The sequence below is a fragment of the Pedobacter sp. JCM 36344 genome, assembly GCF_046546555.1.
Lineage (GTDB): Bacteria > Bacteroidota > Bacteroidia > Sphingobacteriales > Sphingobacteriaceae > Pedobacter.
This window is the reverse complement of sequence record NZ_JBKHKK010000005.1, coordinates 1-115,343: the sequence shown is the minus strand read 5'-3', so window position 1 is coordinate 115,343 and position 115,343 is coordinate 1. Positions and strand designations below refer to the sequence as shown.

Genomic DNA, 115,343 nt, shown 5'->3' with positions numbered 1-115,343 from the left:
GGGCTTCGTATACACTGGCAACTCAGATGCTAATCAAGTCTTGGCGGGAAAAGTTCGCACAGGGAGAACTGCCTTTTTATTATGTGCAGGTGGCACCATTCTTTTATGACAAGGAAGATCCTACCTTGGCCGACTATGCCTTTTTTAGGGAATCACAGGAAAAGGTTTTAGAAATTAATAATACAGGAATGGTGGTAAGTATGGATGTAGGTGAGGCGAAGGATCTGCATCCTAAAAATAAAAGGCCATTAGGAATCAGGTTAGCGAAAATTGCGTTAAACAGAACCTATGGGCTGGATACAACAGTTTATCAGGGTCCGCAATATGAGTACTTTGAAATTAGGGGTAAATTTACGGTTATACATTTCAAGCAAGGGACCGTACTTAATGGGCTTAGTACAAATGACAGCCTTGCTCCAGGATTCTTTACTATTGCTGGCGCCGATCAAAAGTTCTATAATGCTACAGCAAAAATTGTAGGAAATACGATCCTGCTAATTTCAGATAAAGTGAAGAAACCTATAGCGGTTCGTTATGCCTTTACCAATTATGCAGTTACAAATCTCCAGAATAGAAGTGGATTACCTGCTGTGCCATTCAGGACAGACAGATGGCCGGAACCAAAGCTTTAGCTACAATTATTGAAGATACCCGCCTCAGATTAAAGAGCCTTTACTTCAATATTATCCATGGTGGCTAGCGCACCATACGCCCTAAAGCCAATGTGTCCTTTTTTGTACTCCGCATCCTTAGCTATAAGAACTGGCTTATCGCTTCCGTTAATAAATACCTGAAACTGATCGCCAACCGCTTCAACCTTTAGCTGATATTTTTCATTCATTTTAACAGGGTATTTTGCTGAGGTAATAACTATCCATTTACCATCGCTGGCTTTACCCAGTTCAATGGTTCCATTAGTAGGATTGAGACCCAGATAATAACCTTTGTAGGCCTCTGATCCAATCGCAGGATCAGCCACCCGAAACATCAATCCTGCATCACCAGCTGTATTTACAGCTACATCGGCAGTATAGTTGAAATCAGCGAATTCAGTACCGGTTGCGATGATCTTAGAACCAGTTCTTCCAGAGCTGTTTTTGTCATTCGAAGCACAATGGATAGCATTATCTTTATAAAACCATCCGCCACCATAAACTACCCATCCTTCAGAAGTATTGTTGTCGAACGTTTGCTTGTAGGTTCTACTAGTTAATTCTGCGCTTCCAAGGGTTGGAAAAATGCTTAGCCTGATGTTTTCAGAACCAAAGGGAACCAAAGAAATTTCTTCTGTCGCGTTACTTGAATTAACCGGGCTATATGGAACATCTAGTGCTGATGTTTTTGCATAATCCAGCGTCCAGCCATTTAGCTGTTTAGCATTGACTTTTAAGGTTACAGGACTAACTTCAGTGTCATATGGATTAGTGGGCATAGCAGACTTAACTACCTTGAATTGACTACTCAGTGGTGATTTAGAAAGTGCTAATGCATAGTTCCAGGCAGATGCCGGAAATATTTCTGTATCCTGAAATCCTGCAACGGGGTGTTGTTTAATGTTTTTTACCTCTTTTTTAATCTTTAAAGCATAAACCAGTGGCCCACGCGCTATGCTTACCCCATTGTTAACTTGTTTCTCCACAGTGACTTCCATTGGAAAATTCAAAACAACTTTATCGTTGTTGCTCCATGCTCTTTTTATAGTAAACATCGAAGCCGACTTTACGCCAGACATACGTTTTCCATTAACCAATACTTCAGGTTTTGCACACCATTCAGGAATTCTTAATTCTAATGGAAAAGCAACTTGCTTAGACAGACCGATGTTTAGTCTGATCTGTTCTTCAAATGGGTAATTTGTCTTTTCATTAATTGTTACTGAAACACCATTTGCTACCTTAGCGCTAATTTCCATCGGTCCATAGGTATTCATCGCGATTCCACCATCTGGAGTAGCCAGGCAGCTGTTTTTCACGAAGTAAGGCCAGCCCATATGCATATTATATCTGCAACAAGGAAAGCCGGAATAAGGGCTTAACATCACCCCAGTATTATAATCCTGATTGAAACCGTGCTGGCCAATTGCTGTTTTTACCTGATTTGGCAAGGTGTAATAAGAATGGCTCTTCAAATCTCTACTAAATTGAGCAGGCAGTGCATTGAATGTTACCTTCTCTAATTGGTCACCAATATGTGAGTCATGAATAATCCGTGAAGCGGTCTCCAAACTTTGCATCCATTCCACAACTGTACAAGTTTCAACGCCTTGCACAGAGCTTCTGCCCGACATAAACTCCGTTCCTGCGCCAATTCCTTGAGGCTGACCATTGTCGTGCATAATATGGTCAATCCCATTTTGCATCGCATTGGTTGTGTTAGCCGCCATATCCACCTGCGAATAAACCGCAGGGAACTTCAAAGCCTGTCCCACGTTAACCATGTGCTTCGGCTGGTAATCATCCCCATAATAAAAAAACTGGTTCTTATTAAAGATGTCGATCCATGGATAGGCCTGCTGTTTTAGTTTACTCACCAATTCCAAAAGATACTTTTCGCCGGTTTTATTGTAAACCCATAAAACGAGTTCCATATTGTCGCCCGCCCTTGATTTTCCCCAGCTATCAAGCGGACTTTTATCTAGATTGGCCAGCTGATATTTAAAGTATTTTGAAAGAAAAGAAATTACTCGTTTATCATTAGTTGCTTCGTAATAGCTCTGTGCAGCGTACATAAATGGCATTCTTGGCCACCAGTCGTTCATTTTCGGCGGACCAAAAAGCCCATTTTCCTGCTGATGATCTAAGGTGTAGTCGATCCATTTCTTTGCCTTCGCCTTTAAAGAAACATCATCCAAAGTATAGGCAAGTGCAACCAGCCCTTTAACGTAATAAGGAACTTTTTCCCAGCTATTTCCATCACCACCAAGCCAGTCCGACGTAGCACCCAGGTTTTCCTTTTCAGGATACAGTTCTTCAGCGTGACCAGTAAAACCATCTCTTTGAAGTTCCAACTGTTTAAGCAGCCAGCCTTTAGCTTTTATACTACCTAACGGAAGTTGAACATATACGTCCTGTTTCAGTGGCGCTCTATTGAAGTCGTACGTTTTAGAAGGGGTTTGCTGTGCTGCAACAGAGCTCGCTACCAGGCAGCTGGCTAAAAGTATAAATGATTTAATTTTCATGTTTATTAGTTAGAAAGCACGTCAAGTAGTTTCGCCAGATCAGCTTCTGTGTTAAAGAAGTGAAACGCCAGTCTGATACCGCTCCCTCTCGGATAACAAATGATGTCAGCCGCTAGTAGTTTCTGGTATTTTTCGATGCTCAATGCAAGATTAAATATAGTAGAATGGTCTTTTCTTTGGGCAACAAATTTCGTTAAAAGACCTCGTTCTGTAAAAGCAGCTTTCGCTTTCTCACTTAAAGACTGGGTTTGCTGGCTAATAAGGCCCATTCCTAATTCCTCAAAATATAGGATAGATTGTTTGAGTGTGCCGAAATTAAGCGTATCCAGGTGACCAGGCTCGAAGTATACGGATAGTAAACTTTTGCTCTGCAGAAATTGTTCTGTAGGAGATGGCCGTTTTCTGGCCTCAGTAAAAAGCCTCGAGGCTATCTCGTCTTTTAAAAACATAAAGCCGTTTCCATAACCCGCTAGCATCCATTTGTAACCACTGGCCATGAAAACGTCAAAGCCTGAAGCTTCAAAGTCGAACGCTGTAGTCCCACAAAACTGCGTACCGTCTGCAATGATTAGGAGATCAGGGAAGAGCGCTTTTAGGTCTTTTACAAATTCCAGGCTTAGCTTAACGCCGGTGACATATTGCACCAGGCTAAAAGCAAAAACGGTAGGCTTTTGAGTTTTGATGTGATCAATAATTCTTTCCTCGAGCTGCTCAGCCATTGTTATATATTCACAGGTATGGCCCCTAGTCTCAATGGCATAATTTACGGAAGGATAATCTTCTGTAAGCAGCAGAAAACGTTGTCCCCCAGGAAGCCCCTCCAATAAAGTATTGAAGCCGAATGAGAAGTTAGGGATTAAAAAACTGTTTTCAGTTTTTGCATTAAAAAACTTAGCTATTGTTGCCTTTACATCATGTAAGAAAGCTGCCTGTGTAAGTCTGAAAAGACTTCCTTGCTCAAAAAAAGTCTGATCGTGAACGCGGCGCCAATTGACTTGTCTTTGAGAAAGCAGTCCAGAACTTGCGGTGTCGAGGTAAGTATATTTTTCAAGAAGAGGAAACTGATCGGTAAAATTCATAGTGCATCGGATTAAACACCTATAAAAGTAACTATTTTAGTGCTCACCTGTCTTGGTGGAGTAGTGTATTTGACTACAGCATTTTATAACGTCCGTTCTTTCATCTTATTTAGTTCCGATTTTAAGTTGGCAACGCCTGACTTCAGCGTGGGCTGTTTTTCACTTAACTCGATTGATTTCTTCTGATTTAGAAGAGCCTCATCATAGAGGCCCATCCTGTAAAAGATGTGCGCTAACGTATCATAATAAGCAGGAATGGGATCCATTTCAATGGACCTTTTGCTCCACAAAAGGGCTTTGCTCAAGTAGTTGTTATTTCTTGTGCCGAATTCATAGAAATCCCATGCAGCTGTATTTAGAAAGTTTGAAACATTATTTGAATTACTCGAAATAGTTATAGTTTTTGAAATGACCGTTGTCATTTTTCGTGGTTCAGTGCCTGTTGGAGGTGTAACATTGGTAACTTTTGGCTTCGCACTTTTAAAGCTTTTGATCATGTCAATATTCTTCTGATTCTCTGCTTTGGCTTTTTTCACTGAATCAACACTTACCGTCATAAAATAAGTGTCGTTGTAATTAGTTGCATTCCTGAAATAATTTGCGGTGTCTCTAATCGCTTTGTAGTAAACCAGCATCTTCCAAGAGGATTGCCGCTCGCCCTCCCGGTAATCGGTATTGATATTTCTTGAAAAGTTAGAAACTTGCTGTGCCATTGGAAGGTTTCGTCGTAAGATTGCTTCATTTAGCGTATTTTCAGACATCACATTATTGATGTCAATTCGTTCTTGAATTGGTAAAGCCATGAAGGTTTCATTTGCTAATTTGTTATTACTAAAAGCTAAGCTGTAGGCTTTTCCATAGACAAAAGGGCCTGCTCTTAAAATGAATAGAATCTCGTCAGGGTTATCAAATTCTCCAATTGTAAGCAACTTAACATACTGTTCAATGAGTGTTGCATTCTTCGTAGTTCCGGTTTTGCGTCTAAGGTTTATATAGTCTTTTAAAAAATTCTTGTTCTGCTGGCCATTTGCATATTGTTGTTCATACTGGAATATCGACGTTTTATTTTCCAGTCTTTGAAGCACTTCTTTACCCAGATCAAGATAGAACTTTGCTTCCCGATTATTATTAAATGCTCTAAAAATTAGGTTCTCATTGGTATCCAGAAATAAATAACAAGGGAATCTGCTAATTTGATATTTTGACATCACCACTTTTGTCTCTGGCGATGCGTATGGCAGCCTTAAACTTATGAAATTGTCATTATAAAACGTTACCACTTCAGGTAAATTTATCCCGGATGTATAACTAGCTGCAGGGATTTTTGAGTCTGGAGTAATATAAATGAATAAAGGAGTTTTCCTAAGCCGGACTTGTTCTAGCGCCGTAGAATAGTCTTTTTCATAAGAGATCTGGCCGAATGCAGTGAAACTTGAAAATAAGATCAGTAAAGAAAGAAAACGTCTTTTCATTTGGGTAGGGGGATATAATTGGTCGAACTCAAATATATCATTTACAAACCAGATTACTCATACTTCAATGCGTCAACAGTATTTGCAATTGCAATTTTGAGGTTGAGTTTAAACATAGACATGCATTTTCTTCATTTCAGCGAATGTAGTGCCATCTTCAAATTAAGAGCCTATACCATTCAAAAACAAGTTTAAAAGCTAAATTCGCACAACAGCTGTTCGGTTATGAACAACAATTGTGCGGTAACGAACATTATAGAATCAAAAACATTCCTAGATATTGGCTGATACTTCTTTCTTTTCGGTCTTCAGTGATGAAACCTAGATACATGTGAACCTCTGCTCCTGGGAGATACTCAGCCAGTTCCAATGTTGCCATTCCTGTTGATCTTTTTGCCAATGCGATGTCGTAAATGGCTGAGTGGTCGTTTATATCATAGGCTACCGCGATTGCGCGGTCATTATTGGCGAAGGGCCCCTCTTTATCCCAGCTGAAAAGCACATTTTTTTCTGCCGTGATCTCTGCCTTCAGCCCCGTCCCAGCGTAAAGCTTACCATGACTTATACACGCCAGCGCCGGGTCTACATAGTAGAATGGGTCCACACCATGAACCGCGTTACAACTGATAAAGGATTTGGCGCCATTAAAACCATGGCAATTTAATTTATAGCCCTCAAAACCAACTCTCAAAACCTCTGTTAATGGCTGTAGCCACGTTTGCGAAGTCTTAAATTTCCATCTGTTTGCTTCTTCTTTTTTTGTAGGTTTACTTGATCGAAATTCGGGCACGCCCCTCATGATATCTTGGTCCATCAGTCTATAGCCAACTACGGCTCCTGCTTTTCCTTTGAATCCTCCGAGGATTCCTTTTTTAATTATTGCCATTGAGGTTATATTTGGTTAAAGGTAAAATAGTAATAGGCTTTTAGGTAACCGGTAGATAAAGTGGATTTAAATAGGAGTTAACAAACATATGACAGGGGCAACCTCCCTGTTAAGTCCCTGTTACCTCCCTGCTATGTCCCTGTCATCTCCTTGTTACTTAAGACCAAATCCCGAAGCTGCCTGCTTGTAGATTAACTTCTGATTTATTTTTACTAAATCTAAAGTTAAATATAATTAATCATTTATTTTTATTTTTTTCCTTATTGCCTGGTCATTGGTGTCGTAACCGTTTCTATCTGGGGCCCTCAGGCGATAAATGATTTGATCCTGGCCTTTTTAATTTGCCTGGTCTATGGTCTCATTATAGCAATCTTTATGGTAAAAGCCTTGCCTTTTTCAAAGCCAATAGCGGTTAAGCAAGGGGGCGGTCGGATTTTCCTTTCTCTGGTAGTAATGGGTGGTATAGGAGCCGTTGGTTTTGCTCATTACGTTGCTATGAAATGGGAGCTACTGATCTGGGCGCTTATTTTGCCAATGCTGTTGGTCAATTGGTTGCTGTTCAGGTATTATAAGAACCAAACCTGGGCTGATATTGAATTGTCGGAAATTTAGACAACGCTTAAATTTTCTTGTATATTAGAAACCTAACCATAATGTAGACTCATGAATCGTAGAAAATTTGTAAATCTTAGTGCTTTAGTAGGCGCCGTTTCCGTACTTCCACTTTCCCCTTTAGTCGCTGCAAACTTAGAACTGGCCGATAAAAAAGACAAACGTTATCAAAAAGGCGCCAGTCCATGGCCGATATGTTTGGACACGGCCACCATCAGGCCTGCATCCTTAAAAGACAAAGTAAAGATTGCCGCAAAGGCGGGTTATGATGCCATTGAGCCTTGGGAAGGAGAACTTAAAGAGTTTGAAGCAACGGGCGGAAATCTTAAAGATCTTGGAAAAGAAATTAGAGATCTTGGACTATTTGTTCCGAGTGTTATCGGGTTATGGAATGCGCTGCCTCCCACCAGGGAACTGTTTGATGCTTCGTTGAAAGATACACGGAATAGAATGCGGATGGCTTCGGACCTTGGAGCCAAGCATATCCAAACCATACCTGATACTGCTGGCGCAAATTATAACCACCGTTGGGTAGTGGATCGTTACAGGGAGATCATTGATATTGGATTGAAAGAGTATAATATAAGTCCGGCCTTGGTTTTCGTTAAATATCAGCCGGTTAAAACGCTTGGGCAGGCGATGGGAATCGTCATGGATACCAATCATCCAAAAGCTTTGGTAATACCAGATACGTATCACATGTATATTTCTGAAGGTGGTTTTGAAGGGTTAAAGATGATCAATGGTGATGCGATTGCCATATTTCAGTTTTCTGATGCACCGGCTTCGCCGGCAGTCGGAGATTTGCAGGACAAGGATCGTGTATACCCTGGTGATGGGATATTGCCGCTTCCACAGATTTTGAAAGACTTGAAGGCTACGGGCTTTAAAGGTTGTGTTTCATTAGAGTTGTATAATCCCGAATATTATAAGCAAGATTTACAAATGGTTGCTGTAACTGGTTTGAGGAAAACGTTGGAGGTGATTAAGAAGGCAGGAGTTTAACATCTTTAGATTATAGTTTTCTTATTGATTTTTTTAAGCACTAGTGCCGTCACTAATGCTCCAAATACGTAATATCCGACTGTTAATGCTTTCACCTGATCAGATTTGGCAACCAGCTTTGGATTGAGCCCTAATGGCTCCGGGAGGTTAATTGCGCCTACTCCGGCACTCAGGCCTAAAAAGAGCGCTTTCGGCCAAAGATATTTTGCTTCTCCTGCACCAATCATACTGTAATAGATAGTATTGGATACGATATCCCCGGCAAGGGTAGCTTTATATAAGGTGTCTTTATCTCCAATACTTTCCCCAAAAAAGCCAAGCGTTTTCTGCAATGCGTTCTCTCCGAGAAGGTCGATTCTAGGGACATTCTTGCTTTGGTGTTTTAAAGTTTCATGAAGAATGTTTAGTGCAACTGCGCCTGCAAATCCGGCAATTAGGTTTTTGATCTTGCTCATGTTTTGATCCTTTATTCAATTAACATTTTGAAAGAAACAAGGTTTCGACTGTTTGACATTTTTTTACCTTTATAACATGAATGAACCGGTTAAATTAAATGCTACTCAACGCTGGGTCATCTTTATACTTGCTGCGACACAGTTTACCGTGATACTTGATTTTATGATCATGTCTCCGCTGGGAGATTTTATGATGAAATCATTATCCATGAAACCCGCCGCTTTTGGGATTGCCGTGTCGGCCTATGCTTTTAGCGCCGGTTTATCCGGACTACTCACCGCTGGTTTTGCGGATCGTTTTGACCGCAAGAAACTTTTGATCTTTTTTTATATAGGATTCATTATTGGAACTATATTTTGCGGCTTTTCAAATAATTACGTTCAGCTTGTTTCTGCACGGATATTCACGGGCTTATTCGGTGGAGTGATTGGATCAATATCTCTGGCCATCATTTCAGATCTTTTTACCCTGCAACAACGGGGGCGAGTAATGGGCTTTGTACAGATGGGCTTTGGGGCAAGTCAGGTTCTTGGTGTCCCAATCGGACTCTATGTTGCGAATTTATGGAATTGGGAAGCTGCCTTTCTTTTAGTTGCAGCAATCGCCATTGTTACAGCGATATTACTGGTGTTTAAGCTTCAGCCAGTGAGGGAACACTTGAAATTTCAACAAGACAAATCAGCTTTTAAACATCTTTGGCATACGCTAAGGAAACGAGATTACAGACTTGGTTTCACTGCAATGGCGATGCTTTCTATTGGGAGTTTTATGATGTTCCCGTTTGGAAGTGCTTTTGCAATAAATAATATTGGGGTTACCCCGGAGCAACTTCCTCAGTTGTTTTTTATATCTGGAATTAGTTCATTGCTGATCATGCCTTTGATTGGTAAATTGAGCGATACGATCAGCAAGTTTAAAATATTCGCTGTTGCTTGTGTTTGGATGATGGTCATGGTATTGGTCTACACGAATATGGGCGTTACGGTTTTCTGGTTAGTGGTGATATTGAATATTTTTATGATGATGGGAATTATGAGTAGGATGATACCGGCAACGGCATTGGTAAGTGCAGTGCCTGATATGCAAGATCGTGGGGCATTTATGAGTATAAACGCTTCCATGCAACAGATTGCTGGGGGTGTCGCTGCCGTTATCGCTGGATTGATCGTAGTCCAAAAGTATAAATCTGCCCCATTGGAGCATTATAATGTTGTAGGCTATCTGGTTGTTGGCATTACATTGTTAAGTATTTACGTGATGAATAGGGTTGCGAAGATTGTGAAAGCAAAGGGTTAAGGTTAATTTGCTGTCTTTACGCTTCTTAAGATTAATTCTAAATAATTTGGTTTGTTAGCTTAAAGTCGCTTTCTTTGCGGCAATTAAGAATTAATCCAAATTAATACAATGAAATTTTTTACGAAGATCTTATTTCCAGTTTTGTTTCTCTTATCAGCCGTAAATGCCCAGGCACAGAGAAATGGCAGTATTAAAGGAAAAATTGTAACTGCGGATGGATTTCCGGTAGTGTCTGTTACCGTGACTTTAAAAGGCGAAGCTATTTCTACCCAAAGTAACAATGATGGTCTTTACCAGTTTACCAAATTGAAGAAAGGTACCTACACAATTGCAGTTTCGGCAGTTGGGTTGAAGTCCGATCAGAAGAAAGTTGACTTAGTTGATAATGATAATCAAGTAATAGATTTCATGCTTGCAGAAAAGTCAGACCAGCTTACAGAAGTTATAATTGGCGGAACAATAAAAAGATATAAAGTTGATGTACCGTCTACATCGCTTCGTTTAAATGTGCCGTTACTAGAGATTCCTCAAAATATTCAGATTGTTACCTCACAAGCACTTGCGGATCAGCAAGTCATCAGTATGAGTGATGGTGTGATCAGAAATGTAAGTGGCGCCGTAAGGTTGGAGCACTGGGGTGACATGTACACCAACATATTAATGCGTGGATCACGATTACAGGCCTTTCGTAATGGTTTCAACGTTGTGAGTTCTTTTTGGGGGCCATTAACCGAGGATATGAGTTTCGTGGATCATATCGAATTTGTTAAAGGTCCGGCAGGCTTTATGCTTGCAAATGGAGATCCTGCAGGTCTATATAATGTGGTGACTAAAAAACCTACCGGAGAAACTAAAGGTGAAGCAACCTTCACACTTGGTAGTTTCGATCTGTACCGTACTGCACTTGATCTGGATGGTAAAGTGACCAAAGATGGGAAATTCCTTTACCGCCTGAATGTAGCGGGACAAGACAAAAGAACGCACCGTCCTTTTGAATATAACAACAGGTACAGTGTGGCACCAGTCCTTTCTTATCAGTTTAACGACAAAACAAAACTAACTGCAGAGTACACGTTGCAGTACGCTAAAATGAGTGATGTTGGTTCTTATTACCAGTTCTCTCCTGATAGTTATGCGAGCCTACCGAGAAACGCAACATCGTATCAACCGGGTTTAGAGCCCACGAAGATGAATGATAATAGTGCATTTCTAAACTTTGAACATAAGTTTAGCGACCGGTGGAAATTAACCGCTCAGGGATCATATTTTAATTACAAGCAACGTGGAAGCGATATGTGGCCACTTGACGTGTTAAAGAATGGGACAATGATAAGAAATGTTTTTAGCTGGGACGCTAAAAGTGAGATGACCTTGGGTCAGATCTTTATCAATGGTAGCTTTAAAACCGGGGGCCTCCAACACCGCATATTGACGGGGTTAGACGTTGGTAAAAAGGATTATCAGGCAGATTGGGGACAAGCTCATAGCCTTGATCTTGCTACTGCACCATTTGACCCGCGCAATCCTAATTACGGATTTCCGGCGAATGGTTATCCTGAGTTTGACAGGATGACTCCTCTTAAGGAAAGGGCAATTGCTGCGGGTGGCTTAATGGACCAACGATACACAGGTGTTTATGTGCAGGATGAGCTTGGTTTCGTCGATAATCGTGTTCGTTTAACACTTGCAGGAAGATACACCAGTGTTACCCAATCCAGCTGGGGAGGATTGCCGATCAGTGCAGACCGCTTTACGCCACGTGTAGGTTTAAGTGTATCTATTACCAACCAGTTCTCTGTTTATGGTCTATATGATCAGGCTTTTATTCCACAGGGAGGGAAACTTACCAATGGTGATGATGTTAAGCCTATAACAGGCTCAAACACAGAGCTTGGGGTTAAAAAGGATTGGTTCAACGGGCGGTTGAATACTACTTTATCAGCTTACAGAATACTGAAAGAGAATGAATTAACAGGTGATCCAACACAAGCGCCAAACTCAGGCTTGAGTATTCCTATTGGAGAGAAAACTTCTCAAGGTATTGAATTTGATGCACGCGGTGAGGTTTTTAAAGGTTTAAATGCTACAGTAAACTATGCTTACACGGATTCTAAAACTACTAAAGTTACTCCGGGTGTTGCTGGCAATGTTGGTGATTTGACACCAGGATTTGCGAAGCACACCGTAAATGGCTGGCTAGGATATAAGCTTCAATCTGGGTTTTTAAAAGGAACTGGGGTTTCAGGAGGTTTCACTTATCTGGTAGACAGAGCAACTCAGACCTATAGCACGACAGACTTAGCACAGAATCTGCCTGACTACTTCAAATTAGACGGAGGCCTTTTCTGGGAAGGCAGGAAAGTTAAGCTAACAGCTAATGCTTTTAATATTTTGGACAAATATTTATTTAGTGGCGCCTATTATAACGGTTATTTTGCTTCTACTCCAAACGGAGTATATTCCTGGCAGTCGGAAGCCCCAAGAAATTACAGATTGAGCATTGCTTATAAATTTTAAAGATCACTTGTGGTTAAGCGTAAAAGGAATTTAAAATATTGGATAGGACAAGCACACTTATGGCTCGGACTAGGTTCCGGACTATTTGTGTGTTTTCTGGGAATCACAGGGTGTATTCTTGCTTTCGAACGCGAGATTGAAAATGCTGTACAACATTATCGCTTTGTAAAAGCAGAACAGCGCAGTTATGTGGCTCCCTCGAAACTGAAAGAGATAGCTGATAAGCAGCTCCCCGGGAAGCATGCGCATAGTATTAGTTATCAAAAAGGCAAAGCCAGTATGGTTGTTTATTATGCTGAGAATCCTGAATACTATTGGATCGTGTTTATGAATCCATATACAGCTGAAGTGCTAAATGTTAAGAATATGGATGATGATTTCTTCAGGATTGTCATCATGGGCCACTATTATTTGTGGTTGCCACCCACCATTGGTCAGCCGATATTGGCTAGTGCCACCCTGATGTTTATGTTTTTGCTGGTTTCGGGTCTTGCACTTTGGTGGCCAAAAAACAAGGCGGCCAGTAAGAAACGTTTCAACGTAAAATGGGCTGCCAAATGGAAACGCCTAAACTACGATCTTCATAACGTATTGGGTTTTTATATGACCTGGATCCTGATCTTCACTGCTTTTTCAGGTTTGGTTATGGGATTTCAATGGTTCGCTAAGTCTGCTTACTGGGTAAGTTCTGGGGGAAAGACGATGGTTCCTTTTTCTGAAACATTATCAAACAGCAGACTAGTTAATTCGAGAGCCAGACAAGCACCTTCAATGGATATCCTTTGGGCACAAAATTTGGATCGGATGAAAGGCTTTACAGGAGGAATAGAAGTTCACGTTCCAGATAGCGATAAGGCATCGATTGAGCTGGCTATCAATCCCGATACCGATACTTTTTGGAAAGCTGATTATCTTTATTATGACCAATATACCTTGAAAGAAATTGAAGTTAATCATGTGTTTGGCAAATTTGCGAATACCAATGTAGCTGACAAACTCATGCGGATGAATTACGATATTCATGTAGGTGCAGTGCTAGGTTTACCTGGAAAGATTATGGTCTTTCTGGCAAGTTTAATTGCTGCCAGCTTACCTGTTACAGGCTTTATCGTCTGGTGGGGACGTAAAAACAAGAATACCAAAAGATCGCTATCTTTGCCCGATGAATAGTGATATCGCAGTAATTTTTGATATGGATGGTGTGATTTGCCATACTAATCCATATCATTCCATGGCCTTCAGAGAATTTTTCTCAACAAGAGAGCTTGCGCCGACGGACGAGGAATTCGCCCAGCACATGTTTGGTAAAAGCAATAAATATATACTTTCGCATTTCTTGAAAAGACCGATTGAAGGTGAAGAGTTTCTGGCGCTGGAAGACGAGAAAGAAGGCTTATTCAGGAAAATTTATGAGCCGTATGTTGAGCCTGTTGCCGGGTTTATGCCTTTTGTAAATGCCTTGAGCTCCAATGGCGTCAAGCTTGGCGTGGCGACGTCGGCTCCTATGGCTAATCTTGAACTCATCTTAAGTAAAGTTCAGATACGGGATTTGTTGGGTTCTATTTTAGCAAGTGAGGATGTTAAAAAGCATAAGCCAGACCCTGAGGTATATCAGAAGTCTGCTAAAAATTTGGGCTTGGTTGCTGGACAATGTTTGGTTTTTGAGGATTCCTTTTCCGGTGTATCTGCGGCTTTAAATGCAGGTATGATGGTGGTGGGCGTGCTGACTTCGCATACCAAAGAAGAATTGCCTCCATGTAACTTATACGTAAGCGATTATAAGGAACTTTCTTATGCTAAAATTGCCGCGCTTTTTTAGCTAAATAATATTAGCACAAGAAAGCAGGTTGTAAATATTATTTCAGCGTACAATATGCTGCATGTTCTTCTTGCAGAATATCTAACGAATGGCAGCGAGAGTTACGTTCGGGATGACGGTTCAACATCACCTTTCTTGCAAATCGAATTCTAATTGCTAACTTAACAACGCAATTAATTGGTAATGAAAAGAAGAATTAATATTTTAATGTTTTTTATGGCTATTTCGGCTTCCCTGTTCGCTCAGAAGCCAAATCATTTAAGTAAGTCTGACCAGAAAAAAGGATGGGTGCTGTTGTTCGACGGTGAATCCACGAAAGGATGGACTACTACATCTGGGGGGGGAGTGCCTTCTGGTTGGCAGGTAATCGGTGGTACCTTAATGACTGCTGCAGATAGTAAAGGTGGCGATATTATCTCGGTGGATGAGTATTCTGATTTTGAATTAAAGCTTGATTATAAAGTGGCACTTACCAGCAATAGCGGTGTTAAGTACTTTTACACGAAGTATACCAATGGTGGTGATCTTGGTTTGGAATACCAAATACTTGATGATATCCTTGCGGAAGACAATGGAAAAGCAAATCATCTTTCGGGATCATTGTATGATATTATCGAACCTTCAAAGGGGCTGAAAAAACTAAACAGAGCTGGTGAGTGGAACGCAATTAAGATCATTGCCAAAGGGAAAACAGTGGAGCATTGGCTAAATGATTACAAAGTCCTAAGTTTTACAAGGGATAGCAAGTCATTTAAAGATGCTGTGGCTGCAAGTAAATTTAGTAAGGTAGATCCCGCATTCGGCAGTTTGAATAAGGGGCACATCCTGTTGCAGGAGCATGGAGGCGAAGTATCTTTTAAAAATATAAAAATAAAGAAGTTATAAATATAGCTCATGGAAAAGAGACGTGATTTCATAAAGAAGGCCGGTATTGCAACTGCGGCGTTAACAGTAGGTACTAAACTTTTTGGCGGAAGCGCTATGGGATTTAGTGCCAAAAGCTACAATAGGATTGTTGGTGCCAATGAGACCATCAGGGTCGGTGTGATTGGTGTGAACGGTCGTGGCGACGGCATGGCAGGGGTAATTGCCGGTCAGAAAAACACGGACATCTCCTATATATGTGATGTGGATTCACGTACGATTCCTAAGGCCATCAAAACGGTGATGAATGCCAAACAGGAAACTGCCCCTAGAGCCGAAAAGGACTTTAGGAAGGTGTTGGCCGATAAAGATACGGATGCTATCTACATTGCAACCCCTGATCACTGGCATTCGCCGATGACCATTCTCAGCTGTGCAGCTGGTAAACATGTATATGTCGAAAAGCCTTTGAGTCATAATCCTCATGAGGGAGAGATGGCAATTGCTGCTGCAAGAAAATATAAGAGAGTGGTACAAATGGGTGCTCAGCGCCGATCTGCTCCAGTATTGGCTCAAGGTATTAAGGAGTTGCATGAAGGTGTGATTGGTCGGGTATATTTGGCAAAGACCTGGTATACTAATGCGCGACAACCGACTTTTGTGAAAGCGGGACCTGTGCCTTCCTGGTTGGATTATGAACTATGGCAGGGACCTGCGCCGAGAATGCCTTACAAGGAAGGGCTGATTCATTACAATTGGCACTGGTTCTGGCATTGGGGCACAGGTGAAGCATTAAATAATGCAACGCATGAAGTTGATGTTGCAAGATGGGGCTTAGGAGTGGATTTTCCAACACGGGTGAGTTCTATAGGAGGTAGATACAATTACAAGGATGATTGGGAAACACCCGATACCCAGATCACTACGTTGGAATATCCAGGTGGAGTTGCCTTAACCTGGGAGGGTAGAAGCGCAAATGGTCGCAAGGTGGAAGGACTAGACAGGGGCATTATATTTTATGGTGAGAAAGGAAGCCTGGATACAGGTGGCGATAGCTATAAGATCTACGACCTTCAAGGTAAGCTGATAAAAGATGTGAAATCACTGATGAAAGAAGATGCCATTGATGGGAGAAATACCTCCAGTCCAAGTGTAGGATTGGATACGTATCACGTAATGGACTTTCTTGATGCAATTAGAAATGACCGTAAGCCAAATTGTGATGTCGAGATAGGACACAAAAGTGTGGTTGCAATGCAACTTGGGAACATATCATTGCGCGTTGGTCGTGATCTCAAAATTGATCCTAAAAACGGTCATATCATTGATGACAAGGATGCTCAGAAATTGTGGAGCAGATCATATGAGAAGGGCTGGGAGCCTAAGGTTTAAACGTTATAAAGGTAAAGTTTGAGTTTTTTGAAGTTGATAATTGCCTGATATTTTAAAAAGATGTCACTACCCAGAATGGCAACTATAGGCGGGTGGCCAAGGCTTTCGTAGGTTTCATTGACTCCGTCCAGTTCCAATGCAATGGCATAATAATCTTTTATACGTAACCTACCGAGCTTTACTTCAGGAATAGTGGCCTGTAGGATGCTTGTGGTAGAAAACAGGGTAATTGCATGACTTTGTTCTGTTTCCGTAATATCGATATGTTGTTTAATGAAGGCTTTGTCGAACACAGATCTGGATGCTCCTGTGTCTACAACTGCCAGCAATTTTTCCCCAAAAACAACAATTTCCACCAATAGGTGGAAACCGTCGTCTTGTAAATCTATTAGTTTTAATGGAACTGTTATAGCCCGCATTTTTTAGATTAAGCTCATTTCTGTAAGCACAGCATTCATGCTTCGTACTGCATCTGCGCTTTTCGCGAAAGTAGCTTTCTCCTGATCATTTAATTGGAAGTCGAGGATTTGCTCTGCACCATTTTTCCCAAGTATAACAGGAACAACCAATGAGATATCGTCTTGTCCGTATTCACCCTCCAGGTAAACGCCAGAGGAGATTAGTTTTTTCTCATCACGAACAATGCTTTCTACCATTGCTGCTGTGCCTGCTCCAGGTGCATACCATGCGGAAGTACCTATTAAGCCAGTTAATGTCGCACCACCAACCATTGTATCCGCAACAATTTTATCTTGCTGCTCTTTGCTTAATAATTGGGTAACAGGAATACTGTTCCACGTGGCGTGGTTAATCAACGGGATCATTGTAGTGTCTCCATGACCGCCAATTACAACGGCATTAAGATCTGCCGGCGAGCAGCCAAGTTCCTGACTTAAGTAATATTTAAACCTTGCTGAATCCAATGCACCGCCCATCCCAATCACGCGGTTTTTAGGAAGGCCTGATGATTTAAAGGTCAGGTAATTCATAGTATCCATTGGATTGGATACGACGATGATAATAGTATTTGGAGAATATTTAAGGATGTTTTCAGTAACACCTTTTACGATTCCTGCATTGATGCCAATCAGCTCTTCTCTGGTCATTCCCGGTTTGCGGGGAAGGCCTGAAGTAATCACTACAACTTCAGAGTCTGCGGTACTTGCGTAATCATTGGTTACACCTTTTACTTTAATGTCAAAACCTAAAAGGGCAGCCGTTTGCATCATGTCAATCGCTTTACCTTCTGCAAAGCCTTGTTTGATGTCTAATAAAATGAGTTCTTCAGCTAATTCTTTTCTTGCTATATTATCTGCACAAGTAGCGCCAACCGCTCCTGCACCAACAACCGTTATTTTCATATTGATTTAATTTATAGTTCTTCAGACTGTCGCAATTAGCTGCAAACAGATCTCTTGTCTCCGAAGTTAGAAATTATGCCTAGGTATTAAAATGCTTTTAAAAACTTTATTTTACATTGTTGGTTTTATGATAAAGAATTTACATTTGCGGACAGTCATTTAGGGGGGAATCATGGAAAATAGACCAGTGCATAATGTAGATATTGTTTCATTCGCAGGGAAGTGGTTTTCATTGTGTTCTATCCCAACGATCATGAATCAAAACTGGAGCGAAACCACCGATACTTATGTGATACACCCGGATGGCTACTATGCTGTTTTTACAACTTACAAGCTGAATGGCGGCGAAGAACGCAAGTATATTCGTTCCAAACTTTTTGTAGTTAGGGGAACAGGCAATGCAGAGTTGAAGATACAGTTTTTATGGCCATTCAAAACAGATTATTGGGTTATTGAACTGAGTGAAGATTATTCGTATGCGGTTGTTGGCCATCCCAAACACAAGAACTTATTCATCATGTCACGTAAACCCTCGATGCCCGAAGGCTTGTTATCAGAGATCGTCGACCGCTGTAAAAGGAAGGGTTACGACACCTCAAAATTAGTTTCTCAAGGACATAATATAGGTCAGATTGGCGAAACGATTCTTGCCTAATTCTAAAGTAAAAAATCAAATTCTATCGGCTTCAGTTGTTAAAAATCTGTATTTTTGAACTATTCTTTTTTGATCGCTTTTACAGAGATTTTAATAACTTCCTATGTATTTGATTTTTGATACTGAAACTACAGGTTTGCCACGTAATTGGAATGCGCCAATTACCGATATGGAGAATTGGCCGCGCTGTATACAGATCGCCTGGCAGCTGCACGATGACTTCGGAAACCTGCTCGAGAATCAAGATTACCTGGTTACACCTGAAGGATTTAATATCCCGTACGATGCGGAGCGCATTCATGGGATTTCTACCGAACTGGCGACAGAACGGGGTATCTCGTTAAAAGAGGTTTTAGAAAAATTTAACATTGTACTTTCAAAATCAAAGTTCATCGTTGGGCAGAATGTTGCTTTCGACGTGAATATAATGGGCTGTGAATTTCATAGGCTGGGGTTGGAGAATCTGCTGCAGCATATGCCTGTTTTAGATACCTGTACTGAAGTAACTGCAGATTTACTCCGGATGCCTGGGGGAAGAAACGGAAGATATAAACTTCCAAATCTTACTGAGCTTCACCAGTATCTTTTTGGGGAACCTTTTACTGAGGCGCATAATGCAACCGCCGATGTGGAGGCTACTACAAGGTGTTTTCTTCAATTGTTAAAGATTGATGTATTCAAGACAGATCAGTTAAAATGTACGCCAGATTATTTAAAGCTATTTAAGGAACGCAACCCCGGAGTTATCGGGCGTGTCGGATTGAAGCATATTAACTTAAAATCTGCTTCTGAAGACATCAGGAAAAGGCTGCAAAGAAAAGATGGCTCTTCTACTAAGCAGGACATCGCAGGGGGGATTGCAAGCTTAAAAGACGTTGCCTTCGCACATCTTCACAACCACACCCAGTTTTCAGTTTTACAATCCACCATCAATATTCCCGACCTGATCCAGGCTGCCTCGGCACAACAGATGCCTGCGGTTGCAATGACCGATCATGCAAATATGATGGGCGCTTTTCATTTCGTGGCTCAAGTGCTTAATCACAATAAGGCGGCCGAGGATAAAAACAAACTATTAGTTCAAAGTGGGCAACAACCCACCGAGACCGTGATAAAGCCCATAGTTGGTTGCGAGTTTTTTGTGTGCGATGACCACCTGGATAAAAAGCGCAAAGACAATGGTTACCAAGTAGTTTTATTGGCTAAAAATAAACAGGGTTACCACAACCTGGCAAAAATGTCATCTATAGCCTATACAAAAGGGTTCTATTATGTGCCCAGGATTGACCGTAAGGTGATCGAAATGTATAAAGAAGATATCATTGTGTTGTCCGGTAACTTATATGGCGAGATTTCCAGTAAGCTGTTAAATATTGGAGAGCGGCAAGCGGAAGAGGCATTGCTGTGGTGGAAGGAGCAGTTCGAAGAAGACTTCTACATGGAGGTGATGCGTCACAACCAAGACGATGAGAATATTGTTAATGTTTCTTTAATTTCTTTGGCACGCAAGCACGATGTGAAGTTAGTAGCAACTAATAACACCTATTACATAAATAAAAAGGACGCCAATGCACATGATATTTTATTGTGTGTAAAGGATGGGGAAAAGCAGGCAACCCAGATTGGTAGTGGTCGTGGTTATCGCTATGGATTGCCAAATCAGGAATATTATTTCAAGTCGGCTGATGAGATGAAGGCTTTGTTTGCTGATCTTCCTGAGGCGATCATGAACGTACAGTCCATTGTAGATAAGATTGAAATCTATGCACTTGCCCGTGAAGTATTACTTCCTAAGTTCGACATCCCCGGAGAATTCCTTGTGGTTGAAGATGAAGAAGATGCTGGAAAGCGCGGTGAGAATAAATACTTAAGGTATTTAACTTATGAGGGTGCTAAAAAGCGTTATGGAGAATTAACCACTGAACTTACCGATAGGCTTGACTTTGAATTACAGACAATTGAGAAAACTGGATATCCAGGTTATTTCCTTATTGTTCAGGATTTCATAGCGATGGCCAGACAGTTAGATGTATCTGTAGGCCCTGGTCGTGGTTCTGCTGCAGGTTCGGTTGTCGCTTACTGCTTGTGGATCACCAACATTGACCCCATTAGGTACGACCTGCTATTTGAGCGATTCCTGAATCCAGACAGGGTGTCCATGCCCGATATCGATATCGACTTTGATGATGAAGGAAGGGGAAGGGTGATGGATTATGTAATTAACAAATATGGGTCCAACCAAGTAGCTCAGATCATCACCTATGGCACCATGGCGGCTAAATCTTCAATTAGAGATACGGCTAGGGTGCTTGATCTTCCGTTGTTTGAAGCCGACAAGATCGCTAAGCTGATCCCCAATATGAAGCTATCGAAGATCTTCAATCTTGATGAGAAGACATTAAAAGGGGCGTTAAGGGCTGATGATTACGAGCGTGTTGTTGAACTTAAAGCAATGGCTTCTGCACAAAATCTGAGTGCCGAAACTATTTTGCAGGCTCAAATATTAGAAGGCTCTTTAAGGAATACTGGGATTCATGCCTGCGGGGTGATCATCACACCATCAGACATAACCAATTTTGTTCCTGTTGCTACAGCAAAGGATTCCAATCTCTATGTGACCCAGTTTGACAACTCGGTGGTAGAGAGTGCTGGACTGCTTAAGATGGACTTTCTGGGTTTGAAGACGCTAACCTTGATAAAAAATACCGTTAAACTGGTTAAGAAAGTCCATTCTATCGATCTGGATCCAGACAACTTCCCAATTGATGATGTGAAAACCTATGAGCTGTTCCAGCGTGGAGAGACGGTCGGAATCTTCCAGTACGAAAGTAACGGGATGCAAAAGTACATGAAGGAGTTGAAACCTACGGTATTTGGAGATCTGATTGCGATGAACGCACTGTACCGTCCTGGTCCGTTGGAATACATTCCTAGTTTCGTTCGAAGAAAAAATGGGGAAGAAGATATCAAGTACGATCTTGATGCCTGCGAAGAATATTTAAAGGAAACCTACGGGATTACTGTCTATCAAGAGCAGGTGATGCTTTTATCGCAGAAACTTGCCGGTTTCACTAAGGGTGAGGCTGACGTTCTGCGTAAGGCTATGGGTAAGAAACAAAAGGAGGTTTTGGATAAGATGAAGCCTAAGTTCGTAGGTAAAGCTGCAGAAAAGGGCCATGATCCGGTAATTCTGGAGAAGATCTGGAAAGATTGGGAAGCCTTCGCATCCTATGCATTTAATAAATCTCACTCGACTTGCTATGCATGGATCGCTTACCAGACTGCCTATTTGAAAGCCCATTTCCCATCAGAATATATGGCGGCAGTGCTGTCGAATAATATGAGCGACATCAAGCAGGTGGCGTTCTTTATGGAGGAATGTAAACAAATGGGGGTACAGGTACTTGGTCCGGATGTGAATGAATCCGGTATAAAATTCTCAGTTAACCATCAGAACCAAGTACGCTTTGGTCTTTCGGGGATCAAAGGAGTGGGTGAGAAGGCGGTAGAGAGTATTATAGAAGAACGCCAGGAAAACGGAATGTACACTGGTGTCTATGATTTTGCAAAGCGTTCCAATACACGTACTGTAAACAAAAAAGCTTATGAGAGCTTTGTGTACAGCGGTGCTTTCGATGCATTTGGTAACCATAGGGCTCAGTATTTTTTTATCGGTCAGAATGACAAGCTAAACGGAATTGAGAAGCTTATTAAGTATGCCAATGATTTTCAAAATAATGAAACGTCTTCTCAATCGTCACTTTTTGGGGGTACTGTAGCTGATCTTATTTCTGAACCTACTTTACCTGTATCGCCGGAGTGGACTTTGCTTGACCGTTTAAAATATGAAAAGGATGCTATCGGTATCTTTTTGAGTGGTCATCCACTCGATAATTACCGGTTAGAACTGGATAGGTTCTGTATACATAAGGTAAAACATTTGGCTTTGGTAAATAAGATCAGAACAGGCGATACGAATGAAGAGGTACTGGTCGACTTTGAAAGTATCAAGAACAAGGAACTAGTGGTAGGCGGATTTGTGGTTTTGGCTGCTCAACGTATGACCAAAACGGGCAAGCCTTTTGGAACTATCGTTTTTGAAGATTATGAAGATACCTGTGAACTGGCCTTATTTGGCGACGACTTTATTAAGTTTAAGCAATTTTTAACCGATGGATATTTTTTGCGTATCAATGGGAGAGTTGCAGAACGTTTCAGAAAAGAGGGGGATTGGGAATTTAAGATCAACTCCATCGACCTATTATCTGAGGTACGAGATAAGCTTGCTAAATGTGTAACGATACAAATCCCTTTGGAAAAAGTTACCGATGATTTGATGAGGCAAATTCATGGACTGTTGGAGCAGAATAAACAAAACACAGAACATCAGCGTTGTCAGCTGTTATTTGAGATTTCAGATTGGGAGCAAAATGTGCGGATAAAAATGCCTTCGAAAAGCATCAAGATCAACCCTAACAACCATCTGCTAGAACAATTGCGCATGTTGGACGTTAACCCAACGTTGAACTAATGTCATTTTGGCACCCTCCAAATTGACTGGCATTACAATTGATTATATTTGTATAAATAAAAATAAGAATTATGGCTTTGGAAATTACAGATGCAAACTTCGAGGAAGTTGTATTAAAATCAGATAAACCCGTTTTAGTTGATTTTTGGGCAGAATGGTGTGGACCATGCCGCATGGTTGGACCCTTAGTAGATGAGATCTCAAAAGAATACGAAGGAAAAGCAATCGTTGGTAAAGTAAACGTTGATAACAACCCTCAAATATCCACTCAGTTCGGCATTCGCAACATCCCGGCATTATTGTACTTCAAAAATGGGGAAGTAGTAGATAAACAAGTTGGAGCCGTACCTAAATCTGTACTGGCAGGTAAATTGGATAAGCAGTTATAACAACTCAACATATATCAGTTTAAAAGCGTTCATATTCATGAACGCTTTTTTTATATTTACGCTATGCAGAATTCTACCGTTGATCAGCAAGATATCGAGTTTAGCAGTAATTTAGAATTGCTGGCTAAACAAGTGGTAGAAGGATTTATCACAGGTCTGCATAAAAGTCCGTTTCATGGGTTCTCTGTGGAATTTGCGGAACACCGATTATATAACGTTGGAGATAATGTAAAGAACATTGACTGGAAGCTTTTTGCCAGGACCGATAAGATGTTCAGCAAGCGGTATGAAGAAGAAACAAATTTGCGTTGTCAGTTTATTATTGATGCTTCGTCTTCCATGCATTTTCCTTTAAACGCCTATAATAAGATTAAGTTTTCTGTGCAGGCGACGGCTGCCCTAATGTTTCTATTGAAGCGCCAGCGTGATGCTTTTGGATTAAGTATTTTTGCAGATGAATTGCTCCTGAATACACCGGCGAAGTCGACTACTACTCATCAGAAATATCTCTTTGCACATCTGGAAGAATTGCTTTCAGTGGCGAAAATAAACGTTGGCACTAATCTGGAGCACGCTTTACATCAGATTGCCGAGCTTATCCATAAGCGGTCTTTGGTGATAATCTTTAGCGATATGCTCAACACAATCCAGGATGAAAAGAGCACTGAAGCCTTGTTTTCCGCCTTACAGCATTTGAAGTTCAATAAACACGAGGTCGTGATCTTCAACGTTACAGATAAGGCTAAAGAAGTGAATTTTGAGTTTGAGAACAGGCCCTATGAGTTTATAGATATGGAAACCGGCACAAGCATCAAGGCGCATTCCTCAAAAGTAAAGGATGCCTATCTGACTAGAATTAGGGAATATAGAGAAATGATTCAACTCAAATGCACGCAATACAAGATTGATAGGATTGATGCTGACATATTAGACGGGTTTTATCCCGTACTGCAGGCTTACCTGATCAAGCGTCAGAAAATGAATTAGGCAAACTTATCTACGTTTTTCAGGATCACTTTACAAGCTTCTTCAATCTCTCCTGCTGTGATGATCAGAGGAGGTGCTAAGCGCATCGAATTGCTGCAATGCAAGAACCAATCGCTAATAAAACCGTCTACTATACAACCATCTATGATTTTTTTGTTGGTTTCGAAACTGTCGAACTCCACTGCTAGCATTAGACCTTTTCCTCTTACTGCATGAATCTTTGGATGAACCAGCAGCTTCTTAAAGAGCTCACCTTTCTCAGTCACTCCTTTGACGATATTTTCTTTAACTATAGTTCTGAGCGTGGCCAAACCTGCAGCACAGCTTACCGGATGACCACCAAAAGTAGTAATGTGTCCAAGGATGGGATTTGTGGCCAACGAAAGCATGATCTCAGTGGAACTGATGAAAGCCCCAATAGGCATTCCACCACCAATACCTTTGGCCACCATTAGGATGTCTGGTGTGATATCGTAATGCTCAAATCCAAACATTTTCCCTGTCCTGCCAAAGCCACACTGGATTTCATCTAATACCAGTAAGGTGCCTGTTTCCGTGCATCGTGCTCTTAATGCTTTGAAATACTCAGGATCTCCTATGCGAATTCCTGCTTCACCTTGTACCGTTTCGATAAATACGGCGGCAGTTTTAGTGGTTATTTTTTCGAGATCAGACAGCTTGTTAAATTTGATAAAATGCACATGAGGCAGTAGCGGTCGGTAAGCCCGCTTAAACTCTTCATTACCCATAAGGCTCAATGCGCCCTGTGTGCTGCCATGATAGGAATGGTTACATGCGATAAATTCTGTTCGTTCTGTATACCGCTTAGCCAATTTCATGGCCCCTTCAACAGCTTCGCTACCTGAGTTAACAAAGTAGGTGCAGTTTAAGTTTGGGGGCAGGATATCTGCCAGTGCCTTTGCGAAATCAACTTGAGGGCTCTGAACAAATTCGCCATACACCATAATGTGCATGTAAAGTTCAGCTTGTTTTTTTACTGCTTCTACAACAGCCGGATGACAATGGCCTACATTGCTAACGCCTATTCCGGCGATAAGGTCCATATACTTTTTTCCTTCAGCATCATAAAGATAGATGCCACTAGCCTTAACGAATTCCAGAAGAAGTGGTTCTAATGTAGTTTGAGCGTTGTGTTGAAGAAATAATTGACGTTGTGTTAACATCCACCAAAAATACAAAATGTTAAGCTTATTGCCTTCCCTGAGGTCTGTATTTGGCTAAAATTTCTTTCTTGAAAGCTTCCTGAGCTCGGTAGAATTTGCCCACAATCTTAATTGGTAGACTTGATTTCAACTTGTAATAATACTTCTTATCCAGATTGAGCTCTCTCTGCTTAATGTTAAAGTCATTTAGTATCAGGCTTTGCACTTCACTATCAGATAACTCTTCTATCTCTGTGATCTTTCTAAAGCTGATCATTTTTTGCATACGTTCTTTACGAAGATCACGTTGTTCTGTCTGCCAGGCATTGTAAAGAGGCCAGAAAATTTTAGCCTCCTCTGAAGAAAGCTCAAGTTTTCCTGTTAGGTAGGTGACTTTATATGCCTCAATTTCGTGAAATCTTTCACTGCCATTTCTTTGCGCTGATGACAGGATTGGAAATGTAAAAAGAAGTGCTATAACAATTAGATATTTCATTTATAAAGTATTAGTATTCCGCAGTCAATTCCCTGGATGAAAAGTTAGTTAATATATAGTTCTCAAGATCAGACTGATCTGCCGAAAGAGGCATAGCGACTTGATCTGTCCCTTGTATATGCTCAATAATTACATCTTCATCTATATCAAAAAGCATTTGCTCGTTAGCAATTTCGACGTAATTAACAGATGATTGTGGTTGTTCCTGGTTGAAATAAACACCCAAACCTGCAATCAATACAAAGCAAGCTGCAGAGGCATATTTTAAGACATTTGAACGCCACAGTTTAAGAACCTTTGAAGGAGATTTCGCTTTGGAAAGCACCTCCTCTTTCATTCGGTCAAAATAACCGGATGGAACAGTAAACGCTTGTTCAGTAGAAAACACTTTCAATCTATCAACAGCAACCTTTGCTTCAATGCTTGCAGAAAGGTTTTCGAAATAATTCTGTGGTACGGAGAAAACATCTCTCACTGGCATTCCCGATAGTGTGGGTGCTTCCTCTCTCCATTCTTCGTTTTCTAAATTTTTTCCCATTACAAATATATTGATGCTTTAATTGGCAAAAGGTTTAAAAGTTAATGTCATCATTTAGCATAAATACCTCAATTTTTTTTACTGCGATGTGAAATGAAGCTTTCAAAGCACCAACGCTAGTGCCCGTAATCTCCGAGATCTCCTCGTATTTCAGGTCGTCATAGTACTTCATATTGAATACTAGGCGTTGCTTATCCGGCAGTGTAAGGATTGCCTGCTGGAGCTTCATCTGAATTGTATCTCCATTGAAATAAGAAGACTCCACAAGGGTTTCACTTAGTTCTGAGGATACTTCGTCGAGAGGTGTATTGTTTCTTTGTTTCTTTTTATTGAGAAAAGTAATTGACTCGTTGGAAGCAATTCTATAGATCCAGGTGTAAAGCTGCGAGTCGCTTCGAAACTTCTCCAAGTTCTTCCAAACCTTTATGAAGACATCCTGTACCAGATCATCTGCGTCATCATGGTCGATAACCAACCTGCGAACATGCCAGTATATCTTTTGCTGGTATTTAGTTAAAAGCAGGTTGAAGGCTTCATTCCGAGTTTTTTCGTTAGAAAATTTCTCTAGAATTTCTGAGTCTTCAGCCTGCTTCATATGTTTGATGAAAGGAATTACTTCTTAACTCTTTTTAATACTTTTTGAACGGCTTCAACAATATTAACACTGTCTAATCCATATTTTGTCATCAATTGATCAGGCGTTCCGCTTTCGCCAAAGCTGTCATTAACTGCAACAAATTCTTGAGGCGATGGCAATTCTGTAGATAATAATCTTGCAACGCTTTCTCCAAGACCGCCAAATTTATTGTGCTCTTCGCAAGTAACTACACACCCTGTTTTCTTAACAGATTTCAAGATTGCTTCTTCATCAAGAGGCTTGATGGTGTGGATGTTTATAATTTCCACATCTATTCCGAGATCAGCAAGTTTTTCGCCTGCCTCAATTGCTTTCCAAACCATGTGGCCCGTAGCTATGATCGTTACATCTTTACCTTCATTGACCATCCACGCTTTACCAATCTCAAATTTCTGATCAGGATCTGTAAAGACAGGAATAACTGGTCTGCCAAAACGAAGATAAACTGGTCCTTCATACTCTGCAATGGCAATTGTCGCTGCCTTGGTCTGGTTATAGTCGCAAGGGTTGATTACGGTCATTCCGGGAAGCATCTTCATCAAACCTATATCTTCAAGGATTTGGTGAGTTGCCCCATCTTCACCCAATGTCAAACCAGCGTGGGAAGCGCAGATCTTTACGTTTTTATCTGAGTAAGCTACCGACTGACGAATTTGATCATAAACTCGGCCTGTAGAAAAGTTGGCAAATGTTCCGGTAAAAGGAATTTTACCCCCAATAGTTAAACCTGCAGCTATCCCGATCATGTTTGCTTCAGCAATTCCTATCTGAAAAAACCTTTCAGGGAATTCCTTGATGAATGCATCCATTTTTAAAGAACCTACTAGATCTGCACAAAGTGCTACTACCTCAGGGTTTTTCCGACCTGCTTCTAACAATCCTGCTCCAAAACCTGAACGGGTATCTTTCTTTTCAGTGTATGTATATTTTTTCATTAGTTCTGTGCTTAGTAATCTTGAAGTGTGCTTGGTAATTGATTTAATGCTGATGCCAATTGCTCGTCGTTTGGAGCTGTGCCGTGCCATTTGTGTGAACCAACCATATAATCAACTCCCATTCCCATTTGCGTACTCATTAAGTTCAAGATTGGTCTGCCTTTACCGGTTAATGATTTGGCATAGTGCAAAGCTTTAGCAATCGCAGCCATATCGTTGCCGTCAGAAGTGATTACTTGCCATCCGAATGCTTCGAATTTTGTTTGAAGGCTTTCCAATGAAAGAATTTTTTCAGTCGGACCATCAATCTGTTGACCGTTATAATCTATTGAGGCGATCAAGTTGTCTACCTTATTGAAAGGAGCATACATGATTGCCTCCCAATTTTGGCCTTCTTGTAATTCTCCATCACCATGTAAAGAGAATATAATCGCCTTGTCTTTGTTCAATTTCTTAGCAAGAGCTGCGCCAATAGCTACCGACATTCCCTGTCCCAAAGAGCCTGAAGCAATTCTGATACCAGGCAAACCTTCGTGGGTAGTCGGGTGACCTTGTAATCTCGAATTTAGTTTTCTGAAAGTCGCTAGTTCACTAATTTCAAAGTAGCCTGATCTAGCAAGGACACTATAGAAAACAGGAGAGATGTGACCATTTGATAAGAAGAACATGTCTTCGTCTTTTCCTAGCATGGTAAAGTCTGAGGAATGGTTCATTACCTCGAAATAAAGTGCAGTCATGAAATCTGCACAACCCAATGATCCACCCGGGTGTCCGGATTGGCATGCGTGTACCATTCTAACGATATCCCTTCTTACCTGGGTTGCAATGCTTTCTAATTCTTCTATTGTATGTTTCATTGACGTTTTTATTGATTACTACAACAAACTTAGCAAAATTGTTATGATAAGTGTTATTCACTTCACGACAATAAAACATTCTATAACGAAAAAGTGTTGTCAGTCCATCAACCAATAATCTACTACTTATGAAAAACAAATGTTTAAGAAATGCTGCCTTATCGGCGACATTTATGATCGCACTTTCTGCGTGTTCCAACAATTCGAACACTACAAATTCGGCTGATACTACAGCTATGAAAACAGATACTGCTATGGCTGATGTAAGCGCAGGTAAGCCTACTGATGTGAAGCCTGTTGGACCTGCTCCAGAGTGGGGGCCAGGTCTAAAGCCACAGATGCAGGCGGTAATCGAAAAGCTAGTCAGCTACAAAGACAGGCCTGTCTCTGACTTAATAGCAGTAGAGGCTCGTAAAAACCATACACCCGCAGATGCGGTGATGGATCTAATGAAGGATAATAATATTCCAATGCCGGTATTCAATGTGGATACTGTGGGTAAAGAAATTCCTGTTACCGGTGGTAATATTCATTTAAGAATATACACGCCAAAAACAGGTAATGGACCATTCCCTGTAATTGTATACTATCACGGTGGTGGATTCGTGATTGCTAACATTGATGTGTATGATGCTTCGGCAAAAGTACTGGCCGACAAAGTTGGTGCAGTGGTTGTATCGGTAGCTTACCGTTTAGGTCCTGAGTACAAATTTCCAATAGCGCACAATGATTCATTTGCTGCCTATCAATGGGTATTAAAAAACGCGACATCTATTAAAGGCGATCCTAAAATGGTTGCTGTTGCCGGAGAAAGTGCTGGTGGTAATCTTGCTATGAACATAGCTATTATGGCACGTGATAAACGTATTGCCGCTCCTAAACACATTTTAGCAGTGTATCCCGTTGCAGGTTCGGACATGAACACGGCATCTTATCAAAAGAATGCTGCAGCTAAGCCACTAAATAAACCGATGATGGAATGGTTTGTTAAAAATTATCTTAATACGATGGCAGAGGGTAAAGATCCAAGAATCAATCTTTTAGGGGCTAATCTTAAAGGTTTGCCGAATGTAACGATTATAACTGCCGAATATGATCCATTGCAGAGCGAAGGTATGATGCTGGCAGATAAGTTAAAAGCGGCAGGTGTTCAGGTGGACAGCAAAAATTATGATGGTGTAACCCATGAGTTTTTTGGTATGGGAGCTTTAGTTCCCGAAGCGATGGAAGCTGAAATGTATGCTGTAGATCAATTAAAGAAAGCTTTGGGTAAATAATTAGGTCCTTTTAAGTTAAAAAATTTATTTGAAGGCCCTTGTGTAGATATCATCTGTTCAAGGGTCTTTTTGATTCAGCCAGATATACCGACAAAATAGCTTTTTAAGTGTACACTTGAGGATTTATGTGCACACTTACCAGTTTAAGTGTGCAGTTAATCTTTTTTAAATATAAAATCTGCTTTTTTTAAACAGCAGTATTGTAGGTTCGTTTCAGCAATCAACCAATGCTGCTTCTAATTATGCTACTAAATACTTCTACATTTCCCTATTTCAGGGCTACAAAGAACGGCGTTACTAGTTTATTACTAGTGCCCTCAGCTATGTCTCGGCTTCGTGTCTGCTTCGGGTCTGCTTCGTGTCTGCTAGCGCTCGGCCCGAAGCAAACAGCCATAAAACACATAGCGGAGCGGTATTTGAAAAACTTCAGTACAAACCACATATCAACGAGAGTATTTTCTCAAAAAACAGAGTTGGAGAAATTTAGAATTATAATAGCCGAATGCCTGGATCAATCATGTCGACTATATGAGTTCTATTTTGGTTTAGCTGTAATCGCCACAAGTAGGTGGCACAAAGAACAACATGTGTCATAGACCGTCGAGACCCGTGCCATTTATAATATATTAGGCAATAACATTGAGAGAAAGAAGGATGGGCTTCCGTGAAGCATTAATTTTGATCTGACGTAATTCGAACATTACTAATATCTCTCAAAATACGATAAAGTTACTTAGAAAAGGAGATGTTGTTACCGTGTAACAAATTGATCGATTTCGTATTTTCTGTTGGACTATAAATGTTGGCAATTACTGAGTGCTAATGATCGTATTATGAGACAATCTAAAAATATTAGTATCTTGAAATAATAAAATTGATTACCGTCTTATTAAACCGTCTCAATAATCAATGTGTTATAATATTATACTTGCAACAATAAAGTAGACATTCGGCTAAGCTGCAATATTTTGGTTGTTTAAGTTTCTTCCAAATTCCTCTGGGGACAAATATCCCAGTGCAGAATGTAGTCTTTTACAGTTATACCATGTTTCTATATATTCAAATACAATACGTGCTGCCTGCTTTTTGTCGGTGAATTTGTGTTGGTACACACATTCAGCTTTCAATGTCTTAATGAAGCTCTCAGCCACTGCGTTGTCCCAGCAATTTCCTTTCCTGCTCATGCTCCTAATGATCAATGGATTTTCTTCCAGTAACCACCTGAATTCATTGCATGCATATTGAACTTCACGATCAGAGTGAAAAATGAGTTCCCGGGTAAATGGTCGTCTTGATTGTGCCATTTTAAAAGCAGGGATAACCGTGTCATTTGCTTTCATTGTCGTACTTAGTGCCCATCCAATAATTTTTCTATCACCCAAGTCAATAACCGTTGTCAGATACAGCCAGCCTTGCCTGGTCCTGATGTAATTAATGTCGGAAACCCACACAGCACACAATATTCTCGGCTTAAAATTACGACCCAGTTCATTCTCTGGTACAAGAAACTTATGGCTGAAGTCTGTAGTAACTTTAAACCTCTTCTTCACAATGCTTCTCAGCTTTGCTTTTTTCATGATTCTGGCAACTCTGGGTCTGGAGACAATAATTGTTTTTTACGCAGCTCCAGGGTAATTCTGGGACTGCTATAGATCCTTTTACTCTTCTCAAAAGCTTGCAATATCTCGGCTTCAATCATCTGATTTTCAATGCTGCTGTTTGACGGGCTGTTGGTTGCCCACTTGTAAAACCCAGCCCTGCTAACCTTAAATGCCGAACACATCTTCCCAACTAAAAATATCCTGCTGTGATCCTTTATGAACCCGAATATTTGTTATCTCCCTTGGAGAAAATGCTGATACCCTTTTTTAGGATATCGCGCTCCATTTGTGTTTCACGCTTTCTTCAATAAAGCCAGCTATTGCTCGGCTGCACTAAGTATAACCTTACCATTTCAGGAAAACTACTGCCTTTTTTATTGGAAAATTCTTTCCACCAGCGGTACAACAATGCAGGACTGATGTCCAGTTCTTTGGCAAGGGCGCTCTGGTCTGTGCGGATGTTACTTAGTTCAACGCTCATCACCTTGAACTATTTAGGATACGATTTTCTTTCTCGTGACATAATTTCTGTTAAGTTACCAAATTCACTTAACTTGCTGACTACTCAAGGGTAGCAACTCCAGTCTTGTCAGTATCTTTATTTCACAGACAGTTCTGTCAAAGAAATATGCACCGAGTTGGGAATAAATGATCCATATTATTTCTCACGCTTATTTAAAAATTTCATGGGTATGTCATCGGCGAAATACAGGAAATCTCATAAAAAATAAAAACGATTAGGTTTCTAAGCAGCAAGAGATTCAACATCTCTACTGCTTAGACAATGGCTTCGCTAAATCTTAACTACTCTGTATTGCTTTCCTGCTTTAGCCCTAAATGTCAGACTATTCCCCGATACAATATTCTTAATCGTCTTACCGGATTCAACCTCAACAACAGAAAATCCATTTCCAGTGGAGGCAGTGATTAGAGTGCACTTTTCGGTAACCTCCGAATTGATCCTTACTTCCGAAACCTGGTTCTTATGCCACTCTATATCAACAACAAACCCGCCCCTGGCTCTCAGCCCCTGAACTTTTCCATCCTCCCAAGCTTGAGGTAAGGCTGGTAGAACATGAATTGCCCCAAGATGACTTTGCAACAACATTTCAGCAATCATGCCGGGTACACCCAGATTGGCATCGATTTGAAAAACGTTCCCTGTAAGAGAAAATAAGTTTTTATTGATATACCCTGATAGCAAGGCACTTAGGTGACCCATTGCCTTTTCAGGCTCCTGCAATCTTGCCCATAGTCCAATTCTTTGAGTAAGGCTCCAGCCTTGGACATCTCCTTTCACATTATCCCTTGCCTGCAATGACACTTTTGCTGCATTAGCTAGATTAGGACTTGTAAAGGGATTAATTCTTTCACCCTGATAGACCGAAATGAGGTGCGACACATGCCGGTGATTATCGTCCTTCTTGTCCCAGTCATATTTCCATTCCTGTAGTTGCCCCCATGATCCAACTTTCAAAGGCAGTAATTTCTCACGCATTTTTAGCAGTTCTCTTCTAAAGCGGGCGTCGATACGTAATACTTTACTCGCTTCAATTACATCTGAAAATAATTCATAACACATAGATTCGTCGGAAGTTGGCCCATCAGTTATGGGTAAATGCTCAGGTGAAACAGAAGGAGAAGACACCAAAAATCCGTTTTCATCAGGGATAAGCCACTTTTGCCAAAACTGAGCTTGTTCCTTTAATGTGGGATATATGTGCTTTCGGAGGTAGGTTTTATCGCCGTTAAAACGATACTTATCCCATAAATTCTGGCAGATCCAGCCAGCATTAAATGGAGCCCAGCCCCAGTAAGTTTCCCAACCAGGAGCAGTAAAACCAAAAGGATTATTCATTGGATGAACAACCCATCCCCCTCCAGTAACTCCATGATGTTTCTCTGCGGTAACTCTCCCAGGTGCCCGTAGTGAATTTATGTAATCAACCAGCGGTACTGAACATTCAGTAAGGTTAGTGACCTCCGCTCCAAAATAATTCATCTCAATATTTATGTCGAAATGATAATCCCCATTCCAGGGTGGGTTATTGGAATTATTCCATACTCCCTGCAAGTTGGCCGGCAAACTTCCCTCGCGGGATGAAGAGATTAAGAGATATCGCCCGTACTGAAACATTAGCTCCTCCAGTGCTCTTGTCTTTTTTATACTATAAGTTTTAACAAGCTCGTCTGTTGGAACATTTTCTCCCTGTGCGTCAAGATCCAGTTTTACCCGATTGAAAAGTTTCTGATAATCTTGTTGATGGTTCTTAAGGAGAACCTGAAAATCTTTCTTTGCAGCATTGCCCATTATACGCATTACAGTATCTCTTGGATTTGCACCGGTATACCTAGGGTAAGAATTAACATATTCAGTCGCCGCAGTCATCAATATAATAACCGAATTAGCCTTGTTTACTCTAAACCCATTCTCCTTCCACATTATCTCTCCTCCGTCATTGAAGACCTTAATTATCGACTCGAGTCCCAATTTGTTATCGGTAACTCTCCCGGTCGTGGAAATACTCTTCGTGGTCAGGTCCGAACTAATTCTGCTCTTACTTTGGTTGCAATCTGCTGTCACATTAAAAGTTAAAGATTCCGGTTTGTCGGCCGAAAGGCGAATCACCATTACCCTGTCGGGATAGCTACAGAAATATTCTCTCTTATAATGAATATTATTATGGTTAAACTCTACCCTGACAAGCCCCTCTTGCAAATCCAGCGCCCTCAGGTAATCCCTGACATTTTTTTCCTCAACTTGTCCCGAAAAATCCAAATGGATATTACCGAAGCTCTGATATGCTCCAAAAGCCCGCGGATTCCCTAACATATGTTGCCCCATCAGACTTTCGGCCCCTTTGTAATCCTGCTTTAAAATCTTTTCGCGGATCTCTGGTAAATAACGCGCGGCACTATCCCTATTCCCACCTTGGTACCCTTTCCATGCTCCTGGCCCTCCACTCCAAAGCGTTTTTTCGTTATACTGAATCTGTTCTTTTTCAATTCCGCCAAAGATCATCCCTCCCATATACCCATTTCCGATAGGTAGTGCTTCAGAAGCCCAATCTTTTCCAGGAGAGGTATACCATAACTGAAGTTTTCTGCTGCGAGAACTACTGTCTGAATATACTGTAGCTGAACCCGAAAAACAATGAAGTAAAAAACATGTAATCCAAAATAAGTTTTTCATAATTATACCTTTATGTCTGGCTTTTTTCCTATTGATGAGGGTGTTAATATATATATCTTTAGCTGAAAGAATGTAAATAGGACAATATTGTCCATCATTTCTTACAAAAACTCCATTTTTAGGAAGATCAGGTGCAGCTAACTTTAGCCAGCCAGTTTGAAATCTTATTCAATGAACACATACACCAATTACTAGAATCCCGGAGGTGGAGAGCCTTTTGGTTAATTGTTTCGTAATGAGCAACGCAGAACGTCTTACTCTAGCTATTAAAGGATTCAAGAATGTGAAAGTATATGGTGAAATCACGGTCGGAGCAATTGCCTATAAAAGGAATTCGGCGACATGGCTTTGCTACCCATTGGCAGGTTTAAAGTGTATAATACTGATGTGAAGGCTCCTGATAACACCTTCAATATGAAGAAATTGGCATCATTATGGACGTGTTACTCGACAATAAATCTAATTGGATTGAACAAGTATATTTTAAATTCTAAGATGATTTGTGACTGGCCTATTTGATCATCGTGCCATGTTATTTGTTTATTTAATACTTTGCCGTTTGCGGGCGCAAGATTCAGGACTTAAGGACCTTTTCTAATAATAACTGCTATTTAAGTTGATATTTGCCTTCTCGGCAGCTTCAATGATACTAAAATCAGACAGAATTTCGGCACTACCTTTCTTTATACATACATTATGTTCAAAATGTGCGGCCAAAGAATCATCTTCAGTTGCAACCGTCCAGCCATCATCAAGTGTGTAGATATCGCATCCACCCATTGTGATCATAGGCTCTATAGCTAACACCATATTCTCCTGCAACTTTTTTCCAGTTCCACGGCGACCATAGTTTGGAACATTTGGATCCTCGTGCATTTCTTTTCCTACTCCATGCCCCACCATCTCGCGCACAACACCATAACCATGCTGCCCATTAGTATATTGCTCAATCGCATAGCCAATATCGCCCACGCGGTTGCTGGTGGTTGCCTGTTGAATTCCCACATATAAAGATTCTTTCGTTATTCTTACAAAATCAAGAACTTCGGGACTTGTTTCGCCTATAATAAAAGTATAGGCATGATCTCCATGAAATCCATTTTTATAAACTACAGTATCAATAGTAACTAAGTCGCCATCTTTTAATTCATATTGTCCGGGAAAACCATGAACAACTTGCTCATTAATCGAAATGCATAAGCTATAAGGGAAACCATGATAACCTTTACATGATGGTAGACCTCCATTGTCCCTGATAAAGGCCTCCGCCATAACATCGAGCGACAAAGTGGTTATGCCGGGCTTCATCACTTTAGCGACCTCGGTAATGGTTTTACTTACCATTAGGCAGCTTTCTCTTTGCAGCTCTACGTCTTCATTCGATTTATATAGACTCATCTCTTTATTTTTTGCAAAAATACAAAAAATGCTTAACTCAATTTTAAAAGCTCCAAAACTTGGTTAGTGGCATTTTTGGTGTCAACCTTTGAGATAATGTGCGCGATATTTCCTTGTTCATCAATGATGAATGTCTTCCTGTTCGTACCCATATAAGTTTTTCCATACATGCTTTTTTCTGCCCAAACTCCATAAGCTTCTACAATCTTTTTATCGGTGTCGGCCAATAGGGTAAATGGAAGGTTGTGCTTTGCAACAAATTTCTTGTGAGATTTCTCATCATCTACACTTACGCCAAGTACTACAATGCCCTTGCCGGTAAGGCTTTCGTATTTGTCTCTAAAATCGCATGCTTCGGCGGTGCAGCCAGGGGTGTCGTCTTTTGGATAGAAATATAAAACAACCTTTTTGCCTACAAACTGCGATAGACTAATTTCGTTACCTTCCTGATCTTTTCCTGTAAATTCTGGAGCCTTTTGGCCTTCTTGTAGTTCAGTCATTATAATTATTTATAAAATGTAATTGAATAGGTTTTGCTGTTATCCTTCATGTCTTTTACTATGAGTTCAAAGTTATGTTTACCCGGCCCCGTCTGTTCATCAAAGGTGTGCCAAAGGGAAGCCGTTTTCGTATCAAACTCCATAAGTACCCATTTACCATCTATGAAGCCATTGAAGTTTTGAATTCCCGACAAATTATCTCTGATCTTAAAGGATATTTTACTGATTCCGGCCATACTTTTCCCGTCGTGTATGTTTTGCGGAAGGATGACAGGGGAAAGGGTATCTGTCGAGATAAAAAAGCTTCCAAAGTTACGTGGTTTTGCTTTTACATATCCGTTTTCGAAATAGCCGCCCTGAGATGCTCTGCTCGAACTTACAATAACCGCCTTGCTTCTTAGATTTTCAGGAAGGTCTTCGGCATTTATCCAAAGTTCAAAGCCCACATGTAAAGGGGTCAGGTTGTTGTGAATCTGATGGATTGCTGAATACGCGTTTCCAACCGGCTTAGCTGAACTCTTGTAAATGAAGTTTAAGTCGTTATATAAAGTTCCCTTCGGGAGAACCACTTTTACCTTATCATTGTAAAATTGATTTTCGATATCATAAGGAAAACGTGCAGTCTCGGAAGCTGTATTTTCTTGGTAAATCGCAGGTTTAGCGTCCGCCTGAACATTGAATGATAAGGTACTTTTATTTCCGCTTCCATCTGTAACAATATATTGGAGTTTATGAAGCTTTCCGTCGTTAAATTCAATATGACCGCGGTTAACAAGATTGCTATAGATCGATAACGGGTTACCCGGATCTACAAAGCTTTTCTGTATACTTCGCTTAGTAGATAAATAGGTAGGATAGTCAATATGTGAGTTTATGGCTTTGCTGTTTTCAAATACAAACTTTTCGAGAGAAGAAGTAAAAACATGATTTTCATCTAGTAATAGTTCAATGGAATAAACCCCATTTAGACCAGAAGCACCGTTATGACGATCGGCGGTAACGATTCCAAAGCCGACTTCACCTGTTAGGTTTACGGTACCCGCTTTGTAATTACCTGCTGATCCAGTAGTTGCCAATGTCTGTTTTGGAGTAAACTCATTAAAAGGTCGTTTATTCAATTTATATGCGTAAAGAGAATAAATTACCGGCGGTATATTATCGGTAATGTTTAGTCCGAAAAGCTGTGGATTAATTGTAGCCTCAGTCTTGGTGTCTCTAATCTCAAAATGTAGGTGTGGCCCGCCAGAGCTTCCTGTGTTTCCAGAATATGCAATAACATCACCCTTGCGAACGGGAATTGAAAGTTCATTTGGGAAGTCGTCAATCTCATATGACTTCTTTTGGTATTGAATAGATTTAACCTGTCGGGCTATCGCGGTGTTGAATCTGGAAAGGTGTCCGTACACAGAAGTGAAGCCATTCTTATGATTAATATATAACGCAAGTCCGAAGCCACTGTTTTGAACCCTTAATCGAGATATATACCCATCTGCGATTGCATATACAGGATAGCCTATACGCTGATTGGTACGGTAGTCCATCCCAGAATGAAAATGGTTTGACCTTAATTCACCGAATGATCCGGCTAGAGCCGGCGGTGTGATATTAAGTGGCGGTCTGAAATCCACCAAAGGGTACTTACCATCACTAAAGATCTGTTGAGCAAATGCTTGCACGCCTATGGATAGAAGGAATACTGTAATCAATTTGAATTTTATCATTCGTTCTACTTTATCTCAAAGTTCAATAGTTCCCTGCCCGCAAGATTTCCCTGAAGCCTATCACAAGTATGTACTTGACCGACTCCCTCGGGAGTGCCTGTAAAGATTAAATCTCCTTTCTTTAACGTAATGTATTTCGAAATGAAGTGGATGATGTAATCACAGGAAAATAGCATCAAGCTGGTATTTCCCTGTTGCCTGATCTGGTCATTGATCTTTAATTCAAAATCTAGATTTCTTAAATCAGAAAATCCCTCTTTCGGAACAAAACTACTTACTGCGGCAGAGTTGTCGAACGCTTTGGCAAGTTCCCAGGGTAGTCCTTTTTCTTTGTGTTCTGTCTGGATATCTCTTGCTGTGAAATCGATACCTAATCCTATTTCTTGGTAATATTTAGAAGCAAATTTCTCCGCAATATGTTTTCCTTCTTTCGATATCTTTAAAACTACTTCCAGCTCGAAATGGATATTATTGGAAAAGTCAGGAATATAAAAAGGCTTGTTGTCTTTCAAAAGTGCGGTATCCGGTTTTAGGAAAATAACTGGTTTACCGGGAATAGGATTATTAAGTTCTTTAGCATGCGCAGCATAGTTGCGTCCTATAGCAATAATCTTCATGAATGGTGTTTTTACGAAAGTAGTAATTCTATTATAGAACAGAAATTCTCTTTACAACAGTTTCTGAGCCAGAAATGATTTTCAGAAAGTAAATTCCAGGGTTCAGACGTTCTGGAATGTTATAAGTTTTAGTTTGCTCTCCCGCCGCGGCGCGTTCATTGCCAAGAGTAACCACCTCATTCCCTAAAAGATCCATGATCTTTACAGAGAAGTTAGACTCGCGATCCATCTTTATCACTAGGTTGACCTGATCTTCAACAGGATTGGGATAAACTTTTAGTACCGATAACAGTTTATCCTGTTTAATGGTCAAAGAGGTATTAGTTTTTGAAGTTGCAGAGACTTCCGGATACGGTATAAATCCGAAATTGTATTTCGGCCTATAACTTTGAACGGATCCTTTAATCTGTGGGGTACTAAACAATTTTTTGTACCTGATGGCATTGGCTGAGCTATCCGGTTTTTGAGCAAAAACAGTAAAGCTAAGCGACATACAGATGCTGAGAAAGCAAAAGATGTTCAGAAGAAGCGTTATAGTTGGCTTTACACTCATATATATGCGCTCAAAAATATAAATAAATAAACAAAAAAATCAACGTTTTTGTTCAATGTTTGATCTTTTAACAATATTTAACAAGTTATTACGTTTCGAGCTCCATCAAGGTTTCCCTATAAATTCCGCGGTAATCCCGGAAAGGAGGTTTGTCCAGTATACTTGGCTGATTTTAATCTAATTTTGCATTAAATTTTAAATTATTGTGACGAGTCATAAAAAATTAAGTACCCTATCTGCGGGAGGTCTTCTTGTCAGCTTGGGTATTGTCTATGGAGATATAGGTACTTCGCCGCTTTATACACTGAAAGCTATTTTTAATTCAGCTGTTTCGGGAGGACAAATCGTAGATGCCAACCTGGTTTTAGGGTCGCTCTCATGTATCATTTGGACACTTACTTTGCAGACGACATTAAAGTACGTCATAATTACCCTTCGGGCCGATAACAAGGGCGAGGGCGGAATATTTTCACTCTATTCCTTGGTTAGAAAGCGATCGAGATGGTTAGTAATCCCCGCAGTTATCGGAGGTTGTGCGCTTCTTGCAGATGGAATCATCACGCCAAGTATTACAGTGACTTCGGCAATTGAAGGTCTGCAATTGAAGTTCCCTACAGTAAGTGTGATACCTATAGTACTGGCCATTATTACTGTGCTTTTTGTTATCCAACGGTTTGGAACCGATCTGGTAGGTAAGCTATTCGGGCCGGTAATGTTTCTCTGGTTTGGAACCCTCGGGGTACTGGGATTTTTGTATGTGCTTCAGGATTTAACCATTTTAAAAGCGCTGAATCCATACTATGCTTACAATTTATTGGTAAATAATCCAATGGCTCTTCTAATCCTTGGAGGGGTGTTTTTATGTACTACCGGAGCCGAAGCGCTGTATTCGGACATGGGTCATTGCGGTCGCAGAAATATTCGGGTAAGCTGGATCTTTGTGAAAGCAACGTTGATATTTAACTACCTCGGCCAGGGAGTATGGGCTATTCACCATGGCAACTATGATACTAGCTTAAATCCTTTTTTCGAAATTGTTCCAAACGATTACCTTTTGTTTATGGTGGCACTTGCTACCTGCGCGGCAGTAATTGCAAGTCAGGCGATGATCACAGGTTCATTTACCTTGATCGCGGAGGCAGTTAGGCTCAACCTATGGCCAAAGGTTAGGATCAATTATCCTAGCGACCAGAAAGGGCAAATCTATGTGCCATCAATTAATTGGATCCTTTGGGCGGGTTGTATAGGTATCGTTTTGATATTCCGAAGTTCTGGAGCTATGGAGGGTGCTTATGGTCTTGCAATTAACCTGACCTTTTTAGCCACAACTATTCTAGTCGCCTTTTATATGAAGCGCAAGAAAATTCCAATGTACGCTATTGTGATTTTCCTTTGTATTTATTTATTGCTTGAACTTACTTTCTTAGTTGGAAATATGGCCAAGTTCTTCCATGGAGGTTGGGTTACCGTTCTTATTGGATTTTTTCTTTTTACCATCATGCGGAGCTGGTACGTTGCCCGTAAGATCAAGAATCGGTTTGTTAAATATGTGGAAATTGAGGACTACTATCAGATCATCAATGAGCTTAGTGGTGATGAATCGGTACCAAAATATTCCTCGCAACTGGTATACCTCACCAGTGCGAACTTTAAGACGGAAATTGAATCGAAAATCATTTATTCCATTATTCAGAAGAAACCAAAGCGCGCAGACATATATTGGCTGGTACATGTTGATGTGGTGGATGAGCCGTACACAAGGGATTATAAGGTTGAGTTTCTGATTCCCGGTAAATTAATTAGAATCGATTTCAAGTTAGGATTCAGGGTTGAGCAACGTGTGAATTTGCTTTACAGAAAAGTGATTGAAGAACTTGTTAAGAATGGCGAGGTAGACATCACAAGTCAATATAGATCTTTGAATAAGCACAAGATAGCGGGGGATTTTCGCTTTGTGCTTTTGGAGAAACACTTATCTAAATTTTCTAAACTTAACTTCTATGAGCGCACTATAATGGATTACTACTTTATACTAAAAAAGCTAAGTCTTTCTGAAGAGCAGGGTTTCGGTTTGGATTCTAGCTACGTAGATGTAGAGAAAGTTCCATTAATCTTCGTTACCCCAGATGATATCGAACTGAATAGGTTGCCTGTATAAAATAAGCAACGGCCTTCTCATAAGCACAAAAAAGGCTCCGGGGAGGAGCCATTATTGTAAGGTTTCCAACCAAACAATTTTAGGGATAAATAGGAGGGATTGTTAAATATTCAATCTTTCAATGAATATTCATTATTACGGCTAATATAGAAAATTATTTTCACACTAAAGAGTGAAAAAACAGATAATGCAGATCGGGGAAAATATTCTACAAATTTTTGCTCACTAGACTATTCTGCGTTCAGTTTACTATGTTTGTAGCCATACAAGAAATACACAACTAATCCAATAAGTAGCCAGATTCCAAAGCCGATCCAATTGGATATCCCCAGTTCGCACATCATATACAGACAACTTACAAGGCCCAATACTGGTATTAAAGATAGGTTTTTTGCCACACAGTAATAGGTTATAACTGTGCAAATAATCAGAAAAATCCACATTGGAATCTTGTGTTTAAACAAGCCAAATCCACTTTCATACCTTTTTTCTGTCCTCAATTGAGAGCCAGTCATAAATTGATTGTACTGATCCGCGGATAACTTATTCAGGTAAAGTTCTGCATCATTGCTTTCACCAGTTTGGTGAAGTTTAACTTGATTTGCTTTGATCTCATTTTTTACGGTAGCCAGCTCGACTTCGTTTAATGATGTCAGAAATGCCACTGGTTCGTAAACCTTAGGCTTGTTGAATAAAAAGGCGGTAGTTTCAGTTCTATAAAAGTTCAAAGAAAAGATGATCGCAGCTATGAAAGCAACTGGAATGATATATTTAGAGTTGGCGTAAGGTATTTTAAACTTTCCTCTCTTAATATCCGGTTTATTTTGGAGCACCAATACCCCGGCACAAACCAACACGAATGCAAATAAGGTACCTATAGAACAAAGGTCTGTTACAATTGTGAGGTTCATGAATAATGAAGGTACCGCAACTACGAAACCGACTACGATGGTTGCAAATGATGGTGTTTTATAAACAGGATGTATTCTAGAGAAAGCTTTGGGCAAAAGGCCATCGCGGCTCATACTCATCCAGATACGTGGTTGTCCCATTTGGAAAACTAATAGCACACTGGCCATTGCAAACACCGCACTTACAGCGATAATTCCACTCATTAATTTCAGATCGATCTGATCAAAAACAAACGCTAAGGGATCGCCAACAGCTAATAGTTTGTAATTCACAATTCCTGTAAGAACCAAGGCAATAGCCACATATAAGACGGTACAGATAATGATTGCCCACATCATTGCTCTGGGAAGATCACGTTGAGGGTCTTTACATTCCTCTGCAGTAGTTGAAATGGCATCAAATCCTATATATGCAAAGAACACAGCCGAAACGCCTTTTAAGACTCCAGACACCCCGTTTGGTGCAAATGGGTTCCAGTTGGAAGTATCGACATAAAATACACCTACGGATAATACCAGAAGGATCACGGCAAGCTTGACAACTACCATCGCATTGCTGGCATTCTTGGATTCTTTCATTCCACGATAAACCAACCAGGTAATGAAGATAATGATGGCCAAAGCAGGTAAATCTGCTACTATGTGGAATCTTCCAATTTGAGGGGCAGTGTTCCATGCATTGTTTGCTATTCTGGTAACATCGTCCAGATCAGCATAACTTTTACCTGCATTGATCAGGGCATCCGCATGATTATGACCATTAAAAGCGGAAAGATAATCCATAGTTATCCAATTTGGCAGGTTAATGCCATCAATATTCAGGGCGGGTATTCTTATAGATGAAAGTAGCCCAGTAAAATAGTCCGACCAGGATATGGCTACAGTTATGTTGCCAATTGCGTATTCCATGATGAGTGACCAACCGATGATCCATGCAACCAACTCTCCAAAGGCGACGTAGGAATAAGTGTAAGCACTACCAGATACAGGAACCATAGAAGCAAATTCTGCATAGGCAAAGGCTGCGAAACTACAGGCTACTGCTGTAAATATAAAAAGAAAGATTACTGCCGGACCTCCGTCTGCACTTGCTTTACCGATTGTGCTAAAAATACCAGCGCCGATGATTGCTGCGATTCCAAATGCGGTGAGATCTCGTACTCCTAATGTTTTATGTAAGGAAGAACTATGATCTCCATATCCCTTTTCGGCATCTGCGAGAATTTTTGTTATTGATTTCTTGCGAAAGAGTTTTTCAAACATAGAATATTAATAAAAAGTCGGTTGGAATAGTCAAACTTAAATAAATACTTGTTAACTATCCTAGTTTCTGCAATTCATCTTTAACGAAATGGGTTAATTCTTCCACATAACTTAAGCTGAAGTTGAATTTGATCCCTGCAATCTCGTATATTTCGTTGATGGGCTTGCTATAGCCCAATGAAAGGGCGTCAAGATATTGCTGTAACGCTTTTTCAGGATTTTCTTTGTAGTTTTTCCAGATCGCGATTGCTCCAAGTTGGGCAATTGCATATTCTATATAATAAAATGGCACTTCAAAGAGGTGCAGTTGTTTCTGCCATATGTTCGCGAACTCGTTCTCTAAGCCGTCCCAATTGGTAAAACCATTTCCGAAACGCGTGTAGATCTGTTTGAATGCTTCTTCTCTGTCGGCAGCATTGTGTCCCGGGTTGGTGTAGATCCAGTGTTGGAACTGATCAATTACAGCTACCCATGGCAATGTTTTTAAAACATCAGCAAGTTGTTCTTTCTTAGCTCTCGTCAAATCTTCTTCATTGTCGAAGTAATGATGCCAATTGTCCATAGAAATCAATTCCATACTCATGGAAGCTAATTCCGCTACTTCTGATGGACAATGCTTGAAATCATTTAACTCAAGATCTGCAGTCAGAAAAGTATGAACAGCATGGCCACCTTCGTGCACCATCGTGGTCAGGTCTCTCAAAGAGTTTGCTGAATTCATGAAAATAAATGGCGCACCGGTTTCTGCCAGCGGATAGTTATATCCTCCTGGAGCTTTTCCTTTTCTGCTCTCGACATCGAATAAGTTATTAGACTTCATTATCGCAAGCATTTGTCCCAATTTAGGGTTGATGGCATTGAAGCAAGCGATGCTTTTGTCGATCAGTTCTTCGCCGTTTTTGAACGGTTTGAGCGCAGGTTTCCCCGTTGTGCTTACTTCCATATCCCAAGGTTTCAATTCTTCCAGGCCAAGCAGTTCAGCCCGTTTTTCTGCCTGTTCCCTTAACACTGGAACGATTTGTTTTTCTATCGCTTCATGGAAGTGATAGCAATCTTGTGGAGTATAGTCAAATCTTCCTAATGCCTGGAACATATAGTCGCGATAGTTCTCGAATCCCGCATTCAATGCAACCTTATGGCGCATTGCAATGAGTTCATCGAATAACACGTTTAGCTTGTCTTTATCTAATTGACGCCTTTTCTGGATGTTTTCCCAAGCCTGTTGTCTGACTTTCCTGCTAATGTCCTTCAAGAAATTTGCAGCTTCCTCTAAAGTATATTCATGGTCGTTAATGACTACGCTCATGGAACCTGTAATGGCTTGATATTTTTGCTGAGCTACTTGCAGGTTTGTTAACAGCGAAACATTTTCATCTCGATACAATTCAATTGATTTCTTAATTGCGCGAATAAAAACAAAGTATTTATCCTGGTCAAGTCCGTCTGTAAAAGGACTATCATTAAATTTTTGATTGAGCTTATTGGCGACAGGGGATATTTTAGGTTCAATTTCAGTAGCAAAATATTGGAAATCCTTTACTAGAGATTGATTAGTAGTATCGCAACTCATCTTGATATATCTCCATGCAAAATCTTCTTCAAGCGCCGCCTCTAATTCGCTTTTATCTCTTAACCATTGCTCCAGCTCTTGAACATTTGAAATATCCCTTGCTAAAAGCTCACCAAGTATTGGCTCCAACGTTTCCCACTTCATCTCCAATTCTTGCGGAATGTAATTTCTTTTCTTTTTAGGTATATAAAGGTCGATCATATTATAGTATAGAATTTGTTCTTAAGAAAGCGTCCACCAGGTAACACACGGCAAAAATTACCGAAGCATAGCCATTGGTGGTCGCGAATGCTTTATTGACTTTACTGATGTCGTTCGGTTTTACAAGCAGGTGCTGATAAATTAGCATTGCGCAGAAAAAGGCTACCCCTATGTAATAGACAAAGCTGAAGTCCGTGAAAAGTATGGGTAAAATTACGCTAAATGCGGCTCCTACGTGAAGTACGACTGATAAGTTTAAGGCATTCTTGCGACCTAAGGCTGCTGGTATAGAATGCAAATGCTCTGCTTTATCGAAATCTTCGTCTTGCAATGCATAAATAATATCGAAGCCACTTACCCAGAACAAAACAGCCAGCGAATAAAGAATTGGGACAATGTTGAACGATCCTGTTACCGCAATATAAGCACCGATAGGTGCCAGTGCTAATCCTAAGCCGAGCACCAGGTGACACAACGCTGTAAATCTTTTTGTATAACTATAAAAAAGAACTATAAAGAGCGCTACTGGTGATAAATAGAAGCAAAGTGGATTTATAAAAAAAGTTGTTATCACGAATAGAACGCAGTTTGTAATCACAAATACAAGAGCGGAATTCGCTGATACTATCCCCGCAGGAATGTCCCGCATTTGAGTGCGAGGATTCTTTGCGTCAATCTTTCTATCCAGGTAACGGTTAAAGGCCATCGCAGAATTTCGGGCGAACACCATACAGAATAATACCAAAACTAGTAATAACCACTTGAAAGGCTGAATTGTTGTGGCTACGCCAAGGAAGAAGCCAATCATGGCAAATGGAAGCGCAAATACCGAATGTGTAAATAGTACGAGTGAGAAGTACTTTTTCATTTATTGAGGATTAAAAATCTTCGTTAGGTGTTAAAATAGGCATTGCAAAGTCAAGGTTGACATCGTCTATAAATTGAAGAACCTCGTCGCGCCCCGTCCCTTTTTCTCCAGAAGTGATAAAGTAAGGAGGGATTTCTTCAAACCAACCGCCCAAGGCTTTTTTGAAAGCCTCTACATTCTGTTTTGTTTTTACAGGCGACTGTTTGTCGGCCTTGGTGAATGCTAGGGCAAATGGTATTTGGATTTCTCCCATCCAGCAACAAAATTCAAGATCTATTTTTTGAGGTTCTATTCGACTGTCTATCAATACGAAAACACATTGAAGGCTTTCTCTTTTGGTGATGTAATTTCTAATGAACTTTTCCCAGTTTTCCCGACTGTTTTTAGAAACCTTAGCGTAGCCATATCCCGGAAGATCGACGATATACCATTTTTCATTGATTAAAAAATGGTTAATCAATTGTGTCTTACCTGGTCTTTGAGAGGTTTTGGCGAGTCCATGCTGGTTTACCAGCATGTTTATGAGGGACGATTTGCCAACGTTTGAGCGACCTATAAATGCATATTCTGGCATATTAGCGGTTGGCAAGGCAGAAACCTTTGTATTGCTACAAATAAATGTTGCCGATTTTATAATCATTTGACAAAGGTAGAAAATTAGTTTTCAACAATACTTATCTTTGGCGCTAACTATGAACGAAAACATTACTCCGTATCATTCTAAAACTGCAACTAAGAAAGAGCAGGTTGCAAGTATGTTCGATAATATTTCTGGTACTTATGATTTTCTAAATCATTTTATGTCTCTCGGTATCGATATCATATGGCGTAAAAAGGCAATCAAGGAGCTTCTTTCTAATAAACCAAAGGTGATATTGGATGTGGCGACGGGAACCGGTGACTTTGCCTTTGAGGCGATCAAGATATTGAAACCTGATCAGATCATTGGTGTTGATATCTCCCAGGGGATGCTCGATGTTGCAAATAGGAAGATCACTGAGCGCAATCTGCAGCAAGTGTTTTCTGTGGCCCTGGGTGATTCTGAGGGTCTGCTTTTCGAAGATGATAAGTTTGATGCCATCACTGTGGCGTTTGGCGTTCGAAATTATGAGAATCTTGAAAAGGGCTTGTCTGACATGTACCGTGTGCTGAAGCCGGGTGGAAAGATTGTAATTCTTGAATTTTCTAGGCCACGTGCTTTTCCGATAAAGCAGGTTTATAATTTCTACTTCAAGCATATAACTCCAATGCTTGGTAAGTTATTTTCTAAGGATGAGCGGGCGTATATTTACCTTCCGGAATCTGTAGCTGCATTTCCAGATGGCGCTGATTTTGTGAACCTGATGTCTAAAGTAGGTTTTAAATCTGCTGGTGACAGAAGACTAACTTTTGGTGTAAGTGCAATTTATACCGGAACAAAGTAATTAAATGAAGTTGAGATTTAGGTTCCTGGTTTTATGTTTGCTACTCGCAACTGCTTCCAGTGCTCAGAATTGGGGCGGTGGGGTAGATGACGAGCCGCTACATTTTGGTTTTACATTCCAATACATTTCGTCCGAATATAAGATTTTAAAAAAGGCAAACTGGCAGGATCCTTTTGTAGACCCAGAGGGTTTGGTTGAACCGACTTCATCACTCCGATCTATTTCTTCTACACCTTCTCCAGGATTTGGAATTGGCTTTGTAGTAAATAAAAGGTTAGGGGAGAATGCGGACGTTAGGTTTACACCCGTGTTGGTTTTCAATGATCGTTCTGTTGATTATCAATACTTTATCGCTGATGATGATAACATTAAAAAAGTACAAACAACCTTGGTTGAGTTTCCTGTCGGGATCAAGATAAAGTCTAATCGCAGGAACAATTATCGGGCATATATTCTGGGGGGCTTGAAATATTCCACAGATATTTCTTCAAGGAAGAAAACCAACAATGCATTGGTGACTGATCCTGTGGAAAAATGGTTAAACAATGAGCGCAAGTATTTGTCTTACGAAGCTGGGTTTGGGTTAGATTTGTATTTTGAATATTTTAAAATGTCACCTGAAATCAAACTTTCCTATGCTACTAATAATATGCTCATCGATGAGCCTACACGCTATGCTGCTCCGATTGATCGGTTAATGCTACGTCATGTGACTTTCAGTTTATTCTTCGAGTAGGCTGTACTTTCAAAAAAAGTATAAATTTGTTTAAATATTCATACTATCTACTTATGGCAAAAATTGCATTAATTACGGGAGCAACATCAGGTATCGGGGCTGCTTGTGCTCATTTATTCGCCGCGCAAGGTTATCACCTTATATTAGTGGCGAGGAGAGAAAATCTGCTTTCTGATATTAGTAAGCGCTTAACTGATAAATATGCGATTGAAGTAAAAACAGTATTGGCTGATGTCAAGGATCAGGAAGATCTCTCCTATAAATTAGAGGGCTTGTCTTCGAACCTTAAAGAGGTAAGTGTGCTAATCAATAATGCCGGACTTAGCCAGGGTTTGGATCCTATTGATAAAGGTAGTATCAGCGACTGGGATACGATGATCGATACAAATGTGAAAGGATTACTATACGTCACCAAAATAGTTTCCAATTGGATGATTGACCAAAAAGCTGGGCATATCATAAACATTGGTTCAATTGCTGGACAGGAGGTATATCCAAATGGTAATGTCTACTGTGCGACCAAGCACGCGGTTGATGCGTTAAATAAAGGAATGAGAATTGATCTGTTGCCGCATGGGATAAAAGTAACCGCTATAAACCCGGGTATGGTAGAAACGGAATTTTCTGTTGTGAGATTTAAAGGTGATGAAGGCAGGGCGAAAAAAGTGTATGATGGGTTTGAGCCATTAGTTGCCAATGATATTGCTGAAGCAATTTGGTTTGCTGTGAGTAGGCCAGCTCATGTAAATATTAATGACATGCTTATAATGCCGACAGCACAGGCCGCGGCAACAATTATTAATAAGAGTTAGATAATACCGAATATATGATATCGAATACAATAGATCAAGAAATTAAGCAAGCTATGCTTGCTAAAAATCAGGTAAAACTACGTGGATTAAGAGCGATAAAAGCTGCGCTTTTGTTGGCTAAAACCGAGAAAGGTACTACAGAAGAAGTTACTGAAGAAACTGAGCTTAGAATATTGCAACGCTTATTAAAGCAGCGTAGAGAGTCTGCAGATATCTATAAGCAGCAAAATCGTGAGGATTTAAGCTTGATCGAAGAGGAGGAAATCGAGGTAATTGGTAGTTTCATGCCCCAGCAGCTTAATCGTGCTGAGGTTACATCTATTGTAGCTGATCTTATTAGGACTTCAGGAGCCAGTTCTGTTAAGGAGATGGGTAAAGTTATGGGCTTGGTAAATAAGGAATTGGCTGGCAAGGCCGATGGAAAGCTGATTGCAGAAATTGTTAAAGAACAATTGGCATAAATTGTGATGCGGTTAAACGGTACTGATAATTAGTGCTTTTTTTATAGTAAATTAAATTTAGTCTACTAACTTAGGGGCTATACTTACCTGAATCAAATGAAATACGAAGTAATCGAAGACAATGGGTTTAAATATGTTGAAGCCGGAAAAGGTGAGACCCTGGTATTACTTCATGGATTAATGGGCGAGCTCAGCAACTGGGAACCAGTTATTGATCATTTTAAGAATCATTACCACATACTTGTTCCTATACTGCCGCTGTATGAACTTCCAATTCTGACACTTGGTGTTAAAAGTCTTTCCAAATATTTGCATCGCTTTGTTAAACACAAAAAGCTGGGACAAGTCGTATTGATTGGCAATTCACTAGGTGGGCATATTGGTTTGATTTTTACTGCCGCACATCAGGAACATGTTAAGGCATTGGTGCTGACGGGAAGTTCTGGATTATATGAAAATGCATTTGGTGGGTCTTTTCCAAGGAGAGAGAGCTATGATTATATCAAGGAAAAGGTAGAGTTTACATTTTATGATCCGGCCACCGCTACAAAGGAACTTGTTGATGAAGTTTTTAAAACTGTCAACGAGCGTTCAAAAGTAATCAGAATACTCGCGCTTGCTAAATCGGCTATCCGTCATAATATGTCTAAAGAGTTATCACGGATCACCATACCAGTTTCTCTTATTTGGGGAAAACAAGATAAGGTGACCCCTCCGGAAGTTGCTGACGAGTTTCACCAGTTATTGCCTAATTCGGAACTGAACTGGGTAGACCTTTGTGGTCACGCACCGATGATGGAGCGACCAGAAATATTTAACGATTATTTAGAAAAGTTTCTAAATAGAATTTTACTGAAATAAATGGTTGCATCCGAACTCATATCCAATTTGATACCACCACTAAAGCCTTCGGACAGTGTTCAGAAGTCGTTAGAAAGGATGATTGAGTTTAAACTTTACCATCTACCGATCGTAGATGAGAGTCTGTTTGTTGGTCTTGTGGCTGAAGAAGATTTGATTGAGGTCAGAGATGTGACGCAGGCGATGGATACGTTAACTCTTCCCTTAACAAGCCCTTTCGTTTATGAAGACGCACATATCTATGATATTATCAGGGTGTTTAATCAACTTAATCTATCCATACTACCTGTATTAGATTACAAAAAAAACTATCTTGGAATGATCTCAATAAACAATGTTCTAGCGTATACCTCAGAAATATTTGCTGTGAAAGAACATGGTGGGATCATTGTTTTGGAAATCAGCAACAGAAATAATTCATTGTCTCACATGGCCCAGATAGTCGAGGCCGATAATGCACAGATCCTGTCTTCATATGTGCAATCTTTCCCGGATTCTACGAGGTTAGAAGTAACTCTTAAAATCAATAAGACGGAGCTTTCTGGCATTATATCTTCTTTTGAACGCTATAATTACCAAGTGAAAGCCGTTTTTAATAACACGATTGCCGATGACGGGACCGAAGACAGATTTAATTCTTTTATGAATTATTTAAACGTATAATTGATGATTGCGATTTACGGCAGGGAATTCAATAACAGTGTCTTACCGTACGTTCAGGAAGTATTCAATGTTTTGCAACACTATGATACCCCTGTATTCGTATATAAAAAGTATCTCGACTTTATAAATGAAAGGATTAAACTCCCTGAAAATATTATCACGTTTGAGACACATGGAGAGCTAAGGGGCAAGGCAGATGTCTTGATCAGTTTGGGAGGAGACGGCACTTTGCTGGATACTTTGGCGCTGGTGCAAGATTCTAGTGTTCCTGTGATCGGGATCAACTTTGGTCGCCTGGGCTTTCTTGCCAGTATCAATAAAGACGAAATCAAACTCGCCATTGAGGCAATACAGAACAAGAATTACACACTTGATAAGCGGACTTTAATTAGTATAAACTCAACGCAGCGACTTTTTGGAGACGAGAACTTCGCGCTGAATGATATTACTATTCATAGAAGAGATAATTCGGCGATGATGCTTATTCATGCGTATATGAACGATGAATTTGTGAACTCTTATTGGGCAGATGGTTTAATTATCGCTACTCCGACCGGTTCCACAGCATATTCACTAAGTTGCGGGGGACCTATCATATTTCCAAGCTCACAAAATTTTGTGATTACGCCGATTGCGCCTCATAATTTAAATGTAAGGCCTCTAATTATCCCTGATGATGTGTCCTTGACTTTTGAAATAGAGGCAAGGAGTTCCAAGTTTCTGGTTTCATGTGACTCGAGGACGGAGACGGTAAATAGGTCAGTTAAAATAACTTTAAATAAAGCTGCATTTCATGTAAATTTGATCCGTTTGAATAATGAGAGTTATCTAACAACATTAAGAAACAAATTACTTTGGGGAATAGATACCCGGAATTACTAGATGTCATATAAAGCTCGACTTTTCATACTTCTTATCTCAATGGGGATGGCTTCTGGCTTACATGCGCAGGTTCTTGAAATAGGCGTTGGGGCAGGAGGTGCGGGATATATTGGGGATTTGAATCAGGACAATAATTTCAAGATAAGTGGGATATCTGCAGGTGCCTATCTTAAGGGAAACCTGGATCCATACTGGGCTATTGGTGTGCATTACAACTATGGAAGGATTAAAGCTGACGATCTAAAAAGCAGTAATGAACAGTTCAAGATGCGAGGCTTAAATTTTAACAGCGATTTACATGAGCTTAGTCTGCAGATGGAATTTAACTTCCTTGAATATTATGCCGGTGGAGGCACGAAAAGATTCACTCCATATATATTTACGGGAATAGGGCTTTTATTTTTTAGTCCGAAAGGTGTTTATCGTGATCCTGCTACTGATGATAACGAGTGGTATAGGCTGAGATTTTACATGACTGAGGGACAAAGTAGAAGTTACCGTAATTTTGCTTTAGCTATTCCTTATGGTGTAGGCACGAAATTTAGGTTGAAGGATAATTGGGGATTATTCACCCAAGTTGGCTACAGAACTGCTTTTACTGATTATATTGACGATGTAAGTGACAGTTATCCGAGGACTGCTTTCACCGGTACTAGTGAGGAAATCGCAGTGAAAGTAATGTTGTCAGATCCTGGTGGAGTGGGTACTCCCGCCACTCAGCGAGGTGACTTTAGAAAAAGAGATTCTTATATGTTTGTAGGTGTTGGCATATCTTTTACCTTTCTGTCTCAAAAATGTTATACATTTTAGGCATATTTGCACGGTAAATGGGATTCAAAGAACAAATAGACCTTACGCGTCTTCCGGAACATGTGGCAATCATAATGGATGGCAACGGCAGATGGGCTAAAAATCAAGGGAAAATAAGACATTTCGGCCATGAAACTGGTGTTTTATCGGTGAAGGATATTGTGGAGGGCTGTGCAGACATTGGTATCAAGTACCTCACGGTATATGCTTTTTCAACAGAGAACTGGAACAGACCAATTGATGAAGTTAACGCTTTAATGGAATTATTGATATCAACCATCAACCAGGAGACACCTACCCTTACCAAAAATAATATCCGTTTGAATGCGATAGGTGACATTGCCTCTCTCCCCCAAAAATGTATTGATGATTTGAAGAGTGCAATGGACAAGACCGCCAGTAACACAAGATGTACCTTGACATTAGCATTAAGTTACAGTGCAAAATGGGAGATTCTTAACGCTGCTAAAAAACTTGCCAGACAAATTCAGGACGGACAACTTACTGTTGAAAATATCAATGAAGAGAATTTTGCTGCCCAGCTTACGACTATAAATATGCCGGATCCGGAGTTGATGATCCGCACCAGTGGAGAGCACAGGATCAGCAATTTTTTGCTTTGGCAAATGGCTTATACGGAATTTTATTTCACCGATACGCTTTGGCCAGACTTTAGACAAGAAAACCTTTTTGAGGCTATTGTAGACTACCAGAAGCGCGAAAGACGCTTTGGTAAAATTAGTGAACAATTGAACTAATTTTAACTTTAACACTTTTTAACATGTGTTTAAATTAACTTAGCATCGATTTTTAGATTGTAAATGAAAAGAATATATCAACTTATATTTCTGTTATTGATTGGGTTACCGACAATGGCACAAATCTCCCGTCCTCAGACAACGCCTGCACAGCCCAGCTTAAAAGTTAATGGCCTCGATATTGATTATTTTAACCCAAAGGAATATATTATTGGCGGTACTACAATTAGTGGTACTCAATTTATAGATAAAGATGTTATTGTAACGCTGTCGAAATTAATCAAAGGTGAAGTCATTACATTGCCAGGTGAAGCAACATCAAATGCTATTAAAGCGCTTTGGGCTCAAGGATTATTTGACGACATAAAATTAGACATTAGTAGAATCGAAGCGGATACGGTTTACTTCGATATAGCAGTAATTGAACGTCCACGTTTGAGTACGTTCGAATTAAATGGTTTAAGTAAGTCTCAAAAGACAGATATTCTTGAAAAGATAAACGAAAAAAAGGGCAAGGCAATTATTAATGAGAACCTTTATAATGCCACAACAGCTACCATAAAGAAGTATCTTTTAGGTAAAGGATACTTCTTTACCTCTGTGGAATATAAAACTGTTCCGGATCCAAATCTAGAAAACGGGATGGTTTTACAGATCTTTGTTAATAAGGGTGATAAAGTCAAGGTTCATCACATCAACTTTACAGGTAATAAGGATTTTTCTTCAGCAAAGCTTCGTAAGTTCTTAAAGAAAACAAAACAGCAGGCTTTCTATAAAGTATTTGGTTCCGGTAAGTTCAACAAAGAGAAGTACGACGAAGATAAACTTAAGCTCGTTGCGGGTATGCATTCACGTGGTTACCGCGATGCCGCACTAGTGAAGGATAGCATTTACCGTTACAATGAAAAGTCCATTGGGATAGACATAGACGTATTTGAAGGCCGAAAATATTACTTCGGTAACATTACTTGGGTTGGAAATGCAAAATATAATGACGAACTCCTGGTTAAGATCTTAGGTATCGAGAAAGGTGAGGTATTTAGTGAAGAAAAACTAGATAAAAAATTAAAGGGTTCTGCTGCAGGAGATGATGTTTCTAGCTTGTACCTTAACGATGGATATTTGACTTTCAATGTTGAGCCAGTTCAGACCAAAATTTACAATGATACTGTTGAGCTAGAAATGCGCATCGCTGAAGGCCCTCAGTACACTAACAACAGAATCAGTATTAAAGGAAACACCATTACGCACGACAGGGTTGCAATGAGACAAGTTCGGACTAAACCTGGTGAGAAGTTTTCTAAAGAATTGTTAATACGTACTATCAGAGAACTTGGTCAACTTGGGTACTTCGATGAATCTAAAACTGTTCCTGACGTTAAACCCAATGCCGCTGACGGTACAGTTGATATTCAATATTTAGTGGAAGAGAAACCTTCTGATCAAATCGAATTGTCAGGTGGTTTTGGTGGTGGTAACATTATTGGAACCTTGGGGTTAACATTTAACAACTTCTCTTTGAGAAATCTGTTTAATGCTTCGGCTTACCGTCCTTTACCGAAAGGAGACGGACAGAAGCTGAGTTTAAGAGGTCAGACTAACGGTAAATACTACCAGTCATATAGTTTCTCTTTTTCTGAGCCATGGTTAGGCGGTAAAAAGCCTGTCAGCTTTGGAGTGAGCGCATTTACCTCACTGCAATCTAATGGATTTTCTGGAAGTACTAGTAAGATGCGGAAAATTCGGTTGAATGGCGTTACTGTGAGTCTTGGTAGGGTTTTGAATTTCCCCGATAACTATTTCCAGTTAACGCACTCTATCAATGCTCAACAGTATATCTTGAACAATTATCCTGGGTATTTATTTAGCACGGGTACATCATATAACTTCAACTTAACACAGGAGATCAGCCGGGATTCCAGAAATAGTCCTATTTTTCCTACTGATGGTTCGATTTTTAGATTTACCATTCAGGCGACACCCCCATATTCGTTGTTAAATAATTTGAACTACGCAACAGCATCAGATAAACAGCGTTATAAGTTCACGGAGTACCACAAGTGGAAGTTCGAATCTCAGTGGTACCAGAGGTTGGCGGGTAAGTTCGTAATTAAAGCACAGGCGCAATTTGGTTTCCTGGGATTATATAACCAGGCGGTTGGGCAGTCGGCCTTTGAAAGATTTAAATTGGGAGGTGACGGTATGCAGGGATTTGACTTCCTGCAAGGGTCAGAGTTGATCGCTATGCGAGGATATGCAAACAATACGGTTATACCGGTGGGTTCTAATCCAAGCATTGCACAGAACTCAGGAAGTCCGATCTTCAACAAGTATGTTATAGAGTTGAGGTATCCTGTCATCGCGACTCAATCTGCAACGGCCTTTGTTGTTGCGTTTGGTGAGGGTGGTAATACCTGGAATAAGTTTAGTGATTTCAATCCTTTCAACATCAGACGTTCAGTTGGTGTTGGAGCAAAAATATATTTACCGATATTTGGCCTATTGGGAATTGATTATGGTTACGGATTTGATAAGATTCCTGGTTTGCCAGATGCGAATAAAGGCCAGTTTCACTTCAGTATTGCTCAACAGCTGGGTGGATTTTAATTAGGAGTTGACAGGACATTAAATATTATAAAATGAAAAAATACATTTTAATATGCTTTCTAATGTTTACAGGATTCGCATCTTTCGCTCAGAAATTTGCGTATGTGGACACAGAATATATACTTAAGCATTTACCAGAATATAAATCATCCTTGAATCAATTAAACCTATTGTCAGAACAATGGCAACAACAGGTTGACAAGAATTTCACAGATATCGACAAGATGTATAAAGCTTACCAGGCAGACCAAGTATTGCTTACAGCGGACATGCGCAAAAGGAGAGAAAATGAGATCATTGAGAAAGAGAAAGATGCAAAGGATTTTCAACGTAGAATCTTTGGTCCTGATGGAGAGCTTTTCCAAAACAGAAGTAAATTGTTAAGTCCGATTCAAGATAAAGTTACGAAAGCTATAGGCGAAGTCGCCAAGGCTAAGTTCTTTGATTTTATCTTTGATAAAAGCAGTGAAGCTACAATGATGATCTACGCAAGTAGTAATTATGATGTGAGCAACGAAGTAATCACAAGATTGGGTTACAAACCAGGAGCAATTCTTAAATAACACACAAATAAGTAAATTACAAACAACTAACAAGAAGAATAGAGATGAGAAAGTTAATGAACGCATTTTTTGTAGCAGGATTATTGTTTACGGCTAACATTGCAAATGCACAACAAAAACTGGCACACTTAAACTCAGCAATGATCATTGAGGCAATGCCTGAATTTAAGACTGGCCAAACTACGCTAGAGGCGCTAACCAAAACAAAACAAACGGAGATCGAGAAAATGATTGCTGAGTACCAAACGAAAATGTCCGCTGCTGAAGCGAAACAAAAAACAATGAGTGAGGCGAACAAAGAAGTAATTGGTAAAGAATTACAGGGTGCCGGTGTTGAACTTCAGGATTTAGAGAAACGTATCAATGATGCGAAAGCTAAAGCTCAGCAGGAATTGGAACAAAAAAACACAGAGGTTTTCAATCCAATCCGTATCAAAGCTGATGCGGCTATTAAAGCTATTTCTAAAGAAAAGGGATATGCTTATGTATTCGATACTGCAAATTCAGCAATGGTATATTTTGATGGTGGAGAGGACATCACAGCTTTAGTAAAAACTAAATTGGGCATTTCAGCTACTGCACCGTCAGCTGCTGCTCCTAAAAAATAATAAGGCAATAGAACAGTTGGAGCTATCTGAGCTAAATTATTTAAATTGCGGGATTGGGTGATAGAGCTCAATCCCGTTTTTTGTGCAATGACAAATAAGCATCCTATAGGTATTTTTGATTCAGGTTACGGCGGTTTAACTGTCTTCAAGTCAATCGCAGAACGTTTGCCTCAGTACGATTACATTTACCTTGGAGACAATGCGCGCGCCCCATATGGTGATAATTCCTTCGAAGCCATTTACCAATATACATTAGAATGCGTGGAATGGTTGTTCTCGGAAGGCTGCCAACTAGTGATATTAGCCTGCAATACCGCCTCGGCAAAAGCGTTACGTACCATTCAGCAAAAAGTGCTTCCAGTTAAATATCCTACCCACCGCGTTCTTGGAGTTATAAGACCGACCGCGGAAGTAATTGGCAATTTTACCGAATCAAAAATAATAGGGGTTATGGGAACCCGCGGAACTGTTAATTCGGAATCCTATTTATTGGAGATTAATAAATACTTTCCGGAAGTATCTGTTTACCAACAAAGCTGTCCGATGTGGGTACCTCTGGTCGAGAATAATGAACATTTGACTCCGGGTGCCGATTTCTTTGTTGAGAAATATTTAACGGAATTATTGAATCAGAATCCTAAGATAGATACGATACTTCTGGCTTGCACGCATTATCCTCTACTCATTCCTAAAATAAAGCGGATTTTGTCTAATAAAATTCTTTTAGTCGGACAGGGAGATATTGTCTCAAGCAGCCTAGAGAGGTACCTTGACCATCATATCAAGATTAAGGAATTACTTGCGATTAATGCTAAGCGTAGTTTTTATACTACCGGTGACCAACATGTATTTGACGAGCATGCTTCAGTGTTTTTTGGTGATCAGATATTCTGTAAGCATATCGACCTTAAAGAACAGTAATATTGTAACCTTAATCTGACTCAAATATTGTATTTCTTTCTAGGTTCTGATTATTATTAACTCTAAATTTGCGGCTCAAACGACAAACCATGAGTGACTCGATAAAGCATGAATGTGGTATAGCCTTCATTAGGCTTCTTAAGCCCCTTTCATATTACCAGGAAAAATATGGAACAGCACTTTACGGTCTAAACAAGCTTTATCTTTTGATGGAAAAGCAGCATAACCGTGGGCAAGACGGCGCTGGCATTGCAACCATTAAACTGGATATGAAGCCAGGTCATAGATACATCAGCAGATACCGCTCAATGGCTCAAAATGCAGTGGCTGATATTTTTGGATATGTTCAAAATAAGTTTGTAGGAATTCAAAATGATACTCCTGAATTGATGCAGGATGCTGCTTGGTTAAAGGCAAATGTGAGCTTTATTGGCGAGGTGTTATTAGGACATTTACGCTATGGAACACATGGCCAGAATAGTATTGAGAATTGCCATCCATTTCTTCGTCAGAATAATTGGATGACCCGTAACCTCGTTATTGCCGGAAACTTCAACATGACGAATGTTGATGAGCTGTTAGAGCAGCTTTATGAGTTAGGTCAACACCCTAAAGAACAAGCAGATACGGTTACTGTCTTGGAAAAGATAGGGCACTTTCTTGATGATGAGAATCAGTCTTTGTTTGATGAATATAAAAAGGAGGGTCTTGACAACGTAGAAATCACACATAAAATTTCTGATAACCTCGATATTGCTACGATACTAAAGCGATCTGCAAAGAATTGGGATGGTGGTTATGCGATTTCGGGAATTGTTGGAAATGGAGACGCTTTCGTATTAAGAGATCCATCTGGAATTAGACCTGCATTCTATTATCAGGATGACGAAATCGTTGTAGCTGCGTCTGAAAGGCCAGCTATTCAAACTGCTTTTAACATTCCATTTAGAGATGTCAAAGAGATCCAACCGGGTCATGCTTTGATAGTTAAGAAAAGCGGCACCGTTACTCAAGAGATTTTCCGAGAACCTCAGGAGAAACGAGCTTGTTCATTTGAGCGGATTTATTTTTCCAGAGGAAGTGATGCTGAAATCTATAAAGAGCGCAAACATTTGGGAGCATTATTGTGCAAGCAAATTCTTGATGCCGTTAGTGCCGATTTAAAAAATACCGTTTTCTCGTTCATTCCAAATACTGCAGAAGTTTCATTCTATGGTATGGTTGAGGGTTTACATAACTACATAAGACAAGTTCAAAAGGATACCCTACTTCATAGAAAGGATATTTTAAGTGATGAACAACTTGACGAATTGCTTTCTATGAATCCAAGGGTGGAGAAACTTGCGATCAAAGATGTGAAACTGAGAACTTTTATTACTCAGGATGCAGACAGGCAGGACATGGTGGCGCATGTTTACGATACCACATATGGTGTGATCAAAAATGATACCGATACGTTGGTTGCAGTTGACGATTCAATCGTTAGAGGAACTACGCTTAAGCAAAGTATCATCAAGATCATTGACAGGTTACACCCTAAAAGAATCATTATTGTATCGTCTGCACCTCAGATTCGCTATCCCGACTGCTATGGTATTGATATGTCGAAAATGGGACAGTTTGTTGCATTTGAGGCTGCGATACAGTTGTTGAAAGCAAGAGGCCTCGAGAATATTATTGAAGAGGTTTACCAGAAATGTAAATCTTCACTTTTGCTGCCAAAAGAAGAGATTGTAAACCATGTAAAGGATATTTATCGTCCCTTTACCCAGGAAGAAATTTCTGCTCAAATTACTAAAATTATTACTCCAGATAATATAAAGGCAGAAGTGAAGGTTATCTATCAGACGCTAGACAATCTACACGTTGCTTGTCCGAATCATAGGGGCGACTGGTATTTCTCTGGAAACTATCCGACTCCTGGAGGAAATAAAGTGGTTAATAAAGCATTTGTTAATTGGAAAGAAGGAAATAATCAGAGAGCTTATTAGAAGCAAAGCATTAGGTGTAGTGCTTCAATATTACCTGTATGAATAGACGGATAGCAAAGATTAAGATCACTGCTCCTGCTATTTTATTTAGCGCCTGGATGTTCTTTTCCTTGATACGGTATCTCAGCTTGGCTGCATAATATGTCTTGATGCAGTCTACCGATAATTGAGTAGCCATGGCAACTACAAAAAACACAATCTTCTCGGCCAAATCGTAATGCAACTGCACCGATATGATACCGCCTACCATGATCCAGAACATAAGCGTTGAGGGGGAAAGTAGGCACATCAAAAAGCCTTTTAATATGTAACCTCTTTTCCGAATTTTGATTGTATCTGCTATTTCATAGTTTACCTTGACTTTATGGATAAGGTAGTAAATGCCGATTCCAAACAAAAATGCGCCGCCAATAATTCCAATGTATTGGTTGTACGCTGCGTTGTAATCTACAAATTGCGAACTGAAGATGGTTAATGATATGAATATTATATCACTGAATACAACACCAATAGCCAAAGAAAATCCAGCTTTAAAGCCTGATTCTATACTGGTTTTGATCATAGAAAAGAAAACAGGGCCTGTTAGAAAAGAAAATAAAACCCCTGCACCTATCCCTTGTAATATTGCTTCAAACATTCAATTTAGTAGATATAATATGCTAATATGCAACTTTAAACATAAAATACGCCCAAATATTGTGCATTAGACTGCTCCCTTACATTTTTTTTATTTATGTTTATTGCAACAATTGATTACTAACCAAAATATGGAACAACAAACAAAAATGAATTACGGAACTGCATTGTATACTATTATTACAGTGTTTTTCTTCTGGGGATTTGTGGCAGCTTCAAATGGTATTTTTATTCCGTTTTGTAAAACACATTTTAACCTAACTCAATTCGAATCTCAACTTATTGACTTCACATTTTACGGCGGCTATTTCATTGGCTCACTGATCTTATATTTTGCTTCTCAGGCTAGTAAGGTGGATATCTTAAATAAGATCGGTTACAAAAAGGGTATCATTTTCGGGCTGATTTTGTCAGCTGCAGGTGCTCTTCTAATGATTCCTGCAGTGGGTTCTGGATCCTTTCTTTTCATCTTACTGGCTTTTTTCGTTATCGCCTTGGGATTCTCGTTGCAACAAACTGCGGCAAATCCATTTGTTGTGGCGCTTGGTAATCCCGAAGGTGGATCTCACCGATTGAATCTTGCGGGTGGCGTAAATAATTTTGGTGGTTTAATGGGGCCTGTTATCGTAAGTGTGGTGCTGTTTGGTACTGCTAATGACGCCATCCCAAAAGTTGTAGAGATTTCTTCAATTAATAATTTGTACTACATATTGGCTGGGCTTTTTATTGCTGTAGCGATATTTTATTCGATTTCCAAACTGCCTGATGTAACGAGTAGTGAGACGGTAGAAGCAAGTCCGAAACCTAATTCGTCACTGATCGTTCTGATCTTAGGATTTTTAATGGTAGCGGCTGCGGGACCGTTGTCTAACCTTACCGGTATCAGTTCATCGGTATTTGTATATTCGTCATTATTTATAATTCTTGCGGCACTGCTGTATGTATATTTTACCAAGAAAGATCAGGCTGAACTTCCAAAATGGGGTGCTATGCAGTACCCTCAGATGATTTTGGGGATGCTTGCTATATTTATGTATGTTGGTACAGAAGTAACAATTCAAAGTAACCTGGGAGCATTACTGAAGGAACCTAGCTTTGGTGGTCTTGCGGACTCAGCGATTAAACCGTATATCTCTTTGTATTGGGGAAGTATGATGGTAGGTAGATGGACAGGGGCGATCAGTGCTTTCAGTCTCACTAAGACCATGAAAAATATATTGACTGTCATTGTACCTTTTATTGCTTTTGCAGTTATACTTTTGGTAAACCACGCTACCGGCACAGATGTTGGGAATTTATATGTGTATGCAGTGTGTATCGCAATTATGATCGTAGCCTTCTTTATTGGTCAGGAGAAACCTGCAAAAACACTTGCTGTTTTCGGGACTCTCGGCGCGGTTGCTATGCTCATAGGATTGTTTACCACAGGACATGTCGCTATTTTTGCTTTTGTTAGTGGTGGCTTGTGCTGTTCAATTATGTGGCCATCGATTTTTGCCCTGTCGATTACGGGTTTAGGAAAGTATACTAGTCAGGGTTCTGCGTTTTTGATTATGATGATTCTTGGTGGATCTATTATACCTCCAATTCAGGGTGAACTTGCAGATAGCATCGGTATCCATAGCTCATATATCGTTCCGGTCTTAGGATTTGCTTACTTGATTTTCTTCGCATGGAAAGTTAGTATTGAGCTTAGAAAGCAAGGAATTGATATTGAACATATCGAGGCCGAAGGCGGACATTAAGATATTATAATTTACTTTTGCAGCCACAGGGATAATTTCTCCGTGGCTTTTTTCATAGTATATGGCGACTAAACCAAGCTTCAACCTGATTTTTATGAACCTGGCTACAGACCTAGCAGCCCGATCACATTGTGTAAGGGCACATGTCGGGGCAGTATTAGCTAAGGACACCAGGATTATTTCTATAGGTTATAATGGTCCCCCGGCGGGAACCCACAATTGTGATGAAGAGTGGCCGGGTATGGGTTGTGACCGGGATTCTAAGGGTAGTTGCTCTTTGGCACTGCATGCGGAAGAAAATGCTATACTTTATGCGGTGAAAAATGGATCGAAGATATCGGGTTCTACATTATACACAACCCTTTCTCCATGTATTGCGTGTGCCCGTCTAATTCTTTCATCTGGAATCAAGATCGTTTATTTCAAGAACTCTTACGCAGAGTATAAGGGCTTGCCAAGCGATGAGGGCGTGGATTTTTTGAGAAGGTTCGGCGTGGAGGTAATTAAATTTTCTTAGCTTTGATCATGCAAGAAAAAATCATTATTCTCGATTTTGGTTCTCAATACACGCAATTAATTGCCCGTAGGGTACGCGAGTTAAACGTTTATTGTGAAATACATCCCTTCAACAATATTCCTGAGCTTACAGCAGACATAAAGGGTATCATTTTCTCAGGTAGCCCTTATTCTGTTCGTCAGGACGATGCTCCTCAAATAGATCTTGAAATGTTTCATAACAAGTTCCCTGTTTTAGCCGTGTGTTATGGTGCTCAATATATTGCGCAACATTCCGGTGGTGACGTACAACGCTCATCCAACCGTGAATACGGTAGGTCGAATCTGACTTTCGTTGAGAAGAAGAACAAGCTTTTAAAGAATATTTCAGCTGGCTCTCAAGTTTGGATGTCACATGGCGATACTATTACTAAAGTTCCGGACAACTTCGAATTGATTGCAAGTACAGACAGTGTAAAGGTTGCGGCTTTTCAAATAAGGGATTCACAGACTTACGCTATCCAATTCCATCCCGAGGTTACGCACAGCTCAGACGGCAGGCAATTATTAGAAAACTTTTTGGTTGATATTTGTGGTTGCAAGCAAGAATGGACTCCTGACGCATTTGTAGAAACTACCATCGCCGCTTTGCAAGATAAGTTAGGTGATGATAAAGTGGTACTTGCACTATCGGGCGGGGTAGATTCATCTGTAGCGGCAATCTTACTTCACAAGGCAATCGGCAAAAATTTGCATTGTATTTTTGTAGATAACGGGTTGTTACGCAAGAATGAATATGAAGCTGTTCTTGAACAATATAAACATTTAGGTCTAAATATTAAAGGGGTAGATGCTAAGGATCGCTTTTTAAGTCAGTTGGCAGGCCTGACAGATCCTGAATTAAAGCGTAAAGCTATCGGTAGGGTATTTATCGAAGTCTTTGACGATGAAGCAAATTTGGTTAAGGATGTAGTTTGGCTTGCTCAAGGAACCATTTATCCTGACATAATCGAATCAGTATCAGTAAAAGGACCTTCTGCCACCATCAAGTCTCACCATAATGTTGGGGGTTTGCCAGACTTCATGAAATTGAAGATTGTAGAGCCACTAAACACATTGTTCAAGGATGAAGTTAGACGAGTCGGTACCTCAATGGGCCTCGAACACTTTATTATTGGCCGCCATCCGTTTCCAGGACCAGGCCTTGGCATCAGGATATTAGGAGAAGTGACTGCCGAGAAAGTTGCAATTCTACAGGAAGCTGACGCTATCTTTATTAATAACCTTAAAGAAGCTGGGCTTTATGATAAGGTTTGGCAGGCTGGCGCAATATTTCTTCCTGTTCAATCCGTAGGGGTAATGGGAGATGAGCGGACCTATGAAAATGTCATTTGTCTGAGAGCAGTTGAGTCTGTTGATGGTATGACTGCCGATTGGTGCCATTTGCCTTATAATGTACTCGCAAAAATATCTAATGAAATTATTAACAGAGTTAAAGGGGTAAATCGCGTCGTATATGATATTAGCTCAAAACCACCAGCAACGATTGAGTGGGAATAAGTATTGGGTTGTTTTTCTACTTTCGGTTCTTTTTGCTTCCTGCTCGCCAAAGTTAGTTAAGACCGTAAAAAAACAGCCCAAACCTCCTGAAAAGGTTGAAGAAACAGTAATGAAGCCTGTTGCTAAGTTTACCGAGGCAACAATCTCTTTACTAGTTCCATTCAGGCTAAGTAGTTTAAATCTTAAAACTGCTACAAAAGCTGAAGTGGAGAAGTCTGCAATGGCTATTGATTTCTATCAGGGATTCATGCTAGGTCTGGATTCTGCTGCTTCTGCCGGTTTTAATTTCAAGCTTAAGGTATTTGACGCAGGGGATAATACGGCTAAATTAGAAACATTGATTCAAAATGGTAGTCTTGCAAGTAGCAATTTGATTGTTGGTCCTGTTTATCCTGATGGTTTAAAGCACATCCGAAGCTTCACGCTTTCTAAGAATATAACTTTGGTGAATCCTTTGGCAGCTACAAATCCCAAGGAGCTGAATAACCCTAATATGATTACAATTGTGAATAATATCGAACTTCATGCTGAGAAAATTGGGGATTATATTGTTAAGCACACCGATCCTGTAAAATCAGTTGTCGTACTGATTAATCCGAAGGGCAGTGATGACGAGCTAATGGCTGCGCCGATAAGGAGATTTTTTGAGGATTCAAAGCAAGCTTTCTTTTTTCAGGAATTCTCTTCCGTGTACACTATGGACACGAGGATGATAAAGAATAAGAAATATGTGGTTGTACTAGCCTCATCGGAAAAGAAGTTTGTGATTGCAACCATCGATAAACTTATTAAAATGAAGAATGCCGGGCTGTCGGTAGATCTTTACGGTCATCCAGATTGGATCAAGCAGACCTATAATACTGAGAAACTTCAAACGTTGAACACAATAGTAAGTGCATCTTATAAAATTGATTTTAGCAGAAAGGATATATCTGTATTTATTAAAAAATACCGCTCTCACTATCATTATGAACCGGGGGAGTATTCTTACAAAGGTTTTGACACGGGTTTTTATTTTGCGGATTTAATTGCTACACATGGCAAGAACTACGCGCAATTTCTTACTAAAGAAAAGTATAAGGGGCTTCATAATAATTTCTCTTTTGTCTATGATCCTAAAATGGGCTATCTGAATACCAGTTTGATGCTTTTAAAATACCAAAATTTTGATTTAAATATTGTAAAATGAGAGTAGAGCATCAAATAAGATCATTTGAGCAGATCTTCAAAAGTTATGATGGTCTTCAACCTCTGCACCGTTTCCTATTTAGTTATTTCAAGAAAAATAAGCAGATGGGGTCGTCAGACCGGCGCTGGGCTACGAGATACATTTACAGCTTTTTCAGACTTGGTAGAGCATTAATTGACGAAAGTCAGGTGCAAAGGCTGGCAATTGCTGACTTCTTATGCAATAAAACTCAAAGCCTTGTTGTCGATACCTATCTTCCTAATCTAAAAGACAAAATTGAAGGTACAGTTGCTCAGAAGTTAACGCTCATAAAGACGGGCTATCCTTTATTTCAGTTGGCTGATTTATTTAAGTTTCAGGAAAAGCTTAGCAGCAATGTTGAAGAAAAAGCATTTTATAGTTCATTTTTAACTCAACCAGACTTATTCATTAGGGTGCAGTCTCTTGAGCTCCAACGCCTGCTGGAGAACCTGAAAAAGGCGGACTTCACTTTCGAACAAGTTGGCGAAACAACTCTGGCGCTACCAAATGGAACCAAGCTGGAGCAAGTACTGTCGACGCAAAAAGCCTACCAAGTTCAGGATCTCTCTTCACAGAAAACGAGTGCGTTTTTCAAGCCAAAGAAATACGACTACTGGTGGGACTGTTGTGCAGCATCGGGGGGAAAGTCGCTTTTGTTACATGAGTTAGAGCCACATATCCAATTACTTGTGAGTGATGTTCGTGAGAATAGTCTCAATAACTTAGAGGAAAGATTTCAGGGTGCAGGTCTTAAGAAATACCAGAAAAAGGTGTTGGATCTTTTGCAGAACAATGACCAGGATCTTCATCATTATGAGTTTGATGGGATCATTTTGGATGCTCCCTGTACAGGCTCAGGAACTTGGGGTCGCACTCCAGAGATGCTTTATTACTTTGACGAGCATAAAGTTAGCTGTTTCACCAAGTTGCAGCGTACTATCGCTGCTAATGTTATAAAATACCTGAAACCCGGCAAACCCTTGGTATATATTACTTGCTCGGTTTTTAAACAAGAAAATGAGGATGTGGTAAATTGGTTAATTGACAACCTTCCATTGCAACTTGAGAAGATGGAAGTGATTACAGGATATGGGTTGAAAGCAGACACGATGTTTGCCGCCCGCCTAATTAAGAAAAATTAGCTTAAAGCAATATTTTATAAACCCGTATTATTTCTAAACAATTTGATGGCTATGGCGAGTAGGATAACCCCAAATGCTTTCCGTAATACACCTAGACCTGACTTACCAAAAAGCTTTTCCAAACGTTCTGTATTCTTCAGAACTACATAAACAAAAATCATATTTATAAGGATGCCAACAATGATGTTCTGGGTGGCATATTCGGTTTTTAGTGATAAAAGTGTTGTCATAGTTCCTGCTCCTGCGATCAGTGGGAATGCAAGTGGAACTATCGAAACAGTTTCGGTTGTTTCTCCATCTTTAAATATGCTTAACCCAAGAACCATCTCCATCGCAATAAAAAAGATCACCACTGAGCCTGCAATTGCGAAGGACTGTACGTCAAGTCCTATGATCTTTAATAAAGTCTCACCAGCAAAGAGGAATACAATCATCAGTACAGTGGCTACGATCGCTGCTTTTTCAGATTGGATGTGTCCCGCCTTCCTTCTAAGTTCAATTACCACAGGTATGGATCCCAGGATATCGATGATTGCAAACAAAACCATCGATGTTGATAGGATTTGACTAAAATTAAATTCCATATGTCAAGGTTTAGAAAACAAAATTAAATAATTGCTCAATACAATGTTAAACAAAAATGACCCCTCTTAATTTAACTAAGAGGGGTCATTTTTATCTTATTTAGAGCTTAGGAGCAGGAGGATCCACAGGATTTACTGTTATGCCTTTAGTGTTAAGTTTTGAATGTTTTTTACTGTAACCGAAATAGATTACAAAACCAATTGCCAACCATCCAATTAGTCTTAACCAGTTTGTCCAGTGCAAACCAAGGATCATTGCCAAGCACACTACTATACCTAAAATTGGAAGAAACGGAACCCAAGGCGTTTTGAATTCACGTACAAGTTTCGGTTCAGTTTTTCTCAATACAATTACGGCAGCGCAAACAAGTATAAAGGCGAACAATGTACCTATGCTGGTCATGTCACCAACAATGTTGCCGGGAACAAACGCAGCAAATGCTGCAACCAAAACCAATATTATTAAGTTCGCTTTATATGGTGTTTTGTATTTCGGGTGAAGATCACTGAATACACGCGGCAACAGGCCGTCTTTACTCATCGAATAAAATACACGACTCTGCCCCAAAAGCATTACAAGGATTACAGAAGAGAACCCTGCTAAAATCGCAACTGTAACTAGTTTACCTAACCATTCGTATCCAGGCATAAAGTTTTGGATAGCAGCTACTACAGATGCTTCTTTTCCGTTGGTTCTAAAGAACTCAACTGGAGCTAAACCAGTTAAGACATGGGCAAACAAGATATATAAAACTGTACAGATAGCTAATGAACCAAGGATGCCAATAGGCATAGCAGTTTTTGGATTTTTTGTTTCTTGAGCTGCAGTACTTACTGCATCAAAGCCAATAAACGCAAAGAATACGGTGCCAGCGGCACCTAGAATACCCCATAAGCCTCCGAAATTATGGGTAATACCCTCAGTATCTGTGTACGTTGTTGCTTCAGGGATGTATGGTGTATGATTTACTGGGTTGATAAAGTTCCAGCCAAAAATGATGATTAAAATTACAATTGCAACTTTGGTAATCACAATTATACCATTAACAAACGCGGATTCCTGAGTTCCTCTGATTAATAATAAGCTCAATGCTGCAACGATAAACAATGCAGGTGCATTCATAATACCACTCACACCGCCTACCGAGGTCTCAAATGGGGAGTGACACCATTGATAGGGTACAGGACTTGTATTAAAAACATGGACCAGCAAATTATTTAGGTATTCACTCCAGGCAATACCAACGGTTGCGGCACCTACGGCATATTCAAGTACTAAATCCCAACCAATTACCCATGCCAACAACTCACCCATTGTGGCATAGGTGTAAGTATATGCACTTCCTGAAATAGGAATGGACGATGAAAGTTCAGCATAGCACAGACCTGCTAAAGCGCAGCCTATAGCTGCAACTATGAAACCAATGGTCACAGATGAACCCGCATTTTGAGCTGCCGCAGATGCTGTTCTCACAAACAAACCTGCACCGATGATTGCACCAATACCCAAGGCAATCAAAGAACCGGCTGTCAGCGTACGCTTAAGAGTCTTTTCAGACTCAGAGGCATCGGCGAGCAGTTGTGTTATTGACTTTTTTGTAAAAAGACCCATAAAATTTAGTTTATTTTTATAATAAATTACGAAATTCAAACCTAAAGAAAATATGTGTGAAATTAAAAGGGATTCCCTGTCAAAACCCCTTTTAGGAGTAACAATTCTGAGTATTCAGAATTAATAACCAACTTTTGTGGTGTCATTCGCGTTTTCGAGTGTATCAATCTTAGTAATACCATTCGCGTCGACTGTTTTTACGATATATCTGAAAGATTCTTTCGTAATGGCGGTTGCTTTTTTCTCCGGAGCATTTTCTGAAACATTTGGCGCACCAGTAATTGCGATATAAGGTGCAATAACTAATGAAACGATGGACATCAACTTAATTAAAATGTTCATAGAAGGACCGGATGTATCTTTAAAAGGATCACCTACTGTATCTCCTGTCACAGAGGCTTTATGAGGTTCAGATTTTTTGTAGTGCATTTCTCCATTAATTTCTACACCTTTTTCAAAAGACTTTTTAGCGTTATCCCAAGCCCCCCCAGCATTACTCTGGAAGATTCCCATTAATACGCCCGCTACGGTGACACCTGCTAATAGACCGCCCAGTACTTCCGGACCAAATATAAATCCTACTATGATAGGGGTGATCAGCGCAATTGCTCCTGGAAGCATCATTTCGCGAAGTGATGCTTTAGTGGAGATGGCTACACATTTTTCGTACTCAGGCTTCGCTTTATATTCCATAATCCCAGGAATCTCGCGGAACTGCCTACGCACTTCCTGAACCATATCCATTGCTGCCTTACCAACGGCCTGAATGCATAGCGCCGAGAATACAAAAGGGATCATACCCCCAACAAAAAGTCCCGCAAGCACGGGAGCTTTATAAATATCTATGGCAGAGATGCCTGCAATACCCACGAATGCTGCAAAAAGTGCAAGCGATGTCAAAGCTGCCGATGCGATTGCAAAGCCTTTCCCTGTAGCAGCTGTGGTATTTCCGACAGCATCAAGGTTGTCCGTACGTTCACGAACTTCAGGAGGTAGTTGACTCATTTCCGCAATACCACCAGCATTGTCAGCAATTGGCCCAAAGGCGTCTATAGCTAGTTGCATCGCTGTGGTAGCCATCATCCCCGCCGCCGCAATGGCAACCCCGTATAGGCCAGCGAAGTAATAAGATGACATTATTCCTCCTGCTAATACTAGAATGGGTATAACAGTTGATTTCATTCCAACTGCTAAGCCCGCGATGATATTAGTGGCATGTCCTGTTGACGATTGTTGTATAATTGAATTGACAGGAGCCTTACCCATTGCAGTGTAATACTCCGTTACGATGCTCATTATGGTTCCGACAACAAGACCTACTAATATTGCGTAGAATACGTTGATATTCGAGAATTCATAGCCTCTTAAATTTAGTGTAGGAGGAAGCATCCACATTACAATAAAATAGGAAGCCACCGCAGTAATTAAGATCGACGACCAGTTGCCAAGATTAAGTGCAGTTTGGACATTTGAATTTTCATCTTTGATGGTAACAAACCAGGTTCCGACTATAGAAAATAGAATTCCCAACCCGCAGATCACCATTGGTAACAATATAGGCGACATTCCGCCAAATTTATCCACCACCGTAATTTCTTGTCCAAGAACCATTGTTGCTAATATAGTTGCTACATAAGAGCCGAAAAGATCTGCTCCCATACCTGCCACATCGCCCACATTATCCCCAACATTGTCGGCGATTGTTGCAGGATTACGAACGTCATCTTCAGGTATTCCAGCTTCAACTTTACCAACAAGATCGGCACCTACATCGGCAGCTTTAGTATATATACCTCCACCAACACGAGCAAAAAGCGCTATAGACTCTGCTCCAAGGGAAAAACCTGTTAATACCTCGATTGCCGTTTTCATATTTAAAGTGTTAACACCATCTACTCCAATCACCTGAAAGTGATGAAGAAATATGATAAACAGACCGCCAAGTCCTAGAACTGCCAAGCCGGCAACTCCAAGTCCCATAACCGTTCCTCCGGTAAAGGAAACTTTTAATGCCTGCTTTAAACTGGTTCTAGCAGCCTGAGTTGTTCTTACATTTGCTTTTGTAGCAGAACGCATTCCAATATAGCCTGCTGTGGCAGATAAAACAGCTCCAATAACAAATGAAATTGATATAATCCAGCTGGAATGAATCGGGCGCCCATGAATTTCCGTAAGTGTCCCCGAATAAGCTAACAAAGCTCCAGCGAATAAAACGAAGATGCTTAAGACCCGCCATTCGGCTTTTAGAAAAGCCATGGCTCCATCAGCGATATAACCTGCAAGCTCCTGCATATTTTTATCGCCGGCATTTTGTTTGTTTACCCAGGCGCTTTTGATCGCCATTACAAGGATTCCAATTAGGCCGAGTACAGGTATAAAATAAATTAAATTGGTTTGTAAAAATTCCATAGTGTAGTGCTGTTTAGATTAGGTTAGTTCTAAGATATATTTGGTTAATTGCTGCTTTCTTTTCGGACAGTGATCGAGTTAACTCAATTATTAAAAGACTAGGCAGGTATACAAAAATAAAGGTGTTTCTGATATAACCAAATCTTTTATCGAGATATTCGATTATTACCGAGTAAAACATATGTATTCCTGATAATTATAAATTTTAAATATATTCGCACAACCAACCTAACTAAATAATTATCATGGAACAAGATACTCAAGACGGATCCTTTAAGCGCGAGCTTGGGCTTCTTGACGGCACTATGCTCGTTGTAGGATCGATGATCGGATCAGGGATATTCATTGTAAGTGCGGATATCGCCAGGCAGGTCGGCTCGGCAGGTTGGCTGATAGCAATTTGGATAGTTACTGCTTTAATTACTATGATTGCTGCTGTTAGCTATGGTGAGCTAAGTGCGATGTTCCCAAAAGCCGGCGGTCAATACGTTTATCTTAAAGAATCCTATAATAAACTTATTGCCTTTCTATATGGCTGGAGTCTTTTTGCCGTGATCCAAACCGGGACAATTGCGGCGGTAGGGGTGGCATTTTCTAAATTTTCAGCCTATCTCTATGAACCCCTAAGCAATGAAAATATCTTATTTGAGCTTGGTAAGTTTCAACTGAATGCGGCGCAGATCGTCTCTATCATCACCATAATCTTCCTTACTTATATTAATAGTAAGGGTATAAAGGATAGTAAAATTCTTCAAACTATTCTCACCATAATTAAAATCCTTTCCCTGTTTGGTTTGATCACCTTTGGCTTTACGCTTGCTGCTAAAGCTGAGGTCTGGAATGCCAACTGGGCAAACGTATGGGGATCGAAATCATTCAGTCTTGAGACAATGAGTTGGACGAACATTAACGGATCTCTTCTTCTTTCGGGGATATCGGCCGCAATGGTCGGTTCGCTTTTCTCCAGCGATGCATGGAACGGTGTAACATTTATAGCCGGTGAGATCAAAAATCCTCAACGAAATGTTGGATTAAGTTTGTTTTTGGGCACCTTTATCGTATCCATTATTTATATACTTGCAAATTTAATGTACGTTGCTGTGCTTCCTTTAGACGTGATTGCCACTGCAAAATCAGATAGAGTGGCTGTAGTTGCGGCTCAATATATATTCGGACAAGCTGGGACAATAATCATCGCAGTAATGATCATGATCTCCACATTTGCCTGCAACAACGGGCTTATCATGGCGGGAGCACGAGTTTACTATACAATGGCCAAAGATGGATTATTTTTTAAGAAAGCAGCTACCCTTAATTCTGCAAATGTGCCAGCCTGGGCATTGTGGATTCAGGGAATCTGGGCCTCCGCCTTGTGTTTAACAGGCCAATATGGTGCCTTGCTGGATTTTGTAGTAATTATTGTATTGATTTTCTATATTCTTACTATTTACGGAATTTTCATCTTAAGAATAAAAATGCCAAATGCTAAAAGGCCATATAGGGCTTTTGGATATCCTGTCCTTCCTTTACTTTATATCGTTCTGGCATCTGCTCTTTGCTTCGGGCTGATGATTTACAAGACTGATACTTGTGGTTGGGGTGTATTGATCATGCTGATAGGAATACCTATTTACTATTTCACAAAAGAAAAATAAAAATTGAGATGTTCTCTTTTAGGTCTTCTCTGAGAAGATAAATTTTCTTGAAAACAACATGATTTAAATTTATGGGGTAGTTTAAAGGTTATTATCACTTCTAAATGTAATATACTTCCGTCCCCTTATGCCGTATGAAGCGGCGAAACTGCCTGTTCAATTTTTTAAAACATCATAGTTGCACATGTAAGTTCTTGTTGCTATTCTAGGCACGGAATAGCAACAAGAACTTCGGCAAGAAAAAGGGCTTTAAAAGGAAACAGGGATAAGCAATGAACGCTACCCCTGTTTTTAATAGATGTTGACCCACCACAGATCAACTAAACCAAACAAACTATATATATAACTCTTCTTAGACCTAAAAGGTTTTAAATATTTTATTTTTTTTATTAGATTGAAATCATGCTTTCTGATATCTTAATGAGGGTGTTTTTATTGAACATCGCGAAGGTCATTCTTATTCAGCCAACCTTTTGTTACTTCTCCGTCTGTAGTAGTATGCATCACCTGTATAAAACCATTCTGCTCTTCCAGTACGTTAAATTTTGTTTTAATCGTCCATAAGGGTAACACTTTGTGCTTTTCGGCGTCAGCACTGGGTTCATCGTAGAAATACAAGGCACCTTTAGGTAATCGATACTGTTTTCCATTGCTGGTTACCAGTGGCTCTAAAACATTTTCCGTAGGAATTGCCGGGGTAGCTGGCTTCACAGAAGTGGCACCGGTTTGCTGTTCAAATTCTTTCCTTAGGCTATCCACCTCGGCTTGTCTTGCTGCTGTGTCTATTTTAACTGGAGGATTGATCTTTGTGGTATCGGGATCAATTTGATAGGGAAGGTTCATCCCAACTGTGTCTTGAAAATTCTGATTGGTTGAATCTTCATATACGATTTGTTTCTGATCCGAATTTGCAATAAATAAAGAATAAGCTGAGTAAGTCCCTAAAGCAACTAGCAGCAAGATTAATGAAATAAAGAGCGGCTTAGAAACCTCCATAGTGTCTGGCGACTTTTCCGTAACATTTGGTCCCGTCAACGAAGTCGCGTTTTTACTAGCTATAGAGTCAACAGTTGCGTCCTGTTCTGCATTAGTTTTTGCAAGTGTGAAGCCACTTCCAACTACTTTGCTGCTAATTAGCTTTGACTGATCAAAGTTTTCGTGTAAAATCGCTTCCTGCAAGTCGGATCCATTAGCATATCGCTTTTCAGGATTTTTTTCCAAGCACTTTTTGATCACTTCAAGCAGCCAGACTGGAATATTCATCTCTCTTGCTTTGACCTCATGGCTCCAGGTGTCCGGAAGATTGCTTTTCCTCCGGCTTAATAAATTAGGAACTGGTTTTTCCATGTGGGATACCATTACGGCATTTCTTGAAGCTTCACCTTTATTGTTTAATGGGAAGGGAACCACTCCTGCCAATAGTTCATAGAGAATAATCCCAAAGCTATAGATATCAGTCTGGAAGAACATTTCCCCATCATGTTGTTCAGGTGCCATGAATTCCACAGCCCCGGCATGCTGAATGCTGCTTCGACGCTGTTCATCAGACATAATCGCAAGTCCGAAGTCTAAAAGAATATAGTTTCCCGTATCGGTATTAAACTTTACGTTATTGCTTTTTATGTCACCATGTTTAACACCAACCCTATGACAATGTGCCAAGGCGTTCGCCAGTTGATGTGCCAGTTTTTTTGTTTCCCTAATTGTAAATATCGGCGCATGAGGAGATTGTAGTAATTCTTCTAAGTCAGGCCCCTCAATATACTGCATTTCAATAAATGGAAAAGAACCGCTTTCAGTTAATCCTGAATTCACGATCTTCACCACATTGGGATTCGGAATTTCATTGACTTTTTTTAGTTTTTCAACTTCATTCTTAAAGTTTCTGTAGTTTTTGTCGTCTGTGTTTTCCGTATGAATGGGAGTCGGTAAGATTTTTACTGCCGTAATAATCTCGCCGATCCTTTTGCCCTTATAAACAGATCCTTGTCCACCGGTGCGCAAGGCACCCATGTTTTCTAATCCCTCCGTTATGGTAAATACTTTACTCATGTATAACTATATTAAAATTCAGGAACATCATTAATCAAGCCATCTTTGGTCTTCGCGGGAGTAGCCTTCTTTGGTTTTTTCGTTTCTTTTTTGATGGTATCTCCGGATTTATTTTGCAAAGACTTCGGACTACCTTTTTTTGCATTATCCATGCTTTCAGCACTTGCGCCTTTTTCTGTTCGTTCGGTGCCGATCATCGAGCTTCCTACGAAAGTAAGGAAACAAACCAACACTAATGAAGCAATAAATAAAAGCATTTTGCTTTTAAAGTACTGTTTGTATTTGCTTATTTCAGCTAGTAATCGTTCATTTTCGCTTTGCAATGACGCTAAACTACTATCGTTTATATTCGATAATACAGTTTCAGTTTGAACTGGATTTTGTTCAATCTGATTACATATGGCATCATGCAGATCAGTGCCGTTTGTATATCGGTCTGAAGGTGATTTTTCCAAGCATTTGCCAACTATATCCTGGAGCCAGATGGGGACATTAATTTCAGTCACGCGCTGCTTCTCCGACCAGTCTGACGGTAGTCGAGTTTGTCGCAACTCTAATAAATTTGGGATACTCTTCTCGACATGAGAAATCATCACTTGATTCCTATGGGATTCTGCTTTAGAAATTAGAGGGAATGGCACCACGCCTGCTAAGAGCTCGTAAACAATAATACCAAAACTGTAGATATCAGATTGGAAAAGCATTTCGCCGTCATGCTGCTCAGGAGCCATGAATTCAACTGCACCTGCGTGTCGGAGGCTTGACCTTCTTTGTTCATCGGACATTACCGCCAGGCCGAAATCCAGTAATATATAGTTGCCTGTGTCGATGTTGAACTTTACGTTGTTACTTTTTATATCGCCATGTTTCACACCTGCTCTATGGCAATGTGCTAACGCATTCGAAAGTTGCGTGGCTAGCTTTATGGTTTCCCTAATCGTAAAAACTGGCGGGTTAGGCGCCTGTAACAGTTCTTCTAAATCCGGTCCCTCAATGTATTCCATTTCGATAAATGGAAATGACCCGCTTTCAGTCAGTCCCGAATTTATGATCTTGACAACGTTTGGGTTAGGATCTTCATTAACTTTTTTTAGCTTCTCCACTTCGTTCTGAAAATCCCGAAAATTCTTATCGTTTTCATTGTCCGTATGAATAGGGGTTGGCAACAATTTCACAGCGGATATGATGGCACCCATCCGCTTTCCCTTATATACAGAACCTTGTCCACCGGTACGCAGCGCACCCATGTTCTCCAGCCCTTCGGTTATTGTAAATACTTTAGCCATCAGTAATTTTTTATTGGTTGTAACTGAACTCCAGTACTGCCGACTCTCCCAGAATGATTTGGTCACCTTCAGTCAATGCAAATCCCAACTCCGTGAAAGTTAATTTAACTGGATTGTGATCCGTTTTAGACCGGATCTTAACCTTATTTCTCGGTGGAACACCGCCCTCATCAGCGAAAAGCATAAACGATGCCGATTCATTGTTCCATTCTATATGCGCATGTTGCCTGCTTATATATTTATTACATTCATTACTACTTTCATCAGGAAAGGCGATCTCATTGTTTCTGAAAAAACCATCAGTGCCTTGAGCCTTTCTTCCACGACCAATATTTATCCGACCGTTATCAGATTTGAGCGTATATAATGATTGCTCAGCTTCTCCTGTCAAAATTTTTATATACCCCGTACTTGATTTTACTACCGAAACGTGTTCAGGTAGCTTAACACATAAAGCTGCATTAAGTTGCTCCATTCTTTTTCCCCGCTCTGGCAATTCTTCTACGAAGATGGTCTCCATTGTCCAGTTTTCGGGCAGATCAATTGCGAAGTCATCGGCAATACGCTGTATTTCATTTTTGAATCTGTTTTCTTCAGCAGAAAATACGGCAGATTCGTACATGAATTCTTCAGAGGGTTTACAACATATACAAAGTTGAAGTCCTTTTATATGTGTTCCTTCACCACCTTCCAATTTCTGCAGTTCTTGTTTAATGAATACCAGAAAGGCCTCCCTGACTGCTTTTACATCCTGTGGCTTCTCTTGTGCGCTGTTGTTAAATAGATTAAACATAATAATTACTTTATTTCCTTTTTTATATCCATTAGGTAACCCATTGATTTGAGAATAGGCACCACATGCTGGCCCGCCAATAAAACCGCTTTACTCGATCCCCTAGTCGATTCGATCCTAATACAAACCACAATATTGCCTTTTTCATTTTTATTCGCTGCAAAGAAAACATACCAGCCGTCATTAATTCTCTCCTGTTTCCAAATTCGTTCCGGCGTTCCTGTTTTACCCGCCACTCTTATCCCCAAAGTATGCGATTTGTTAGCGCTTTGCTTCAACATGTAATCTGTCATTAGAGTTGCATACTGAGGATCATCAGCGATTTTAATCCCTGGTTTAACTGCTACAGTAGAGTCACTTATCTTTAATACGTAGCGATTCGGTACAAGAATTCCCTTATTAGCAACACTTGAAGCAAGCCTTGCAACTGCTGCTGGACTAGCAATTAATTCACCTTGTCCCCATGCCATACCAGAAATTCCTTTTGCTCTTGTTCTGCGGATATTGGCCGGATCGTAGGCTGGCTTGGTATTGAATTCGGTTTTCCTCCATAAGTTTAACCACTTTTCCTCTTGTTTGCCGTTATTTATTGCCTTATCAAAATAGTAGCCACCAACACCACGTAAAAACATTCCTGTCTTCATGTAAAGTGTTGCCATACCTTCCTGTAACTGCTCTTCGTTTGCTAATTTAATAAAATAAACGTTATTGGAATTTACTATTGCTCGCTCCATATTGATCCTTCCAGTCTCATCTGGTTCAATTCCTTTTGTTCTGATCCGCTCATTCCTGTTTATTGTAAATGTCTTGTCCTTTGCCGCCAAACCTAATTTATTGAAAGCTGCCATTGCGGTAAGAATCTTCGCTGTTGATCCTGGTTGGGTTGCGTAAGTAAAGCCTAAGTCGGCGGTTGTGTACCAGCCTGCTAACTTGTTTTGCTCTGTGGTTGTCATGTTTAACAACTCCCAATCCTTAACTGGAGGAAGTGGGTAAACTGCAGAAGCCAGGACATCTCCGGTTTTGTCTTCCATAATCACTACAGAAATTCGGCTGTTTTTAAGAGAATCGTCACGGCTGATAGATTTTTGTATGGCTGTTTGCAACTGTGCGTCAATGGTTAGCTTTACGTCTCGATTTCGTTTCTTAAATTCAGCGACCTCAGGACTATTGATTCCGGCTAATAATAGTGGGGCTAGTTCTGCATACTCGCGTTTGCTCACTGTCATTTCTTTAACCCCTCGAGGTAAAAATCGGTCTTCCCGGTATTTGTTTGCCTTAGTCGTCAAAGAAACCGTAGGTGTATGGAACCCCCTAAGTTCCGCCCCATGCTCATACTCGGCGAAATAGCCGTTAGTACTGCCATTAAAAACACCAGTGTTTACATCTCCTGTCCAAAAGAATGTTTGCTCTTCAAAAGGATAGTACCTGTCCACACGTTTATGTATTGCTGAGTCCAAATCATAGCTCAAACCAGCTGCTTTTAAAATACTGTGCTGTTTTCTGACCAGTTCAGGATTACTTGTGGCGAGTATCTTTCCCTTCCTGTCGTAAAGCTGACCTGCTTCGAGCCTATTCATCAATATCGCAATTCGAGGGTTGTAACTAAACATTCTTAGGCCACTTCTGTCAGCAACCAGAGAAGGTTGTACAACCCATTTCTTATTATTAATTACATATCTTGAAACGGTAATACCTAAAAGCAGTACCGCTACGCTCGCTGATAAAAGTGCTGGAACCAGATTTTTATCTTGCTGCCGGGTAATAAAATCCATTTGTATTGCTGTTCCACGAATAGTGGAAACCGAAAGAATAAATCCGGCCGCCATCATATTTGCTACTAAAGATGACCCCCCGTAACTGATAAAAGGCAATGCTACCCCTGAAAGTGGGAGTGCTCCTGTCGAACCCCCAGCTATCAGCAGAAATTGGACAAACATACTTATCCCTATCCCAGATGACAGATAGAACAGAAAGGGTGTGCCTGTTTGTCTGCCGATAACGATAGATCGATTCAGAAAAATTAAGAAAAGAATGAAGATTCCCAGGATCGCTGCCAACCCAAATTCTTCGCCTATAGCTGGCAAGATCATATCTGTATGGGCCTCAGGGATTGTCTTCGCAAAACCTTCTCCGACACCCTGACCACTTATTCCGCCGCCAGACATTGCCCATATTCCATTCGCAACCTGATCGCCACCATAAACTTCATTGTTCCATGGATCTTGCCATATTGATTTACGTTCAGACAAACGATTTACAGGTCCGGGAATCAGTTTGTCCAGGTAAGGAATCTTATCTATGAGGAGAAACCCAGCGATAACCATAATCACCATGATGGCCGACTCACTGGTTTGCTTTTTATTAAAGGCCATCGCTAGCGCAAGAACTGCTACAGTTGCTAAACTTGCTATCCAGATATTAAGAAACCAAACAGTTGTTGTATAAACTATAATTGCGATTAGCATCATCATGAAATCGCCTCTAGAGAAGGAGAAAAGAATAATAAAGGTAAAGCATACAACCATTGCAGGACCTAAATCGCCAAGCACTAGATACATTAAGATCGCACCTAGCATTGCTGCTAGCGCAAATGAGAAAAAGTACCAGCGCTTTTGCCAGCTGCGATATTCGGTAATGAATTTTTCATTACTTGCGAAAAAGCCCGCAAGGAATAGGATAATTGCATACTTCACGATCTCACTGGGCTGAACGCCAAAAAGATTGACTTTTACTCCACTACCTTCCGGTCCACTGCCGAATATTATGGTTAGTCCAAGTAATCCCAGCGCCATGACTGCCCACTGCCAACCATTTGCTCTATTGCTCTTGTTGCTGAGCACAAACATGCGGTAGAATTTAGAGTCTGCAGTCAATTTTTTGAACTTGATGGTTAGCATTATGCCGATGCCAAGAATTCCTATGCCGAAAAAGACTAAAGAATCTCTCGCAAGAAAGCGATCTCTTAGTGGGTCTTGTAAGCTTAATAGGGTGATAAAAGAAATTCCGGTCATTAGCATTACCAACGGTAACATCAATTGATCAGCATTGGGCTGTTTATAAGTCATCAAAAGGTGAAGTAGCCAAAAACCCAGAAAAAAGCTCACTGTTATGATCCAGAACCACTGGTTGTATTCGTCAACGCTTCGAACGATCAGTGATTTTTCCTTTTTAAGAATCTTAAATTCTCTAGCAGAAAAAAGCCTTATAGTATGCGGGGCCTGTTTGTAAGTGATCGCCGTATTGTTGTTCAATTCCTGGACTCCCTGAGACCTTCCGAACTGAAAACCTGGTTGTAGTGGGAGAATTTCGAAAGCGCTCTGGTTTGAAAGGTGTTGAAAGCTAAAAAAACCACTCGAATTTGTACGCAAATAGGATACTAACTGGGGTTTAAAAGGGATGGAATCATTTTCCACATATCCACTATCCAAAGGCAAAATCATCGTTAGTTTAACTAAGACGCCACTAACCGGATCCTCATTTTTATCTATAATCTTACCTTCAATATTATAATCACCAGAGTTGAGATCACGCGAAGATGGCAGTGATTGAGGCTTTCTCCTTTCCTGGATGAATCGTCTCGCATCATCACCACTAAAACCAATCAAAGCTCTGGAATCTGTTGCCCGATCTCTAAAGTTCGTGCCTCCTGATTCAAATGCTTGGTCCGCCAGGACGAAAAACTTCTTCTTATTTAATTCTCCTACGTTATCAATTGGAGTATCGAAAGTTTTTATTCCCACCGCCACTGAAGATTCTATAAGCTCAATGTCTTTTTTGTCCTTAAAATAGTAACCTCTCTGCAATAGGATACGCATCTTTTCTGCGGCATTTTTGCTGTTCAAGTTAACCATAGTTCCGTTTTTCAAGCGGGCATCCACATCCGAAAAACCTTTCTGCAATGTATTAAACAGTGTAAAAAACAATGCCCCCAAAACTAGCGTAATCAATACAAGAAAAATGCGTTCATTCGTTCTTTGCATGTTACTCTGTTGGCTTAATTGGTAAGGAGTCTGCCGAGAATGAGCTCAAAGGGATTTTTCCGTTAACATATTTTTTATCCTCTAAATTATATATGTTTTGAACTGCATTTGGACAATTGCTGAACTTCACATTTCTCAATACTAAAGCGTTATTAGACGTAGAAATTGCTGTGTTAAAGTTTTCGAATGCAATGTTACGTAATTGTATAAACTTACTTTTTGGTTTAATATCTATCGCAATTCCTTTATATAGAGAATCGCTTATAATTACCAACTCTTTCTCAGCCCTTAGATATATGGTGTCCTTATTAAAGGTTAAAGGCTGGTGCAGAATTATCGGTGAGGGGAATAAAGAGTCTGATAACACCAAGATTTGACCTTGAAGTTTATTTAGCGTATCTTGAAGCATGATCTCCTTAGTGTTTCGCTTTTCTGTAATTTCCGTCAATCGTTTCGGCTGCACAGCAGTCGAAGGATGATTGTTATATAACCAATAAAGATAGGCCGTAGTACCTATAAATACTATGCATAGCACAGAAAGCAAAACGATTAGTGCCTTGCCGGACTTCTGACCAGATTCCTCAATATTTGTATGAATTTCTAATGGTGAAACGGATTCTGGAATTAATTCTGCGCGCTGAAAGACTTCAGCTTCGTCATATGGAATTTCAGGCTCTGCGAGAAATTGTTTTTTCCGTTTCGGTATTTGCATGGTTGCCTGACCCGGTTTGGTTGCCTCGTAGACTAACTTTTTATTCGTATTAGAAACAAGTACAACAGTAATATTGTCTAGTCCACCACTTTGATTTGCCGCTGAAATCAATTCACTGGCTTTATATTCTAAATCATTTTCTGTGATTAATATTGTAGTCAATTCCTGGCGGTTTACCATGTCAGAAAGGCCATCACTGCAGAGTAAAAGAAGGTCGCCGGGTAAAAAAGGGGATTGACCGGTTTCTATGTATTCACCCTGTTCTGTAACATTGGCGACGAATCCAAGGGCTTTATTAATCTCATTGCGTTTTGGATGTTTCATTGCCTGCTCTTCCGTCAGCCTACCTGAATCTTCCATAAAGCCTACAAATGACTGATCCTTGGTGATTTTGACGAGCGAATTGTCGCGCAGAAGATAAAGACGTGTATCTCCCACATGAGCATAGTAAAATAGGTTGTTCTTTAAATCAATAACCGCCAAGGTTAATACACAGGCCATGTTTTCTAATTCTTTATCTTGTAGCTTTTCTGCTATGATCTTCGAGTTGGCCGCGCCAATAGCAGTTTTCATACTTTTTAGCAGATCACCGCTCGGCTTGCTCAGATGTTCAAGCACCGAGAATTTAGCGATCTCGGCAGCGATCTCACCACCAGAATAACCACCAACTCCATCAATGACACATGCAATTACAAAATCGTTTGCTGCTGTGATCTCAGCGATGAAAGTGTCTTCGTTGTTGCTCCGAACTTTGCCGGTATCAGTAATTCCAAAATAGTTTTTATCCATCTTATTTAGGTGAATTTTTTACGTTTTTAAAGTGGGCAATTAGTAAAGCAACACACAATAATAATAGGGCAACGGATAGAATGTGGGACATGGCCTAGGATTTAAATATGTTTATACCAATGATTCCATTTAAAATGATTCGGGAATTCAAGGGTAACTCTGTCCATTTAGGACCGTGAATGTCACTTCGTTCCACCTGACTCTCATTTACGATCGTTTTTTCACCAAAGGAGGCAAGGTAAAATTTATCATCAGCATCGCTATATCGGATTTTAAGGTGAGGTGAATTTACCCATTCGGACGGGATCTTAAAAATATGTTCTTCTATTCTCGTTTCTTCTTCGCCAGTAACTATAATTTCTTCTTTTTTCATTAAAAATTCTACCTTTTTTCCTGCGTATGCACGGTCTGGAAGGGTGGTCTCAAATCTGGCGAGGAATTCGGCTTCCTTACGAGCAGGTGGGGCCTGGTCAAATACAAGTGTGCTTACGTATGGTATTTCGTAGTAACCTTCGCTATAAAAAATAAAATCCCTAAGTATGTCGTCATTGATGTCAAAAGTCTGAGCCATCCCCGTTTGTCTTGGAATGAAAGTCACCCTTAGATTGTCTTCTTTCTTATTATTATCTGGCAATAACTTGCCGATAAACCCTTTGTCGCCAGATTTGTAATCTGGATGCGATACAAAACGAAAAACCCATTTATTACTAGATGGCTCAGCTTTTTTACCTTCGCTTATTTTCTGATTAAGGATTTCGTAAAAATTCTTTACGGACTCTTGAGCAATCAAACCCAGGATACCTTTTTTGTTATCCATGAATTCACGAAAATCATCTGCATTCAAGCAAATTATATATTCGTGATAGAAAACAATTCTTTCTGCGAAGGAGAGCTCTGCAATTGATTCTTCGAACTTTTCGATGATGTATTTGAATACAATATTTGGCGTTATTGGCTGAGATTTTGAAGCTGCCGCGCCTCCATTATTAGTTAGAAACCAGTCTTGAACGCCTATTCGCTGCCAAAATGAGGGTTTTTCAATCATTTATTTATCTAATTTTTAAGCTTTTAATATAGCAATAATGCTGCCTGTTTGCGTTAAAAGTTAGTATTAATTTGATTTCGGTAATTTTACTTAACCTTTGTATCAAGTACGGCCCATACTGAGCCATATATTAAGTGCAAACTATTGGATTGTTAAAAGTCTGCTAGCGCGGCATTGGCTCGGCTTGCTACTTTTTGTGCCTAAGCAACGCTGTAGCAAGGCGGAACTAATGCCATACCAATCCCAGCCCTTTTTACACATATTGAAGCATCCGGTCAATGGCTAAACAATAGTGCTTGAAAATTTTTTTGTATTTTTGAAGAAAATTAAAAAGCATTGGGAACATTACTGGATCAGGGAATTAAGGGTTACAAAAATTATGGTACGCACCTAAAAGAGAAGTATGAAGGTCAGCGTGTGTTCAAAGTAATCGTTGATGGAGGATTTACCTGTCCTAATCGTGATGGTAGTAAAGGCTATGGCGGATGTACTTATTGTAACGTAGATTCGTTCACTCCGGAGCTTTCCCGTAAACTTCCAACCATTCGAGAGCAATTAGAGCGGGGAATGGAAAGGGGTAAAAGTTTTTATAGGGCAGATAAATTCATTGTTTATTTTCAGCCGAATACTAATACTTACGCTCCTGTTCACTACTTAAAGATGATGTACGATGAGGCCTTGTCTATCAATACGCATGATATAGTTGGCTTTTCTGTAGGTACCAGGCCGGATTGTATTGACGCAGAAAAGGTAGCACTTCTTGAGAGCTATTCGGATCGGTTCGATGTAGATCTTGAAATGGGTATGGAGTCTATTTATGATGAAACTTTAAACCAAATAAACAGGGGATGTAGCCACGGCGAGTTTGTTGAGGCGGTAAAATTATTAGAGGATAGCAAACTTGATCTCTGTGTGCATACGATCTTTGGTTTTCCTTGGGAAACAGAGGAAATGATGCTTGGTTACATTCATGAGATAAACAGATTTCCCCAAATAAAATTCGTTAAGTTCCACCATCTTCATGTTGTTGAAGGATCGATCATGGGTGCGAAATATAAAAAGCAACCATTCAAGCTATTTTCCTTAGAAGAATACACCAATCTGCTTTGCAAACTGATCCCGCTGTTGCGCCCAGATGTGGTGATACAAAGGTTATTCGGAATATCGGACTGGGACTTGTTAATTGCACCGAATTGGGGCTTGAACAAGTCTGCTATTCAAACCTATATCGATAAAGAGATAGAGAGAAGGGGAGTAGTACAGGGCTCAGCTTACGTTTCTGAGGCGGTAGTATAATCTCCGAACAGTTCTATAACCTTCCTTCTTCTGAATTCAAAAATTTCTTCCACTTTGTTTGCAACAAATATACTGTTGGCCATCTGGCCAAGTGGTCCGAATGGCAGGCCGTACGTTAAAATGTCGTTCATCGCTGTACCACGGCTAACTGCTTTAAAGTGATGCTGATGGTGCCAAAATTGATAAGGACCAAAACGCTGCTCGTCAATAAAGTATTTTCCTTCTGATACATGGGTGATTTCTGTCATCCAGTTGAGCTTTATATTAAATATAGGCGAGACCTGATAGGTGATAATCATTCCCGGGTACATTGTTTTTAGCTGATCCTTATCGGATGTTACCGTAAACGCCATCTCCTTTGGAGTTATTTTGGCCAGGTTTATTGGTGAAGAGAAGAAGTCCCATGCTTCTGCGATGGGGATGGGCAAAAGTTGTTCGAAGGTAAATTGATATGATTTCATAAGTTCCTAAAGATACAAACTTATTATTTTATGTAATTTTTATTTATTTCTTAATAATTCGGCTATTTTACATATGAATAATTATAAAAATGAAAAAAAATGAAGTGATGTTTGTGATTTTGCTAGTATTTCGGTTAAAAACTTGCAATTATATACGGTCTTAAAAGAAAATTGTTTGTTTTAAAGTGTATTTTTATTGAAATAATTGTTAGTTTTAGCAAAAATTCAAATAAACTTTAATTACAAACAGTTAAAAAACACATTTATGGCAAAAGTTTTATTTAAACAGTGGGGCCCCTTTGCAGTTTTAATGGTAATTGCAATTGCTGCTCTTTTTATTCCCTTACTTCCTAATTTTGACGAGGGCAAATACAATGCTGCAGATATCGCATTTATCTTAATCTGTACAGCTTTAGTTTTTATCATGACTCCAGGACTAGCGTTTTTCTACGGTGGTATGGTTCATCGTAAAAATATTCTTTCAACCATGATAAAAAGTGTGGTTGCTGCAGGGATAATTACTGTGCTTTGGGTAGTTGTAGGTTTCAGCTTAGCCTTCGGTGACACTATCGGCGGTTTTATTGGGAACCCAATGACCTATTTGTTTTTTCATGGAGTAAACTCTGGACCAGCTTGGGGAACTATTCCGCTTTCTTTATTTGCTGTTTTCCAGTTGATGTTTGCGATCATCACTCCAGGTTTAGTTGTTGGTGCTGTTGCTGAGCGTATTCGGTTCACTTCTTACATCTTGTTTATTGTTTTGTTCGCGTTATTCGTTTATTCGCCGTTAGCACACTGGACATGGTCTCCAAATGGGTTCCTGTTGAAAATGGGTGTTCTTGATTTTGCTGGTGGTACCGTAGTACACATTTCTGCTGGTATGGCTGCTTTAGCCGGCGCTCTAGTTCTTAAACGTAGAAAATCTCACATTGAGCATATTGAAGTTCCTCCTGCAAATATTCCTTACGTACTTATTGGTACTGGTTTACTTTGGTTCGGTTGGTTCGGTTTCAATGCTGGATCTGCATTGACCGCAGGTAGTTTAGCTGTTTCTGCTTTCTTAACGACAAACACTGCTGCTGGTGCTGCTGGTTTAGCATGGATGTTCTTTGATGTGGCGAGAGGTAAAAAACCTTCCGTTTTAGGGTTCTGTATAGGTGCTGTTGTTGGTCTTGTAGCGATCACTCCGGGAGCTGGTTTTGTAAGCATCCCTTCTAGTATTTTTATCGGTACGATTGCTTCGGTGATTTCTAACCTGGTTGTTTCATGGAAACAATCAACTAGCTTGGATGATACGTTAGACGTGTTCCCTTGTCATGGTGTTGGTGGTATTGTTGGTATGTTATTAACTGGCGTTTTCGCAACAAAAACAGTGAACAGCCTAGGAGCAGACGGATGGTTTTACGGAAACTTTGATTTCTTCTTTGTTCAACTTAAAGGTGCTGCAATTGTTGTTGTTTTCAGTTTCGTTGTGTCATTCATCATCTTCAAACTAGTTAACATGATCCAGCCAATTCGTGTCACTTCCGAAGAAGAAGAAGAAGGACTAGATGCTAGTCAGCACAATGAGAAATACTCTCAAGGTACTTTGGTAATAGCTAGCGGACAGGAAATCGAAAATGCGTTTTAATCTCACTAATCTAAATACAATCAAACCGAACAACTATGAAATTGAAATCATTAGTAACAATAGCCGCTCTAACCTTTACTACTGCAACTTTTGCTCAGGAAGCTGATGCTCCGTTGCAAATCTCGGGTTCTGCTGATGCTTATTACAAGTACGATTTTGCCAAAAGGCCTAACATAGGCACTTCCTTTGGTAGCGATCACAATTCTGTATCATTGGGAATGCTTGATCTTGCTTTGAAGAAAACTACCGGTAAGGCATCTTTTGTTGGAGAACTTTCTTTTGGCCCACGTGGTCAATACCAGTCTATTCTAAACGGGGATGGTAATCCTTCAAATTCTGATAATTCATTTCATATCCAGAATTTGTATGCTTCGTATGCTTTCACCGATAAGTTTTCAATGACTGCTGGTTACATGGGTACGTTCATCGGATATGAAGTAATTGCTCCCACCGGAAATTTCAACTACTCAACTTCTTATTTGTTTACTAACGGTCCATTCCAAAACGCCGGTATCAAAGGAACTTATGCTTTTTCTGATAAAGTGAGCTTAATGGTTGGTTTGTTTAACGACTGGAACGTTTATCAGGATTTCAACGGTGTATCTCATGTGGGTGCTCAGTTGATGGTTAGCCCTATCGAAGGATGGACTGCATACTTAAATGTGTTGTCTGGCACTTCAAATGGAGCTACTAATGGAACAGTGTTAGATTTAACTACTTCATACCAGGTGACTGAGAAGTTCAAAGTTGGTTTAAACGCTGCTGATTATTCTCTAGACGGTGGCGGTGGTTATGGTGGTGGTGCGTTGTATTTGCAAAATGCATTCACTCCTGGTTTTGCATTAGGCGTTAGAGGTGAGATGTTCACTTTCAAATCGACAGGACCGGGTACTTCCAAAGATATTGCTGCAGTTACACTTTCTGGAAATCTCAAATCTGGTGGTTTAACTTTCATTCCTGAGATCAGATTTGATAATGATTCAAATTCAAGCTTCTTGAAAAGTGACGGCTTAACTGCTACAAAAAATGCTTCTCAATTCTCTTTAGCTATTGTTTACGCATTTTAGTCTCGATAACTACGAAATTCAGCCACCAGATTTTATCTGGTGGCTTTTTTAATTTACCTTGCCCCATGAAATCATTGTTAATGAGCCTTTCATTTCTTTTATTCACCGTTTGTTCCTTTGCGCAAGAAAAGCCTTTGCCATTTGATGAACGGGGAAAGTTAATATATTACGAGGTTGTAGCATCTAATGAAACGCCAAAGGATTCCCTTATATCAAGAGCACTAGCTTTTTTAGAAGCTGATAGTAAAAAGTTTAAAATTTCTGCAATTAAGGGTGATACATTGGTGGAAGCAACCGGCAAAATGTTGATCAGTAAAAGCGCTCTTGGTATGGCCCGTCCTATGGGAGCAGTCGACTATAGTTTTTATACAGAAGTAAAAGCGGGAAAGTACCGTTTCTGGTTAACGGATTTCGTTTTTGTTTCTTACATGAGAGACCGGTACGGCAACTTCGTTCCTGAAACGACTATAGGCATTCCACTTGAGCGAGAGCAGGGCAAACTGCGTGTTGCAGAATGGGTAGGTTATCAAAAAATTACGGCGAGAGAAGCCAAGGCAATCGCCGATCAATTTAAAACTGCTTTGGCTACGAGAATTTACACCTTGCAGTCGAAAAAACCAAAAAATACGATATCAACAAAGAAATGGTAGTTTAGTGTAACATTTTATCTGCACAGGTGGAGCTGGCAAAAGCCTCAGGTTTGGCTTTAAAAATGAATCCCATACTTAAGATATATCCCATTGCTTCGTTCAATGCTTTATTTGATTTGAACATTGGGTTGGTATTAATGTCGGCATGTACTTCTAAATCAACATCATATAAATCGAGGAGGTCGCATATGGAATAAGCACTTTCAATAGATTTCTGAACTTCGACAAGCATGCGCTCTTTGATGCTCATCTTTTGTGGGCTTTTTTCCTGGTGTATATACATAAACCCACCGTGATGTTCTCTTAACAGTACAATAACTGTAGCGAAGTCTGTTAAACTTCCTTTCACCTGGGAATCTGTACCGATGCAGACTTTAAGTTTGAAGCCATTCTCGGTTTCCCTGATTATCGCTTTTTCAATTTCTTCAAGAATGGTGGAGTTAATGATCTCACCGCTAAATTTCTTCCAGGTCATACGTTGCTGAGGTTTTAGGTTAATTACTTATATATATTGCATTTTTTTTAAGGTGTCTGTTTTAATAGTTCTAAATTAGTCTTATCGTGTTAAAATGGTGATAAATCAGTATTGTTTAATTGCTAACAAGCCTTTTGTTATCAACACTTTAATTATGTCGTAATTATAAAATTAAGCTTTTGTTGGCATACAATCTTATCTTTGACAGTATATGCTGGAAAAGATTCTTGAGAAACTGAAAATAACTGCACTGAATGATATGCAGAATGCCGCTGTTGGCGCTGCCAAAAAAGGAAATGATATTGTCTTACTTGCACCCACAGGTTCCGGTAAAACGCTCGCTTTTTTATTGCCAGTGCTGACCGCGTTAGAAAATTTTGAAAAGCATAGGGTTCAAGCGTTGATACTTGTCCCTTCACGTGAACTTGCCTTGCAAATAGAGCAGGTATTCAAGCAAATGGGAACTGGACATAAAATAAACTGCTGTTATGGTGGACACCCAATCAAGACAGAGCGAAACAACTTTGAGCAGGCACCATCGGTACTCATAGGTACTCCAGGAAGAATTGCCTACCACCTTAGACACGAGAATTTCGACGAATCAGGAATCACTACCTTGGTATTAGACGAATTCGACAAAGCCTTAGAATTTGGTTTTCAGGAAGATATGTTTTACATCATCGGTAAATTACGCTCCCTGAAGCAAAGAATTTTAACATCTGCAACCGCAATGGGGGAAATTCCAGAATTTACAGGGGTGAAGAAACCGATTGAAATAGATTATTTGAAAGATATTAAAGTTGTTCCGGATCTGAAGCTAAAAAAAGTTCTCACAACCGCTGCCGATAAATTAGATACCTTATTTCAACTCATCTGTAAAATTGGTAATAGGACTACACTTATATTTTGTAACCACAGAGAGACAGTCGACAGGATTAGTGATCTTTTGATAGATAAAGATTTGGCGCACGATATTTTTCATGGGGGAATGGAACAGGATGAGCGAGAGAGAGCCTTGCTGAAATTTAGGAATGGGAGTATAAAAATCTTAATTACGACTGATTTGGCATCACGAGGCCTTGATATCCCTGAGGTAGAGTGTATTATACACTATCAACTACCTTATACCGAAGATGCATTCCTTCATAGAAACGGAAGAACGGCGAGAATGAATGCAAAGGGAACAGCCTATCTTGTAATTGCAGATGATGAAAAGTATCCTTTCCTCAAAAACGATATCGAGACTGAAAATCTGAAAGGAAACTTCAATATACCTAAAGACAGTGACTGGCAAACCCTTTACATCGCTGCTGGCAAGAAAGATAAGGTCAATAAGATCGATATTGTAGGTTTGCTATTGAAAAAGGGTGGTCTGCAGAAAGAAGATGTTGGTTTGATAGAAGTAAAAGATCAAAGTTCTTATGTAGCTATTAAACGTAAGATGGTAACACAGGTGCTCGCCGCCCTATCAAATGAACGTATTAAGAACAAAAAGGTGAAGATAGAAATTGCAATGTAATATGAGTAATAACGATATTTTTAAAAAGTTACGTGTCGCATTGGAATTAACGAACGATGATATCATCAAAATCATGGAGTTAGTTAATTTCAAGATTACTAAAAGTGAGCTTGGGTCATTTTTCAGAAGTGATGACCACCCCAATTTCAAGCCTTGTGGAGACCAGATTCTTAGGAATTTCCTGAATGGATTAGTGATATACAAAAGAGGTTCAAGACCAGTAAAAGTTATCGACTCTCCCGAATAGTCTTTTGATAAACGCACATTGTTAATTTAAGTTCCAATGATGTTAAATTAATATGCGGAAAGGTTTGCTAAAATGGTTTAAATAACTTTATTTTAGAAACTGAATCATTTTGATTTTACGTTAACTAAGACTAAAACGAGACAATGAACCAAAAATCGTCTAAGCTGCCTTTTATTGGGGTAGACATCGGGGGCTCTCACATCACAGCTGCACATGTAGATTGCACTTCTTACTCTATAATTGACAGTTCTATGAAACGTGAACGCGTTTCTTCAATGGACGATGCAGAAACAATCTTCAATTCCTGGGCTTCTGTTCTCTCCTCACTTATCGTGAAAGATGGCGAAGACCGTACTAAAATTGGTATCGCTATGCCCGGCCCGTTTGATTACGAGGAAGGAATTTGTTTGATGAAAGGTCAGGAAAAGTATGACGCTTTGTACGGCATGAATGTTCGCACAATCCTGTCTGAGCGTTTAGGCATTTCCGGCGATAACATTCTCTTTATTAATGACGCAGAGGCATTTCTTCGCGGCGAACTTGCCGCAGGTGCAGCATCAGATTTCGATAGGGCTATAGGCATTACGCTTGGAACCGGATTGGGATCAACGAGTAATTGCAACGGAGAAGTCGTGGACATGAACCTTGCATTTTATCCTTTCCTAGATAGCATTGCTGAGGAATATATTTCTACAAGATGGTTTCTTAAACGTTACAAGGAATTGACTGGGAAAGAGATTAAGAATGTAGAATTGTTTTTAAATACAGATTGTGCCGATACAAAGGCTAGTATATTTGATGAATTTGCAACCAATCTCGCTTCGTTTTTAAATGACTTTATAGCGGATCAGAAGCCTCAGGTGTTGGTTATTGGAGGGAATATAGCTAAGACTTGGGATCACTTTATTGAACCCTTGAGAAAGCGGATTACGGATAAGACTGTAGTGATCAGAAGAACTGAAATGTGGGAAGACGCAGCACTGGTTGGAGCTGCCTGTGCATGGGCGTAATGATGAAAAAATATCTGTTTGTTTTTACCACTTTGCTACTTATTTCGCAAGTTGCCTCTGCCGCGAAAGTAGATACGCTAACTACGTATAGTACTGCAATGAAGAAAAATATCAAAGCGGTTGTTGTTTTGCCGGAAGCCTACGTTGACAGTAAAACTTATCCAACCGTTTATCTGCTTCATGGTGCTGGCGACAACTTTTCTGGTTGGGTAAATAAAGTTCCATCGATAAAAAAGTACGCCGACCAATTTCAAATGATTATCGTTTGTCCGGATGGGAATGTGACGAGTTGGTATTTCGATAGTCCTGAAGACCCAACCTGGAAATATGAAACATATGTTAGTACTGAATTGGTTAACATTATTGATAAGAAGTACAGTACTATTAAAGACAGAAAGGGAAGGGCGATAACTGGCCTGAGTATGGGCGGGCATGGAGCATTATATCTTGCTTTTAAGCACCAGGATACTTTTGGTGCTGCAGGTAGCATGAGCGGAGGAGTCGACATCAGACCTTTTCCTTTAAACTGGGACATCGCTAAACGTCTTGGTACTGAGGATAAATTCCCTGAGCGCTGGGAAAAAAATTCAGTAGTTAATCTGATCTACCTATTGACTCCAAACAAGCTGGCCATCAATATCGATTGCGGGAGAGATGACTTCTTTTACGGAGTGAATATGCAGCTTCATGAGAAACTCTTATACAATAATATTCCACATGATTTTACCATCAGACCGGGTGCACATAACTGGGAATATTGGAGCAATTCAATTGGTTTTCAATTGATGTTTTTTAACAATAATTTTAACAAGAAATAATAGATGATAATGGAAAACAGAGATCGTAGAGTTTTTATAAAAAATCTTGGTATGCTGGGAGCTGCCGCGGGGCTGAGTACGCTGTTACCTTTCGATGTTTTTGCGGCTGCAAAAAAAGAATTCTTTAAAATATCGTTGGCAGAGTGGTCTTTCCATAAGGCTCTTTTTGGAGGCAAAATGACCAATCTTGATTTTCCTTTAAGAGCGAAGAAAGAGTTCGGAATTAATATTGTGGAATATGTAAGTCCTTTTTTTAACAAGAATGAAACCGATGCCGCATATTTAAAGGAGCTGCTAACCATAACTAAGAATGAGGGTATCCAAAATCACTTGATTATGGTTGACGGAGAAGGAGAGCTTGGTGATCTCGACCCAGTAAAAAGAGCAAAGGCGATTGAAAACCATTATAAATGGGTAGATGCCGCAAAAACCTTAGGTTGCCTGACAGTTAGGGTAAACGCTGCTGGTAGTGGTTCTGAACAGGATGTGAAAACTGCGGTAGTCGACGGACTTGGAAGATTGACGGAACATGCAAAGAAAAGCAATATTAATATTATTGTAGAAAACCATGGAGGGTATTCTTCGGATGGAAAATGGCTATCTGATGTGATGAAGCAAGTTAATAGTCCATACTGCGGCACCTTACCTGATTTTGGAAACTTTAAAATTAGTGCGGATAAACAATACGATATGTATCAGGGAGTGAAAGACCTGGTCCCATTTGCGAAAGGAATCAGCGCGAAGACCTTCAAGTTTGATGAGAACGGGAACGAACCGGACATCGATTACACCAAAATGTTTAAAATTATCCACGATGCCAAGTTTACAGGTATCGTTGGGATAGAGTGGGAGGGCGATGGTTTTTCTGAAGAAGAGGGGATTAAAAAGACAAAAGCACTGCTGGAAAAAGTTTTAAAGCAGTATAGTTAGAAAAGCTGGTTTTTAAACCAGCTTTTTATATTTAATGCGATGGGGTGTTACATCACCCAAACGTTTCTTTCTGTTCTCTTCGTAATCACTGTAGTTACCTTCAAAGAAGTAAACCTGTGAATTCCCTTCAAAAGCAAGAATATGAGTACATATCCTATCAAGAAACCATCGATCGTGGCTGATTACAACTGCACAGCCTCCAAAGTTTTCTAAAGCTTCTTCCAGTGCGCGTAAGGTGTTTACGTCAATATCATTCGTAGGCTCGTCGAGCAGCAATACGTTCGCACCTTTTTTAAGCGTAATTGCGAGGTGAACCCTGTTACGCTCTCCACCGGATAGGATTCCAACTTTTTTCTGTTGATCACCACCATTAAAGTTGAATTTTGAAACGTAAGCACGGCCGTTCACGGCTTTGTTGCCTAATTGAATATTATCTAAACCATCCGTAATGTTCTCGTAAACAGTTTTAGACGGATCGAGGTCGTTGTGCATTTGATCAACATAACCCAATGCTACAGTTTCTCCTACTCTGAATGTACCTGTGTCTGGAGTTTCCTGCTCGGTGATCAAACGAAAAAGTGTGGTTTTACCAGCACCATTCGGCCCTATAATTCCCACTATTCCGGCAGGGGGAAGCGAGAAGCTTAGGTTTTCAAACAATATTTTATCGCCATACGCTTTGGTTACATTATCTGCTTCAATAACCACGTTACCCAGACGAGGGCCAGCAGGTATGAACAGTTCCAGTTTGTCTTCCCTTTCTTTAGAGTCTTCAGAAGCCAGTTTGTCATAGTTCGATAGACGAGCTTTGGATTTGGCATGTCTTGCTTTCGGTGCCATGCGCACCCATTCCAACTCACGTTCTAAAGTTTTTTGACGTTTGCTTTCTGTTTTTTCCTCTTGTGCTAAACGTTTCGCTTTCTGCTCAAGCCATGAAGAATAGTTTCCTTTCCATGGAATACCTTCACCCCTGTCTAATTCCAGTATCCAGCCGGCAACATTATCAAGGAAATACCTATCGTGGGTTACTGCAATAACGGTTCCTTTATAGTTTTTTAGATATTGCTCTAACCAGTCAATACTCTCCGCATCAAGGTGGTTGGTAGGCTCATCAAGCAACAACACATCAGGTTCCTGAAGCAATAAGCGGCACATGGCCACCCTTCTACGTTCACCACCCGAAAGGACACCAATTTTCGTTTCAGGATCAGGGCAACGTAGTGCATCCATTGCACGCTCAAGCTTGTTGTCAAGTTCCCAGGCGTTCATTGCATCTATTTTGTCCTGTAATTCGCCCTGCTTTGCCATAAGTTTATCCATAGCATCGGCGTCCTCATAAATTTCAGGAAGACCAAATTGCTCGTTGGTGGCATTATATTCTTTTAAAATGGCAGTTATTTCGACAACCCCTTCTTCAACAATCTCCCTAACAGTCTTGTTTTCATCCAGTTCTGGTTCTTGAGCCAAATAACCAACGGTGTATCCAGGCGAGAAAACGACTTCACCCTGAAAAGCTTTGTCGATGCCTGCAATGATTTTCAGGACCGAAGATTTTCCAGAACCATTCAAACCAATAACACCAATTTTGGCACCATAGAAGAAGGATAGATATATGTTTTTTAGTACTTGCTTTTGGGGAGGGTAAATCTTATTTACACCCGCCATTGAAAAAATTATCTTCTCGTCTGACATGTTTATCTCGTTGTATTAGGTAAGCCAAAGATAAGAAAGGTACGCAAGTTCAGAAAGATTACGAGTATAAGATTTCATCTGACAAAATAGCGTGTTTAATCCCTGCAGGTCGGCGGTTACGTCAAAAATTAGTAACATTTATGAAATTACGTCAGAGCCTACATCTATTTAATATCAGATGGCGTAATTGTTGATAAAAAGAAACAATCAGGGGTGCTTTTATAAAACAAATTTTATAGTTTAGAGCATTCCGGATTTAGAAAAGTATATATGGAAGCGAAATTTTCTCCACAAGTAAAAGACGTGATTTCTTTTAGCAGGGAAGAAGCCCTGAGATTAGGTCATGATTATATAGGCGCAGAACATCTTTTGTTAGGCCTAATTCGCGAAGGCGACGGTATGGCCATTAAGATCTTAAGATCATTAGGGGTTGATACCATTAAGCTTCGCAGATCTATTGAAGATTCGGTAAGAGGAACATCAAGTGTTACGGTAAATCTTGGAAATATTCCGTTGACGAAGCAAGCGGAAAAAGTTTTGAAGATTACTTATTTGGAAGCTAAGATATTTAAAAGCGATTTAATAGGAACAGAGCATTTATTGCTTTCTATTTTAAGGGATGATGACAACATTGCTTCTCAGATTCTTTTGCAATACAGTATCAATTACGAAATATTTAAACAGGAAGTAGAAGTGAATAAAAACGGTTTCAGAGATGATCCTCAAAATAGTTCTTCTACCGGAGATGATGACTATCGAGAGGAAGAGACTTTCAGCAGTCCGAAAAAGGTTTCTGACATTAAGTCAAAAACCCCTGTTCTAGATAATTTTGGAAGAGATCTTACCAAGGCCGCTGAAGAGGGCAAATTGGATCCAATTGTTGGCCGCGAGAAAGAAATTGAGCGCGTTTCTCAGATCCTATCTCGTCGTAAAAAGAATAATCCAATCCTAATCGGTGAGCCTGGCGTGGGTAAATCTGCAATTGCTGAAGGCTTGGCGTTAAGGATTGTACAGCGTAAAGTTTCAAGGGTATTATTTAATAAAAGGGTAGTGACACTTGATCTTGCTTCATTGGTTGCCGGTACAAAGTACCGCGGCCAGTTCGAAGAACGTATGAAGGCAGTGATGAATGAGTTGGAGAAATCGACAGATGTCATCTTGTTCATTGACGAGATTCACACTATTGTAGGTGCCGGTGGGGCCTCAGGTTCTTTGGATGCCTCAAACATGTTTAAACCTGCTTTAGCTAGAGGCGAAATTCAATGTATTGGTGCCACAACTTTAGATGAGTACCGTCAGTATATTGAAAAGGATGGAGCTTTGGATCGTCGTTTCCAAAAGGTAATGATCGAACCGGCTACTCCGGATGAAACCGTTGAGATCTTGAATCGTATCAAAGAAAAATATGAAGATCATCATGGTGTAACCTATACAGATGAGGCAATAAACGCTTGTGTTGCTTTGACTTCAAGATACGTTACTGACAGGTTTTTGCCAGATAAAGCTATTGATGCTTTGGATGAGGCAGGTTCCAGAGTTCATCTTACAAATATTCACGTTCCAGAGAATATCATAGATATCGAAAATAAGATCGAAGAGATCAAGCTAGAGAAAAATAAAGTTGTTAAAAGCCAGAAGTACGAGGAAGCGGCTAAGCTAAGAGATACTGAAAAGAATCTTTTAGAAGAACTTGATCGCGCGAAGGCAGCCTGGGAAAATGAAACTAAATCTAAACGTTATACTGTTTCTGAAGACAATGTAGCTGAGGTGGTTTCGATGATGACTGGTATTCCTTTGCAACGTGTTGGACAGACCGATAGCATAAAACTATTGAATATGTACGAAACCATTGCTGAGAAAATCATTGGTCAAGAAGATGCAATAAAAAAGTTAACGAAAGCTATCCAACGTACACGAGCTGGTTTAAAGGACCCTAAGAAGCCAATTGGATCGTTTATATTCTTAGGCCCTACTGGTGTTGGTAAAACTGAGCTTGCTAAAGAACTTGCCCGTTTCATGTTTGATAGTGATGACTCACTAATTCAGATAGACATGAGTGAGTACATGGAGAAGTTCGCAGTGTCACGTTTAGTTGGTGCTCCTCCCGGATACGTGGGTTATGAGGAGGGCGGACAGTTGACAGAGAAAGTTCGTCGCAAACCTTACGCAGTCATTCTTCTTGATGAGATAGAGAAAGCTCACCCTGATGTGTTCAATATTTTACTTCAAGTGTTGGACGAAGGTCAGCTTACCGATAGTTTAGGTAGAAAAGTCGACTTTAGAAACACAATTATCATTATGACTTCTAACATTGGCGCACGTCAATTGAAAGATTTCGGACAAGGTGTGGGTTTCTCAACGACGGCTAAGGTAAATCAGATTGACACCCATTCGAGGGGGGTAATTGAAAGTGCCTTGAAACGTTCTTTCGCTCCTGAGTTTTTAAATCGTGTTGATGATGTAGTGGTATTCAATACTTTAGGAAAAGACGAGATTTTCAAAATCATTGACATAGAATTGAAATCATTATTTGGTCGCGTTCACAACCTTGGTTATGAAGTTAAATTGACTGAAGTAGCGAAAGATTTTATCGCTGATAAAGGATTTGATATCAATTTTGGTGCGCGTCCACTAAAGAGAGCAATTCAAAAATACTTAGAGGACCCTATCGCTGAGGAGATACTGAAAGGTGAGATCAGTGACGGAGACACTCTTGAGATTGATTATGATAAAGAGAATGATGTGATTGTAGTTGAGAACAGGAGCCCTGGTAAGAAAAAGAAAAAAGAAGAGGGAAGCGTAGAGTAAGCATTTCGTTTAAACCATATTACCACCCCTGCGAGCAAATAGCTTTTAGGGGTTTTTTTGTGTTTTAGTTACGGAAATTTTGGTATATGGATTATTGGCCCTATTTTAGAAAAAACTAGGTTAGGTTTTAATATAACACATTAATATTGAGAATGAAAATATCAATGCTTTTTCCTTTTGTATTGGCAGCATCCATTAGTTTTGCGCAGGAAAAGCCGAAGGCATACAAACAAGAGATCACCGGAACTAAGCTTTCTTTTCAAATGCAAGGCATTCCTGGGGGAACGTTCCTTATGGGCAGCAAAAAAGGTAAACCTGATGAGCAACCGATACATGAAGTTAAGGTAGACTCGTTTTGGATTGGTACTTACGAAGTGATCTGGGATATTTATGAGCCTTTTTTATATAAGGACCTTGAGGTTTCACATAATGTTGGCGCAGTAGCTGCGAATGTTGATGCGGTAACCAGACCCACAAAACCATATCTCGACATGACATTTGGAATGGGTAAAGAGGGACAACCTGCCCTTGCCATGACACATTACAATGCGATACAATTTTGTAAATGGCTTTACGCCCGAACGGGTGAATTCTATCGATTGCCTACCGAAGCGGAATGGGAATACGCTTGTCGCGCCGGAACTACAACGGAATTTTCTTTTGGGAACGACGAAAAGAAGCTGAGCGACTTCGCTTGGTATGACGCTAACAGCGATGGCAAAACACATAAAGTAGGAGCGAAGAAACCCAATCCATGGGGACTTTATGACATGTACGGAAACGTATCTGAGTGGACATATGACCAATATTTACCAGAATTTTATGCGAGTGTCGTAGATGCGAAAGCGAATAATCCGGTAGCTAATCCGGAGAAGCTTTATCCAATGGTAGTTAGGGGTGGTGCTTATAACGATGCTGCAACAGATTTGAGATCGGCCGCGAGATTTCCTTCTGATCCCGCATGGAAGCAGTTGGATCCGCAGATTCCTAAAAGTAATTGGTGGTTTCCTGAAGCACCCTTTGTTGGTCTTCGTTTAGTAAGACCTCTAGTTAAGCCCTCTCAAGAATATATAGATGCTTATTACAATAAGGCACCTATTAAAGATTTATAAAATTCAACACATTTGATAGCCACATATAAAACAGAATCACAATGAACAATGAAGAATTGCGTGACAAACGCCGTGAATTTTTAAAAGCCTCTGCTTTGGTTGCTGGAGGAGTAATGATGAATGGAGTAGCTTTTGCCGGTGGCGGAGCAGCACATTCCACAGTTGATGATACCATTAAGATTGCATTGATCGGTTGTGGTGGCCGAGGCACCGGAGCTGCGTTTCAGGCATTAAGCACGAAGCAAAACTTGAAGTTAGTTGCTATGGCAGATGCATTTAGCGACAGACTCGAAGGCGCTTATAAAGACATAAAAGAGAAGTTTGGAGATAAAGTTGACGTTCCTAAAGAACGCAGGTTTGTAGGGTTTGATGGCTATAAAAATGCTATTGCACTGGCGGACGTTGTTTTATTGGCAACCCCTCCAGGATTTAGACCTGGTCATTTCGAAGAAGCAGTAAATCAAAACAAGCACATTTTTATGGAGAAGCCTGTAGCGGTCGACTCCCCCGGAATTAGAAGGGTGCTTGCAGCGGCGAAGCTTGCCGAAAGTAAAAAACTAAATGTAGTGGTTGGACTGCAGCGAAGATACCAGAATAGTTACAGAGAAGCTATAAAGCGTGTTCAAGATGGTATGATTGGTGATGTTACCAGTGGTCAGGTATATTGGAATAGCGGCGGTGTTTGGGTAAAAGACCGTGAGCCTAATCAAACTGAAATGGAATACCAAATGCGAAACTGGTACTACTTCAACTGGCTGTGCGGAGATCATATCGTAGAGCAACACGTTCACAATATCGATATCGCCAACTGGATAAAAAATGGGCCACCAGTTTCTGTGCAAGGAACAGGAAGTCGCGCTTGGAGAACAGGTAAGCAGTACGGAGAGATTTACGACAATCACTCTGTGGAGTTAACATACGCGGATGGAGCTGTAGTACATAGTCAATGTCGTCATTTTGAAGGTATTGATAATCGTGTAGATGAGGGGTTCCAAGGAACAAAGGGTCGGATTCACCTTGATGCGGGAAGTAATATTGGTAGAATTGTGGATACCAAAGGAAAGTCGCTTTACAACTACAGTGCAAAGACAAATCCAAATCCATATCAGACTGAGCACGATGAACTTTTTGATGCAATAGCAAAAGGAGAGTACAAGTTCCACGATGCAGAGCGCGGTGCAACAAGCTGTATGACGGCGATCATCGGCAGGTATGCAACATATTCCGGCAAGAAAATTAGTTGGGCAGAGGGCTTGGCTGCTGACAATAACTTGTTTCCAGATGAACTGAGCTGGACTGCTAAGCCAAAGATTTTACCTGATGCCAGCGGATTGTATCCGATACCGACGCCAGGTAAAACCAAAGTGATTTAGGGGCCTCAAACTGATGTTCCGTTATAATGCCATTGTTTTGTTAATATCGCTGCTAATCCTCATTTTAAGAAAGGAGTACCAGCAGCAATATTTCATTCATGGCTTTGCCCAGGGAACCGATTATACCATAAAGTACTTTGCAAGAGATAGTATAGTAACCAAAAATGCGGTGGATAGCATTCTCTCGCAGATTGATTCTTCCATGTCCCTATACAAACCATATTCACTGATCAACAAGCTAAATGCTTCTTCAGGAGGATTACAGCTTGATCCGCATTTTCTAAAAGTGATTAAGAGGTCGTTTGAGATCACAAAGTCTACGAAAGGAAAATTCGATATTACAGTGAAGCCTTTGGTGCAGGTATGGGGGTTTGGAGCGAAGCCAATACAAGATTTCCCTGATAGCCTGACTATAAAGCAAATTTTACCGTGTGTGGGTATGAAGAATCTGAGTCTAGATGGATCATTTCTTCGAAAGACTAAGCCATGTATTCAGGTAGACGTCAACGGAATTGCGCAGGGATACAGTGTGGATGTTGTGGCAAGCTATCTGTTAAAGAAGGGCGTAACCTCATTTGTAGTTGAGATAGGAGGAGAGCTGAGGATAAAAGGTACTAAGCCAGACGGTAGCCATTTCAGAATTGGGATAGAAGGTCCTGGCGATGGTTTAAACCCGGAACCCGCTTTCAAGCACGTTATTGAGCTGAGCAACGGTGCGATTACTACCTCTGGTAATTACCGAAAGTATTTACAGCAAGGTTCAAAGAAAATTTCCCATCTCATCGATCCAAAAACAGGCTATCCCTTGCAAAATTCAATAATCAGCGCTACGTTATATGCCAAAGATGCAATCACCGCAGATGGGTATGATAACGCGATAATGGCAATGGAAGTGAATGAAGCAATGACATTTATCAAATCTCATCGTGATTTAGAAGCCTACATCATTTATCGTCAAAAGGATGGCAATATATCTGATACGCTCACAGTGGGTTTCAAAAAATTAATTGCTGATCGATAAAATTAATTAAATTAGTGCAACCAAATCTAAACCAAAAATATGAATAGAATGAATTTTTTAAAGAACAGCTTTGTTGCTTCCGGAGCGCTTGTTGCAGGTTCTTCATTAGCTGGCTTTGCAGCAAATTATGAGCAGAACTCTGCTTCAATAAGTGCCGCTAAAACCTTCAATCTTAACTATGCACCTCACCAGGGGATGTTCGGTAACAATGCTGGAAACAGTTTCCTAGATCAAATCCAATACATGTATGATCAGGGCTTCCGCGCTATCGAAGATAATGGTTTCCTTGGCCGTTCTATTGAAGAGCAAACCAAAATTGGTAATTTATTGGCTAAGCTTGGCATGCGTATGGGAGTTTTTGTTGTTGATGGTGGCGACAATTGGAAAACATCACTCACTACCGGGAAAAAGGAATTCAAAGATAAATTTATCGATACTTGCAAGCGTTCTGTGGAAGCAGCCAAAAGGTGTGATGCAAAATGGCTGACTGTAGTACCCGGTTTCTATGAACGTAAACTTCCTTACGGCAATCAATTCGCAAATGTAATTGATGCCATGCGTGCTGGAGCAGAAATCTTTGAACCGCATGGATTAGTTATGGTTTTGGAAACTCTAAGTGATACCCCAGAACTGTTTCTGCAACAAACACATGAAACGTACGCCGTTTGCAAGGCTGTTCAAAGTCCCGCATGTAAAATTCTCTATGATATTTACCACATGCAGAAGACCGAAGGGCAGCTAATAGTAAATATGGATAGGTGTTGGGATGAGATCGCTTATATCCAGATAGGTGATAATCCAGGAAGAAACGAGCCAACAACTGGCGAGATCAACTATAAAAATCTTTTTAAGCATATCTACAATAAAGGTTACAAAGGAGTAATGGGCATGGAACATGGCAATTCCAAGTCTGGAAAAGATGGTGAGCTGCTCGTAATTAAGGCTTATAGGGAGTGTGACAATTTCCTTTCCTAATCGGATTGAGCCTTTTAAAATAAGCTAAGTTGGACTTTAGGTACGCTAAAAAGACTAGAGTCCAGCATTACTCTTTTCTCGTTCAAGTGGTTTAAACGGCAATGTAGCTTGAAATTGTCACTAATTATCTGAGCAATATTCCCGTCACCACGCATCCTATCGCTAAACCTGCTGTCGTTTACGTTGCCCCTATGACAGGATTGAATAAGGTGCCAAACCTTTTCAAATCTGTCCGGGAAATTTTTCCTTAGCCAGTCTTTGAAGATTCCGCCAATCGCTCCGTTCAACCGGACCACCGTATATCCTGCAGATTTAGCACCAGCACTAGCAATTGCTTTCAAAATAGCAGGTATTTCGTGGTCGCTTAAGCCTGGAATAAGTGGTGCAGCCATAACACCCATCGGGATGCCATTCTTACTAAGTTCTTCTACGATCTTAAGGCGTTGTTTTGCTGTTGTAGTTCTCGGTTCCATCTTTGACCTCAAACTTTCGTTTAAACTGTTTATTGAAACATACACCGTACACAGATTCAGCTTCGCCAATTCTTGCAAGAGGTCAGCGTCTCTTAATATCAGTGCGTTTTTAGTGATCATTTCAATTGGCTGCTTATATTCCAAAGCGATCTCTAAGAGCTGTCTGGTAATCTTAAATTTTCGTTCTGCAGGTTGGTAGCAGTCGGTATTGCCGGATAAAGATATAGTGCTGGCATCCCAACTTTTTCTTTCCAGAAATTTCCTGAACAGTTCCGGCGCATCAGTCTTCACGATGATTTTTCGCTCAAAGTCTAAACCCGCACTAAAACCCCAATATTCATGTGCATTTCTAGCATAGCAATAGGTGCAGCCGTGCTCACAACCCTGATAGGGATTTAGTGAATAGGCCATGCCCACATCAGGACTATCGACTTTGTTCACGATAGACTTAGATTTTCCAAGAATAAAGCTTGTCTTTTGTGGGTGATCCTCCCAATCATCAATTCCTTCATCGTGCTGCTTAACATAGTCATTCTTAGCAAAACGGTTATGTGGATTAAATTGAGCACCTCGTCCTTTGTGGTAATTTTCCGGTAAATCCTTATCAGCTATCATTAGGTAAAATTACTAATAAATTTAGTAATCAGGTAGTAATTTTACCTATTTATATTAGGGATGTAATCCATGGGAACCATGTCTGCAATCTTTTCATACGCCCAGAAACCTTCATAAAGTAACGCTCTGGGATCAAAAATGCCACCATTTTCGTAAAAGCTGGCAGGTGAAAGCAACTGATGAACTACGGAGATTTGGTAATTTGGAATGTCAATAGGACGGTTTACGCTATGGCCCGACATGTTAGTGTACTCAACAGTTTCACGTTCTTTAGTATAGATCACATATAATGCATCGTTATACGCTATGGATTGAACCCCTTTAAAAATCTGCTTTACGAGCGTATCTATAAGGACTTCCGAACGGTTGAGAACGGAAAGTGTAGCTGGTTCTGTTCGCATGTTTCGCCAGTACCTCAGGGAATCGGTAAACATTCCATTTAGCCTTGAATCGCCATAATATGTTCTGCTTAGTCTTGATATATTGGCGTTAATCAGATCGTCCGGTGGCCTGTTTTTATTTGGTACTTTAGCGATTTTATTGATTATAAACCCTTCTTCTTTAACCCTGTTATGGTACAACGAGCTAAAAAAATGTTGTGACGAGCCTGCGTAGGCAATTTCTCTTAGCTTCATGTACTTTTGCCATTTAGATTCTCTACGTTCTAATTCTTCAAAGTGGGGGTGTCCCGAGTAAAATACCACGTTAGCATTTTCATCACTTTCGAAAAAATTAAGTAGGTATTTTATGCGATAGCCAAGTGCCTTGTTCTCAATGATCAGGAAGTCTGTTGCGGTAACGGTCAGTACTCTCTTAGATTTGTTGTAATCCGTTTGTATTACTTCCGGATTTAAAATTTTACACTTTTTAGAATTTGGTGTATTGCCAATAAAAGAATTCTTAAACATTTCCAGGTAACGTTGCCTATTTGGATCTGCGTTGATCACAACCTCAGTCAACTCTGTTACATTTTCCGATAGCACGATTTCTACATTGACGGTTTTGTCAGCAAGCACTACGTTTTTGTTTTGAGGTAGAAAACCAATCACCTGTACCAGGATCTCGTAATTTCCCGGTTTTAGACTTCCGATGGTAAACTTTCCTTCGTTGTTGGCAACTGTTGCTATTTTGTATCCACTTAGATAGATTGCCGCACCTGGTAGTACTTCGCCTTTATTATCTTTAACTATTCCTGTAATCGTAGAAGAACCCTGCGCAAATGCGAAGGATAGGTTAAAAAAAATTATAACACTTAACAAAAAAGCCCGGATAAAGATCCAGGCGCTCAGGTATTTATTTTTATTAAGCTTCAGGATCAACTCCTAACCTCGTCATAATAGAGTCGCTAACTCCCGTTGAAGAATATCCTCCATCATGGAAAAGGTTCTGCATGGTGACCATTCTAGTTAAGTCAGAAAACAAAGTGATACAGTAATCAGCACATGAGGCAGCATCCGCGTTTCCAAGAGGAGCGATGGCATCTGCATAGTCGTAGAAATCGCCAAATCCTTTAATCCCTGTTCCGGCAGTAGTTTTGGTAGGTGATTGTGAAACGGTATTGATTCTCACTTTTTTGTCAAGACCATAGTGATATCCAAAGCTTCTTGCGATTGATTCCAGCATTGCTTTTATATCTGCCATATCTGTATAGAATGGATAAGTACGCTGAGCAGCCATGTAGGTTAATGCAACTACACTTCCTCCTTCGCTGATTGCATCAAGTTTCTTAGCAACGGCCATCATTTTGTGGAATGACAGGGCAGAAACATCAATGCCTTTCATGAAGTAATCGTAGTTAGATTCTGTGTATGGTATTTTCTTGCGAATGTTCACACTCATACCTATGGAATGTAGAACAAAATCTATCTTACCACCAAGTATTTCCTGCGATTGGGTAAACAGGTTGGTCAAATCTTCAACATTTGTAGCGTCTGCAGGAATAATTTGGGATCCTGTTTTTTCTGCTAAGTTGTTGATTTCTCCCATTCTCATAGCAATGGGTGCGTTTGTTAGTACAAACGTAGCGCCTTCTTCATGCGCTTTTTCAGCCACCTTCCAAGCAATGGAATTTTGATCAAGTGCCCCGGTAATGATACCGCGTTTACCTTTTAATAAATTGTACATATTTTTTTGTTTTGTTGTTCTGCTTTTAATTATCGAAAGTAAGAAAAATATAAAACTTATGAAGAAACCTGCTGCAAAGAATTACTTTGATGCCAATAGATCCCGTGCATTTTGCAACGCTGAAACTCCAGGATCTTTTCCGCTAAGCATCTCGGCAATGGCAACAATTCGCTCGGCAGGCTTCAGCCTCTTAATTCCAGTAGTTGTCCGTTCTGATTCTTCATTCTTGTAAACGAAATAATGAGCATCTCCCTTCGCAGCAATTTGAGGCAAATGTGTAATACAAATCACTTGCATGTTTGCTTCCAATTCTCCAATCACATTCCCTACACGAACTGCTGTTTCTCCAGAAATTCCTGTATCAATCTCATCGAATATCAATGTTGGTAATGCAGTATGTTTGGCCAGAATCGACTTTATAGATAACATTAACCTTGAAAGCTCTCCTCCCGAAGCGACCTTTGCGACAGGCGCTAGTGGCTGACCAGTATTCGCAGAGAACAATAGGGTAATTTGATCTTTACCATCTTTATTCAGCTCCTTGCTCGAAACCTTTTCTATCTTAATCTTTGCATTGGGCATCCCAACTTTCGCAAGAGTATGGATCACTTGTTCTTCTACAACCACAATGGATTTAGCTCTGTTTGTAGAAAGTATAGTTGCAGTTTTTTCAAGTTCAGCGACTGACTTTCTAATCTTAAGTTCAAGTTTTTCAATTTCCTCATCGCTATTTAGCAAGCTTTGCAGGCTATTAGATAGCTGGTTTTGCACGCCGAGTAATTCTTCGACAGTACCAACCCTGTGTTTTTGTTGTAAGGTGTAAATGGTGTCTAACCTGCAGTTGATCTCTTCAATCCTCGATGGATTAAAGTTAATATTCTGTTCAAAGGTAGTAGTCTCCTGCGATATGTCTTTTACCTCTATAAGTACTGACTTCAGTCTTGCTGTTAACAACTCATAGTCTGCATTGAATTTCTCGATTCCTTGCAGCTGACTCAAACTTTCTTTTAGTAGAGACAGTACAGAGACTTCCTCTTCTGTTAACAAGTTGTTACTTGTTAACAGACCTTTCTTAATATTTTCTGAATTGTTGAGCAACTCCAGCTCATGTTCTAACTTTTCTTGCTCGTCTAATTTAAATGCTGCGGTTTCTAATTCATTAAACAAAAATTGTTCATAATCCTGCTTGCTTCTCGCTTTAGCTGCTCCCGATTTTAGTTCAGTGAGCAATTGTTGGTTTTTCTTGAAGCCCTTATACGTAGAACGGTAGCTGCCAAGCAGTTCTGAATGGTTAGATAATATATCAACTATCAACAGCTGAAACCCCGGGTCGTTAATTTCTAATGTGGCGTGCTGAGAGTGAATGTCAATCAGTTGTTCACCGACTGTTTTCATTAAGGAAAGCGTAACAGGGGTGTCGTTAATAAACGCACGTGACTTACCGTCTGTAGAAATCTCTCTTCGTAAAATAGTTTCTTCGTGGAAATCAATGTCGTGTTCTTCGAAAAGTGACTGCAATAGATTACCACTTAAAGTAAAAATTCCTTCGATAATACACTTTTTTGCTTGGTTAAAGAAGTATCTGGTCTCTGCTCGCTGACCTAAGATAAGAGACAACGCACCCAGCATGATTGATTTACCCGCCCCTGTTTCACCAGTTATTATATTCAAACCCTTATCTAAATCAAGGTCTACACTATCTATGAGTGCGTAATTACGGATAGTAAGTTTTTGTAGCATATGCTCCGCTAAATTATGAAAACTTAAGCAATGAGTGTTTATTCAATTGTACAAAAAAATAAGAGATCCGCTCCCTTCCGGTTATTTAACCAATAATCGAGATGATTTTATCTAATTCTTTTTAAGGGATTCTTTGAGTGGTACTGAAGCTTGTTTTAAGCGCTCGTATTTGTTTATATTCGCTGGGTCAACTTCAATCAAAAGATTGTAAGCTTTGATCCTGTCTGTTGGATCACCGGTTTGAATAGAGAGTATATTAATAACTTCATCTGCTTTACTAGCAAAATAAAAGTTTGGGAAGATAGAACCTAGCTTTTGCTTATCCATCTGTTTTAGACCGCCCAATAGGCTGATTATTCTCTTTACGCCTCTTCCTGGATTATCCTGTAGCTTATCTAACCCATTAAAATGGTAGTCGTAAATGAATACCCTAAGTTCTTCGAACCCTTTATTCAGAAAGTTTTCATTTAACCAATACCTATTCCTTAACCCGTCAAACGCTTTCCAGCCACTATTTGACGATACCTGTGCATTGCTCAGTAACGTCAGTGCTTTCTTATGAAATATTGTTCCTCCTAAGGAGCTAAAACTGTCTTTATCTAAGCCCATAATGGTATAGGCATAAAAACCAAGCAGAGAACTTAGGTTTGTAAGGTAGTTTTGGTCAGAAAAATCTAATGATTGTCCTTCAGTAAAGTTAAAATCAAAATCTTTATCGTTTAGGTTGAGTAAGGTAGAATTGTAAGCGGATCCGTAAATAGGTCTGCTGGATTGAATTTGTGCTTCCGCTTTATAAGCCGAATTGCCGTCCCATTCCGATAGGGTGATCACAAAGTTGCATTCAATTCTTTCTTGGGGAGCGTAAGTTTCATTACTCCATTTGTTGTTATTCAAAAACTCTCTGATGTTCTTTTGCAGTACCTCTAAATTTCTTTTGTCGATGTTTGGAACGGTAGGAGCGAGAACCTGCACACGTGCGTTTAATTCCTGTGCGGTAAGCGCCGATTCAAAGCCGATTAGTAACAATAGAATTATGAAAAGCAAAGGGCACTTCATGATCAGACCAATTTTAATATTTCAGCACAAATGTCTTTGGCAACTTCGGCCTTTGATTTGAGATCAAAAATCGTCTTCTCCAAAGCCTTATTGAATATAGTAATTTTATTGGTGTCAGACTTGAAGCCAGCACCCTGGTCGTTTAAGGAATTAAGAACAATAAGGTCGAGGTTTTTCTTTTTCAGCTTCCCAATCGCGTGCTCTTCCTCATTATTGGTTTCTAAAGCGAAGCCTACCAATATTTGCCCCGGTTTCTTCAGCTTTCCTAGTGTCGCTAAAATATCCTCCGTTTTTTTAAGTACAAGGCTAAAATCACCTTCCACCTTTTTAATCTTTTGTTGCTCAACAACAGCAGGTGTATAGTCAGCAACAGCTGCACTCATCACCACAATGTCTGCGGTACTAAATTCGGCAGTACAAGCTTCTAGCATATCAGCCGCACTAACCACGTCAATTCGGTTAGCTTGATGCATAGTTTTTGCGACAGTCGGGCCGCTGATCAACGTTACTGATGCACCCAATACACTCAACTCATCGGCAATGGCAAAACCCATTTTGCCAGATGAATGATTCCCTATGAATCGAACAGGATCGATTGCCTCATAAGTTGGACCGGCTGTTACTAATGCGGTTTTCCCGAAAAGTGGTAGGCTTTGTCGTAAAGATTTAACGAGGTGATCAATAATTTCTTCCGGCTCCGCCATTCTTCCTTCACCGTGCAGACCGCTGGCAAGTTCTCCACTTCTCGGTGAAATCAGGCTGTTTCCATAGGAATGCAACTGTTGAATGTTATGAACGGTGCTTTCGTGCTTCCACATGTCAAGATCCATTGCCGGAGCAAAGAAAACAGGGCATTTTGCCGATAAATAAACTGCTGTGAGTAGGTTGTCGCACAAGCCGGCCGTCATTTTAGCAAGAGTATTTGCACTGGCAGGCGCGACAATCATCAAGTCTGCCCAAAGGCCCAATTCGACGTGATTGCTCCAAACGCCTGTTTCCGCATCAAAATATTGCGTGTAAACAGGGTTTCTAGAGAGGGTGGCCAAGGTAAGCGGTGTAATGAAATTTGCCGCGTCAGCCGTTAAAATAACTTTGACGTTTGCACCAGATTTTATGAGTAGCCTTACAAGTATTGCTGACTTATATGCTGCTATGCTACCGCAAACGCCTAAAATAATTTTTTTATCTTTTAGCATGGTTATTAATGCATGAAAGCAAATTAATCCAATGCCAGATATTATAAATCCTTAGCTGGATTCCTGTGGTAAATTTTATCGTTAAGGAATTCATCAACAGCGATCAAACTAGGTTTCGGCATGCGCTCATAGTGCTTGCTAATTTCAATTTGCTCTCTGTTTTCAAAGATCTCTTCTAAGTTGTCATTTGAAGAAGCAAATTCGGCCAATTTACCGTGTAACTCTTCTTTCATGTTGTTTGAAATCTGATTAGCCCGTTTAGAAATGATTACTAAAGACTCGTAAATGTTTCCAGTTTTTTGGTCAAGGTCATTAACATTCCTTGTAACTGTTGTATTTGGAACTGCTGGTTTATTCGTATTCATTATTTTATTGGGGTTTTATTTGTAGTATCTCTTTGATTTTTGTTTTCCTTTGTCAGTTGTGCTTTGTACTTGGCAGTTAAAGCTTCCTGAGTTGCAAAGTATTTTTTTACGTTTACAACGGCAGTTTCACTTTCAGCCTTCAACTCCTTTGCTTCAGCAAGTAATGCACTCTTGGGGTGGGATTCTATAAACTCACTCGCATAAGTAACTGCTTCATTATACCTGTCTTCCTGACGGATCTCAGTACTGTTTTTCGCATAATTAAACTGGGATTTAACGATCAATAGATCCATTTCTTCTGCATATTTAATATCAGGAAAGTCAATCTGTGCATTTTTCAATGCAATGACTGCCGATTTATAATTGGTAATGTCATACCCTCCTAATTCATAGTACATTTTAGCATTGGCAAACGCCTTGTCCTCAAGTTTTGCCCTAAGTATGGCAATGTACTTTGTTGCTTCGATAGCACGCTCGCTTTTTGGATAAAAGTTAATAAAAAGTTGAAGTGCATCGATTGCTTTCAGTGTGTTCTCTTGATCTAAACTTGGATCAGGGGATTCAAGGTAGTAACAATAAGCACTCATGTACCTGCACTCTTCTGCATACTCACTGGTCGGGTAGGTGTCTGCAAATACCTTAAACTGATACCTGGCGGTGGCATAATCCTTTAAATTATAAAGGGTCATCGCATAATAATAATTCAGTTGCTGCGCCCCATCTCTTCCTCTGTATTTCTGAGAAAGGTCTTCAAACAAGATCAAAGCCTTATTGTAGCTTTTCTTATTATAAAGTCGCATTGCCTCCTGATTTTTTTTAGCGATGTCATTGCTTAGACGGATTTTCTCAAACTGGCTTTTACAGCCCGCAAAGGTCAAAGCAATGATGGTGAAGCTTAATAATGTAAGGTGTTTAATTTTAAACATTGTGCAAAGATAAGTAATAATACGATAACGTCAATTAAAATAATAGGAGGCTAAGCTATGTAAAAGGTGGTTATCTAGGTGATAGGTTAACATAATTTAACAGTTGGGATTTTACAAAAGTTAGTAGTAATTGTAACTTTTTATTGAGATTCTTTGAAGTTATTTACCAGTAGGCAATTTGACTGTAATTAGGTTTTGACTCTTAATTGCCAGGGCAAACGCATCATATTTTGACTAAATGAAGTTATAAGGAAGTATGATTAAAGCTTTTTTTTCAGCTTTTTTTTGCTATAAATATTATATATTATAATGATAATCAGCATTTTAATTAAACTGTTATGACGGGTTATTGTTAGGTGTTTTTAAGCACATAGAAGACAACAGAAGGGAGCTAAGCAAGCTTCACGATTTGAACGCCATCCTTGTGATGGCTATAATTGCTGTGATTTGTGGGGCAGATACCTGGGGTAATATTGGGGAATATTGTCAGGCCAAAGAAGAATGGTTGACTGAGTTCCTTAATTTAGAGAACAGGATCCTTTCACACGACGCCTTTAACCGGATCATCGCGCCAATGACAGTCAGCATTTGAGCGTTGTTTTATAGAATAGGTTTCCGAACTGATAAAAGTTACCGATGTAAAGGAAATCGTAAACATCGATGGCAAAACCATACGTTGAGCTAAACTGCATAGCAAAAAATCACTGGGTCATATGGTCAGTGCCTGAGCTCCCCAATTATTAGAGGTGCTAAGCCTGAAAAACAACATTGTGACCATTGATGCCATGGGCTCTCAGACGGACATTGCCGAAAAGATCATCGCAAAAGAGGCGGATTATGTTTTGGCATAAAAAACAATCAGGAGCTGTTATTTAAAAAATATAGGGAATGAATTCAGGTTTTCAAAAGAGATCCAGACAGATGAAGATATTGACAGCGGGCACGGAAAGATAGAAACTCGGAAACCGTGGTAAATGACCGGACCTAAATGCGGTAATAAAATAAAAAGCACCAGGGAATTCCAGCACATTGTCCTCTCGCATTGGAGCATAGACAACAAACTGCACTGGACATTGGATGTAGCATTCTCGGAATTGATCCGGCATTCCGCTATTTTAATTTTAGACCTTTCCAACTTTGTCTTTTGATGAAACGTTCTGGTTGATATGGGGTTTGTACTGAAACTTTTCGGATACCGCTTTGCTATGTGTTTTATGGCTGTTTGCTTCGGGCCGAGCCGAAGCAGACACATAGCAGACTCGAAGCAGACTCGAAGCCAGGACGTAGAAGAGGCAACTAGTAATAAACCAGTGAGGCTCTTCTTTGTAGTCCTTAAATAGGGAAATATAGTAATATAGAGTACCATGATTAGAAGCAGCATTGGTTGATTGCTTAAACGAACCTACAATACTGATGTTAAAAAAAAGCAGATTTTACACCTAAAATGGGGTGACTGCACACTTAAACTGGTAAGTGTGCGCATAAATCCTTAAGTGTACACTTAAAATGCTGACTGCGCAGTTAAGAATTTAAGTGTGCTTCACCTAAATCATAGAAATTGATACTTTCCCGGGTAATTCCTTCCGTAATGTTTAGCCATAATTTTAAGACAAGTAGGACCGTAGCCCTTGCTGTCGAGTTGATTTTGCCATCTACCTTCGCAATTACGGAGAATGATCTAAAGTAACCTCCATCACCGCAATTATAGCCATCACAAGGATGTCGTTCAAATCCTGAAGCTTGCTTAGATTACCCGCCATAAAAATTTAATTAAAATACTGATTGTCAGTATAATATACAATATTTTACAGCAAAAAGTAAGTTAAAACAAAGCTTTAATCATACTTTTTTATACCTTCATTTAATCAAAATATGATGCGTTTGCCCTGACCGTTCAAATTTCAATAAGCTTGCCCTAAGCAAGAAAACAAACAAGCATAATAAAGGTTATAACAGCTGGACGCATTTGGTGTCGATGCCCTTCTGCCAATTTGCGAAAAGTCAATCGGTACGTGATATTAGTATTGGTCTTCGCTCTGTTACAAGTAACTCAAATCATATAGGGGTACAAAAGGCGCCATAAAAATCCAGTGTCAGCTACCAAAACAAGCACAGGGATTATAGTCTGTTTAAAGATTACTATTTCTGCCTGCTGGAAATTCTGGGACAGCAGGCCCGCTTTAAGCAGGTGAAATTCAGAATTAAGTCCAGAATCTTTTTGCTGGATTCTACAAGAATGAGTCTATGCCTGTCCTTATTTGACTGGGCAAAGTACAAAACAGCGAAAAGAGGGAAGCGGGATTGTGGCAGACAGTTTTTACAATGATTTTATCTGCTGAATGTCTGGGAAAGCAAGGGTGTGTATTTTGTCATCAGGCGTAAAGAAAACTTTCAGTACGAATCTAAGAGCGAAATCACCCTGCCTGAAAACAAGCATCAACATATCATAATAGATGAACTGATTGAACTCAAAAATACGGCCTCTAAAAAAATACGGTAAGAAACTCAGGAGAGTAGTAAATTGGGACTAGAAAAACAAGCAGACCATAGAACTCATTACCAACCAAATGACCTGGACAGCAAACACAATTAGCGAGCTTTATAAAAGCCGCTGGCAGGTTGAGATTTTTTTAGGGAAATTAAGCAGACCCTGCATATTAAATCCTTCGTGGGAACAACAGAAAAGTCGGTGATGATACAAATCTGGACCGCACTAATACTATACTCATCTTAAAAGTGCTCAAGGATATGGCTAAGTATAACAGGCCTTATCAAATCTTGATGTTTTCATTAGGCTGAACATTTATTAAAATAAACTTGCAGGAATGTTTGGATAAACTATTTGATGAACCACCAAAAGCAAAACCTATTACCAGCCCTATAAACTTTTGCCATAGTCATAGGGCATTTGATCTAGTTTAATCTGTAATCGTCCTTCTTCCCACTTGAAAAGGTTGTTGTTGGTATGTGGAATCCTTAGCAAAAAAGGGGAGAAATCAGTGAGAA

97 protein-coding genes and 3 pseudogenes (1 of these 100 running past the window's edge) are annotated in these 115,343 nt (G+C 40.0%); 54 read left to right on the top strand and 46 right to left on the bottom strand.

All coding sequences use genetic code 11. The features are described 5' to 3' along the window. On the top strand, positions 1-632 hold the 3' portion of the coding sequence (locus tag ACHFIZ_RS06745; RefSeq protein ID WP_410884128.1) for a sialate O-acetylesterase. The gene continues 847 nt to the left of window position 1, outside the view; the window shows 632 of its 1,479 coding nt (coding positions 848-1,479); the start codon falls outside the window, past its left edge; it ends in the stop codon at positions 630-632. Between the two features lie 29 nt (positions 633-661). On the opposite strand, the gene ACHFIZ_RS06740 is transcribed toward ACHFIZ_RS06745, so the two are convergent. The 4 genes from ACHFIZ_RS06740 to ACHFIZ_RS06725 form a co-directional block, all read right to left on the bottom strand. Continuing rightward, positions 662-3,178, bottom strand: coding sequence for a beta-L-arabinofuranosidase domain-containing protein (locus tag ACHFIZ_RS06740; protein ID WP_410884126.1), 2,517 nt, complete (start codon positions 3,176-3,178; stop codon positions 662-664). A 5-nt stretch (positions 3,179-3,183) separates the two neighbouring features. Next, positions 3,184-4,257 (bottom strand): aminotransferase class V-fold PLP-dependent enzyme, encoded by a 1,074-nt coding sequence (locus ACHFIZ_RS06735; protein ID WP_410884124.1) that lies wholly within the window; start codon positions 4,255-4,257, stop codon positions 3,184-3,186. A gap of 83 nt (positions 4,258-4,340) precedes the next feature. Continuing rightward, entirely contained in the window at positions 4,341-5,729 is a 1,389-nt protein-coding gene (locus tag ACHFIZ_RS06730) for a hypothetical protein (RefSeq protein WP_410884122.1), read from the bottom strand. 253 nt (positions 5,730-5,982) lie between these two features. Beyond that, the gene (locus ACHFIZ_RS06725; RefSeq protein WP_410884120.1) at positions 5,983-6,615 is read right to left on the bottom strand and encodes a DUF6266 family protein; all 633 of its coding nucleotides are present in this window, start codon (positions 6,613-6,615) and stop codon (positions 5,983-5,985) included. Positions 6,616-6,990: 375 nt separating this feature from the next. Between ACHFIZ_RS06725 and ACHFIZ_RS06720 the strand changes: the two genes are divergently transcribed. Beyond that, a complete protein-coding gene (locus tag ACHFIZ_RS06720) occupies positions 6,991-7,227 on the top strand; it encodes a hypothetical protein (protein WP_410884118.1) in 237 nt (78 codons plus the stop codon). A 51-nt stretch (positions 7,228-7,278) separates the two neighbouring features. After that, positions 7,279-8,232, top strand: coding sequence for a sugar phosphate isomerase/epimerase family protein (locus tag ACHFIZ_RS06715; protein ID WP_410884116.1), 954 nt, complete (start codon positions 7,279-7,281; stop codon positions 8,230-8,232). A 5-nt stretch (positions 8,233-8,237) separates the two neighbouring features. Here the strand turns inward: ACHFIZ_RS06715 and ACHFIZ_RS06710 are convergent, their stop codons facing one another. Next, entirely contained in the window at positions 8,238-8,687 is a 450-nt protein-coding gene (locus ACHFIZ_RS06710; RefSeq protein WP_410884114.1) for a hypothetical protein, read from the bottom strand. Between the two features lie 76 nt (positions 8,688-8,763). Here ACHFIZ_RS06710 and ACHFIZ_RS06705 point away from each other — a divergent pair, with 76 nt between their 5' ends. The 6 genes from ACHFIZ_RS06705 to ACHFIZ_RS06680 all read left to right on the top strand — a co-directional run bounded on the left by ACHFIZ_RS06705 (position 8,764) and on the right by ACHFIZ_RS06680 (position 16,576). After that, the gene (locus ACHFIZ_RS06705; RefSeq protein ID WP_410884112.1) at positions 8,764-9,984 is read left to right on the top strand and encodes an MFS transporter; all 1,221 of its coding nucleotides are present in this window, start codon (positions 8,764-8,766) and stop codon (positions 9,982-9,984) included. Positions 9,985-10,092: 108 nt separating this feature from the next. Then, complete coding sequence (locus ACHFIZ_RS06700) at positions 10,093-12,501, top strand: TonB-dependent siderophore receptor (RefSeq protein ID WP_410884110.1); 2,409 nt, start codon at positions 10,093-10,095, stop codon at positions 12,499-12,501. Between the two features lie 9 nt (positions 12,502-12,510). Then, positions 12,511-13,671, top strand: a complete 1,161-nt coding sequence (locus ACHFIZ_RS06695) for a PepSY-associated TM helix domain-containing protein (protein WP_410884108.1) — start codon at positions 12,511-12,513, stop codon at positions 13,669-13,671. Further along, a complete protein-coding gene (locus tag ACHFIZ_RS06690) occupies positions 13,664-14,320 on the top strand; it encodes an HAD family hydrolase (protein WP_410884106.1) in 657 nt (218 codons plus the stop codon). The genes ACHFIZ_RS06695 and ACHFIZ_RS06690 overlap by 8 nt, the downstream gene beginning before the upstream one ends. A 183-nt stretch (positions 14,321-14,503) precedes the next feature. Next, positions 14,504-15,205, top strand: coding sequence for a DUF1080 domain-containing protein (locus ACHFIZ_RS06685; RefSeq protein ID WP_410884104.1), 702 nt, complete (start codon positions 14,504-14,506; stop codon positions 15,203-15,205). Positions 15,206-15,214: 9 nt separating this feature from the next. Further along, the gene (locus tag ACHFIZ_RS06680; protein WP_410884102.1) at positions 15,215-16,576 is read left to right on the top strand and encodes a Gfo/Idh/MocA family protein; all 1,362 of its coding nucleotides are present in this window, start codon (positions 15,215-15,217) and stop codon (positions 16,574-16,576) included. On the opposite strand, the gene ACHFIZ_RS06675 is transcribed toward ACHFIZ_RS06680, so the two are convergent. Both ACHFIZ_RS06675 and mdh read right to left on the bottom strand, forming a co-directional pair. Next, positions 16,573-16,995 carry an aspartyl protease family protein gene (locus ACHFIZ_RS06675; RefSeq protein ID WP_410884100.1) on the bottom strand — a complete coding sequence of 141 codons (423 nt, stop codon included), beginning with the start codon at positions 16,993-16,995 and terminating at the stop codon, positions 16,573-16,575. The genes ACHFIZ_RS06680 and ACHFIZ_RS06675 overlap by 4 nt on opposite strands. Positions 16,996-16,998: 3 nt before the next feature. Continuing rightward, positions 16,999-17,937: a malate dehydrogenase gene (mdh, locus tag ACHFIZ_RS06670; RefSeq protein WP_410884098.1), complete on the bottom strand. Its 939-nt coding sequence runs from the start codon at positions 17,935-17,937 to the stop codon at positions 16,999-17,001. 172 nt (positions 17,938-18,109) lie between these two features. Here mdh and ACHFIZ_RS06665 point away from each other — a divergent pair, with 172 nt between their 5' ends. From ACHFIZ_RS06665 to ACHFIZ_RS06650, 4 genes are all read left to right on the top strand, one after another. Further along, positions 18,110-18,592: a lipocalin family protein gene (locus ACHFIZ_RS06665; RefSeq protein WP_410884096.1), complete on the top strand. Its 483-nt coding sequence runs from the start codon at positions 18,110-18,112 to the stop codon at positions 18,590-18,592. Between the two features lie 103 nt (positions 18,593-18,695). Then, on the top strand, positions 18,696-23,123 hold the full coding sequence (dnaE, locus tag ACHFIZ_RS06660; protein ID WP_410884094.1) for a DNA polymerase III subunit alpha: 4,428 nt from the start codon (positions 18,696-18,698) through the stop codon (positions 23,121-23,123). A gap of 71 nt (positions 23,124-23,194) precedes the next feature. Next, on the top strand, positions 23,195-23,512 hold the full coding sequence (trxA, locus tag ACHFIZ_RS06655) for a thioredoxin (protein WP_410884092.1): 318 nt from the start codon (positions 23,195-23,197) through the stop codon (positions 23,510-23,512). Between the two features lie 63 nt (positions 23,513-23,575). Beyond that, entirely contained in the window at positions 23,576-24,499 is a 924-nt protein-coding gene (locus ACHFIZ_RS06650) for a DUF58 domain-containing protein (protein WP_410884090.1), read from the top strand. Here ACHFIZ_RS06650 and ACHFIZ_RS06645 read toward each other — a convergent pair. The 6 genes from ACHFIZ_RS06645 to ACHFIZ_RS06620 are packed head-to-tail and all read right to left on the bottom strand — an operon-like array spanning position 24,496 to position 29,125. Continuing rightward, the gene (locus tag ACHFIZ_RS06645; RefSeq protein WP_410884088.1) at positions 24,496-25,683 is read right to left on the bottom strand and encodes an aspartate aminotransferase family protein; all 1,188 of its coding nucleotides are present in this window, start codon (positions 25,681-25,683) and stop codon (positions 24,496-24,498) included. The two genes, ACHFIZ_RS06650 and ACHFIZ_RS06645, sit on opposite strands and share 4 nt — an antisense overlap. Positions 25,684-25,708: 25 nt before the next feature. Further along, positions 25,709-26,158, bottom strand: a complete 450-nt coding sequence (locus ACHFIZ_RS06640; protein ID WP_410884086.1) for a hypothetical protein — start codon at positions 26,156-26,158, stop codon at positions 25,709-25,711. Between the two features lie 10 nt (positions 26,159-26,168). Further along, positions 26,169-26,696: a hypothetical protein gene (locus ACHFIZ_RS06635; RefSeq protein ID WP_410884084.1), complete on the bottom strand. Its 528-nt coding sequence runs from the start codon at positions 26,694-26,696 to the stop codon at positions 26,169-26,171. A gap of 34 nt (positions 26,697-26,730) precedes the next feature. Further along, positions 26,731-27,291 carry an RNA polymerase sigma factor gene (locus tag ACHFIZ_RS06630; protein ID WP_410884082.1) on the bottom strand — a complete coding sequence of 187 codons (561 nt, stop codon included), beginning with the start codon at positions 27,289-27,291 and terminating at the stop codon, positions 26,731-26,733. 17 nt (positions 27,292-27,308) lie between these two features. Next, the gene (locus tag ACHFIZ_RS06625; protein WP_410884080.1) at positions 27,309-28,268 is read right to left on the bottom strand and encodes a transketolase family protein; all 960 of its coding nucleotides are present in this window, start codon (positions 28,266-28,268) and stop codon (positions 27,309-27,311) included. 11 nt (positions 28,269-28,279) lie between these two features. Beyond that, positions 28,280-29,125, bottom strand: coding sequence for a transketolase (locus ACHFIZ_RS06620; protein WP_410884079.1), 846 nt, complete (start codon positions 29,123-29,125; stop codon positions 28,280-28,282). Between the two features lie 128 nt (positions 29,126-29,253). Between ACHFIZ_RS06620 and ACHFIZ_RS06615 the strand changes: the two genes are divergently transcribed. Further along, positions 29,254-30,402: an alpha/beta hydrolase fold domain-containing protein gene (locus ACHFIZ_RS06615; protein WP_410884077.1), complete on the top strand. Its 1,149-nt coding sequence runs from the start codon at positions 29,254-29,256 to the stop codon at positions 30,400-30,402. Between the two features lie 953 nt (positions 30,403-31,355). On the opposite strand, the gene ACHFIZ_RS06610 is transcribed toward ACHFIZ_RS06615, so the two are convergent. Both ACHFIZ_RS06610 and ACHFIZ_RS06605 read right to left on the bottom strand, forming a co-directional pair. After that, a complete protein-coding gene (locus ACHFIZ_RS06610) occupies positions 31,356-32,009 on the bottom strand; it encodes an IS3 family transposase (protein ID WP_410884293.1) in 654 nt (217 codons plus the stop codon). Positions 32,010-32,307: 298 nt separating this feature from the next. Next, entirely contained in the window at positions 32,308-32,484 is a 177-nt protein-coding gene (locus ACHFIZ_RS06605) for a hypothetical protein (RefSeq protein ID WP_410884075.1), read from the bottom strand. A gap of 118 nt (positions 32,485-32,602) precedes the next feature. On the opposite strand from ACHFIZ_RS06605, the pseudogene ACHFIZ_RS06600 reads away from it, so the two are divergent. Then, positions 32,603-32,734, top strand: a pseudogene (locus ACHFIZ_RS06600) (helix-turn-helix domain-containing protein); the annotation flags it as partial. Positions 32,735-32,796: 62 nt separating this feature from the next. On the opposite strand, the gene ACHFIZ_RS06595 reads toward ACHFIZ_RS06600, so the two are convergent. Further along, positions 32,797-35,196 carry a glycosyl hydrolase family 95 catalytic domain-containing protein gene (locus ACHFIZ_RS06595; RefSeq protein ID WP_410884073.1) on the bottom strand — a complete coding sequence of 800 codons (2,400 nt, stop codon included), beginning with the start codon at positions 35,194-35,196 and terminating at the stop codon, positions 32,797-32,799. 235 nt (positions 35,197-35,431) lie between these two features. On the opposite strand from ACHFIZ_RS06595, the gene ACHFIZ_RS06590 reads away from it, so the two are divergent. Next, a complete protein-coding gene (locus ACHFIZ_RS06590; RefSeq protein ID WP_410884071.1) occupies positions 35,432-35,587 on the top strand; it encodes a hypothetical protein in 156 nt (51 codons plus the stop codon). Positions 35,588-35,790: 203 nt separating this feature from the next. Here the strand turns inward: ACHFIZ_RS06590 and map are convergent, their stop codons facing one another. From map to ACHFIZ_RS06565, 5 genes are read right to left on the bottom strand one after another with little or no spacing between them, the layout of a single operon-like run. Then, positions 35,791-36,594, bottom strand: coding sequence for a type I methionyl aminopeptidase (gene map / locus ACHFIZ_RS06585; protein WP_410884070.1), 804 nt, complete (start codon positions 36,592-36,594; stop codon positions 35,791-35,793). A gap of 32 nt (positions 36,595-36,626) precedes the next feature. After that, a complete protein-coding gene (bcp, locus tag ACHFIZ_RS06580) occupies positions 36,627-37,094 on the bottom strand; it encodes a thioredoxin-dependent thiol peroxidase (protein WP_410884068.1) in 468 nt (155 codons plus the stop codon). A gap of 5 nt (positions 37,095-37,099) precedes the next feature. After that, the gene (locus ACHFIZ_RS06575; RefSeq protein WP_410884066.1) at positions 37,100-38,815 is read right to left on the bottom strand and encodes a M23 family metallopeptidase; all 1,716 of its coding nucleotides are present in this window, start codon (positions 38,813-38,815) and stop codon (positions 37,100-37,102) included. A 5-nt stretch (positions 38,816-38,820) separates the two neighbouring features. Then, the gene (locus ACHFIZ_RS06570; protein WP_410884064.1) at positions 38,821-39,432 is read right to left on the bottom strand and encodes a fumarylacetoacetate hydrolase family protein; all 612 of its coding nucleotides are present in this window, start codon (positions 39,430-39,432) and stop codon (positions 38,821-38,823) included. A 31-nt stretch (positions 39,433-39,463) separates the two neighbouring features. Continuing rightward, a complete protein-coding gene (locus ACHFIZ_RS06565; protein WP_410884062.1) occupies positions 39,464-39,985 on the bottom strand; it encodes a T9SS type A sorting domain-containing protein in 522 nt (173 codons plus the stop codon). A gap of 205 nt (positions 39,986-40,190) precedes the next feature. Here ACHFIZ_RS06565 and ACHFIZ_RS06560 point away from each other — a divergent pair, with 205 nt between their 5' ends. Beyond that, on the top strand, positions 40,191-42,143 hold the full coding sequence (locus tag ACHFIZ_RS06560; RefSeq protein WP_410884060.1) for a KUP/HAK/KT family potassium transporter: 1,953 nt from the start codon (positions 40,191-40,193) through the stop codon (positions 42,141-42,143). Positions 42,144-42,373: 230 nt separating this feature from the next. Here ACHFIZ_RS06560 and ACHFIZ_RS06555 read toward each other — a convergent pair whose 3' ends face one another. From ACHFIZ_RS06555 to yihA, 4 genes are read right to left on the bottom strand one after another with little or no spacing between them, the layout of a single operon-like run. After that, a complete protein-coding gene (locus ACHFIZ_RS06555) occupies positions 42,374-44,317 on the bottom strand; it encodes an amino acid permease (RefSeq protein ID WP_410884058.1) in 1,944 nt (647 codons plus the stop codon). A 55-nt stretch (positions 44,318-44,372) separates the two neighbouring features. Then, complete coding sequence (locus ACHFIZ_RS06550; protein WP_410884056.1) at positions 44,373-46,088, bottom strand: M3 family oligoendopeptidase; 1,716 nt, start codon at positions 46,086-46,088, stop codon at positions 44,373-44,375. Between the two features lies 1 nt (position 46,089). After that, positions 46,090-46,956: a UbiA-like polyprenyltransferase gene (locus tag ACHFIZ_RS06545; RefSeq protein WP_410884054.1), complete on the bottom strand. Its 867-nt coding sequence runs from the start codon at positions 46,954-46,956 to the stop codon at positions 46,090-46,092. Between the two features lie 10 nt (positions 46,957-46,966). After that, positions 46,967-47,596, bottom strand: a complete 630-nt coding sequence (gene yihA / locus ACHFIZ_RS06540; RefSeq protein ID WP_410884052.1) for a ribosome biogenesis GTP-binding protein YihA/YsxC — start codon at positions 47,594-47,596, stop codon at positions 46,967-46,969. Between the two features lie 52 nt (positions 47,597-47,648). On the opposite strand from yihA, the gene ubiE reads away from it, so the two are divergent. The 14 genes from ubiE to ACHFIZ_RS06470 all read left to right on the top strand — a co-directional run bounded on the left by ubiE (position 47,649) and on the right by ACHFIZ_RS06470 (position 61,053). After that, the gene (ubiE, locus tag ACHFIZ_RS06535; RefSeq protein WP_410884050.1) at positions 47,649-48,380 is read left to right on the top strand and encodes a bifunctional demethylmenaquinone methyltransferase/2-methoxy-6-polyprenyl-1,4-benzoquinol methylase UbiE; all 732 of its coding nucleotides are present in this window, start codon (positions 47,649-47,651) and stop codon (positions 48,378-48,380) included. Positions 48,381-48,384: 4 nt separating this feature from the next. Then, entirely contained in the window at positions 48,385-49,116 is a 732-nt protein-coding gene (locus ACHFIZ_RS06530) for an outer membrane beta-barrel protein (RefSeq protein ID WP_410884048.1), read from the top strand. A 53-nt stretch (positions 49,117-49,169) separates the two neighbouring features. Continuing rightward, positions 49,170-49,928 carry an SDR family NAD(P)-dependent oxidoreductase gene (locus tag ACHFIZ_RS06525; protein WP_410884046.1) on the top strand — a complete coding sequence of 253 codons (759 nt, stop codon included), beginning with the start codon at positions 49,170-49,172 and terminating at the stop codon, positions 49,926-49,928. Between the two features lie 14 nt (positions 49,929-49,942). After that, a complete protein-coding gene (locus tag ACHFIZ_RS06520; protein ID WP_410884044.1) occupies positions 49,943-50,389 on the top strand; it encodes a GatB/YqeY domain-containing protein in 447 nt (148 codons plus the stop codon). A 96-nt stretch (positions 50,390-50,485) separates the two neighbouring features. After that, the gene (locus tag ACHFIZ_RS06515) at positions 50,486-51,250 is read left to right on the top strand and encodes an alpha/beta fold hydrolase (RefSeq protein ID WP_410884041.1); all 765 of its coding nucleotides are present in this window, start codon (positions 50,486-50,488) and stop codon (positions 51,248-51,250) included. After that, positions 51,251-51,913, top strand: coding sequence for a CBS domain-containing protein (locus ACHFIZ_RS06510; protein ID WP_410884039.1), 663 nt, complete (start codon positions 51,251-51,253; stop codon positions 51,911-51,913). After that, positions 51,914-52,795, top strand: a complete 882-nt coding sequence (locus ACHFIZ_RS06505) for an NAD kinase (protein WP_410884037.1) — start codon at positions 51,914-51,916, stop codon at positions 52,793-52,795. After that, complete coding sequence (locus tag ACHFIZ_RS06500; RefSeq protein WP_410884035.1) at positions 52,796-53,605, top strand: DUF6089 family protein; 810 nt, start codon at positions 52,796-52,798, stop codon at positions 53,603-53,605. It begins immediately after the preceding gene. Positions 53,606-53,622: 17 nt separating this feature from the next. Further along, positions 53,623-54,363, top strand: coding sequence for an isoprenyl transferase (locus tag ACHFIZ_RS06495; protein WP_410884033.1), 741 nt, complete (start codon positions 53,623-53,625; stop codon positions 54,361-54,363). A 63-nt stretch (positions 54,364-54,426) separates the two neighbouring features. Then, positions 54,427-56,970, top strand: a complete 2,544-nt coding sequence (locus ACHFIZ_RS06490) for an outer membrane protein assembly factor (protein WP_410884031.1) — start codon at positions 54,427-54,429, stop codon at positions 56,968-56,970. A 32-nt stretch (positions 56,971-57,002) separates the two neighbouring features. Then, entirely contained in the window at positions 57,003-57,533 is a 531-nt protein-coding gene (locus ACHFIZ_RS06485) for an OmpH family outer membrane protein (protein WP_410884029.1), read from the top strand. 44 nt (positions 57,534-57,577) lie between these two features. Next, positions 57,578-58,141, top strand: a complete 564-nt coding sequence (locus tag ACHFIZ_RS06480; protein WP_410884028.1) for an OmpH family outer membrane protein — start codon at positions 57,578-57,580, stop codon at positions 58,139-58,141. An 87-nt stretch (positions 58,142-58,228) separates the two neighbouring features. Next, entirely contained in the window at positions 58,229-59,062 is an 834-nt protein-coding gene (murI, locus tag ACHFIZ_RS06475) for a glutamate racemase (protein ID WP_410884026.1), read from the top strand. Between the two features lie 89 nt (positions 59,063-59,151). Continuing rightward, a complete protein-coding gene (locus ACHFIZ_RS06470; protein WP_410884024.1) occupies positions 59,152-61,053 on the top strand; it encodes an amidophosphoribosyltransferase in 1,902 nt (633 codons plus the stop codon). A gap of 10 nt (positions 61,054-61,063) precedes the next feature. Here ACHFIZ_RS06470 and ACHFIZ_RS06465 read toward each other — a convergent pair whose 3' ends face one another. After that, complete coding sequence (locus tag ACHFIZ_RS06465) at positions 61,064-61,690, bottom strand: LysE family translocator (protein ID WP_410884022.1); 627 nt, start codon at positions 61,688-61,690, stop codon at positions 61,064-61,066. 130 nt (positions 61,691-61,820) lie between these two features. Here ACHFIZ_RS06465 and ACHFIZ_RS06460 point away from each other — a divergent pair, with 130 nt between their 5' ends. The 5 genes from ACHFIZ_RS06460 to ACHFIZ_RS06440 all read left to right on the top strand — a co-directional run bounded on the left by ACHFIZ_RS06460 (position 61,821) and on the right by ACHFIZ_RS06440 (position 67,841). Further along, positions 61,821-63,434 (top strand): MFS transporter, encoded by a 1,614-nt coding sequence (locus tag ACHFIZ_RS06460; protein WP_410884020.1) that lies wholly within the window; start codon positions 61,821-61,823, stop codon positions 63,432-63,434. Between the two features lie 94 nt (positions 63,435-63,528). After that, complete coding sequence (locus ACHFIZ_RS06455; RefSeq protein WP_410884018.1) at positions 63,529-63,951, top strand: deoxycytidylate deaminase; 423 nt, start codon at positions 63,529-63,531, stop codon at positions 63,949-63,951. An 8-nt stretch (positions 63,952-63,959) separates the two neighbouring features. After that, positions 63,960-65,489, top strand: coding sequence for a glutamine-hydrolyzing GMP synthase (guaA, locus tag ACHFIZ_RS06450; RefSeq protein ID WP_410884017.1), 1,530 nt, complete (start codon positions 63,960-63,962; stop codon positions 65,487-65,489). Beyond that, a complete protein-coding gene (locus ACHFIZ_RS06445; RefSeq protein WP_410884015.1) occupies positions 65,446-66,678 on the top strand; it encodes an amino acid ABC transporter substrate-binding protein in 1,233 nt (410 codons plus the stop codon). Before guaA ends, ACHFIZ_RS06445 begins: the two co-directional genes overlap by 44 nt. After that, on the top strand, positions 66,675-67,841 hold the full coding sequence (locus ACHFIZ_RS06440) for an RsmB/NOP family class I SAM-dependent RNA methyltransferase (protein WP_410884013.1): 1,167 nt from the start codon (positions 66,675-66,677) through the stop codon (positions 67,839-67,841). The genes ACHFIZ_RS06445 and ACHFIZ_RS06440 overlap by 4 nt, the downstream gene beginning before the upstream one ends. Before the next feature lie 14 nt (positions 67,842-67,855). On the opposite strand, the gene ACHFIZ_RS06435 is transcribed toward ACHFIZ_RS06440, so the two are convergent. The 3 genes from ACHFIZ_RS06435 to ACHFIZ_RS06425 all read right to left on the bottom strand — a co-directional run bounded on the left by ACHFIZ_RS06435 (position 67,856) and on the right by ACHFIZ_RS06425 (position 72,446). Further along, on the bottom strand, positions 67,856-68,425 hold the full coding sequence (locus tag ACHFIZ_RS06435; RefSeq protein WP_410884012.1) for a MarC family protein: 570 nt from the start codon (positions 68,423-68,425) through the stop codon (positions 67,856-67,858). 100 nt (positions 68,426-68,525) lie between these two features. After that, the gene (locus tag ACHFIZ_RS06430) at positions 68,526-70,037 is read right to left on the bottom strand and encodes an amino acid permease (protein WP_410884010.1); all 1,512 of its coding nucleotides are present in this window, start codon (positions 70,035-70,037) and stop codon (positions 68,526-68,528) included. A gap of 120 nt (positions 70,038-70,157) precedes the next feature. Next, the gene (locus ACHFIZ_RS06425; protein ID WP_410884008.1) at positions 70,158-72,446 is read right to left on the bottom strand and encodes a sodium-translocating pyrophosphatase; all 2,289 of its coding nucleotides are present in this window, start codon (positions 72,444-72,446) and stop codon (positions 70,158-70,160) included. Positions 72,447-72,691: 245 nt separating this feature from the next. Here ACHFIZ_RS06425 and ACHFIZ_RS06420 point away from each other — a divergent pair, with 245 nt between their 5' ends. Next, positions 72,692-74,101 carry an APC family permease gene (locus tag ACHFIZ_RS06420; RefSeq protein ID WP_410884006.1) on the top strand — a complete coding sequence of 470 codons (1,410 nt, stop codon included), beginning with the start codon at positions 72,692-72,694 and terminating at the stop codon, positions 74,099-74,101. Positions 74,102-74,533: 432 nt separating this feature from the next. Here the strand turns inward: ACHFIZ_RS06420 and ACHFIZ_RS06415 are convergent, their stop codons facing one another. From ACHFIZ_RS06415 to ACHFIZ_RS06390, 6 genes are all read right to left on the bottom strand, one after another. Further along, positions 74,534-76,153 (bottom strand): serine/threonine-protein kinase, encoded by a 1,620-nt coding sequence (locus ACHFIZ_RS06415; RefSeq protein ID WP_410884004.1) that lies wholly within the window; start codon positions 76,151-76,153, stop codon positions 74,534-74,536. Between the two features lie 11 nt (positions 76,154-76,164). Further along, positions 76,165-77,439, bottom strand: coding sequence for a serine/threonine-protein kinase (locus ACHFIZ_RS06410; protein WP_410884002.1), 1,275 nt, complete (start codon positions 77,437-77,439; stop codon positions 76,165-76,167). Between the two features lie 10 nt (positions 77,440-77,449). After that, positions 77,450-78,232: an FHA domain-containing protein gene (locus tag ACHFIZ_RS06405; protein WP_410884000.1), complete on the bottom strand. Its 783-nt coding sequence runs from the start codon at positions 78,230-78,232 to the stop codon at positions 77,450-77,452. Between the two features lie 5 nt (positions 78,233-78,237). Beyond that, positions 78,238-82,212 (bottom strand): FtsW/RodA/SpoVE family cell cycle protein, encoded by a 3,975-nt coding sequence (locus ACHFIZ_RS06400; RefSeq protein ID WP_410883998.1) that lies wholly within the window; start codon positions 82,210-82,212, stop codon positions 78,238-78,240. 1 nt (position 82,213) lies between these two features. Then, complete coding sequence (locus tag ACHFIZ_RS06395; RefSeq protein WP_410883996.1) at positions 82,214-83,713, bottom strand: PP2C family protein-serine/threonine phosphatase; 1,500 nt, start codon at positions 83,711-83,713, stop codon at positions 82,214-82,216. Positions 83,714-83,807: 94 nt separating this feature from the next. Further along, entirely contained in the window at positions 83,808-84,758 is a 951-nt protein-coding gene (locus ACHFIZ_RS06390) for a hypothetical protein (RefSeq protein ID WP_410883994.1), read from the bottom strand. Between the two features lie 336 nt (positions 84,759-85,094). On the opposite strand from ACHFIZ_RS06390, the gene ACHFIZ_RS06385 reads away from it, so the two are divergent. Then, a complete protein-coding gene (locus ACHFIZ_RS06385; protein ID WP_410883992.1) occupies positions 85,095-86,054 on the top strand; it encodes a TIGR01212 family radical SAM protein in 960 nt (319 codons plus the stop codon). On the opposite strand, the gene ACHFIZ_RS06380 is transcribed toward ACHFIZ_RS06385, so the two are convergent. Then, on the bottom strand, positions 86,030-86,515 hold the full coding sequence (locus tag ACHFIZ_RS06380; protein WP_410883990.1) for an SRPBCC family protein: 486 nt from the start codon (positions 86,513-86,515) through the stop codon (positions 86,030-86,032). The two genes, ACHFIZ_RS06385 and ACHFIZ_RS06380, sit on opposite strands and share 25 nt — an antisense overlap. Before the next feature lie 265 nt (positions 86,516-86,780). On the opposite strand from ACHFIZ_RS06380, the gene ACHFIZ_RS06375 reads away from it, so the two are divergent. From ACHFIZ_RS06375 to ACHFIZ_RS06365, 3 genes are all read left to right on the top strand, one after another. After that, positions 86,781-88,145 carry an ammonium transporter gene (locus ACHFIZ_RS06375; RefSeq protein WP_410883988.1) on the top strand — a complete coding sequence of 455 codons (1,365 nt, stop codon included), beginning with the start codon at positions 86,781-86,783 and terminating at the stop codon, positions 88,143-88,145. Positions 88,146-88,180: 35 nt separating this feature from the next. Beyond that, positions 88,181-89,212: an outer membrane beta-barrel protein gene (locus ACHFIZ_RS06370; RefSeq protein ID WP_410883987.1), complete on the top strand. Its 1,032-nt coding sequence runs from the start codon at positions 88,181-88,183 to the stop codon at positions 89,210-89,212. Between the two features lie 65 nt (positions 89,213-89,277). After that, positions 89,278-89,862, top strand: coding sequence for a hypothetical protein (locus tag ACHFIZ_RS06365; protein WP_410883985.1), 585 nt, complete (start codon positions 89,278-89,280; stop codon positions 89,860-89,862). A gap of 1 nt (position 89,863) precedes the next feature. Here the strand turns inward: ACHFIZ_RS06365 and ACHFIZ_RS06360 are convergent, their stop codons facing one another. Then, on the bottom strand, positions 89,864-90,337 hold the full coding sequence (locus ACHFIZ_RS06360; RefSeq protein WP_410883983.1) for a ribonuclease H-like YkuK family protein: 474 nt from the start codon (positions 90,335-90,337) through the stop codon (positions 89,864-89,866). A gap of 211 nt (positions 90,338-90,548) precedes the next feature. Between ACHFIZ_RS06360 and ACHFIZ_RS06355 the strand changes: the two genes are divergently transcribed. The 5 genes from ACHFIZ_RS06355 (at position 90,549) to ACHFIZ_RS06335 (ending at position 94,861) form a co-directional block, all read left to right on the top strand. Continuing rightward, positions 90,549-91,856, top strand: coding sequence for a DEAD/DEAH box helicase (locus ACHFIZ_RS06355; protein WP_410883981.1), 1,308 nt, complete (start codon positions 90,549-90,551; stop codon positions 91,854-91,856). A gap of 1 nt (position 91,857) precedes the next feature. Beyond that, positions 91,858-92,103 carry a DUF1456 family protein gene (locus ACHFIZ_RS06350; RefSeq protein WP_410883979.1) on the top strand — a complete coding sequence of 82 codons (246 nt, stop codon included), beginning with the start codon at positions 91,858-91,860 and terminating at the stop codon, positions 92,101-92,103. Positions 92,104-92,246: 143 nt separating this feature from the next. After that, on the top strand, positions 92,247-93,113 hold the full coding sequence (locus tag ACHFIZ_RS06345; RefSeq protein ID WP_410883977.1) for an ROK family protein: 867 nt from the start codon (positions 92,247-92,249) through the stop codon (positions 93,111-93,113). Continuing rightward, positions 93,113-93,931, top strand: a complete 819-nt coding sequence (locus tag ACHFIZ_RS06340) for an alpha/beta hydrolase (protein ID WP_410883975.1) — start codon at positions 93,113-93,115, stop codon at positions 93,929-93,931. The genes ACHFIZ_RS06345 and ACHFIZ_RS06340 overlap by 1 nt, the downstream gene beginning before the upstream one ends. Positions 93,932-93,940: 9 nt before the next feature. After that, complete coding sequence (locus ACHFIZ_RS06335) at positions 93,941-94,861, top strand: TIM barrel protein (protein WP_410883973.1); 921 nt, start codon at positions 93,941-93,943, stop codon at positions 94,859-94,861. 12 nt (positions 94,862-94,873) lie between these two features. Here ACHFIZ_RS06335 and ettA read toward each other — a convergent pair whose 3' ends face one another. Further along, positions 94,874-96,553, bottom strand: coding sequence for an energy-dependent translational throttle protein EttA (gene ettA, locus ACHFIZ_RS06330; protein WP_410883971.1), 1,680 nt, complete (start codon positions 96,551-96,553; stop codon positions 94,874-94,876). Positions 96,554-96,823: 270 nt separating this feature from the next. Here ettA and ACHFIZ_RS06325 point away from each other — a divergent pair, with 270 nt between their 5' ends. The 5 genes from ACHFIZ_RS06325 (at position 96,824) to ACHFIZ_RS06305 (ending at position 103,842) form a co-directional block, all read left to right on the top strand. Next, the gene (locus ACHFIZ_RS06325; RefSeq protein ID WP_410883969.1) at positions 96,824-99,361 is read left to right on the top strand and encodes an ATP-dependent Clp protease ATP-binding subunit; all 2,538 of its coding nucleotides are present in this window, start codon (positions 96,824-96,826) and stop codon (positions 99,359-99,361) included. Positions 99,362-99,513: 152 nt separating this feature from the next. Continuing rightward, entirely contained in the window at positions 99,514-100,473 is a 960-nt protein-coding gene (locus tag ACHFIZ_RS06320) for a formylglycine-generating enzyme family protein (RefSeq protein WP_410883967.1), read from the top strand. 41 nt (positions 100,474-100,514) lie between these two features. After that, positions 100,515-101,846, top strand: a complete 1,332-nt coding sequence (locus ACHFIZ_RS06315; protein ID WP_410883965.1) for a Gfo/Idh/MocA family protein — start codon at positions 100,515-100,517, stop codon at positions 101,844-101,846. 13 nt (positions 101,847-101,859) lie between these two features. Next, positions 101,860-102,867, top strand: coding sequence for an FAD:protein FMN transferase (locus ACHFIZ_RS06310; RefSeq protein ID WP_410883963.1), 1,008 nt, complete (start codon positions 101,860-101,862; stop codon positions 102,865-102,867). Between the two features lie 39 nt (positions 102,868-102,906). Beyond that, positions 102,907-103,842, top strand: coding sequence for a hydroxypyruvate isomerase family protein (locus ACHFIZ_RS06305; RefSeq protein ID WP_410883961.1), 936 nt, complete (start codon positions 102,907-102,909; stop codon positions 103,840-103,842). A gap of 14 nt (positions 103,843-103,856) precedes the next feature. Here the strand turns inward: ACHFIZ_RS06305 and ACHFIZ_RS06300 are convergent, their stop codons facing one another. The 8 genes from ACHFIZ_RS06300 to ACHFIZ_RS06265 all read right to left on the bottom strand — a co-directional run bounded on the left by ACHFIZ_RS06300 (position 103,857) and on the right by ACHFIZ_RS06265 (position 112,337). Continuing rightward, positions 103,857-104,930 (bottom strand): PA0069 family radical SAM protein, encoded by a 1,074-nt coding sequence (locus tag ACHFIZ_RS06300; RefSeq protein WP_410883959.1) that lies wholly within the window; start codon positions 104,928-104,930, stop codon positions 103,857-103,859. A 41-nt stretch (positions 104,931-104,971) separates the two neighbouring features. Next, positions 104,972-106,189 carry a carboxypeptidase-like regulatory domain-containing protein gene (locus ACHFIZ_RS06295; protein WP_410883957.1) on the bottom strand — a complete coding sequence of 406 codons (1,218 nt, stop codon included), beginning with the start codon at positions 106,187-106,189 and terminating at the stop codon, positions 104,972-104,974. A gap of 43 nt (positions 106,190-106,232) precedes the next feature. Continuing rightward, the gene (locus tag ACHFIZ_RS06290) at positions 106,233-107,054 is read right to left on the bottom strand and encodes an enoyl-ACP reductase (RefSeq protein WP_410883955.1); all 822 of its coding nucleotides are present in this window, start codon (positions 107,052-107,054) and stop codon (positions 106,233-106,235) included. A gap of 81 nt (positions 107,055-107,135) precedes the next feature. Next, on the bottom strand, positions 107,136-108,794 hold the full coding sequence (gene recN / locus ACHFIZ_RS06285; RefSeq protein ID WP_410883953.1) for a DNA repair protein RecN: 1,659 nt from the start codon (positions 108,792-108,794) through the stop codon (positions 107,136-107,138). 111 nt (positions 108,795-108,905) lie between these two features. Then, on the bottom strand, positions 108,906-109,850 hold the full coding sequence (locus tag ACHFIZ_RS06280) for a DUF4835 family protein (RefSeq protein ID WP_410883951.1): 945 nt from the start codon (positions 109,848-109,850) through the stop codon (positions 108,906-108,908). A gap of 2 nt (positions 109,851-109,852) precedes the next feature. Further along, a complete protein-coding gene (gene coaBC, locus ACHFIZ_RS06275) occupies positions 109,853-111,046 on the bottom strand; it encodes a bifunctional phosphopantothenoylcysteine decarboxylase/phosphopantothenate--cysteine ligase CoaBC (RefSeq protein ID WP_410883949.1) in 1,194 nt (397 codons plus the stop codon). A 41-nt stretch (positions 111,047-111,087) separates the two neighbouring features. Beyond that, on the bottom strand, positions 111,088-111,411 hold the full coding sequence (locus ACHFIZ_RS06270; protein WP_410883947.1) for a DNA-directed RNA polymerase subunit omega: 324 nt from the start codon (positions 111,409-111,411) through the stop codon (positions 111,088-111,090). After that, positions 111,411-112,337 (bottom strand): outer membrane protein assembly factor BamD, encoded by a 927-nt coding sequence (locus ACHFIZ_RS06265; RefSeq protein ID WP_410883945.1) that lies wholly within the window; start codon positions 112,335-112,337, stop codon positions 111,411-111,413. Before ACHFIZ_RS06265 ends, ACHFIZ_RS06270 begins: the two co-directional genes overlap by 1 nt. Before the next feature lie 349 nt (positions 112,338-112,686). Here ACHFIZ_RS06265 and ACHFIZ_RS06260 point away from each other — a divergent pair, with 349 nt between their 5' ends. The 3 genes and pseudogenes from ACHFIZ_RS06260 to ACHFIZ_RS06250 form a co-directional block, all read left to right on the top strand. Further along, positions 112,687-112,929 (top strand): transposase family protein, encoded by a 243-nt coding sequence (locus tag ACHFIZ_RS06260; protein ID WP_410883943.1) that lies wholly within the window; start codon positions 112,687-112,689, stop codon positions 112,927-112,929. Positions 112,930-113,068: 139 nt separating this feature from the next. After that, a pseudogene (locus ACHFIZ_RS06255) lies at positions 113,069-113,185 on the top strand (ISAs1 family transposase); the annotation flags it as partial. A gap of 1,052 nt (positions 113,186-114,237) precedes the next feature. After that, positions 114,238-114,420: pseudogene (locus tag ACHFIZ_RS06250) on the top strand (DUF4372 domain-containing protein); the annotation flags it as partial. Between the last annotated feature and the right edge of the window lie 923 nt (positions 114,421-115,343).

Coding starts and splice junctions, on each gene's coding strand:
- yihA (WP_410884052.1), bottom strand. CDS start 47,596: ATGATTATAAAATCGGCAACATTTATTTGTAGCAATACAAAGGTTTCT.
- bcp (WP_410884068.1), bottom strand. CDS start 37,094: ATGACTGAACTACAAGAAGGCCAAAAGGCTCCAGAATTTACAGGAAAA.
- ACHFIZ_RS06280 (WP_410883951.1), bottom strand. CDS start 109,850: ATGAAGTGCCCTTTGCTTTTCATAATTCTATTGTTACTAATCGGCTTT.
- ACHFIZ_RS06625 (WP_410884080.1), bottom strand. CDS start 28,268: ATGAAAAAATATACATACACTGAAAAGAAAGATACCCGTTCAGGTTTT.
- ACHFIZ_RS06605 (WP_410884075.1), bottom strand. CDS start 32,484: ATGAGCGTTGAACTAAGTAACATCCGCACAGACCAGAGCGCCCTTGCC.
- ACHFIZ_RS06710 (WP_410884114.1), bottom strand. CDS start 8,687: ATGAGCAAGATCAAAAACCTAATTGCCGGATTTGCAGGCGCAGTTGCA.
- ACHFIZ_RS06415 (WP_410884004.1), bottom strand. CDS start 76,153: ATGAGTAAAGTATTTACCATAACGGAGGGATTAGAAAACATGGGTGCC.
- coaBC (WP_410883949.1), bottom strand. CDS start 111,046: ATGCTAAAAGATAAAAAAATTATTTTAGGCGTTTGCGGTAGCATAGCA.
- ACHFIZ_RS06460 (WP_410884020.1), top strand. CDS start 61,821: ATGGAACAACAAACAAAAATGAATTACGGAACTGCATTGTATACTATT.
- ACHFIZ_RS06740 (WP_410884126.1), bottom strand. CDS start 3,178: ATGAAAATTAAATCATTTATACTTTTAGCCAGCTGCCTGGTAGCGAGC.
- ACHFIZ_RS06365 (WP_410883985.1), top strand. CDS start 89,278: ATGAAATCATTGTTAATGAGCCTTTCATTTCTTTTATTCACCGTTTGT.
- ACHFIZ_RS06590 (WP_410884071.1), top strand. CDS start 35,432: ATGAGCAACGCAGAACGTCTTACTCTAGCTATTAAAGGATTCAAGAAT.
- ACHFIZ_RS06350 (WP_410883979.1), top strand. CDS start 91,858: ATGAGTAATAACGATATTTTTAAAAAGTTACGTGTCGCATTGGAATTA.
- dnaE (WP_410884094.1), top strand. CDS start 18,696: ATGTATTTGATTTTTGATACTGAAACTACAGGTTTGCCACGTAATTGG.
- ACHFIZ_RS06680 (WP_410884102.1), top strand. CDS start 15,215: ATGGAAAAGAGACGTGATTTCATAAAGAAGGCCGGTATTGCAACTGCG.
- ACHFIZ_RS06650 (WP_410884090.1), top strand. CDS start 23,576: ATGCAGAATTCTACCGTTGATCAGCAAGATATCGAGTTTAGCAGTAAT.
- ACHFIZ_RS06270 (WP_410883947.1), bottom strand. CDS start 111,411: ATGAATACGAATAAACCAGCAGTTCCAAATACAACAGTTACAAGGAAT.
- ACHFIZ_RS06470 (WP_410884024.1), top strand. CDS start 59,152: ATGAGTGACTCGATAAAGCATGAATGTGGTATAGCCTTCATTAGGCTT.
- ACHFIZ_RS06525 (WP_410884046.1), top strand. CDS start 49,170: ATGGCAAAAATTGCATTAATTACGGGAGCAACATCAGGTATCGGGGCT.
- ACHFIZ_RS06635 (WP_410884084.1), bottom strand. CDS start 26,696: ATGGGAAAAAATTTAGAAAACGAAGAATGGAGAGAGGAAGCACCCACA.
- ACHFIZ_RS06430 (WP_410884010.1), bottom strand. CDS start 70,037: ATGGGTCTTTTTACAAAAAAGTCAATAACACAACTGCTCGCCGATGCC.
- trxA (WP_410884092.1), top strand. CDS start 23,195: ATGGCTTTGGAAATTACAGATGCAAACTTCGAGGAAGTTGTATTAAAA.
- ACHFIZ_RS06465 (WP_410884022.1), bottom strand. CDS start 61,690: ATGTTTGAAGCAATATTACAAGGGATAGGTGCAGGGGTTTTATTTTCT.
- ACHFIZ_RS06550 (WP_410884056.1), bottom strand. CDS start 46,088: ATGATCGACCTTTATATACCTAAAAAGAAAAGAAATTACATTCCGCAA.
- ACHFIZ_RS06425 (WP_410884008.1), bottom strand. CDS start 72,446: ATGGAATTTTTACAAACCAATTTAATTTATTTTATACCTGTACTCGGC.
- ACHFIZ_RS06495 (WP_410884033.1), top strand. CDS start 53,623: ATGGGATTCAAAGAACAAATAGACCTTACGCGTCTTCCGGAACATGTG.
- ACHFIZ_RS06300 (WP_410883959.1), bottom strand. CDS start 104,930: ATGATAGCTGATAAGGATTTACCGGAAAATTACCACAAAGGACGAGGT.
- ACHFIZ_RS06420 (WP_410884006.1), top strand. CDS start 72,692: ATGGAACAAGATACTCAAGACGGATCCTTTAAGCGCGAGCTTGGGCTT.
- ACHFIZ_RS06690 (WP_410884106.1), top strand. CDS start 13,664: ATGAATAGTGATATCGCAGTAATTTTTGATATGGATGGTGTGATTTGC.
- ACHFIZ_RS06640 (WP_410884086.1), bottom strand. CDS start 26,158: ATGAAATATCTAATTGTTATAGCACTTCTTTTTACATTTCCAATCCTG.
- recN (WP_410883953.1), bottom strand. CDS start 108,794: ATGCTACAAAAACTTACTATCCGTAATTACGCACTCATAGATAGTGTA.
- ACHFIZ_RS06595 (WP_410884073.1), bottom strand. CDS start 35,196: ATGAAAAACTTATTTTGGATTACATGTTTTTTACTTCATTGTTTTTCG.
- map (WP_410884070.1), bottom strand. CDS start 36,594: ATGAGTCTATATAAATCGAATGAAGACGTAGAGCTGCAAAGAGAAAGC.
- ACHFIZ_RS06380 (WP_410883990.1), bottom strand. CDS start 86,515: ATGAAATCATATCAATTTACCTTCGAACAACTTTTGCCCATCCCCATC.
- ACHFIZ_RS06390 (WP_410883994.1), bottom strand. CDS start 84,758: ATGATTGAAAAACCCTCATTTTGGCAGCGAATAGGCGTTCAAGACTGG.
- ACHFIZ_RS06435 (WP_410884012.1), bottom strand. CDS start 68,425: ATGGAATTTAATTTTAGTCAAATCCTATCAACATCGATGGTTTTGTTT.
- ACHFIZ_RS06490 (WP_410884031.1), top strand. CDS start 54,427: ATGAAAAGAATATATCAACTTATATTTCTGTTATTGATTGGGTTACCG.
- ACHFIZ_RS06340 (WP_410883975.1), top strand. CDS start 93,113: ATGATGAAAAAATATCTGTTTGTTTTTACCACTTTGCTACTTATTTCG.
- ACHFIZ_RS06545 (WP_410884054.1), bottom strand. CDS start 46,956: ATGAAAAAGTACTTCTCACTCGTACTATTTACACATTCGGTATTTGCG.
- ACHFIZ_RS06445 (WP_410884015.1), top strand. CDS start 65,446: ATGATATTAGCTCAAAACCACCAGCAACGATTGAGTGGGAATAAGTAT.
- ACHFIZ_RS06375 (WP_410883988.1), top strand. CDS start 86,781: ATGGCAAAAGTTTTATTTAAACAGTGGGGCCCCTTTGCAGTTTTAATG.
- ACHFIZ_RS06645 (WP_410884088.1), bottom strand. CDS start 25,683: ATGTTAACACAACGTCAATTATTTCTTCAACACAACGCTCAAACTACA.
- ACHFIZ_RS06335 (WP_410883973.1), top strand. CDS start 93,941: ATGGAAAACAGAGATCGTAGAGTTTTTATAAAAAATCTTGGTATGCTG.
- ACHFIZ_RS06665 (WP_410884096.1), top strand. CDS start 18,110: ATGGAAAATAGACCAGTGCATAATGTAGATATTGTTTCATTCGCAGGG.
- ACHFIZ_RS06555 (WP_410884058.1), bottom strand. CDS start 44,317: ATGTTTGAAAAACTCTTTCGCAAGAAATCAATAACAAAAATTCTCGCA.
- ACHFIZ_RS06675 (WP_410884100.1), bottom strand. CDS start 16,995: ATGCGGGCTATAACAGTTCCATTAAAACTAATAGATTTACAAGACGAC.
- ACHFIZ_RS06485 (WP_410884029.1), top strand. CDS start 57,003: ATGAAAAAATACATTTTAATATGCTTTCTAATGTTTACAGGATTCGCA.
- ACHFIZ_RS06570 (WP_410884064.1), bottom strand. CDS start 39,432: ATGAAGATTATTGCTATAGGACGCAACTATGCTGCGCATGCTAAAGAA.
- ACHFIZ_RS06410 (WP_410884002.1), bottom strand. CDS start 77,439: ATGGCTAAAGTATTTACAATAACCGAAGGGCTGGAGAACATGGGTGCG.
- ACHFIZ_RS06630 (WP_410884082.1), bottom strand. CDS start 27,291: ATGAAGCAGGCTGAAGACTCAGAAATTCTAGAGAAATTTTCTAACGAA.
- ACHFIZ_RS06400 (WP_410883998.1), bottom strand. CDS start 82,212: ATGCAAAGAACGAATGAACGCATTTTTCTTGTATTGATTACGCTAGTT.
- ACHFIZ_RS06510 (WP_410884039.1), top strand. CDS start 51,251: ATGGTTGCATCCGAACTCATATCCAATTTGATACCACCACTAAAGCCT.
- ACHFIZ_RS06315 (WP_410883965.1), top strand. CDS start 100,515: ATGAACAATGAAGAATTGCGTGACAAACGCCGTGAATTTTTAAAAGCC.
- ACHFIZ_RS06735 (WP_410884124.1), bottom strand. CDS start 4,257: ATGAATTTTACCGATCAGTTTCCTCTTCTTGAAAAATATACTTACCTC.
- ACHFIZ_RS06730 (WP_410884122.1), bottom strand. CDS start 5,729: ATGAAAAGACGTTTTCTTTCTTTACTGATCTTATTTTCAAGTTTCACT.
- ACHFIZ_RS06530 (WP_410884048.1), top strand. CDS start 48,385: ATGAAGTTGAGATTTAGGTTCCTGGTTTTATGTTTGCTACTCGCAACT.
- ACHFIZ_RS06515 (WP_410884041.1), top strand. CDS start 50,486: ATGAAATACGAAGTAATCGAAGACAATGGGTTTAAATATGTTGAAGCC.
- ACHFIZ_RS06405 (WP_410884000.1), bottom strand. CDS start 78,232: ATGTTTAATCTATTTAACAACAGCGCACAAGAGAAGCCACAGGATGTA.
- ACHFIZ_RS06325 (WP_410883969.1), top strand. CDS start 96,824: ATGGAAGCGAAATTTTCTCCACAAGTAAAAGACGTGATTTCTTTTAGC.
- ACHFIZ_RS06575 (WP_410884066.1), bottom strand. CDS start 38,815: ATGATAAAATTCAAATTGATTACAGTATTCCTTCTATCCATAGGCGTG.
- ACHFIZ_RS06720 (WP_410884118.1), top strand. CDS start 6,991: ATGGTAAAAGCCTTGCCTTTTTCAAAGCCAATAGCGGTTAAGCAAGGG.
- ACHFIZ_RS06715 (WP_410884116.1), top strand. CDS start 7,279: ATGAATCGTAGAAAATTTGTAAATCTTAGTGCTTTAGTAGGCGCCGTT.
- ACHFIZ_RS06725 (WP_410884120.1), bottom strand. CDS start 6,615: ATGGCAATAATTAAAAAAGGAATCCTCGGAGGATTCAAAGGAAAAGCA.
- ACHFIZ_RS06360 (WP_410883983.1), bottom strand. CDS start 90,337: ATGACCTGGAAGAAATTTAGCGGTGAGATCATTAACTCCACCATTCTT.
- ettA (WP_410883971.1), bottom strand. CDS start 96,553: ATGTCAGACGAGAAGATAATTTTTTCAATGGCGGGTGTAAATAAGATT.
- ACHFIZ_RS06685 (WP_410884104.1), top strand. CDS start 14,504: ATGAAAAGAAGAATTAATATTTTAATGTTTTTTATGGCTATTTCGGCT.
- ACHFIZ_RS06305 (WP_410883961.1), top strand. CDS start 102,907: ATGAATAGAATGAATTTTTTAAAGAACAGCTTTGTTGCTTCCGGAGCG.
- ACHFIZ_RS06310 (WP_410883963.1), top strand. CDS start 101,860: ATGTTCCGTTATAATGCCATTGTTTTGTTAATATCGCTGCTAATCCTC.
- ubiE (WP_410884050.1), top strand. CDS start 47,649: ATGAACGAAAACATTACTCCGTATCATTCTAAAACTGCAACTAAGAAA.
- ACHFIZ_RS06520 (WP_410884044.1), top strand. CDS start 49,943: ATGATATCGAATACAATAGATCAAGAAATTAAGCAAGCTATGCTTGCT.
- ACHFIZ_RS06705 (WP_410884112.1), top strand. CDS start 8,764: ATGAATGAACCGGTTAAATTAAATGCTACTCAACGCTGGGTCATCTTT.
- ACHFIZ_RS06455 (WP_410884018.1), top strand. CDS start 63,529: ATGAACCTGGCTACAGACCTAGCAGCCCGATCACATTGTGTAAGGGCA.
- ACHFIZ_RS06320 (WP_410883967.1), top strand. CDS start 99,514: ATGAAAATATCAATGCTTTTTCCTTTTGTATTGGCAGCATCCATTAGT.
- guaA (WP_410884017.1), top strand. CDS start 63,960: ATGCAAGAAAAAATCATTATTCTCGATTTTGGTTCTCAATACACGCAA.
- ACHFIZ_RS06700 (WP_410884110.1), top strand. CDS start 10,093: ATGAAATTTTTTACGAAGATCTTATTTCCAGTTTTGTTTCTCTTATCA.
- ACHFIZ_RS06355 (WP_410883981.1), top strand. CDS start 90,549: ATGCTGGAAAAGATTCTTGAGAAACTGAAAATAACTGCACTGAATGAT.
- ACHFIZ_RS06290 (WP_410883955.1), bottom strand. CDS start 107,054: ATGTACAATTTATTAAAAGGTAAACGCGGTATCATTACCGGGGCACTT.
- ACHFIZ_RS06265 (WP_410883945.1), bottom strand. CDS start 112,337: ATGTTTAAAATTAAACACCTTACATTATTAAGCTTCACCATCATTGCT.
- mdh (WP_410884098.1), bottom strand. CDS start 17,937: ATGAAAATAACGGTTGTTGGTGCAGGAGCGGTTGGCGCTACTTGTGCA.
- murI (WP_410884026.1), top strand. CDS start 58,229: ATGACAAATAAGCATCCTATAGGTATTTTTGATTCAGGTTACGGCGGT.
- ACHFIZ_RS06565 (WP_410884062.1), bottom strand. CDS start 39,985: ATGAGTGTAAAGCCAACTATAACGCTTCTTCTGAACATCTTTTGCTTT.
- ACHFIZ_RS06440 (WP_410884013.1), top strand. CDS start 66,675: ATGAGAGTAGAGCATCAAATAAGATCATTTGAGCAGATCTTCAAAAGT.
- ACHFIZ_RS06480 (WP_410884028.1), top strand. CDS start 57,578: ATGAGAAAGTTAATGAACGCATTTTTTGTAGCAGGATTATTGTTTACG.
- ACHFIZ_RS06500 (WP_410884035.1), top strand. CDS start 52,796: ATGTCATATAAAGCTCGACTTTTCATACTTCTTATCTCAATGGGGATG.
- ACHFIZ_RS06395 (WP_410883996.1), bottom strand. CDS start 83,713: ATGGATAAAAACTATTTTGGAATTACTGATACCGGCAAAGTTCGGAGC.
- ACHFIZ_RS06370 (WP_410883987.1), top strand. CDS start 88,181: ATGAAATTGAAATCATTAGTAACAATAGCCGCTCTAACCTTTACTACT.
- ACHFIZ_RS06615 (WP_410884077.1), top strand. CDS start 29,254: ATGAAAAACAAATGTTTAAGAAATGCTGCCTTATCGGCGACATTTATG.
- ACHFIZ_RS06620 (WP_410884079.1), bottom strand. CDS start 29,125: ATGAAACATACAATAGAAGAATTAGAAAGCATTGCAACCCAGGTAAGA.
- ACHFIZ_RS06345 (WP_410883977.1), top strand. CDS start 92,247: ATGAACCAAAAATCGTCTAAGCTGCCTTTTATTGGGGTAGACATCGGG.